119 protein-coding genes and 4 pseudogenes (1 of these 123 running past the window's edge) are annotated in these 112,496 nt (G+C 61.0%); 75 read left to right on the top strand and 48 right to left on the bottom strand.

What is annotated here, in order from left to right; translation table 11 throughout:
• Positions 1–1,200 carry the 3' portion of a protein-disulfide reductase DsbD family protein gene (locus U1700_RS00615; protein WP_332749257.1) on the top strand. Its footprint begins 789 nt before the window's first position, so 1,200 of the gene's 1,989 nt are visible here — the last part of the coding sequence; its start codon lies beyond the left edge, outside the window; the stop codon is at positions 1,198–1,200.
• Here U1700_RS00615 and U1700_RS00610 read toward each other — a convergent pair.
• Positions 1,172–2,836, bottom strand: coding sequence for an amidohydrolase (locus U1700_RS00610; protein ID WP_332749255.1), 1,665 nt, complete (start codon positions 2,834–2,836; stop codon positions 1,172–1,174). The genes U1700_RS00615 and U1700_RS00610 overlap by 29 nt on opposite strands.
• A 54-nt stretch (positions 2,837–2,890) precedes the next feature.
• Between U1700_RS00610 and U1700_RS00605 the strand changes: the two genes are divergently transcribed.
• Complete coding sequence (locus U1700_RS00605) at positions 2,891–4,114, top strand: threonine ammonia-lyase (RefSeq protein ID WP_332749253.1); 1,224 nt, start codon at positions 2,891–2,893, stop codon at positions 4,112–4,114.
• Between the two features lie 161 nt (positions 4,115–4,275).
• A complete protein-coding gene (locus U1700_RS00600) occupies positions 4,276–5,085 on the top strand; it encodes an arginyltransferase (protein WP_332749251.1) in 810 nt (269 codons plus the stop codon).
• On the opposite strand, the gene ctrA is transcribed toward U1700_RS00600, so the two are convergent.
• Positions 5,082–5,789, bottom strand: a complete 708-nt coding sequence (gene ctrA / locus U1700_RS00595) for a response regulator transcription factor CtrA (protein ID WP_332751070.1) — start codon at positions 5,787–5,789, stop codon at positions 5,082–5,084. The genes U1700_RS00600 and ctrA overlap by 4 nt on opposite strands.
• Before the next feature lie 217 nt (positions 5,790–6,006).
• On the opposite strand from ctrA, the gene U1700_RS00590 reads away from it, so the two are divergent.
• Genes U1700_RS00590 through U1700_RS00580 form a run of 3 tightly spaced genes read left to right on the top strand, consistent with a single transcriptional unit; the run spans position 6,007 to position 7,620 of the window.
• A complete protein-coding gene (locus U1700_RS00590) occupies positions 6,007–6,735 on the top strand; it encodes an RluA family pseudouridine synthase (RefSeq protein ID WP_332751068.1) in 729 nt (242 codons plus the stop codon).
• Positions 6,725–7,141: an alternative ribosome rescue aminoacyl-tRNA hydrolase ArfB gene (arfB, locus tag U1700_RS00585; RefSeq protein ID WP_332749250.1), complete on the top strand. Its 417-nt coding sequence runs from the start codon at positions 6,725–6,727 to the stop codon at positions 7,139–7,141. Before U1700_RS00590 ends, arfB begins: the two co-directional genes overlap by 11 nt.
• Positions 7,141–7,620 (top strand): GAF domain-containing protein, encoded by a 480-nt coding sequence (locus tag U1700_RS00580; protein ID WP_332749248.1) that lies wholly within the window; start codon positions 7,141–7,143, stop codon positions 7,618–7,620. The genes arfB and U1700_RS00580 overlap by 1 nt, the downstream gene beginning before the upstream one ends.
• A gap of 8 nt (positions 7,621–7,628) precedes the next feature.
• Here U1700_RS00580 and U1700_RS00575 read toward each other — a convergent pair whose 3' ends face one another.
• The 3 genes from U1700_RS00575 to U1700_RS00565 all read right to left on the bottom strand — a co-directional run bounded on the left by U1700_RS00575 (position 7,629) and on the right by U1700_RS00565 (position 9,151).
• Complete coding sequence (locus tag U1700_RS00575; RefSeq protein WP_332749246.1) at positions 7,629–8,186, bottom strand: hypothetical protein; 558 nt, start codon at positions 8,184–8,186, stop codon at positions 7,629–7,631.
• A 20-nt stretch (positions 8,187–8,206) separates the two neighbouring features.
• Positions 8,207–8,602, bottom strand: coding sequence for a hypothetical protein (locus U1700_RS00570; protein WP_332749244.1), 396 nt, complete (start codon positions 8,600–8,602; stop codon positions 8,207–8,209).
• 93 nt (positions 8,603–8,695) lie between these two features.
• Positions 8,696–9,151: a universal stress protein gene (locus U1700_RS00565; RefSeq protein ID WP_332751066.1), complete on the bottom strand. Its 456-nt coding sequence runs from the start codon at positions 9,149–9,151 to the stop codon at positions 8,696–8,698.
• Between the two features lie 148 nt (positions 9,152–9,299).
• Here U1700_RS00565 and U1700_RS00560 point away from each other — a divergent pair, with 148 nt between their 5' ends.
• The 36 genes and pseudogenes from U1700_RS00560 (at position 9,300) to U1700_RS00385 (ending at position 34,906) form a co-directional block, all read left to right on the top strand.
• Positions 9,300–10,628 (top strand): pyruvate dehydrogenase complex dihydrolipoamide acetyltransferase, encoded by a 1,329-nt coding sequence (locus tag U1700_RS00560; RefSeq protein ID WP_332751064.1) that lies wholly within the window; start codon positions 9,300–9,302, stop codon positions 10,626–10,628.
• Positions 10,629–10,663: 35 nt separating this feature from the next.
• Positions 10,664–11,014, top strand: a complete 351-nt coding sequence (locus U1700_RS00555) for an acyl-CoA thioesterase (protein WP_332751062.1) — start codon at positions 10,664–10,666, stop codon at positions 11,012–11,014.
• Positions 11,007–12,419: a dihydrolipoyl dehydrogenase gene (gene lpdA, locus U1700_RS00550; protein WP_332749242.1), complete on the top strand. Its 1,413-nt coding sequence runs from the start codon at positions 11,007–11,009 to the stop codon at positions 12,417–12,419. The genes U1700_RS00555 and lpdA overlap by 8 nt, the downstream gene beginning before the upstream one ends.
• Positions 12,420–12,432: 13 nt before the next feature.
• On the top strand, positions 12,433–13,869 hold the full coding sequence (locus tag U1700_RS00545; protein ID WP_332749240.1) for a hypothetical protein: 1,437 nt from the start codon (positions 12,433–12,435) through the stop codon (positions 13,867–13,869).
• A gap of 44 nt (positions 13,870–13,913) precedes the next feature.
• The gene (locus U1700_RS00540; RefSeq protein WP_332749238.1) at positions 13,914–15,203 is read left to right on the top strand and encodes a Xaa-Pro dipeptidase; all 1,290 of its coding nucleotides are present in this window, start codon (positions 13,914–13,916) and stop codon (positions 15,201–15,203) included.
• Positions 15,200–16,141, top strand: coding sequence for a cation diffusion facilitator family transporter (locus U1700_RS00535; protein ID WP_332749236.1), 942 nt, complete (start codon positions 15,200–15,202; stop codon positions 16,139–16,141). Before U1700_RS00540 ends, U1700_RS00535 begins: the two co-directional genes overlap by 4 nt.
• Before the next feature lie 58 nt (positions 16,142–16,199).
• A complete protein-coding gene (locus U1700_RS00530; protein ID WP_332749234.1) occupies positions 16,200–16,778 on the top strand; it encodes a DUF4142 domain-containing protein in 579 nt (192 codons plus the stop codon).
• Positions 16,779–16,855: 77 nt separating this feature from the next.
• Positions 16,856–17,257 carry a cupin domain-containing protein gene (locus tag U1700_RS00525; protein ID WP_332749232.1) on the top strand — a complete coding sequence of 134 codons (402 nt, stop codon included), beginning with the start codon at positions 16,856–16,858 and terminating at the stop codon, positions 17,255–17,257.
• Positions 17,178–17,969 (top strand): PH domain-containing protein, encoded by a 792-nt coding sequence (locus tag U1700_RS00520; protein WP_332749230.1) that lies wholly within the window; start codon positions 17,178–17,180, stop codon positions 17,967–17,969. The genes U1700_RS00525 and U1700_RS00520 overlap by 80 nt, the downstream gene beginning before the upstream one ends.
• A gap of 241 nt (positions 17,970–18,210) precedes the next feature.
• Positions 18,211–18,582 (top strand): 30S ribosomal protein S12, encoded by a 372-nt coding sequence (gene rpsL, locus U1700_RS00515; protein ID WP_235068262.1) that lies wholly within the window; start codon positions 18,211–18,213, stop codon positions 18,580–18,582.
• Between the two features lie 59 nt (positions 18,583–18,641).
• Positions 18,642–19,112 carry a 30S ribosomal protein S7 gene (rpsG, locus tag U1700_RS00510; protein WP_332749225.1) on the top strand — a complete coding sequence of 157 codons (471 nt, stop codon included), beginning with the start codon at positions 18,642–18,644 and terminating at the stop codon, positions 19,110–19,112.
• Positions 19,113–19,175: 63 nt separating this feature from the next.
• Positions 19,176–21,272 (top strand): elongation factor G, encoded by a 2,097-nt coding sequence (gene fusA / locus U1700_RS00505; RefSeq protein WP_332749223.1) that lies wholly within the window; start codon positions 19,176–19,178, stop codon positions 21,270–21,272.
• Positions 21,273–21,344: 72 nt separating this feature from the next.
• Positions 21,345–22,535: an elongation factor Tu gene (tuf, locus tag U1700_RS00500; RefSeq protein ID WP_332749221.1), complete on the top strand. Its 1,191-nt coding sequence runs from the start codon at positions 21,345–21,347 to the stop codon at positions 22,533–22,535.
• A 159-nt stretch (positions 22,536–22,694) separates the two neighbouring features.
• Positions 22,695–23,006 carry a 30S ribosomal protein S10 gene (rpsJ, locus tag U1700_RS00495; protein ID WP_332751059.1) on the top strand — a complete coding sequence of 104 codons (312 nt, stop codon included), beginning with the start codon at positions 22,695–22,697 and terminating at the stop codon, positions 23,004–23,006.
• Positions 23,007–23,214: 208 nt separating this feature from the next.
• On the top strand, positions 23,215–24,084 hold the full coding sequence (rplC, locus tag U1700_RS00490) for a 50S ribosomal protein L3 (RefSeq protein ID WP_332749219.1): 870 nt from the start codon (positions 23,215–23,217) through the stop codon (positions 24,082–24,084).
• A 3-nt stretch (positions 24,085–24,087) separates the two neighbouring features.
• Positions 24,088–24,717, top strand: a complete 630-nt coding sequence (gene rplD, locus U1700_RS00485) for a 50S ribosomal protein L4 (RefSeq protein ID WP_332749217.1) — start codon at positions 24,088–24,090, stop codon at positions 24,715–24,717.
• Positions 24,710–25,027 (top strand): 50S ribosomal protein L23, encoded by a 318-nt coding sequence (locus tag U1700_RS00480; protein WP_332749215.1) that lies wholly within the window; start codon positions 24,710–24,712, stop codon positions 25,025–25,027. The genes rplD and U1700_RS00480 overlap by 8 nt, the downstream gene beginning before the upstream one ends.
• Before the next feature lie 4 nt (positions 25,028–25,031).
• Complete coding sequence (rplB, locus tag U1700_RS00475) at positions 25,032–25,871, top strand: 50S ribosomal protein L2 (protein WP_332749213.1); 840 nt, start codon at positions 25,032–25,034, stop codon at positions 25,869–25,871.
• Positions 25,871–26,146 carry a 30S ribosomal protein S19 gene (gene rpsS, locus U1700_RS00470; protein WP_332749211.1) on the top strand — a complete coding sequence of 92 codons (276 nt, stop codon included), beginning with the start codon at positions 25,871–25,873 and terminating at the stop codon, positions 26,144–26,146. Before rplB ends, rpsS begins: the two co-directional genes overlap by 1 nt.
• Complete coding sequence (rplV, locus tag U1700_RS00465) at positions 26,146–26,523, top strand: 50S ribosomal protein L22 (protein WP_332749209.1); 378 nt, start codon at positions 26,146–26,148, stop codon at positions 26,521–26,523. The genes rpsS and rplV overlap by 1 nt, the downstream gene beginning before the upstream one ends.
• Positions 26,523–27,230 carry a 30S ribosomal protein S3 gene (gene rpsC / locus U1700_RS00460; protein ID WP_332749207.1) on the top strand — a complete coding sequence of 236 codons (708 nt, stop codon included), beginning with the start codon at positions 26,523–26,525 and terminating at the stop codon, positions 27,228–27,230. Before rplV ends, rpsC begins: the two co-directional genes overlap by 1 nt.
• Positions 27,231–27,242: 12 nt before the next feature.
• Entirely contained in the window at positions 27,243–27,677 is a 435-nt protein-coding gene (gene rplP, locus U1700_RS00455; protein WP_332749204.1) for a 50S ribosomal protein L16, read from the top strand.
• Positions 27,677–27,883 (top strand): 50S ribosomal protein L29, encoded by a 207-nt coding sequence (rpmC, locus tag U1700_RS00450; RefSeq protein WP_332749202.1) that lies wholly within the window; start codon positions 27,677–27,679, stop codon positions 27,881–27,883. Before rplP ends, rpmC begins: the two co-directional genes overlap by 1 nt.
• Positions 27,884–27,894: 11 nt before the next feature.
• Positions 27,895–28,134: pseudogene (rpsQ, locus tag U1700_RS00445) on the top strand (30S ribosomal protein S17); the annotation flags it as partial.
• 114 nt (positions 28,135–28,248) lie between these two features.
• Entirely contained in the window at positions 28,249–28,617 is a 369-nt protein-coding gene (gene rplN, locus U1700_RS00440; protein WP_332749200.1) for a 50S ribosomal protein L14, read from the top strand.
• Positions 28,617–28,934, top strand: a complete 318-nt coding sequence (rplX, locus tag U1700_RS00435) for a 50S ribosomal protein L24 (protein WP_332749198.1) — start codon at positions 28,617–28,619, stop codon at positions 28,932–28,934. The genes rplN and rplX overlap by 1 nt, the downstream gene beginning before the upstream one ends.
• Entirely contained in the window at positions 28,927–29,523 is a 597-nt protein-coding gene (rplE, locus tag U1700_RS00430) for a 50S ribosomal protein L5 (protein ID WP_332749196.1), read from the top strand. The genes rplX and rplE overlap by 8 nt, the downstream gene beginning before the upstream one ends.
• Before the next feature lie 20 nt (positions 29,524–29,543).
• Positions 29,544–29,849, top strand: coding sequence for a 30S ribosomal protein S14 (gene rpsN / locus U1700_RS00425; RefSeq protein ID WP_332749194.1), 306 nt, complete (start codon positions 29,544–29,546; stop codon positions 29,847–29,849).
• A gap of 9 nt (positions 29,850–29,858) precedes the next feature.
• Complete coding sequence (rpsH, locus tag U1700_RS00420; protein ID WP_332749192.1) at positions 29,859–30,254, top strand: 30S ribosomal protein S8; 396 nt, start codon at positions 29,859–29,861, stop codon at positions 30,252–30,254.
• A gap of 1 nt (position 30,255) precedes the next feature.
• On the top strand, positions 30,256–30,792 hold the full coding sequence (gene rplF / locus U1700_RS00415) for a 50S ribosomal protein L6 (protein WP_332749191.1): 537 nt from the start codon (positions 30,256–30,258) through the stop codon (positions 30,790–30,792).
• A gap of 3 nt (positions 30,793–30,795) precedes the next feature.
• Positions 30,796–31,149 (top strand): 50S ribosomal protein L18, encoded by a 354-nt coding sequence (gene rplR, locus U1700_RS00410; RefSeq protein WP_332749190.1) that lies wholly within the window; start codon positions 30,796–30,798, stop codon positions 31,147–31,149.
• A complete protein-coding gene (rpsE, locus tag U1700_RS00405; RefSeq protein WP_332749189.1) occupies positions 31,150–31,893 on the top strand; it encodes a 30S ribosomal protein S5 in 744 nt (247 codons plus the stop codon).
• Positions 31,894–31,896: 3 nt separating this feature from the next.
• Positions 31,897–32,079, top strand: a complete 183-nt coding sequence (gene rpmD / locus U1700_RS00400; RefSeq protein WP_332749187.1) for a 50S ribosomal protein L30 — start codon at positions 31,897–31,899, stop codon at positions 32,077–32,079.
• Positions 32,080–32,140: 61 nt separating this feature from the next.
• The gene (gene rplO, locus U1700_RS00395; protein WP_332749185.1) at positions 32,141–32,704 is read left to right on the top strand and encodes a 50S ribosomal protein L15; all 564 of its coding nucleotides are present in this window, start codon (positions 32,141–32,143) and stop codon (positions 32,702–32,704) included.
• A gap of 99 nt (positions 32,705–32,803) precedes the next feature.
• Positions 32,804–34,168 carry a preprotein translocase subunit SecY gene (secY, locus tag U1700_RS00390; protein WP_332749184.1) on the top strand — a complete coding sequence of 455 codons (1,365 nt, stop codon included), beginning with the start codon at positions 32,804–32,806 and terminating at the stop codon, positions 34,166–34,168.
• Positions 34,169–34,264: 96 nt separating this feature from the next.
• A complete protein-coding gene (locus U1700_RS00385; protein ID WP_332749183.1) occupies positions 34,265–34,906 on the top strand; it encodes an adenylate kinase in 642 nt (213 codons plus the stop codon).
• A gap of 186 nt (positions 34,907–35,092) precedes the next feature.
• Here U1700_RS00385 and U1700_RS00380 read toward each other — a convergent pair whose 3' ends face one another.
• A complete protein-coding gene (locus U1700_RS00380; RefSeq protein WP_332749182.1) occupies positions 35,093–35,590 on the bottom strand; it encodes a dihydrofolate reductase in 498 nt (165 codons plus the stop codon).
• 45 nt (positions 35,591–35,635) lie between these two features.
• Between U1700_RS00380 and U1700_RS00375 the strand changes: the two genes are divergently transcribed.
• The 4 genes from U1700_RS00375 to U1700_RS00360 all read left to right on the top strand — a co-directional run bounded on the left by U1700_RS00375 (position 35,636) and on the right by U1700_RS00360 (position 39,705).
• On the top strand, positions 35,636–36,928 hold the full coding sequence (locus tag U1700_RS00375; protein ID WP_332749180.1) for a metal-dependent hydrolase family protein: 1,293 nt from the start codon (positions 35,636–35,638) through the stop codon (positions 36,926–36,928).
• Positions 36,925–38,334, top strand: a complete 1,410-nt coding sequence (locus U1700_RS00370) for an FAD-binding oxidoreductase (protein ID WP_332749179.1) — start codon at positions 36,925–36,927, stop codon at positions 38,332–38,334. The genes U1700_RS00375 and U1700_RS00370 overlap by 4 nt, the downstream gene beginning before the upstream one ends.
• Positions 38,335–38,440: 106 nt before the next feature.
• Complete coding sequence (locus U1700_RS00365; protein ID WP_332749177.1) at positions 38,441–38,758, top strand: hypothetical protein; 318 nt, start codon at positions 38,441–38,443, stop codon at positions 38,756–38,758.
• Complete coding sequence (locus U1700_RS00360; RefSeq protein ID WP_332749175.1) at positions 38,755–39,705, top strand: aldo/keto reductase family protein; 951 nt, start codon at positions 38,755–38,757, stop codon at positions 39,703–39,705. The genes U1700_RS00365 and U1700_RS00360 overlap by 4 nt, the downstream gene beginning before the upstream one ends.
• A gap of 62 nt (positions 39,706–39,767) precedes the next feature.
• Here U1700_RS00360 and U1700_RS00355 read toward each other — a convergent pair.
• The 9 genes and pseudogenes from U1700_RS00355 to U1700_RS00315 form a co-directional block, all read right to left on the bottom strand.
• Positions 39,768–39,872, bottom strand: a pseudogene (locus tag U1700_RS00355) (SDR family oxidoreductase); the annotation flags it as partial.
• 109 nt (positions 39,873–39,981) lie between these two features.
• The gene (locus tag U1700_RS00350; protein ID WP_332749173.1) at positions 39,982–41,151 is read right to left on the bottom strand and encodes a dipeptidase; all 1,170 of its coding nucleotides are present in this window, start codon (positions 41,149–41,151) and stop codon (positions 39,982–39,984) included.
• Positions 41,152–41,180: 29 nt separating this feature from the next.
• Positions 41,181–42,746 (bottom strand): serine hydrolase, encoded by a 1,566-nt coding sequence (locus U1700_RS00345; protein ID WP_332749172.1) that lies wholly within the window; start codon positions 42,744–42,746, stop codon positions 41,181–41,183.
• Positions 42,743–43,873, bottom strand: a complete 1,131-nt coding sequence (locus tag U1700_RS00340; protein ID WP_332749171.1) for a YkvI family membrane protein — start codon at positions 43,871–43,873, stop codon at positions 42,743–42,745. The genes U1700_RS00345 and U1700_RS00340 overlap by 4 nt, the downstream gene beginning before the upstream one ends.
• Complete coding sequence (locus tag U1700_RS00335) at positions 43,870–44,934, bottom strand: DUF1611 domain-containing protein (RefSeq protein ID WP_443025857.1); 1,065 nt, start codon at positions 44,932–44,934, stop codon at positions 43,870–43,872. The genes U1700_RS00340 and U1700_RS00335 overlap by 4 nt, the downstream gene beginning before the upstream one ends.
• A 5-nt stretch (positions 44,935–44,939) precedes the next feature.
• Entirely contained in the window at positions 44,940–47,189 is a 2,250-nt protein-coding gene (locus U1700_RS00330) for a TonB-dependent receptor (RefSeq protein WP_332749170.1), read from the bottom strand.
• Positions 47,190–47,300: 111 nt separating this feature from the next.
• On the bottom strand, positions 47,301–48,581 hold the full coding sequence (locus U1700_RS00325) for a peptide MFS transporter (protein ID WP_332749168.1): 1,281 nt from the start codon (positions 48,579–48,581) through the stop codon (positions 47,301–47,303).
• A complete protein-coding gene (locus tag U1700_RS00320; protein ID WP_443025856.1) occupies positions 48,578–49,603 on the bottom strand; it encodes a dipeptide epimerase in 1,026 nt (341 codons plus the stop codon). The genes U1700_RS00325 and U1700_RS00320 overlap by 4 nt, the downstream gene beginning before the upstream one ends.
• Entirely contained in the window at positions 49,603–51,615 is a 2,013-nt protein-coding gene (locus U1700_RS00315; RefSeq protein ID WP_332749167.1) for a serine hydrolase domain-containing protein, read from the bottom strand. Before U1700_RS00315 ends, U1700_RS00320 begins: the two co-directional genes overlap by 1 nt.
• Positions 51,616–51,740: 125 nt before the next feature.
• Here U1700_RS00315 and U1700_RS00310 point away from each other — a divergent pair, with 125 nt between their 5' ends.
• Positions 51,741–52,469 (top strand): helix-turn-helix domain-containing protein, encoded by a 729-nt coding sequence (locus U1700_RS00310; protein WP_332749166.1) that lies wholly within the window; start codon positions 51,741–51,743, stop codon positions 52,467–52,469.
• Here the strand turns inward: U1700_RS00310 and ilvB are convergent.
• Together ilvB and U1700_RS00300 are read right to left on the bottom strand one after the other, a co-directional pair.
• Entirely contained in the window at positions 52,466–54,196 is a 1,731-nt protein-coding gene (gene ilvB, locus U1700_RS00305) for a biosynthetic-type acetolactate synthase large subunit (RefSeq protein WP_332749164.1), read from the bottom strand. The two genes, U1700_RS00310 and ilvB, sit on opposite strands and share 4 nt — an antisense overlap.
• Positions 54,193–54,444: a hypothetical protein gene (locus U1700_RS00300; protein WP_332749163.1), complete on the bottom strand. Its 252-nt coding sequence runs from the start codon at positions 54,442–54,444 to the stop codon at positions 54,193–54,195. Before U1700_RS00300 ends, ilvB begins: the two co-directional genes overlap by 4 nt.
• Before the next feature lie 103 nt (positions 54,445–54,547).
• On the opposite strand from U1700_RS00300, the gene U1700_RS00295 reads away from it, so the two are divergent.
• Together U1700_RS00295 and U1700_RS00290 are read left to right on the top strand one after the other, a co-directional pair.
• A complete protein-coding gene (locus tag U1700_RS00295; RefSeq protein WP_332749161.1) occupies positions 54,548–55,012 on the top strand; it encodes an Lrp/AsnC family transcriptional regulator in 465 nt (154 codons plus the stop codon).
• Between the two features lie 489 nt (positions 55,013–55,501).
• The gene (locus tag U1700_RS00290) at positions 55,502–56,587 is read left to right on the top strand and encodes a sensor histidine kinase (protein WP_332749160.1); all 1,086 of its coding nucleotides are present in this window, start codon (positions 55,502–55,504) and stop codon (positions 56,585–56,587) included.
• Between the two features lie 126 nt (positions 56,588–56,713).
• Here the strand turns inward: U1700_RS00290 and U1700_RS00285 are convergent, their stop codons facing one another.
• On the bottom strand, positions 56,714–58,909 hold the full coding sequence (locus tag U1700_RS00285; protein WP_332749159.1) for a penicillin acylase family protein: 2,196 nt from the start codon (positions 58,907–58,909) through the stop codon (positions 56,714–56,716).
• A 33-nt stretch (positions 58,910–58,942) separates the two neighbouring features.
• On the opposite strand from U1700_RS00285, the gene U1700_RS00280 reads away from it, so the two are divergent.
• The 3 genes from U1700_RS00280 (at position 58,943) to U1700_RS00270 (ending at position 63,287) form a co-directional block, all read left to right on the top strand.
• Positions 58,943–60,217, top strand: a complete 1,275-nt coding sequence (locus tag U1700_RS00280) for a metal-dependent hydrolase family protein (protein ID WP_332749157.1) — start codon at positions 58,943–58,945, stop codon at positions 60,215–60,217.
• Between the two features lie 95 nt (positions 60,218–60,312).
• Positions 60,313–62,232: a S9 family peptidase gene (locus U1700_RS00275; protein WP_332749155.1), complete on the top strand. Its 1,920-nt coding sequence runs from the start codon at positions 60,313–60,315 to the stop codon at positions 62,230–62,232.
• 689 nt (positions 62,233–62,921) lie between these two features.
• The gene (locus tag U1700_RS00270; RefSeq protein ID WP_332749153.1) at positions 62,922–63,287 is read left to right on the top strand and encodes a hypothetical protein; all 366 of its coding nucleotides are present in this window, start codon (positions 62,922–62,924) and stop codon (positions 63,285–63,287) included.
• Between the two features lie 184 nt (positions 63,288–63,471).
• Here U1700_RS00270 and U1700_RS00265 read toward each other — a convergent pair whose 3' ends face one another.
• Positions 63,472–63,864 (bottom strand): hypothetical protein, encoded by a 393-nt coding sequence (locus U1700_RS00265; protein ID WP_332749151.1) that lies wholly within the window; start codon positions 63,862–63,864, stop codon positions 63,472–63,474.
• A gap of 486 nt (positions 63,865–64,350) precedes the next feature.
• On the opposite strand from U1700_RS00265, the gene U1700_RS00260 reads away from it, so the two are divergent.
• From U1700_RS00260 to U1700_RS00245, 4 genes are all read left to right on the top strand, one after another.
• Complete coding sequence (locus U1700_RS00260; RefSeq protein ID WP_443025890.1) at positions 64,351–64,593, top strand: MucR family transcriptional regulator; 243 nt, start codon at positions 64,351–64,353, stop codon at positions 64,591–64,593.
• A gap of 29 nt (positions 64,594–64,622) precedes the next feature.
• Entirely contained in the window at positions 64,623–64,997 is a 375-nt protein-coding gene (locus U1700_RS00255) for a DUF1993 domain-containing protein (RefSeq protein WP_332749148.1), read from the top strand.
• A complete protein-coding gene (locus U1700_RS00250; protein ID WP_332749146.1) occupies positions 64,948–65,133 on the top strand; it encodes a DUF1993 family protein in 186 nt (61 codons plus the stop codon). Before U1700_RS00255 ends, U1700_RS00250 begins: the two co-directional genes overlap by 50 nt.
• A gap of 144 nt (positions 65,134–65,277) precedes the next feature.
• Positions 65,278–65,949, top strand: a complete 672-nt coding sequence (locus U1700_RS00245; protein WP_332749144.1) for an HPP family protein — start codon at positions 65,278–65,280, stop codon at positions 65,947–65,949.
• Positions 65,950–65,978: 29 nt separating this feature from the next.
• Here U1700_RS00245 and U1700_RS00240 read toward each other — a convergent pair whose 3' ends face one another.
• Entirely contained in the window at positions 65,979–66,242 is a 264-nt protein-coding gene (locus U1700_RS00240) for a DksA/TraR family C4-type zinc finger protein (RefSeq protein ID WP_332749142.1), read from the bottom strand.
• A gap of 138 nt (positions 66,243–66,380) precedes the next feature.
• Entirely contained in the window at positions 66,381–66,857 is a 477-nt protein-coding gene (locus U1700_RS00235) for a hypothetical protein (protein WP_332749141.1), read from the bottom strand.
• Between the two features lie 141 nt (positions 66,858–66,998).
• On the opposite strand from U1700_RS00235, the gene U1700_RS00230 reads away from it, so the two are divergent.
• Positions 66,999–67,247 carry an XrtV sorting system accessory protein gene (locus tag U1700_RS00230; RefSeq protein ID WP_332749139.1) on the top strand — a complete coding sequence of 83 codons (249 nt, stop codon included), beginning with the start codon at positions 66,999–67,001 and terminating at the stop codon, positions 67,245–67,247.
• Here U1700_RS00230 and U1700_RS00225 read toward each other — a convergent pair.
• The 6 genes from U1700_RS00225 to U1700_RS00200 all read right to left on the bottom strand — a co-directional run bounded on the left by U1700_RS00225 (position 67,244) and on the right by U1700_RS00200 (position 72,411).
• A complete protein-coding gene (locus U1700_RS00225; RefSeq protein ID WP_332749137.1) occupies positions 67,244–67,930 on the bottom strand; it encodes an exosortase C-terminal domain/associated protein EpsI in 687 nt (228 codons plus the stop codon). The genes U1700_RS00230 and U1700_RS00225 overlap by 4 nt on opposite strands.
• Positions 67,927–68,817, bottom strand: a complete 891-nt coding sequence (gene xrt / locus U1700_RS00220; protein WP_332749136.1) for an exosortase — start codon at positions 68,815–68,817, stop codon at positions 67,927–67,929. The genes U1700_RS00225 and xrt overlap by 4 nt, the downstream gene beginning before the upstream one ends.
• Positions 68,814–69,503: a L,D-transpeptidase family protein gene (locus tag U1700_RS00215; RefSeq protein WP_332749135.1), complete on the bottom strand. Its 690-nt coding sequence runs from the start codon at positions 69,501–69,503 to the stop codon at positions 68,814–68,816. The genes xrt and U1700_RS00215 overlap by 4 nt, the downstream gene beginning before the upstream one ends.
• Before the next feature lie 39 nt (positions 69,504–69,542).
• Positions 69,543–70,103 (bottom strand): PEPxxWA-CTERM sorting domain-containing protein, encoded by a 561-nt coding sequence (locus tag U1700_RS00210; RefSeq protein ID WP_332751053.1) that lies wholly within the window; start codon positions 70,101–70,103, stop codon positions 69,543–69,545.
• A gap of 299 nt (positions 70,104–70,402) precedes the next feature.
• Complete coding sequence (locus U1700_RS00205; protein WP_332749134.1) at positions 70,403–71,014, bottom strand: CAP domain-containing protein; 612 nt, start codon at positions 71,012–71,014, stop codon at positions 70,403–70,405.
• Positions 71,015–71,316: 302 nt separating this feature from the next.
• Entirely contained in the window at positions 71,317–72,411 is a 1,095-nt protein-coding gene (locus U1700_RS00200) for a sodium:calcium antiporter (RefSeq protein WP_332749132.1), read from the bottom strand.
• Positions 72,412–72,794: 383 nt separating this feature from the next.
• Here U1700_RS00200 and U1700_RS00195 point away from each other — a divergent pair, with 383 nt between their 5' ends.
• The 3 genes from U1700_RS00195 to U1700_RS00185 all read left to right on the top strand — a co-directional run bounded on the left by U1700_RS00195 (position 72,795) and on the right by U1700_RS00185 (position 75,158).
• Entirely contained in the window at positions 72,795–73,178 is a 384-nt protein-coding gene (locus tag U1700_RS00195; RefSeq protein WP_332749129.1) for a hypothetical protein, read from the top strand.
• A gap of 70 nt (positions 73,179–73,248) precedes the next feature.
• Complete coding sequence (locus U1700_RS00190) at positions 73,249–74,607, top strand: DNA modification methylase (protein ID WP_332749127.1); 1,359 nt, start codon at positions 73,249–73,251, stop codon at positions 74,605–74,607.
• Positions 74,604–75,158 carry a DUF5681 domain-containing protein gene (locus tag U1700_RS00185; protein ID WP_332749125.1) on the top strand — a complete coding sequence of 185 codons (555 nt, stop codon included), beginning with the start codon at positions 74,604–74,606 and terminating at the stop codon, positions 75,156–75,158. Before U1700_RS00190 ends, U1700_RS00185 begins: the two co-directional genes overlap by 4 nt.
• 48 nt (positions 75,159–75,206) lie before the next feature.
• Here U1700_RS00185 and U1700_RS00180 read toward each other — a convergent pair whose 3' ends face one another.
• Positions 75,207–75,416 carry a helix-turn-helix domain-containing protein gene (locus U1700_RS00180; protein ID WP_332749123.1) on the bottom strand — a complete coding sequence of 70 codons (210 nt, stop codon included), beginning with the start codon at positions 75,414–75,416 and terminating at the stop codon, positions 75,207–75,209.
• 114 nt (positions 75,417–75,530) lie between these two features.
• On the opposite strand from U1700_RS00180, the gene U1700_RS00175 reads away from it, so the two are divergent.
• Together U1700_RS00175 and U1700_RS00170 are read left to right on the top strand one after the other, a co-directional pair.
• Positions 75,531–76,154, top strand: a complete 624-nt coding sequence (locus tag U1700_RS00175; protein WP_332749121.1) for a hypothetical protein — start codon at positions 75,531–75,533, stop codon at positions 76,152–76,154.
• Positions 76,155–76,302: 148 nt separating this feature from the next.
• Positions 76,303–76,635: a hypothetical protein gene (locus U1700_RS00170; RefSeq protein WP_332749119.1), complete on the top strand. Its 333-nt coding sequence runs from the start codon at positions 76,303–76,305 to the stop codon at positions 76,633–76,635.
• Between the two features lie 452 nt (positions 76,636–77,087).
• Here U1700_RS00170 and U1700_RS00165 read toward each other — a convergent pair whose 3' ends face one another.
• Complete coding sequence (locus tag U1700_RS00165) at positions 77,088–77,606, bottom strand: hypothetical protein (protein WP_332749117.1); 519 nt, start codon at positions 77,604–77,606, stop codon at positions 77,088–77,090.
• Positions 77,607–77,785: 179 nt separating this feature from the next.
• Here U1700_RS00165 and U1700_RS00160 point away from each other — a divergent pair, with 179 nt between their 5' ends.
• On the top strand, positions 77,786–77,989 hold the full coding sequence (locus tag U1700_RS00160) for a helix-turn-helix domain-containing protein (protein ID WP_332749115.1): 204 nt from the start codon (positions 77,786–77,788) through the stop codon (positions 77,987–77,989).
• 183 nt (positions 77,990–78,172) lie between these two features.
• Here U1700_RS00160 and U1700_RS00155 read toward each other — a convergent pair whose 3' ends face one another.
• Positions 78,173–79,672, bottom strand: coding sequence for a CYTH and CHAD domain-containing protein (locus tag U1700_RS00155; protein ID WP_332749113.1), 1,500 nt, complete (start codon positions 79,670–79,672; stop codon positions 78,173–78,175).
• A gap of 713 nt (positions 79,673–80,385) precedes the next feature.
• Here U1700_RS00155 and U1700_RS00150 point away from each other — a divergent pair.
• Positions 80,386–80,532 (top strand): hypothetical protein, encoded by a 147-nt coding sequence (locus U1700_RS00150; RefSeq protein WP_332749111.1) that lies wholly within the window; start codon positions 80,386–80,388, stop codon positions 80,530–80,532.
• A 433-nt stretch (positions 80,533–80,965) separates the two neighbouring features.
• On the opposite strand, the gene U1700_RS00145 is transcribed toward U1700_RS00150, so the two are convergent.
• The 9 genes and pseudogenes from U1700_RS00145 to U1700_RS00105 form a co-directional block, all read right to left on the bottom strand.
• Complete coding sequence (locus U1700_RS00145) at positions 80,966–81,136, bottom strand: TraR/DksA C4-type zinc finger protein (protein WP_332749109.1); 171 nt, start codon at positions 81,134–81,136, stop codon at positions 80,966–80,968.
• Positions 81,137–81,257: 121 nt separating this feature from the next.
• Positions 81,258–82,037, bottom strand: coding sequence for an SDR family NAD(P)-dependent oxidoreductase (locus tag U1700_RS00140; RefSeq protein WP_332749107.1), 780 nt, complete (start codon positions 82,035–82,037; stop codon positions 81,258–81,260).
• Positions 82,030–83,328 (bottom strand): zinc-dependent alcohol dehydrogenase, encoded by a 1,299-nt coding sequence (locus U1700_RS00135; protein ID WP_332749105.1) that lies wholly within the window; start codon positions 83,326–83,328, stop codon positions 82,030–82,032. Before U1700_RS00135 ends, U1700_RS00140 begins: the two co-directional genes overlap by 8 nt.
• 11 nt (positions 83,329–83,339) lie before the next feature.
• The gene (locus tag U1700_RS00130; protein WP_332749103.1) at positions 83,340–83,882 is read right to left on the bottom strand and encodes an SRPBCC family protein; all 543 of its coding nucleotides are present in this window, start codon (positions 83,880–83,882) and stop codon (positions 83,340–83,342) included.
• Positions 83,883–84,347: 465 nt separating this feature from the next.
• A complete protein-coding gene (locus tag U1700_RS00125) occupies positions 84,348–85,136 on the bottom strand; it encodes a Crp/Fnr family transcriptional regulator (RefSeq protein WP_332749101.1) in 789 nt (262 codons plus the stop codon).
• 169 nt (positions 85,137–85,305) lie between these two features.
• Positions 85,306–86,588, bottom strand: a pseudogene (locus U1700_RS00120) (Nramp family divalent metal transporter).
• A 158-nt stretch (positions 86,589–86,746) separates the two neighbouring features.
• A pseudogene (locus U1700_RS00115) lies at positions 86,747–87,138 on the bottom strand (IS5 family transposase); the annotation flags it as partial.
• A 65-nt stretch (positions 87,139–87,203) separates the two neighbouring features.
• Positions 87,204–87,818 (bottom strand): flavodoxin family protein, encoded by a 615-nt coding sequence (locus U1700_RS00110; protein ID WP_332749099.1) that lies wholly within the window; start codon positions 87,816–87,818, stop codon positions 87,204–87,206.
• A 427-nt stretch (positions 87,819–88,245) separates the two neighbouring features.
• Positions 88,246–88,446, bottom strand: coding sequence for a hypothetical protein (locus U1700_RS00105; RefSeq protein ID WP_332749097.1), 201 nt, complete (start codon positions 88,444–88,446; stop codon positions 88,246–88,248).
• A gap of 127 nt (positions 88,447–88,573) precedes the next feature.
• On the opposite strand from U1700_RS00105, the gene U1700_RS00100 reads away from it, so the two are divergent.
• Entirely contained in the window at positions 88,574–89,377 is an 804-nt protein-coding gene (locus tag U1700_RS00100; protein ID WP_332749095.1) for a hypothetical protein, read from the top strand.
• Positions 89,378–89,993: 616 nt separating this feature from the next.
• Here the strand turns inward: U1700_RS00100 and U1700_RS00095 are convergent.
• From U1700_RS00095 to U1700_RS00080, 4 genes are all read right to left on the bottom strand, one after another.
• On the bottom strand, positions 89,994–91,901 hold the full coding sequence (locus tag U1700_RS00095) for a TIR domain-containing protein (protein ID WP_332749093.1): 1,908 nt from the start codon (positions 91,899–91,901) through the stop codon (positions 89,994–89,996).
• Positions 91,902–92,410: 509 nt separating this feature from the next.
• Entirely contained in the window at positions 92,411–92,923 is a 513-nt protein-coding gene (locus U1700_RS00090) for a MucR family transcriptional regulator (protein ID WP_332749091.1), read from the bottom strand.
• Positions 92,924–92,954: 31 nt separating this feature from the next.
• Entirely contained in the window at positions 92,955–93,896 is a 942-nt protein-coding gene (locus tag U1700_RS00085; RefSeq protein ID WP_332749089.1) for a hypothetical protein, read from the bottom strand.
• Positions 93,897–94,268: 372 nt separating this feature from the next.
• Complete coding sequence (locus U1700_RS00080) at positions 94,269–94,694, bottom strand: ion channel (RefSeq protein ID WP_332749087.1); 426 nt, start codon at positions 94,692–94,694, stop codon at positions 94,269–94,271.
• Between the two features lie 155 nt (positions 94,695–94,849).
• Between U1700_RS00080 and U1700_RS00075 the strand changes: the two genes are divergently transcribed.
• Positions 94,850–96,148 carry an NRAMP family divalent metal transporter gene (locus tag U1700_RS00075; protein WP_332749085.1) on the top strand — a complete coding sequence of 433 codons (1,299 nt, stop codon included), beginning with the start codon at positions 94,850–94,852 and terminating at the stop codon, positions 96,146–96,148.
• A 238-nt stretch (positions 96,149–96,386) separates the two neighbouring features.
• On the opposite strand, the gene U1700_RS00070 is transcribed toward U1700_RS00075, so the two are convergent.
• Entirely contained in the window at positions 96,387–96,596 is a 210-nt protein-coding gene (locus U1700_RS00070; protein WP_332749083.1) for a hypothetical protein, read from the bottom strand.
• 686 nt (positions 96,597–97,282) lie between these two features.
• On the opposite strand from U1700_RS00070, the gene U1700_RS00065 reads away from it, so the two are divergent.
• The 8 genes from U1700_RS00065 (at position 97,283) to gstA (ending at position 107,785) form a co-directional block, all read left to right on the top strand.
• Positions 97,283–97,648: a hypothetical protein gene (locus U1700_RS00065; RefSeq protein ID WP_332749081.1), complete on the top strand. Its 366-nt coding sequence runs from the start codon at positions 97,283–97,285 to the stop codon at positions 97,646–97,648.
• Between the two features lie 76 nt (positions 97,649–97,724).
• Positions 97,725–99,308, top strand: coding sequence for a DUF4331 domain-containing protein (locus U1700_RS00060; RefSeq protein ID WP_332749079.1), 1,584 nt, complete (start codon positions 97,725–97,727; stop codon positions 99,306–99,308).
• Positions 99,309–100,380: 1,072 nt separating this feature from the next.
• Positions 100,381–103,938, top strand: coding sequence for a chemotaxis protein CheB (locus tag U1700_RS00055; RefSeq protein WP_332749077.1), 3,558 nt, complete (start codon positions 100,381–100,383; stop codon positions 103,936–103,938).
• 17 nt (positions 103,939–103,955) lie between these two features.
• Positions 103,956–104,360 (top strand): response regulator, encoded by a 405-nt coding sequence (locus U1700_RS00050; RefSeq protein WP_332749075.1) that lies wholly within the window; start codon positions 103,956–103,958, stop codon positions 104,358–104,360.
• 354 nt (positions 104,361–104,714) lie between these two features.
• Complete coding sequence (locus tag U1700_RS00045; protein WP_332749074.1) at positions 104,715–105,845, top strand: sensor histidine kinase; 1,131 nt, start codon at positions 104,715–104,717, stop codon at positions 105,843–105,845.
• Between the two features lie 44 nt (positions 105,846–105,889).
• Positions 105,890–106,504 (top strand): chemotaxis protein CheB, encoded by a 615-nt coding sequence (locus tag U1700_RS00040; protein ID WP_332749072.1) that lies wholly within the window; start codon positions 105,890–105,892, stop codon positions 106,502–106,504.
• Positions 106,505–106,593: 89 nt separating this feature from the next.
• A complete protein-coding gene (locus tag U1700_RS00035; protein WP_332749070.1) occupies positions 106,594–107,109 on the top strand; it encodes a MucR family transcriptional regulator in 516 nt (171 codons plus the stop codon).
• A gap of 67 nt (positions 107,110–107,176) precedes the next feature.
• Positions 107,177–107,785 (top strand): glutathione transferase GstA, encoded by a 609-nt coding sequence (gene gstA, locus U1700_RS00030; RefSeq protein ID WP_332749068.1) that lies wholly within the window; start codon positions 107,177–107,179, stop codon positions 107,783–107,785.
• 98 nt (positions 107,786–107,883) lie between these two features.
• Here gstA and U1700_RS00025 read toward each other — a convergent pair whose 3' ends face one another.
• Positions 107,884–108,684: an MBL fold metallo-hydrolase gene (locus tag U1700_RS00025; protein WP_332751052.1), complete on the bottom strand. Its 801-nt coding sequence runs from the start codon at positions 108,682–108,684 to the stop codon at positions 107,884–107,886.
• A 742-nt stretch (positions 108,685–109,426) separates the two neighbouring features.
• Positions 109,427–109,900, bottom strand: a complete 474-nt coding sequence (locus U1700_RS00020; RefSeq protein WP_332749066.1) for a HEAT repeat domain-containing protein — start codon at positions 109,898–109,900, stop codon at positions 109,427–109,429.
• A gap of 207 nt (positions 109,901–110,107) precedes the next feature.
• Here U1700_RS00020 and U1700_RS00015 point away from each other — a divergent pair, with 207 nt between their 5' ends.
• Positions 110,108–110,860, top strand: a complete 753-nt coding sequence (locus U1700_RS00015; RefSeq protein WP_332749064.1) for a hypothetical protein — start codon at positions 110,108–110,110, stop codon at positions 110,858–110,860.
• A gap of 103 nt (positions 110,861–110,963) precedes the next feature.
• On the opposite strand, the gene U1700_RS00010 is transcribed toward U1700_RS00015, so the two are convergent.
• The gene (locus U1700_RS00010) at positions 110,964–111,728 is read right to left on the bottom strand and encodes a hypothetical protein (protein WP_332749062.1); all 765 of its coding nucleotides are present in this window, start codon (positions 111,726–111,728) and stop codon (positions 110,964–110,966) included.
• 503 nt (positions 111,729–112,231) lie between these two features.
• The coding region (locus U1700_RS00005) for a hypothetical protein (RefSeq protein ID WP_332749060.1) at positions 112,232–112,496 on the bottom strand (265 nt) is incomplete at its 5' end.

Below are 112,496 nucleotides of genomic sequence, written 5' to 3'. Positions count from 1 at the left end.
GCAGTGCCCAGCGGCGGCGAGACCATTGGCAAGGTCGGTGGTCGAGCGCTGCTGCTCGCCCTGCTCGGCGCGCTGGCTGGTGGCATCCTCCTCAACCTCATGCCATGCGTCTTTCCGATCCTGGCGATCAAGGCACTCCACCTCGCGCGCTCGGGAGGCGACGAGCGCACCGCGCGGCGCGAGGCACTGGGCTATGCCATCGGCGCAATCCTCGGCACCGGGGCACTCGGCGCGCTGCTGCTCGTCATCCGCGCCGGGGGCAGCGCGGCGGGCTGGGCGTTCCAGCTTCAGGACCCGCGCACCATCCTGCTGCTGATGCTGCTGGCGGGGGCGATCACGCTCAACCTGCTCGGCCTGTTCCGCCTGCCGGTGATTGGCGGCGACACCAACCCGACCAGCAGCATCGCCACCGGCGCGCTCGCCGCTTTCGTCGCGACTCCCTGCGCGGGGCCGTTCCTCGGCGCTGCGCTCGGCACTGCGTTGCTGCTCCCCGCCGCCGGGTCGATCGCGGTGTTCGCGGTGCTCGGCCTCGGCCTGGCGCTCCCATTCGTCGCGGTTGCCTTCATTCCTGCGCTGCGTGAGCGGCTGCCGCGCCCCGGGGCGTGGATGGTCCGGCTTCAGCGCTTCCTCGCCATCCCCATGGCCGCAACCGCTGCGGCTTGCCTGTGGCTGCTGTGGCGCCAGGCGGGCGGGCAGGGGCTTGCCGTCGGGCTCGTCGCGCTGGCCCTGCTGGCGGCGCTCCTGTTCGCCTCCGCCAAGCGCGAGGGGCTCGGCCTGCTCACCCTGATCGGAGCAGCGGCGATCGCGCTCGGCGGCGTGTTCCTCGTGCCGCAGCGTGCCGCTTCTGCTTCCCATTCCCCGGCGGGTGCTACGGCGTGGAGCGAGGCGGCGGTCCGCTCGGCCTCGGCCAAGCACCCGACGTTCGTCTACTTCACCGCCGACTGGTGCCTCACGTGCAAGGTCAACGAAGCCGCCGCGATCGACCGCGCCGAAGTCCGCGACGCGTTCAAGGCTGCCGGGGTCAGGGTGTTCGCCGCCGACTGGACCAACGGCGACCCGGCGATCACCCGCTTCATCGAAACCCAGGGTCGCGCCGGAGTGCCGCTTTATCTGTGGTACGAACCCGGCAAGGCCGGGGAGGAACTACCTCAAGTCCTGACGCCAAACATGCTTATCGAACGGGCACAGCGGAAGCGTTAGCTCGGTACACCAACCGCCCCGCCATCCACGTCTCGAGCACTTTCGTCGCTGCAATATCGGTCGCCGTTGCCGTCGTGATATCACGGTCGACGATGATGAAGTCGGCGATCATCCCTGGATCGAGCGACCCCAGCCGATCCTCGGCCTGCCCGGCATAGGCCGCTTCGCGCGTAAACCCCGCCAGTGCCTGCGCCAGCGTCACCCGCTCCTGGGGACGCCAACCCCCGGGAGGCTGGCCCTGCGGATCGGCGCGGCTGACCGCCGTCGATATCCCCGGAAAGGGATTGGGCGACTCCACCGGAAAGTCCGACCCGAACGCCAGGTGCGCCCCGGTCGCGGCGATCGAATGCCACGCATAGGCTCCGGCCAACCGCGCGGCGCCCAATCGCGCCTCGACCATATTGTCGTCGCTGGTCTGGTGGGTCGGCTGCATCGAGGCGATGATCCCGGCCTTGGCGAGACGCGGAATGTCGGCCGGGTCAAGGATCTGGGCATGCTCGATCCGCCACCGCCGATCGGTGCCATAAGTCCGGGCGAGCTCTTCATACGCCCCGATGACCTGTGAATTGGCGGCGTCGCCAATGGCATGGATCGCAATCTGGAAATGATCCATCGCCGCGCGGCTGGCGAGGTTCTTGAGCTTGGCATCATCCATAAACTGAAGGCCTCGAGTGTCGGGCTTGTCGCTGTACGGTGCCTTGAGCCACGCCCCGCGTGAGCCCAGCGCGCCGTCGGCGTAAAGCTTCACTCCCGCCATCCGCAGACGATCGCCGTAGAGCCACCCGGTTGGCTTGCCCCCCGCAATGCTGATCAACGGATCGAGCCCTGCGGCATAGCTCATCACGCGTACTTGCAACCGTCCGGTATCGCCCAGCCGCCGCATCGTGTTCCAGTCGGCCTCGTTGGTCCCCATATCGGCCACCGCGGTCACGCCATAGCCGAGCAGCAGCGCCTGTGCATTGGTCAGCCCCTGGTCGCGCTGGGCGGGAAGCGCCGTGGGGATCTTGCTCTCGACCAGGTCGCGCGCCTTGTCGACGAACAGCCCCTTCTCGATCCGGCCACCGGCGGGGGCGTTGGTCGCTGGAGTAATCCCGGCTTCCTTGAGCGCGGCGGAATTGCCCACCGCGGCGTGCCCATCGACCCGTATCAGCCACACCGGTCGGTCGCTGATCACCGCGTCGAGATCGGCGCTAGTCGGGAAGCGCTTGTCGGCCCAGCTTTCCTGGTTCCAGCCGAACCCCTGCACCCAGCGCGGGGCATTGTGGCTGTCGCTGAACGCCTTGAGCCGCGCCTGAAGTTCGGCGATCGACCGCGTCCCGGTAAGGTCGAGCTGAAGCGTGCCCAGCCCCAACTCGCCGACATGACCGTGGGCGTCGATCAGCCCGGGGAGCAGTGCGCGCCCGCCGCCATCGACCCGAAACTCGACCCGCCCCGGCCGTGCGTCGCCTTGCCTGAGCAGCCGCACCACCTTGCCGTCATTGCCGATCAGCACCCCGCTGAAATGCTCGACTTGCCCGCCGCGGTCGACCTGCACGCCATTGACGTTGTCGATCAGCGTGTCGGCCCGGGCAGGCGCGTAAACGGCGGGGGAGGCGGCGAGGAGCGCTGCGGCGAGCGCGATGAGGGAGGTTTTCATGGCGTCGGGTATAAGCATTGTTCGTGTCCGCCGGAAAGGCTAGTCGCCCGCGCCATGACCAACCTGATCGCTCCGACCCTTTCAGACATCCGTACCGCCGCCAAGCGGATCGAGGGTGCGGTCATCCGCACGCCCACGCTGATGAGCCGGACCCTGTCCGAGATCATCGGCGCCGAAGTTTGGCTCAAGTTCGAAAATCTCCAGTTCACCGCCGCCTACAAGGAGCGCGGCGCGCTCAACAAATTGCTCCAGCTGACCCCCGAAGAGCGCGCCCGCGGTGTAATCGCCGCGTCGGCCGGCAACCATGCCCAGGCGGTCGCCTATCATGGCAAGCGGCTCGGCATTCCGGTGACGATCGTCATGCCGCTGTTCACGCCGACGATGAAGGTCACCCAGACCGAAGGTCACGGCGCGCGGGTGATCCTGTTCGGCGACGCGGTGGACGACAGTTTCGCCCGCGCGCGCGCGATGGAGGCGGCAGAAAGCCTCGTCTTCGTTCACGCCTTCGACGACCCCAAGGTGATAGCGGGGCAGGGCACAATCGCGCTCGAAATGCTTGAGGACGCGCCAGATCTTGATTTGCTTGTGATCCCGATCGGCGGCGGCGGCCTGATCTCAGGCGTCGCCACCGCCGCCAAGGCGATCAGGCCGGCCATCGAGGTGATCGGGGTCGAAGCCGATCTCTATCCATCGATGAAAAATGTCGTTCAGGGCGGCAAGCGCGCGGTCGGCGGTGACACGCTGGCCGAAGGGATCGCGGTCAAGGAGCCCGGCGTCCTGACGCGGCAGATCATATCCGCGCTGGTCGACGACATCCGCCTGGTTGCCGAAAAGGATATCGAGCATGCCGTCGCGCTGCTCGTCGCGATCGAGAAGACCGTGGTCGAGGGCGCCGGCGCCGCCGGTCTTGCCGCAATGCTGGCCGAGCCCGAGCGCTACAAGGGGCGCAAGGTCGGCACGATCCTGTGCGGTGGCAATATCGACACGCATCTGCTCGCCAATGTGCTCGTGCGCGAACTCGTCCGCTCGGGCCGCATCGCGCGGCTGCGGATCGCGCTACAGGACCGCCCCGGGGCGCTCGCCGCCGCGACGCGCATCTTTCACGAATGCAGCGTCAACATCCTGGAAGTCCACCACCACCGCATCTTCACGCACCTGCCCGCCAAGGACACGATGATCGAAGTCCAGTGCGAAGCGCGCGACGAGGCCGGGATCGCCCGATTGATTGAATCGCTCGAGGCGGCGCAATTCACGGTCGAACGGATCTCGTTTGATTGAGTGAGCGCGGCACCGGCCGGGAGAGTTAGTTGCTTCCGCCAAAAACGCCCCGATTTGGAACACTCGCGCCATTAACCCATTAAGCATTGGGCATGGCTCTTCCCAACGGCGTTGGGGAGTCGCATAAAGGATTTCGTAACCAACTTTGGAGGCCACCACGGGTGAGCGCACCATTTCGCTTTCCCAAATTCTTCGTAACCAATCCGAGCCCATGTCCGTATCTTCCGGGCAAGGTCGAGCGGAAGGTGTTTACGGAGCTGAATGGCCGCCACTCGGGCGAGCTCAACGAAGCGCTCGGCCGGATCGGCTTCCGCCGCAGCCAGTCGGTCGCCTACCGCCCCAGCTGCATCGATTGTACCGCCTGCGTCTCGGTCCGCGTCTGCGCATCGGAGTTTGTGGCCAGCGGCACCCAGCGCAAGATCCTGCGCCGCAACGCCGACCTTGAAGTCACCGCGTGCAAGCCGTGGACGACCGAAGAACAATATGAGCTTCTCGGCCGCTATCTTGCCGCGCGCCACCCCGGCGGGGGCATGGCCGAAATGGACGAGAGCGACTTTGCCGACATGGTCGAACAGACCCCGGTGCGCACCACCATCGTCGAATATCGCGAGCCTTCGGTCGACGGCAAGCCGGGCAAGCTGGTCGGCGCATGCCTCTCGGACCAGCAGAGCGACGGCCTGTCGATGATCTACAGTTTCTACGACGTCGGCCCCGATGCCCGCAAAGGGCTCGGCACCTTCATCATTCTCGACCATATCATCCGCGCCGGCCGCGCGAACCTGCCCTACGTCTACCTCGGCTATTGGGTCGAAGGGTCGCATCGCATGGCCTACAAGGCCAGCTTCCGCCCGTTAGAGCGGTTAGGGCGAGATGGCTGGCGGCGCATGGAAGATGTGGCCGCCGAACCGGCGAAAGTCCGCGTCGAAATACCCGCTTACGTCGAGCGCAAGCGGGCGATGGTCGAGGCTTAGGCCACCGCCGCTTCGGGCAACTCAACCCCCTCGGCGTCGCGCAGCACGTAACCCCGGCCCCAGACGGTTTCGATGTAATTGTCCCCGCCGCACGCCAGGCTCAATTTCTTGCGCAGCTTGCAGATGAACACGTCGATGATCTTGAGCTCGGGCTCGTCCATCCCGCCGTAGAGGTGGTTGAGGAACATTTCCTTGGTCAGCGTGGTGCCCTTGCGGAGCGAGAGCAGCTCCAGCATCGCATATTCCTTGCCGGTCAGATGGACCCGCGCGCCGTCGACTTCGACCGTCTTGGCATCCAGATTGACCGCCAGCTTGCCAGTGCGGATGACCGATTGCGAATGACCCTTCGAGCGGCGGACGATGGCGTGGATGCGCGCGACCAGTTCGTCGCGGTGGAATGGCTTGGTGACATAATCGTCGGCGCCGAAACCGAGCGCGCGGACCTTGCTGTCCATCTCGTTCAATCCGGACAGGATCAGCACCGGCGTGCCGACTTTGGCGACACGCAATTTCTTGAGCACGTCGTAGCCGTGCATGTCGGGCAGGTTGAGGTCGAGCAGGATGATGTCGTAATCATACAGCTTGCCCAGATCGAGGCCCTCTTCGCCAAGGTCCGTCGTGTAGACGTTGAACCCTTCGGTCCCCAGCATGAGCTCGATGCTCTTGGCGATCGTCGCCTCATCCTCGATCAGCAAAACTCGCATCATGCATCCCCTGTTCAAGCCGACGGCCCCGAGCGTTTACGACAAATCGTTTCACACTCTTAACGTCGTTGAAGCGACCATTAACCATTCAACGTTTGAGGGCGAAAGGTTAATAAGTCCTAAAAGATTGGAATCCCGTCATATCGTTGCGCCCGCGCCACAGCGCCTCTCCGCCGCAGATTTGCCGAGCCGCCGCCATCGTGCCACTGGCGAGCATATGGACCTGTCGGCACGCATCATCTTTCACGACGCCGAAGCGTTCGTCCTCGACAAGCCTGCCGGGCTGCCGGTCGACGCCCCGCGCGCCGGGGGTGACAGCATCGAGCGGCGGATCCACGACCTCAAGTTCGGCTTCAAGCGCCCGCCGACCCCGATGCACCGGCTCGACCAGGACACGTCGGGCTGCCTGTTGTACGCCCGCCACCCTTCCGCCCGTGCGCAATTTCAGGCGGCATTCGAAAGCGGCGCCGTCCAGAAATATTATCTCGCGGTCGTCGCCGGCGAGATTGACGAGGCGGGCACGATCGACTTGCCACTGGCGAAAATATCCAGTGCCGAGGCCGGTTGGAAAATGCGCGGCGATCCGGCCGGCAAGTCGGCGATCACCGACTGGCGCCGCATCGCCACCCGCGACGGCCGCAGCCTGGTCGAATTCCGCCCGCGCACCGGCCGCACGCATCAGATCCGGGTCCACGCCCGCGAGGGGCTCGGCGCCGGGATCATCGGCGATTTCGTCTATGGCGTTCCAGGTGGCGAAATGCTGCTCCACGCCGTCCGGCTGGTCGTTCCGCGTGCGAAAAAGCCCGCAATCGACGTCACCGCGCCGCTTCCGCCACGCTTCGGCGACTGGCGCGAGTTCGTCGAAGCGCCGGTCGCCGCGCCAGTCGCCGCCGTTCCTGTCGAAGCGTCCGAAGAACCCCAAACGGTCGCGGACGATGCCGCCTGAAGATTATAGCGCGCTGTGGCCCGAGGATGCGCTGTCCGAGAAATTCCTCGCCGCGACCGGCCCCGGCGGCCAGAACGTCAATAAGGTCGCGACCGCCTGCCAATTGCGCTGCAACGTCTTCGCGCTCGGCCTGTCGCCCGATGCCTACGCCCGCCTCAGGACCATCGCCGGAAGCAAGCTGACTATCGGCGGCGAGCTGATCATCACCGCGCGCCGCTATCGCACCCAGGAAGCCAATCGCGAAGACGCCCGCGCCCGCCTTGCCGAGATGATCGCGGCTGCCCACATCGTCCAGGCCCGCCGCCGCCCGACCCGCCCAAGCAAGTCGGCGAAGGCCAGGCGGGTCGATACCAAGAAGGGCCGCGGCGAAATCAAGAAGGGCCGCGGCAAAGTGAGTTTCGATTAATGTACGACTTCAAGCTGGATGCCACCGACAAGCCGACCCTTTACCGCGACCTCGCGTCCGCGCTGGAGGGGCTGATCGCGGGCGAGCACGATCCTATCGCCAACATGGCCAACGCCGCCGCGCTGATCTTCGAGACGGTACCCGGGCTCAACTGGGCGGGTTTCTACCGCTCCATCGACGGCGAGCTCGTGCTGGGCCCGTTCCAGGGTCGCGCGGCGTGCATTCGCATCGGATTCGGCCAGGGCGTATGCGGCGCTGCGGCGGCCACCCTGCAAGTCCAGCGGGTCGATGACGTCCACGCCTTCCCGGGTCACATCGCATGCGACGCCGCGAGCGTCAGTGAACTGGTCGTGCCGATTGTGCGCGATGGCGCGCTGCTGGCAGTCCTCGACCTCGACAGCCCGCAAAAAGCCCGCTTCACCCAAGAGGACGAAGCGGGCTTCAAAAAATTATGTGAATGCCTGTCTCAGAGTATTTGAGCGTTAATTTACTTTGTGGTGCCACTCACCAGCGTCGGCGTTGCGACAGTCGCCGCCGCCGGTGTCGGAGCGGCAACAGCCTTGGTTAGGGCGCCGCGTTCGAACAAGGCTTGCTCGATACGCTCGAAAGCCACCTGGTAGGTCTTCTCGTCGAGGATCGGCTTATCATTAGCCGACCCGCCGAAGCGTCCTGACGAGTTTTTCGTGTTCATGAAGTTAAGGCGGACGCGGCTCATTCCACTCGGCATGGTCTCGACAAATGCCGTAACCCGGCTTCCCCCACTCGACGACATGCCAGCCCATGCCTCAAAAAAGCTGGTCTTGTTCTTGTTGGCACTCTGGGCAGTGATGAAGCCCGACCCCATGTCCGCGCTCGAAACTTGGTATCCCAAATCCTGAAAGACCGACATGACCGACGAGAACATCGTATCTTTCGCTGCCTTGAATTCGCGCGACTGTAGCGCCTGAATTTCCATGGGGGTTAGATTGACTTTTTTTGCCACTGCGGGCGTGCCGGTGACAGACATTGCAACGAGCGTCGCAACGAGGAATGCATTTTTCTTCATGATTGTATTTCCGCCTTATTTTAGAAGTCGCTCGTGCGACTACGGAAGTCGCTGACGACATCATTTTTGTTAAAAGTAATGATCAGCGTCATCATCCGGCTAGACGAAGAGAGACCCGCCGCCGACCGCGATTCTCCGGTCAAGAAAATGCTCCAGTAGTTGGATGAAGACGACGATTGCTCGACGGATGCTTGCCGCTGATAGCTCCAAACCTCTTCGCCCGATGCGTCACGCGTCGTGATATTCGGAGATCCGAAGGAATTCAAAACATCGTTCTTTGTCGTGACACCAAGTTTAAGGTTCATCTGAACGTTGCCCTGAGTCAGGATGCTATTTCGCTGATCCACAGGTCCTGGTGTTGTCGCGCATCCCGACAAGAGCGCTACGGTAAAAGCCAAAGGCAATAACTTACGCATGTTTCCCCCATTTCAATGAGGGCAAATTATCGATCGATTGAATTTGGTCAAGCAACATTAGAGATTAATCAAAACAATTTCTTTCTATTGGAATTAGCTTAACGCTTCCAACCGTTCGTCGTCGAGACTCCCCGGAATAATCATTACCGGGCACGGCAGCTTGCCCGAATCATGCCCGGTAAAATCCGCCACCAGCGGCCCCGGATGCCCGCCCGAACAGGCGCCTAGCACCAGCGCCGCAATATCGTTCCTCGTCCCGATGAAGGCGCGCACTTCGGATACCGGCTCGCCTGATCGCACGACGATGTTGGGCCTGATCCCCGCGGCATCGACAATCTCGCCGACCGAGGCCGTGACGCTCGCCTCGATCCGCAGGCGCTGCTCTTCCTCCATCGCCGCCTGGACCCCGCCCCACTGGACGAAATCCTGCGGCTCGACGATCGCCAGCACTTCGATCGTGCCATTGGTCTTGGCGGCGCGGCGCGCGGCAAAGCGCAGCGCGACCCGCGCCTCGGCGCTGTCGTCGATCACCACCAGATAGGTGCGTATGGGCGTCCCCGCTTCGTCCATCATGCGCAAGCTGCACACAAAGCATGGAGCCATGCAAGGTTTGGATCGCCAAAACCCCGGTTGCGCCTTGACCGCGCGGCGCGCTTTGGTCTTTGTGGCGGCGACCTTCCACGATCCGGGAATGCCCATGCCGACCGAGCTCAAGATGCCCGCCCTTTCGCCGACGATGGAGGAGGGGACGCTCGCCAAATGGCTGGTCAAGGTCGGTGATGTCGTCAAGTCCGGCGACCTTCTCGCCGAGATCGAGACTGACAAGGCGACGATGGAATTCGAAGCCGTCGATGAAGGCACGATCACCCAGATCCTCGTCGCCGAGGGCAGTGAAGGCGTGAAGGTCGGCGCCCCGATCGCGATCCTGGCGGCGGAGGGGGAGGATACGTCGGCCGCTCCGGCGCCGGCGCCGGCGGCAAAGGCCGAATCGCCTGCACCCAAGCAGGTCGAGGCGGCGCCGGCAGAACAGCCAGCCCCAGCTTCCGCCCCGACTCCGGCGCCCCCGGCAACCGGCGGCGGTGAGACCCCGCCGGCGCCTGCCTCGCCCGCCGTCGGCAAGGAAGCCGACCGCATCGCCGCGTCCCCGCTCGCTCGCCGCCTCGCCGAAGCACAAGGCATCGACCTCTCGACCGTCAAGGGCTCGGGCCCCAATGGCCGCATCGTTCGTGCCGACGTCGAGACCGCGCCCGCAGCTTCCGCCCGGGTACCGGCGGTAACCGCCGCCGCGCCGCCGCCGCCCTCTGCGAAACCTGCCGCCGCCCCGGTCGACACCGACATTCCGCACGAAGTCGTCAAGCTGTCGGGCATGCGCAAGGTCATCGCCCGCCGCCTGACCGAATCGAAGCAGCAGGTCCCGCACATCTATCTCACCGTCGACATCCGCCTCGATGCACTGCTGAAATTGCGCGGAGAATTGAACGCCGGCCTCGCCAGCCGCAACATCAAGCTCAGCGTCAACGACATGCTGATCAAGGCGCTCGCCTTGTCGCTGATCGAAGTCCCCGAATGCAACGTCAGCTTCGCCGGCGACACGCTGGTCAAATACAGCCGCACCGACATTTCGGTCGCGGTGAGCATCCCCGGCGGCCTGATCACCCCGATCATCACCGGTGCCGACACCATGGCGATCTCGGCGATCTCAAAGGCGATGGGCGACCTCGCCGGGCGGGCGAAGGAGGGCAAGCTCCAGCCCCACGAATATCAGGGCGGCACCGCCAGCCTGTCGAACATGGGCATGTACGGCATCAAGCAGTTCGACGCCGTCATCAATCCACCGCAAGCGATGATCATGGCGATCGGCGCGGGCGAGGCGCGGCCCTATGTCGTCGACGGCGCTCTCGTGGTCGCAACGGTAATGAGCGCAACGGGCAGCTTCGACCACCGCGCGATCGACGGCTCGGACGGCGCGCGCCAGATGAAGGCATTCAAGGCACTGGTGGAGAACCCGCTGGGGCTGGTGGCTTGAGCGGGGCAAGAACCCCCCTCATCCGCGTGACCGCAATGCCGGCCGACACCAATCCTTATGGCGGGGTGTTCGGGGGGTGGCTGATGAGCCAGATGGCGCTCGCTGCGGGGAGCCTTGCGTCGCGGACCGCGCGCGGCAAGTGCGTGGTGGTCGCGGCGGACGAGCTGCGCTTTCCCGGCGCGATGGCGGTGGGGGACGAGCTGAGCGTGTACGCAAGTATCGCGCGGCAGGGACGCACGTCACTGACCATCGCCGTGGACGCCGTCGCCCGCGAACGCGACGGTGAGGCGGAGACCAAGGTGGCAAGCGGAGTATTCAGCTTCGTCGCGCTCGATGACAACAACAAGCCGCGGCCGATCGTGGCGGAGGAAGTAACCCATGGCTGACCAATACGACCTCATCGTCCTCGGCTCGGGTCCCGGCGGCTATGTCGCGGCGATCCGCGCGGCGCAGCTCGGGCTAAAGGTTGCCATCGTCGAGCGTGAGCTGCTTGGCGGGATCTGCCTCAACTGGGGGTGCATCCCGACGAAAGCGCTTCTGCGCTCGGCCGAAGTGTATCATTATATGCAGCACGCCGACGCCTACGGGCTGTCGTCCGAAAAACCGACCTTCGACCTCGCCAAGGTTGTCGGTCGCAGCCGCGCAGTGTCGAAACAACTCAATCAGGGAGTCACGCACCTGATGAAGAAGAACAAGATCACGGTCGTCATGGGCGACGGCGCCCTCACCGCCGCCAATAAACTCACCGTCACCAAGGACGGCAAAACGACCGAGCTCGAGGCGAAACACATCATCGTCGCGACCGGGGCGCGGGCGCGCGACCTGCCCTTCGCCAAGGCCGACGGCAAGCGTATCTGGACCTATCGCCACGCCATGACCCCGCCCGAAATGCCGACCGACCTCCTCGTCATCGGCTCGGGCGCGATCGGGATCGAGTTCGCCAGCTTCTACAACGACATGGGTGCGAAAGTGACCGTCGTCGAAATGCTCGACCGGATCGTGCCCGTCGAGGACGCCGACGTGTCCGACGCGTTGCAGAAATCGCTCGCCAAGCAGGGCATGACGATCATGACCGGCGCCGGGGTCGAGAGTATCATCTCTGACGCGAAGGGCATCGCCGCCAAGATCAAGACCGCAGATGGAAAGATCGCCGAACAGCGCTTCAGCCACGTCATCGTCGCCGTCGGGATCGTCCCCAACACCGAAAATATCGGGCTCGAGAAACTCGGCGTCGCTACCGATCGCGGCTTCCTCAAGACTGACCCGATGTGCCGCACCAATGTCGCCGGCATCTGGGCAATCGGCGATATCACCGCCCCGCCATGGCTCGCGCACAAGGCTAGTCACGAGGGCGTGATCGCCGCCGAAGCCATCGCCCAGGCGCTCGGTAACAAGGATGTCCACCCCCATGCGATGGACCCGAAGAACATCCCCGGCTGCACCTATTGTCACCCGCAAATCGCATCGGTCGGCCTGACCGAAGCCAAGGCCAAGGAGGCCGGGCACGAAGTCCGCGTCGGCAAATTCCCCGCCATCGGCAATGGCAAGGCGATTGCGCTCGGCGAGGTCGAGGGCTTCGTCAAAACCGTCTTCGACGCCAAAACCGGCGAATTGCTCGGCGCGCACATGATCGGCGCGGAAGTGACCGAGCTGATTCAGGGCTACACCATCGGCAAGACCGCCGAACTGGTCGAAACCGACTTTATGCAGACTGTCTTCCCGCACCCCACGGTCAGCGAAATGATGCACGAAAGTGTTCTCGCCGCTTACGGAAAGGCAATCCATATCTGACCTTCGCAGACGAGTGGCGGGCGGGGGGCCGGGGGTCCGCCTGGCGCTTGCCGGTGCGGCATTGCTGCTCGCCATCCTGTCGCTCAAGACACTATGGCCGGGCTATGCGCTCTACGATACGGTCGGCCAGTTTCGCCAAGCTTTGAGCGGCGACTATGATGACTGGCACCCGCCGATCATGGCGCGGGTATGGACGCTGCTCCACGGCCAGTTCGGCGGTACCGGCGGGCCGATGCTCGCGCTCCAGCTTGGCCTTTACTGGCTCGGTTTCGGGCTCGTCGCCGAAGCGCTTGCCGCGACCCGTCGCTGGCACAGCGCGATCGCCGTCCTCCTGCTCGCCGCCTCGCCCTTGCTCCTCGGCTGGCAGGGGGCGATCCTCAAGGATGCGCAGATGCTCGGCGCGCTGTTGGCAGGGTTCGGCATCGTTGCCGCCTTCCGCCTTCGTGACCGCCGTATCCCCCTGCTCGCCATCCTCATCGTTGCAATCCTGTTCGGCTATGCGCTGCTGGTCCGCGCCAATGCCTTGTTCGCGGTCGTCCCGCTGATCGTCTTCCTCGCGCCGCGCCCGGCCGGTTTCATCTCCAAGCTCCTCCTCATCGTGCCCCTCAGCCTGGTCGCCATCGCCGCCGAGCCGTGGATCAATCATCATTGGCTCCACGCCCGCTCGACCGGGGTCGAAAAGACCCAGCCGCTCTACGACCTCGCCGCGATCGGCATTGCCAACCCGGTCGGCAGCCCCTTTACCTCCGCTGAGCTTGCGACCTTCCGCAACAAGGGCTGCGTCAAAGCCTATTTCTGGGATCCATTGGGCGACGAGATCGCCTGCGGACGTCAGGTTTCGCGGCTCCAAGGGGGAACCGAGGCAGGCCAACTTTATCGCCTCTGGATGGCGCAAATAATCGCGCACCCGAAATCCTATTTTCGCCACCGTCTGGGCCACTGGAATTCGACGACCCGCTGGCTCATTCCGCCCGGCCGGATTGGCGCCGAACCCCCGGCGAATTCGGAGCTCAACGACCTCGGCTTGGCCGAACCCAACTCGTTGATTGCAAAGCAGATCCAGCACGCTGGAGCGATTGAGTCGGGCACCCCCCTGGGCTGGCCAATCCTGTGGCTCGCGATCGCCCTCCTGACTGCTCCGCTGGCCTGGTCCCGGCGCAACGATCCGGCAGCCGGTTTCACCGTGTCCCTGTGTCTCTCCTCGATCGGTCTGGAAGCGAGCTTTTTCGTCGTTAGCATCGCCTCCGATCTACGCTATCACCTGTGGTCGATGACGGCCTCGGCGCTCGCCCTCATTCTCATCGCCGATGGAACCCCGGTGAAGCGGGGCAGGGTGGTCCTCGCGGCGCTGATCCTGGCCGCGATCATCGCCGCCGGCGCATATTCCCGCCACACCCTGCCGATCGCTCCAGCCACTTATCGCGCAATGATCGACAGCAGGACTGGCTAGGTTCGATTAACTTGCTATCGCTGCGCCCAACACAGGGAGTCATTATGCGCCGTCTCGCCTTCGCCATCCTCCTCTCCGTCACCTCCCTCTCGGCGCCGGTCGTCGCCAGCGCGTCAAGCGTCATCACCGCCGAACGCTACCTCGACGTCGCGACCGGCAAATATGTCGATCATCCGGCAATCTTCGTCGGTGACGACGGCCGCATCACCGGGGTCAGCGACGCGCGCCTCGTAAAATGGGGATCGAACATCCGCCATATCGACCTTGCCGGACAGACGCTGCTCCCCGGCCTGATCGACATGCACGTGCATTTGACCAGCCTTGCCGAGATCGGAGGCTATCGCGGCCTCCAGTACACCGACAATTTCTGGACCGCGGTTGGCGTCGCCAATGCCAAAAAGACTCTCGACGCGGGCTTCACCACGGTCCGCAACGTCGGCTCGGCCAATTTCGACGACGTCGCACTCAAACAGGCGATCGACGGCAAGTGGGTCGAGGGACCGCGCATCGTCCCCGCCGCCTACGCGATCGGCGCGACCGGTGGCCACTGCGACGACAACTCACTCCCGCCGAGCCTCGACAAGAAAGGACCAAGCGTTGTTGACAGCCCGGCCGACGCCCGCGCCAAGGTCCGCTGGCTCCACAAATATGGCGCCGAAGTCATCAAGATTTGCGCGACCGGCGGTGTCTTCAGCCTTGGCGACAGCGTCGGCGGGCAGCAACTCAGCCTCGAGGAAATGAAAGCCATCGCGGACGAGGCGCACATGCTCCACATGAAGGTCGCTGCTCACGCCCATGGCGACGAGGGTATCCATGATGCGATCCTGGCGGGAATCGACACGATCGAGCACGCCAGCTTGGCCTCCGATGCCACGATCCAGCTCGCCAAGCTGCACAAGACCTGGTTCGACATGGACATCTACAATGACGATTATATCCTCGCGACGGGCACCTCGAACGGTACCGAGCAGGAGAGCCTCGACAAGGAGAAGATGATCGGGCTGAAGCAGCGCCAGACCTTCCAGCGCGCGGTGCGGGCAGGGGTGCCAATGTTGTTCGGGACCGACGCAGGCATTTATCCCCACGGCCAGAACGGGCGTCAGTTCGCCAAGATGGTCGAGTGGGGGATGACCCCGCTTCAAGCGATCCGTGCAGCGACGTCGAGCGCCGCCGAGGCGCTTGGCCAGACCGCCGACGTCGGTGCGATCGCGGTCGGTCATTTTGGCGACATGGTCGCGATAACCGGGGACCCGCTGCAGAATGTTCGCCTGCTCGAAGCCCCCGCTGCCGTCGTCAAGGGCGGCAAGCTTGTCGAGCGCTCTACCCCGCAATGAGCGCTGGCGGCAATAACCGGACGCTGTGGATCGCGCTCGCTGCGAACCTCGGCATCGCCGTTTCGAAATTCGTTGCGGCCGCTTTCACCGGCTCATCGGCAATGCTGACCGAGGGCGTCCACAGCCTGGTCGACAGCGCCAACCAGCTTCTGTTGCTGTGGGGCCGCAAGGCGTCGCGTCGCGTGGCCGACAAGAGCCACCCGTTCGGCTATGGCCGCGAGCTCTATTTCTGGAGTTTCGTCGTTGCGGTCATGGTGTTCGCGCTCGGCGCGGTCGTGTCGATCTACGAAGGCATTGCCCACATCAGCCATCCCGAAGCGGCGGTGTCGCCGATCATCGCCTACATCGTCCTGTTCATCGCCTTCCTGCTCGAAGGCGGATCGACTTTTTCGGCTTTCAAGGAATTCCGCGAGGCAAAAGGCCAGCTTGGCTGGTTCGAAGCAGTCAAGCGATCGAAGGACCCGCCGACCTTCATCGTCCTGCTCGAAAATGGCGCGGCGATGTTCGGGATCATCATCGCCGCAGTCGGACTTGCCGTCAGCCAGCTCACCGGCGACCCGCGCTTCGACGGCGCTGCGTCGATCATCATCGGCGCAATCCTCGGCTTCACCGCGTGGGTGCTTGCGGTCGAATCGAAGCAATTGCTGATCGGCGAAAGCGCCGGTCGCGAGACGATCGACGGGCTTCGCTCGATCGCGGTTGGCCGCCCCGGTATCACCGGGGTCGGCGAAGTCCTGACCGTCCACAGCTCCCCCGACCAGATCACGGCAATGATGTCGGTCGATTTCGACGACGGCATCTCGGCGCGTGAAGTCGAGCAGATTGTCGCCGCGATCGAGGAGGAGGCGCGCCGCGAATGGCCGCTGGTCAGGCGCCTGTACGTCCGCCCGCAGCAAGGCGCGGGGGCGGCAGGAGGTAGCCAAGTTCTGACAATCTGAGGAACGTCAGCCAGTATGCGAGCGTTGCGTCGGAGATAATCCGGGAAAGGATATTTCCATGCGTTCAACCATCTTAATCACCGCCGTCGCCCTGGGCCTCGCGCTTACAGCGTGCGGCAAGAAGAATGACGAAGCTGTCAACACTACGACGACCGAGATCAACGCGACCTCGATGAGCAATGAAAGCAGCATGGGCGCTGCCGCTGCCGCGCTTCCGGCGCAGCAATTTGCCGACGCCATCGTCGGATCGGACATGTTCGAGATCCAGAGCGGCAAGCTGGCCGAAACGATGGGCAGCACGCCCGCCGTCAAGGATTTCGGCAAGATGCTCGTCACCGACCACACCAAGTCGAGCACGATGTTCAAGGACGCAGCGAAAAAGACCAGCCCGGTTGTCTCGCTGCCGATGATCCTGTCCGCCGACCTCAAGTCGAAGATCGATGCGCTAAAGGCAGCCAAGGGTGCCGACTTCGACAAGCTGTTCGTCAGCCAGCAGACCGAGGGCCATCAAAAGGCGCTTGACGCACTGAAGGCCTATTCGACGGGCGGCGACCAGGCCTCGTTCAAGGAATTTGCCACGACCGCGACCGCGGTGGTGCAGGGCCACCTCACCAAGCTTGAAGCGATGCCCAGATAGCCGAGTCCGAATAAGGCTTTTCCGCCGCAACTTCCTGCCCGTTCACCTGTTGATCGGGCAGGAAAGCGGAGAGTGTGATGAAGGGCTATTGCGAGAATATCGAGGCCGCGACCCTCGACAATGATGACTTTCGCCGCGTGCTCTACACCGGTCACAATCTTCAGCTCGTTCTGATGACGCTTCAGCCCGGCGAGGAAATCGGGGCCGAAGTCCATGATGACCGCGATCAGTTCTTCCGCATCGAGGAAGGCGAGGGAATGGTCGATATCGACGGCGTCGCCAACGCCGTCAGCGACGATTTTGCGGTAATTGTTCCCGCCGGCGCGCGCCACAACGTCCGCAACACCGGCAACCGGCCGCTTCGCCTCTACACCATTTACGCCCCGCCCGAGCATCTCGATGGCATCATCCAGGCGACCAAAGCCGAGGCCGATGCGCGCCATGCCGACGAGGAATGGGACGGCAAGACCACCGAGTAAGCTCTTAACCCGGCTGCAACCCGCCTTGCGCTATCCCTTCCCTTACTGCGCAGGAAGGGGCGAAATGGCGACCATCTACTATCGTCCGGGGCGGCTCGCGCTGTGGGCATTCCTGTGGCTCGCGATGGGCAGCTGGCAACTTTGGGGCAGCGATAGCGAAGGGTCGATAATGTCTACCGTCGTAGGTGCCTTCCTCCTGTGCCTCGGCTCTTTCGCCGCGTGGACCGCGTTTGACACGAGGCCAGCGATCGTCGCCGATAGCGCTGGGATGACCGTGCGCACCCTGTTCGCCCATCGAACCGTTCGCTGGAACGAGGTCCTGCTCATCACAATCGAAAATCTCCGGATGCAGAGCGGGGCGATGCTGCCGCTCGGCAAACGTCGCTTCCTGTCGATCATGATCGCTGGCGGCGCCATTGGGAGCAAGCGGATGCGGCTGGTTGGCTCGTGGCTGGTGCTTCCTCCGCAAGGCCTGGACCGCGTTCTCGATGACCTGCTCGCGCTTCGCGCGGCCGCCGGGCAAGAGCAGCATGCGATGGAGGCGCGTGGTGTCGGCCGGACAGACTTTGACGCCGACGCGGCGATTGCCCGCTATCTCGAAACCAAACGGTCCGCGCCGGCCGCCGCCGATCCGCCTTCACCCGATGAAGCTACCCCCCGACCGACCTACCAGCGTCCCGCGCGCCCGACATTCGGCCGCCGTGTCGCTTGAGTGAGCGCGATCCCCCGTTGACCCTGTGACCCTCGCTCGCTAAGGGCACCGCTGTCCGCGAGAAATGCGATTCTTCGCTTCCTCATGCGGGCAAGAGCTGAACATTGCTCGACGTTGCGATGGCCGGGTGGCCGCCTTGATCCAAGGTGGGGCCGCCCGAGGCATCGCGTATCCGCGTTGGGTAATAGTAACCGCCGGCGGCCATTGGGGCTTTGTCCGGCATAGAAAGGTGAAGGGCTTCATGCCAACGATCAACCAGCTGATCCGCAAGGGTCGCGAACCGCAGAAGGCCAAGTCGAAGGTCCCTGCGATGGAGCAGAATCCGCAGAAGCGCGGCGTTTGCACCCGCGTCTACACGACGACTCCGAAGAAGCCGAACTCGGCGCTGCGCAAGGTGGCCAAGGTCCGCCTGACCAATAGCCGCGAAGTGATCAGCTACATTCCGGGCGAAGGCCATAACCTCCAGGAGCATAGCGTCGTGCTGATCCGTGGCGGTCGTGTCCGCGATCTTCCGGGCGTTCGCTATCACGTGCTGCGCGGCGTGCTCGACACCCAGGGTGTCAAGGATCGTCGCCAGTCGCGTTCGAAGTACGGCGCCAAGCGTCCGAAGTAAGGTTGATTGCTGGCCGCGCCGCAGTTTGCAGGCGCGCCGCTCGCTAAAAGGAAGTTGCCATGTCCCGTCGTCGCCGCCCAGAAAAGCGCGAAATCCTGCCCGATCCCCGCTTCGGTGATCAAATCCTGTCCAAGTTCATGAATTCGATCATGCTCGACGGCAAGAAGTCGGTTGCCGAGAACATCGTTTACGGTGCGCTTGAGACCGTCGAGACGCGCATGAAGCGTGAGCCGATCGGCGTGTTCCATGACGCGCTCAACAATGTGAAGCCCGGCATCGAAGTGCGCAGCCGCCGCGTTGGTGGCGCCACCTACCAGGTCCCAGTCGACGTCCGCGTCGAGCGTGCCCAGGCGCTGGCGATCCGCTGGTTGATCACTGCAGCGCGCGCCCGGTCGGAAAAGACCATGGCCGCTCGCCTGTCGGGCGAATTGATGGATGCCGCAGCCAACCGTGGCAACGCCGTGAAAAAGCGCGAAGACACGCACCGCATGGCCGAAGCCAACCGCGCTTTCAGCCACTACCGCTGGTAGTTTTCGCACCTATATATCGGGAGGCCGGCAGCGTCGGCCCCCCATATCTCTAAGGAAACCGACATGGCCCGCAGCCATCCGCTCGACCGTTATCGCAACATTGGCATCATGGCGCACATCGACGCCGGTAAGACGACGACGACCGAGCGTATCCTCTACTACACCGGCAAATCCTACAAGATCGGCGAAGTGCATGAAGGCACCGCGACGATGGACTGGATGGAGCAGGAGCAGGAGCGCGGGATCACAATCACGTCGGCTGCCACGACCTGTTTCTGGTCGGCCGAGGACGGCAAGGGCCCCGAGCACCGCATCAACATCATCGACACCCCGGGCCACGTCGACTTCACGATCGAAGTCGAGCGTTCGCTGCGCGTGCTCGATGGTGCGGTCGCCTGTTTCGACGGCGTTGCCGGCGTCGAGCCGCAGTCGGAGACGGTGTGGCGTCAGGCCGAGAAGTATCACGTGCCCCGCATGTGCTTCATCAACAAGCTTGATCGCACCGGCGCCAATTTCCAGATGTGCGTGGACATGATCAAGGACCGCCTCGGCGCGCGTCCCGCTGTCCTCTATCTCCCGATCGGTATCGAGGGCGGTTTCAAGGGCCTCGTCGACTTGGTCGAGAATCGCGCGATCATCTGGCTTGAGGAAAGCTTGGGCGCCAAGTTCGAATATCAGGCGATCCCTGACGATCTGGTCGACGCCGCCGCTGCCGCTCGCATGGAGCTCATCGAGATGGCGGTCGAGCAAGACGACGACATCATGGAAGCCTATCTCGGCGGCGACGAACCTGACGTGAAGACGCTCAAGGCGCTAATCCGCAAGGGCACACTCAACTTCTCGTTCGTGCCTGTGCTGTGCGGTTCGGCGTTCAAGAACAAGGGTGTCCAGCCCCTGCTCGACGGCGTCGTCGATTATCTCCCGTCGCCGCTCGACATTCCGGCGGTCGAAGGCCTCAAGATGGACGGCGTCACGACCGACACCCGGGCCCCGGCGGATGACGCGCCCTTCTCGGCACTGGCGTTCAAGATCATGAATGATCCCTTTGTGGGTACGCTGACCTTCGCGCGCATCTATTCGGGTACGCTCGAAACCGCGTCGCAGGTCATGAACTCGGTCAAGGACAAGAAGGAAAAGGTTGGCCGCATGCTGCTGATGCATGCCAACGACCGTGAGGACATCCAGATCGCTTATGCTGGTGATATCGTTGCGCTGGCGGGTCTCAAGGACACCACCACCGGCGAAACGCTGTGCGCGATCAACGCCCCGATCATTCTCGAGCGGATGGAGTTTCCGGACCCCGTCATCGAGGTGGCCGTGGAGCCCAAGACAAAGGCCGACCAGGAAAAGATGGGCATCGCGCTCAATCGCCTGGCGCGCGAGGACCCTTCGTTCCGTGTCACCACAGACCATGAATCGGGCCAGACCATCATCAAGGGAATGGGCGAGCTCCATCTCGAGATCCTCGTCGACAGGATGAAGCGCGAGTTCAAGGTCGAGGCCAATGTCGGCGCTCCCCAGGTCGCCTATCGCGAGTATCTCGCGAAGCCGGTCGAGCTGACCTACACCCACAAGAAGCAGTCGGGTGGTTCGGGCCAGTTCGCCGAAATTCGCATCAATGTCGTCCCCGGCGAGCGCGGTTCGGGCTTTGTCTTCAAGGACATCGTCAAGGGTGGCAACGTGCCGAAGGAATTCATTCCCTCGGTCGAGAAGGGCATGCGCGAAACCGCCGAGACGGGATCGCTGATCGGCTTCCCGATCATCGATTTCGCGGTCGAGCTGACCGACGGCAAATATCATGACGTCGACTCGTCGGCGCTGGCGTTCGAGATCTGCGCGCGTGGCGCGATGCGTGAGGCCGCACAAAAGGCCGGCATCAAGCTGCTCGAGCCGATCATGAAGGTCGAAGTCGTCACCCCCGAGGATTATCTCGGCGACGTCATCGGCGATCTCAACAGCCGCCGCGGCCAGATCCAGGGCACCGACACGCGCGGCAATGCTCAGGCGATCGAGGCGATTGTCCCGCTCGCCAACATGTTCGGCTACGTCAACCAGCTGCGTTCGTTCACGCAGGGGCGGGCGCAATATTCGATGCAGTTCAGCCACTATGACGAAGTCCCGGCAAATGTCGCGGACGAGGTCAAGGCGAAGCTGGCGTAACCTAAAATTAGAGGCTATGGGCGCGCTCGCACTTGGGCGGCGGCCCGATTTTCAAACGGTGAAGAGGTTATCATGGGTAAGGCGAAATTCGAGCGGAACAAGCCGCATTGCAACATCGGCACCATTGGTCACGTCGACCATGGCAAGACCTCGCTGACCGCGGCGATCACCAAGGTGCTCGCCGAAACCGGCGGCGCGACCTACACTTCGTACGCCAACATCGACAAGGCGCCCGAAGAGCGCGAGCGCGGCATCACCATCTCGACCGCGCACGTCGAGTATGAGACCGCCGCGCGCCACTATGCGCACGTCGATTGCCCGGGCCACGCCGATTATGTGAAGAACATGATCACCGGCGCTGCGCAGATGGACGGCGCGATCCTCGTCGTGTCGGCCGCCGATGGCCCGATGCCGCAGACCAAGGAGCACATCCTGCTCGCCAAGCAGGTCGGCGTTCCCACGATGGTCGTCTTCCTCAACAAGGTCGACCAGGTCGATGACGCCGAGCTGATCGAGCTCGTCGAGATGGAAATCCGCGAGGAGCTTTCCAAGCGCGACTTCGACGGCGACAATATTCCGATCATCGCGGGTTCGGCGCTGGCCGCTCTCGAGGACAAGAATCCGGAGATCGGCCACGACGCCATCCTCAAGCTGATGGAAGCCGTCGACAGCTGGATCCCGCAGCCCGAGCGTCCGCTCGACAAGCCGTTCCTGATGCCGATCGAGGACGTGTTCTCGATCTCGGGTCGCGGTACGGTCGTCACCGGCCGCATCGAGACCGGCATCGTCAAGGTTGGCGAGGAAGTCGAGATCGTCGGGATCAAGGACACCAAGAAGACCGTCGTCACGGGCGTCGAGATGTTCCGCAAGCTGCTCGATCAGGGCCAGGCTGGCGACAACGTCGGCGCGCTGATCCGCGGCGTTGGTCGTGAGGAGGTCGAGCGCGGGCAGGTTCTCTGCAAGCCGGGTTCGATCAAGCCGCACACCGATTTCTCGGCCGAAGTCTATGTCCTCTCGAAGGACGAGGGTGGCCGTCACACGCCGTTCTTTGCCAACTATCGTCCGCAGTTCTACTTCCGCACGACCGACGTGACGGGCGAAGTGGTTCTTCCGGAAGGCACCGAGATGGTCATGCCGGGCGACAACGTCACGCTGGGCGTCAAGCTCATCGCGCCGATCGCCATGGACCAAGGCCTGCGCTTCGCGATCCGCGAAGGCGGTCGCACCGTCGGCGCCGGGGTTGTCGGTTCGATCTCGAAGTAGTAATGGACAGGCCGCGCGGTCCCGGAAGGGAGTCGCGCGGCTCGTTTTTGTTTGAGTGATTGCGGCACTGGCCGGCTGGCCCGTTGCCGCATTTGCTTGTTTGTGATGGCCCGATCCGCTTGGCGGTGACGGTCTGGCTCTTTCGCATCGGTAGTGGACATGGAAACGCAGAATATCCGGATTCGCCTTAAAGCCTTCGATCACCGCGTGCTCGATCAGGCCACCGGGGAAATCGCCGACACCGCTCGGCGCACCGGAGCCTCGATCCGCGGTCCCATTCCGCTGCCGACGCGCATCGAGAAGTTCACCGTCAATCGCTCGCCGCACGTCGACAAGAAGTCGCGCGAGCAGTTCGAGGTGCGCACCTACAAGCGTCTGCTCGACATTGTTCAGCCGACCCCGCAGACTGTCGACGCTTTGATGAAGCTTGACCTCGCAGCAGGGGTGGACGTCGAGATCAAGCTGGCCTAAGGGCTAGCGCGCAGCGGTCGAATCGCATCAGCGAATCCCGTCGCGCACTTACTAAGGGATACCGCGGGCGCCTGTTTTAGGCACCCGGTCACGCGTCCCCCGTCTCCTGCCACTCTGGCGGGAATGGCCCAGGCGGGGCTCGTATCGTTTCATGGGGTCGAAACCACGCCCGCGGATTTAATTCCGTGGGCCTCTGAGGAGTATGGTCATGCGCACTGGCGTGATCGCGAAGAAAATGGGGATGACCCGCCTGTTCCAGGCGGATGGTCGGCACGTGCCGGTAACCGTCCTTCACCTGGACCAGGTCCAGGTTGTTGGCCGTCGCGAGATGGATCGTGATGGCTATACTGCCGTTCAGCTCGGCGCGGGTTCGGCGAAAGCCAAGAACGTCGCCAAGCCGCAGCGCGGTCACTTCGGCAAGGCCGAAGTCGAGCCCAAGGCCAAGGTTGCCGAGTTCCGCGTGTCGGAAGACGCGCTGCTTGACCTGGGTGCCACTCTGTCCGCCGATCACTTCGTTGCCGGCCAGATGGTCGACATTCAGGGCGTCACGCAGGGCAAGGGCTTTCAGGGCGGCATGAAGCGTTGGGGCTTCGGCGGTCTTCGCGCCACCCACGGCGTCTCGGTCTCGCATCGCTCATTGGGTTCGACCGGTCAGCGCCAGGATCCGGGCAAGGTCTTCAAGAACAAGAAGATGGCCGGTCACATGGGCGCCAAGAACCGCACTCAGCAAAACCTCGAAATTGTCCGCACTGATGCCGTTCGCGGCCTCCTGTTCGTCAAGGGCTCGGTGCCCGGATCGAAGGGCGGCTGGCTTGAAGTGCACGACGCGGTGAAGATCGCGCGCCCCGACGCGGCGCCCTATCCCGCCGGTCTCGTCGAGAACGCCAAGGAAATCGAGACCGAGATGGCTCCGGCCGCCTTCGTCGAGGACGCCGCGGTTCACGAGATCCCAGCGCTCCCCAGCGATGCGGAAGTGGCAGCGATTGCCGCCGAGCAGGAAGCTGGCGGCGCGCTCGACAACGACACCTCGGACGCGGCCGGCGACACGCCTGCCTCGGACGAGAACAAGGAAGCCTAAGCCATGAAGGTCAACGTTCAGACCCTCGCGGGCGATGCAAAGGCCGGTGACGTCACGCTCGACGACGCCGTGTTCGGTGTCGAGCCGCGCGCCGACATCCTCCACCGCGTGGTGACGTGGCAGCTGTCGAACCGTCGCGGCATGGCCCGCGCCGCTCGTGAGCGCAGCGACGTCAATCGCACTGGCAAGAAGTTCGGCAAGCAGAAGGGCGGCGGTACCGCTCGTCATGGCGATCGTCGTGCTCCCATCTTCATCGGCGGCGGCAAGGCCCACGGCCCGCGCGCCCGCCTGTTCACGCTTGGCCTTAACAAGAAGGTCCGTGCGCTGGGCTTGAAGATGGCGCTGTCGTCGAAGGTCGCTGGGGGCAATCTCATCGTCCTCGACAATCTCGACGTCGCCGAGGGCAAGACCAAGCTGCTCCACGAGCAGCTCGGCAAGCTCGGTTCGGGCAAGACCACGCTGTTCATCGATGGCGAAGCGCTCAACGTCGGCTTTGCCCGCGCGTCGGGCAATCTTGGCCACGTCAATCTGCTCCCCGCCGCCGGTGCCAATGTCTATGACATCATGCGTCACGAGACGCTGGTCCTGACGCGCGCTGCGGTCGAGAAACTGGAGGCCCGGTTCAATGGCTAAAAAGCCTTCCAACACGGCGATCGACAATCGCCATTACGACGTCGTTCTGGCGCCGCACATCACCGAGAAATCGACGATGCTGTCGGAGTTTGACGCGGTCGTGTTCAAGGTCGCGAACGACGCGACCAAGCCCGAGATCAAGGCCGCCGTCGAGGCGATCTGGAACGTCAAGGTGACCAACGTCAACACGATGGTGACCAAGGGCAAGACCAAGAAGTGGAAGGGCCAGGCCTACACGCGTTCGGACGCCAAGAAGGCGATCGTGACGCTGGCCGAGGGCCAGTCGATCGACATCACGAGCGGGATCTGACGCGATGGCATTGAAAGCATATAAGCCGACCTCGCCGTCGCGTCGCGGGCTCATCCTCGTCGACAAGTCGTCGCTGTGGAAGGGCAAGCCGGTCAAGTCGCTTACCGAAGGTAAGTCGAAGACCGGTGGCCGCAACAACAAGGGCAAGATGACCTCGCGCGGGATCGGCGGCGGTCACAAGCAGCGTTATCGCATCATCGATTTCAAGCGTCGTACGTGGGACGTCCCGGCTACCGTCGAGCGGCTCGAGTATGATCCCAACCGCTCGGCATTCATCGCGCTCGTCACCTATGACGGCGAAGGTGGCGGCCAGTCCTACATCATCGCGCCGCAGCGTCTTGCCCCCGGTGACAAGGTCATCGCTGGCAAGAAGGTCGACGTGAAGCCCGGCAATGCGATGGAAGTCGGCCAGATGCCGGTCGGCACCATCGTCCACAATGTCGAGCTGAAGCCCGGCAAGGGTGGCCAGATCGCTCGAGCGGCAGGGACTTATGTCCAGGTCGTCGGCCGCGACAAGGGCATGGTCATTGTCCGCCTCAACTCGGGCGAGCAGCGTTATGTCCGCTCGGACTGCATGGCGACGGTTGGCGCGGTTTCGAACCCCGACAATTCGAACCAGACCCTTGCCAAGGCCGGCCGCACGCGTTGGCTGGGCAAGCGTCCGCTGACCCGCGGCGTCGCCAAGAACCCGGTCGACCATCCGCACGGCGGTGGTGAAGGCCGGACCTCGGGCGGCCGTCATCCGGTTACCCCGTGGGGCAAGCCGACAAAGGGTGCTCGCACTCGTCACAACAAGTCGACCGACAAGATGATCATCCGGTCGCGCCACGCGAGGAAGAAATAATGGCTCGCTCCATTTGGAAAGGCCCGTTCGTCGAGCTTTCGCTCTTGAAAAAGGCGGAAGCGGCGCAGGAAGCCACCAAGCGTTCGCCGATCAAGACCTGGTCGCGTCGCTCGACGATCCTGCCGCAGTTCGTCGGCCTGGTGTTCAATGTCTACAACGGCCGCAAGTTCGTGCCGGTATCGGTCAACGAGGACATGGTCGGCATGAAGCTTGGCGAATTTGCGCCAACGCGCTTCTTCCCGGGCCACGCTGCTGACAAGAAGGGCAAGCGCTGATGTCAAAGTCGGTCACTCCTCGCCGGGTCGGCGACAAGGAAGCCCTCGCGGTCGGTAACACGATCCGTGGCTCGGCGCGCAAGCTCAACCTGGTTGCGGGCCTGATCCGCGGGCGCAAGGTCGAGCAGGCGCTCAACATCCTCAAGTTCAGCCCCAAGGGCATGGCCGAGGACGTCTACAAGGTGCTCGCTTCGGCGGTCGCCAATGCTGAGAACAACCATAACCTCGACGTCGACTCGCTGGTCGTGGCCGAGGCATCGGTCGGCAAGTCCATTTCGATGAAGCGTTTCGCCACCCGCGCCCGCGGCCGGTCGAGCCGCATCGTCAAGCCATTCAGCCGTATTCGCGTCGTCGTCCGCGAGCAGGAAGAAGCATAATGGGTAACAAGAGCTCCGCGATCGGGCTTCGGCTTCAGATCAACCGTACCTGGGACAGCCGCTGGTTTGCGGAAGGCCAGGATTATGGTCGTCTGCTGCTCGAAGATCTCAAGATCCGCCAGTATATCATGAAGGCTTTGCCGCAGGCCGCGATCTCCAAGGTCGTGATCGAGCGTCCGGCCAAGCTGTGCCGCGTGTCGATCTATGCCGCCCGCCCGGGTGTCATCATCGGCAAGAAGGGCAGCGACATCGAGAAGCTGAAGGCGACGATCGGCAAGATGACCGCTTCGTCGGTCAGCCTCAACATCGTCGAGATCCGCAAGCCCGAAGTCGATGCCCGCCTTGTCGCTCAGGGCATCGCCGACCAGCTCGAGCGTCGTATCGCCTTCCGCCGCGCCATGAAGCGTGCAGTCCAGTCGGCCATGCGCCTTGGTGCCGAGGGCATCCGCATCAACTGCGGTGGCCGTCTCGGTGGCGCCGAGATCGCGCGTTCGGAATGGTATCGCGAAGGTCGCGTTCCGCTTCACACGCTGCGCGGCAACGTCGATTTCGCCGAAGCGCAGGCACATACCGCTTACGGTGTGTGCGGTGTCAAGGTGTGGGTCTTCAAGGGCGAGATCTTGGGTCACGACCCGCTTGCTCAGGAACGACTGATGATGGAATCGCAGACGTCGGGCGTTCGCCCGTCGCGCGATGACCGTCGCTAAGGATAGACAGTCATGTTGCAGCCAAAGCGCACCAAATTCCGCAAGGCCTTCAAGGGCCGCATCCATGGCAATGCCAAGGGTGGGACCGAGCTCAACTTCGGCTCGTTCGGCCTGAAGGCGATGGAGCCCGAGCGGATCACCGCACGCCAGATCGAGGCGGCTCGCCGCGCGATCACGCGTCACATTCGCCGCCAGGGCCGCTTGTGGATCCGGATTTTCCCGGATCTGCCGGTCTCGTCGAAGCCCGCCGAAGTCCGCATGGGCTCGGGCAAGGGTTCGCCTGAGTTCTGGGTTGCCCGGGTCAAGCCTGGCCGCATCCTGTTCGAGCTCGATGGTGTCCCCGGGCATCTCGCCAAGGTGGCGTTCGAGCGCGCGGCCGAGAAGCTGCCGATCCGCGTCAAGGTTGTTGCCCGGCTTGGCGAAAGCCTGGCCGAGGAGGAAAAGTGATGGCCGCGATCGACGATCTCAAGGTTGCCAGCGACGACCAGCTGTCGACCCAGCTCGGCGAGCTGAAGCGCGAGCAGTTCAACCTGCGCTTCCAGTCGGCGACCAACCAGCTCGAAAAGCCGAGCCGGGTGCGCGAAGTTCGCCGCACCATCGCCCGTATCAAGACGCTCCAGACCCAGCGCACCAGCGCTGGTTCCAAGGCGTAAGGAGTCTATAGATGCCCAAGCGCGTCCTCACCGGCACCGTGGTGTCCGACAAGGGTGACAAGACCATCGTGGTCCGCGTCGAACGTCGGGTTAAGCACCCGCTGTACGGCAAGATCATTCGTCTTTCCAAAAAGTACCATGCTCATGACGCCGACAACGCGTTTCATGAGGGTGAGCAGGTTCGCATCGAAGAGTGCGCGCCCGTGTCCAAGCTCAAGACCTGGACCGTGATCGAGCGCGTTGGCGCGGCCGGCACGCTCATCACCGATACCGCGTCTGACGTCGAAGCGACCAAGACCATCAAGGCCCGCGGCAAGGCAGCGAAAGCTGCCGAAGCCACGGCCGCTTAACGGAAGGCATCCCCCATGATCCAGATGCAATCCAACCTCGAGGTCGCTGACAACAGCGGTGCCAAGCGCGTCATGTGCATCAAGGTGCTCGGCGGGTCCAAGCGCCGCGTGGCCGGCGTCGGCGACATCATCGTCGTGTCGGTCAAGGAAGCTGCCCCCCGGGGTCGCGTCAAGAAGGGCGACGTCCATCGCGCCGTCATCGTTCGCACGGCGAAGGACATTCGCCGCGCCGACGGTTCGGTCATCCGCTTCGACACCAATGCTGCGGTGCTGGTCAACAAGAACGAGGAGCCGATCGGCACTCGCATCTTTGGCCCGGTCGTCCGCGAGCTGCGCGCCAAGAAGCATATGAAAATCATCAGCCTTGCGCCGGAGGTGCTCTAATGTCGGCCGCAAAGATCCGTAAGGGCGACAAGGTCGTCGTCCTGTCGGGCAAGGACAAGGGCAAGACGGGTGAAGTCACCCAGTCGCTGCCCAAGCTGATGAAAGTGGTCGTGTCCGGCGTGAACATCGCCGTGCGCCACAAGAAGGCGAGCCAGGCCGACCCGCAGGGTGGGCTCGAGCGCCGCGAAGCTCCGATGCATGTCTCGAAGGTCGCCATCGCGACCGCCGACGGCAAGCCGAGCCGCGTCCGCTTCGAGACCGTCGACGGCAAGAAGGTCCGCGTCGCCACCAAGACCGGGGAGAAGATCGATGGCTGAAGCCAAAGTTGGCGACGGCGCGTACACGCCGCGTCTTCGCAAGGATTATGACGAGCGCATCGCCAAGGCGATGAGCGAGAAGTTCGGCTACAAGAACAAGCTGGAAATCCCGCGTCTCGACAAGATCGTGATCAACATGGGTGTTGGTGAAGCGACCCAGGACAAGAAGCGCGTCGATGCCGCTGCAGCAGAAATGCAGGCGATCGCCGGTCAGAAGCCGGTGATCACCAAGGCCAAGACCTCGATCGCCCAGTTCAAGCTGCGCGAAGGCATGCCGATCGGCTGCAAGGTCACGCTTCGCCGCGAGCGGATGTACGAGTTCCTTGACCGCCTGATCACGGTCGCGCTCCCGCGCGTTCGCGATTTCCGCGGGCTGAACCCCAAGTCGTTCGACGGTCGCGGCAATTACGCGATGGGTCTCAAGGAGCAGATCGTGTTCCCCGAGATCGCCTATGACTCGATCGACAAGGTCCGGGGCATGGACGTCATCATCACCACGACCGCCCGGACGGACGACGAAGCGCGCGAACTGCTGCGCCTCTTCAACTTCCCGTTCCCGGTGGACGAACCCGAACAGAAAGCCGCGTGAGCGGTAGGAGAACTTAAGTCATGGCGAAACTGAGTTCCGTGAACAAGAATGAGCGTCGCAAGAAGCTCGTTCTGCAATATGCGGCAAAATTCGAGAAACTGAGGGCGATCGCGAATGACGCGAAGGCTGACGACACCGATCGCCTGATGGCGCGGTTGAAGATGGCCGAATTGCCACGCAATGCGAATCCGACACGGATCCGCAACCGTTGCGAGCTGACCGGACGGTCGCGCGCATATTATCGCAAGTTCCGCCTGTCGCGGATCATGCTCCGGGAAATGGGCAACAAGGGCCTGATTCCCGGTCTCACCAAGTCGAGCTGGTAAGGGCTGAACATGCCGATGACCGATCCGCTGGGTGACATGCTCACCCGCATCCGCAATGGCCAGCAGGCGCGCAAGGATTCCATCCTGACGCCGGCATCCAAGCTGCGTAGCAACGTCCTCGACGTGCTCCAGCGTGAAGGCTATATTCGCGGCTATTCCGAAGAAGCCGTCGCGGGCCAGAAGGGCCTGCGCATCGAGCTGAAATATTTCGAGGGCCAGCCCGCGATCCAGCATCTCGCGCGGGTCTCGAAGCCTGGCCGTCGGGTCTATTCGGGAAGCGCAGAACTGCCGCGTATCCGCAACGGACTCGGCATGACCATCGTCTCGACGCCGCGTGGCGTGCTTTCGGATGCCGAAGCGCGCGACCAGAACGTCGGCGGCGAAGTCCTCGCGGAGGTGTTCTAAAATGTCCCGTATTGGCAAGAAGCCCGTCGCCATGCCTGCCGGCGTGACGGCCACCACCGAGGGCAAGACTCTCACCGTCAAGGGGCCCAAGGGCAGCCTGACGATGCCGCTGATGGACGACCTCGTCGCTTATGCGATCGAGGACGGCCAGATCAGCGTCACGCCGCTCGCCCAAGCCCAGCGCAACCGCGCCGCCTGGGGGATGCAGCGCACCAACGTGCAGAACCTCGTCACCGGCGTGACCGAGGGTTTCACCAAGGTGCTCGAGATCACGGGCGTCGGCTATCGTGCCAACGCCCAGGGCAAGACGCTCAAGCTGCAGCTCGGCTACAGCCACGACGTCAACTATGCGATCCCCGACGGCATCGACGTGAAGACCCCCGATACGACCACGGTCGAAATCACCGGGATCGATCGTCAGCAGGTCGGCCAGGTTGCCGCCGAAATCCGTCGCTGGCGCAAGCCCGAGCCTTACAAGGGCAAGGGCATCAAGTATCGCGGCGAGTTCATCTTCCGCAAAGAAGGCAAGAAGAAGTAAGCCATGGCCAAAATGTCTCTCTTCGACCGCCGCCGCCGCCGCGTGCGTTCCGCGCTCAAGGCGCGCGCCTCGGGCAAGCCGCGCCTGTCGGTTCACCGTTCGGGCCGCCATATCTATGCGCAGGTCATCGACGACGCTGCCGGCAAGACGCTGGCGTCGGCCTCGAGCCTCGACAAGGATCTGCGCGGGACGACCGGTGCGACCCGCGACAGCGCGTCGACCGTCGGCAAGACGCTGGCCGAGCGTGCCAAGGAGGCCGGCGTCAGCCGTGTCGTCTTCGATCGCGGTGGCTTCCTGTTTCACGGCCGGGTGAAAGCCCTCGCCGATGCCGCCCGTGAAGGTGGATTGGAGTTCTAAATGGCTGACGAGAACGAAACCCCGCAGGTTGCTGCTCCTGAAGCAGCTGCTCCCGATGCGCCCCCGGCCGATACCCGCGCTCCGCGTGGCGGCCGTGGCCGTGGTGGTCCCGGCGGCGCTGGTGGCCGCGACAATCGTGGTGGCGGTGCCAATCGTGGCGGTCGTCGTGACGACAAGCGCGGTGGAAACCGTGGCGGTGATGACGGCGGCGAAGAGCTGATCGAGAAGCTGGTCCACATCAATCGCGTTTCCAAGACCGTTAAGGGCGGCAAGCGCTTCGGCTTCGCCGCACTGGTTGTCGTTGGCGACGGCAAGGGCCGCTCGGGCTTCGGCCACGGCAAGGCGCGCGAAGTGCCCGAGGCGATCTCCAAGGCGACTGCTGCGGCGAAGAAGGCGATGATCCGCGTTCCGCTGCGCGATGGCCGCACGCTTCACCATGACGGCAACGGCCACTTCGGTGCCGGCAAGGTCACCGTTCGCTCGGCACCGTCGGGCACCGGGATCATCGCCGGGGGCCCGATGCGCGCCGTGTTCGAAAGCCTCGGCGTCCACGACGTGGTCACCAAGTCGGTCGGCACGTCCAACCCCTACAATATGATCCGCGCGACCTTCGAAGCGCTCAAGGAGCAGACGAGCCCGCGCTCGGTTGCCCAGCGTCGCGGCAAGAAGGTCTCAGACCTGCTTGGTCGCGGTGGCCTTGGTGCTGCCGAAGCCGAGGCTCAGGCCGAAGCGATTACGGAGTAACCCATGCCCACGATCACCTACACCCAGATCGGCTCGCCGATCCGCCGCGACAAGACCCAGCGCGCCACGCTGGTCGGCCTCGGCCTGAACAAGATGCATCGCACGGTGACGGTCGAAGCGACCCCTAGCGTGATGGGTCAAGTGCGTAAGGTCGCCCATTTGCTCAGGATCGAGCAAGAGGGCTGAACTAATACTCTCCCGTCGGGAGAGGGAATTCCAGCGCGACTAAAGCGAAAGCGAGTGCATCATGACTTTCAAACTGAACGAAATCCGCGACAATCCCGGTGCCCGCAAGAGCCGCGTTCGCGTCGGTCGCGGGATCGGTTCGGGCCTCGGCAAGACCGCCGGGCGCGGCCAGAAGGGCCAGAAGAGCCGTTCGGGCGTCTCGATCAAGGGCTTTGAAGGCGGCCAGATGCCGCTCCACATGCGGCTGCCGAAGCGCGGCTTCAACAATATCTTTGCCAAGGATTTCGCCGAAGTGAACCTCGGCATGATCCAGAAGCTGATCGACGCCGGAACGCTTGATGCCAAGGCCGTGATCGACCACGCCGCGTTGAAGGCCGTCGGCCTCGCCCGCGGTGGCAAGGATGGCGTCCGCCTGCTCGGCAAGGGTGACTTCACCGCCAAGCTCAGCTTCAAGGTTGCCGGCGTGTCCAAGGGCGCGCGCGATCTCGTCGAAAAGGCCGGTGGATCGATCGAAGTGATCGAAGCCAAGATCAAGTCCGAACTCGCCGCCGCCAAGAAGGGCAAGGCCCGTCTCGAGCGGATCGCGAACAAGGACGCCAAGAAGGCCGCGGCGGCCAAGGCGTAACTTTACACCCGGGGGGCTTAGACAAGCGCCCCGGCTCGCCTATATGGGCGGCGGGGGCGCAACGTTCCGCGCCGCCCTTTCTTTTTTACGGGATCAGCGATGGCATCCGCAGCCGAACAAATGGCGTCGAACATCAGCCTCGGGAGCTTCGGGAAAGCGACTGAGCTCAAGAAGCGCCTGTGGTTCACGATCGGGGCACTGATCCTGTTCCGCCTGCTGTCGTTCGTGCCCATTCCGGGCATTGATCCCCATGCCATGGCGGCGCTTTACCAGACCCAGTCGGGCGGCGTGCTCGACTTCTTCAACACCTTCTCGGGCGGCGCGCTTGAGCGCATGTCGATCGTCGCGCTCGGCGTGATGCCCTACATCACCGCCTCGATCGTGGTTCAGCTCGGCTCAACGCTCTACCCTTCGTGGCAGGCGCTGAAGAAAGAGGGCGAGACCGGGCGCAAGAAGCTCAACCAGTACACCCGCTATCTGACTGTCCTGCTGACCGTCATCCAGGGCTATCTCATCGCCTCGGGGCTTGAGGGCCTCGGCGCCAAGCAGGGTATTGCCGCAGTCGTTGAGCCGGGCATGCTGTTCCGCGTCGCCGCTACCATCAGCCTTGTCGGCGGCACGCTGTTCCTGATGTGGATCGGCGAGCAGATCACCAGCCGCGGCATCGGCAATGGCGTCAGCCTGATCATCATGGCCGGTATCGTCGCCCGCCTGCCGACCGCGATTGCACAATTGTTCGAAGGCGTGCGCACCGGCTCGATGGACAGCATCGTGGTGCTTGGCATCATCGCGCTGACCGTGGTGCTCGTGCTGTTCATCTGCTTCATGGAGCGCGCGCAACGCCGCGTCCTGATCCAGTATCCCAAGCGCCAGACGGTGCGCGGGATGCAGCAGGAGCGCAGCCACCTTCCGCTCAAGATCAATACCGCCGGTGTTATCCCGCCGATCTTCGCCTCGTCGCTGCTGCTCATGCCGCTGACCGTGGTCCAGATGCTCGGCGCCCGCGCCCAGTCGGGCAGCAGTTCGTCCGAATGGCTGATCACCATCAGCACCTTCCTCCAGCACGGCTCGCCCGCCTATCTCACCCTCTATGCGGCGGGGATCATCTTCTTCTGCTTCTTTTACACCGCGGTGCAGTTCAACTCGGAAGAGACGTCGGAAAATCTCAAGCGGCACGGCGGCTTTATTCCCGGCATCCGCCCGGGCAAGGCGACCGAGCTTTATTTCGACTATCTGCTCAACCGCATCACCGTCATCGGCGCGGCCTATCTGGTCATCATCTGCCTCGTGCCCGAGTTCCTCTCGGCCCAGGCCGGGCTCAACTTCCGTCTTGGCGGGACCAGCCTGCTGATTGTCGTCAACGTGACGATGGACACCGTCAGCCAGATCCAGAGCCACCTCATCGCGCACCAATATGGCGACCTTATCAAGAAAGCGAAGCTCAAGGGCGCCAAGCGCCGCTAGACTTTCGTCTGGGCTGCGCTTGCGGAGACTGGCCTCTATTCCCTAAGCCCGGGGCAAAGGGCCGTCCCGCAAAGGGGCGAACCGGTGGAGAGAATCTTGGACATCATTCTTCTCGGACCGCCAGGGGCGGGCAAGGGCACCCAGGCTGCGCGGCTGCAACAGAATCGCGGCATGATCCAGCTGTCGACCGGCGACATGCTCCGTGAGGCCGTCGCCAAGGGGACCCCCGTGGGCGTCAAGGCAAAGGCCGTTATGGAGGCTGGCGAACTCGTCTCGGACGCGATCGTCTCGGCGCTAATCGGCGAGCGGCTCGACAGCGCCAGCGACGGCGCCATCTTCGACGGCTTCCCGCGCACCCAGCACCAGGCCGAAGCGCTTGAAATGCTCCTGGCCGACCGCGACCGCAACCTTGCCCATGTCATCGAGCTCGTTGTCGACGAGGAAGCGCTGGTCGACCGCATTACCGGCCGCTTCAGCTGCGCGCAGTGCGGCGCGAACTATCATGACCGATTCCATCGGCCCAAGGTCGACGGCACTTGCGACGTCTGCGGCAGCCACGAGTTCAAGCGCCGCCCCGACGACAATGAGGCAACCGTACGAACCCGCATGGCCGAATATCGCGCCAAGACTGCGCCGATCCTGCCTTTCTACGAGGAAAAGGGCCTCGTCCGCCGGATTGACGGCATGGCCAGTGTCGACGACGTCGCCGCCGCCATCGACAGCATTCTAGACAGTTAAGGCCGGAGCCAAAGAAAAGCCTGTCCTACAGGCTGGCCATTGTGCAATGGCTTGATTCGCTCTTTCAAATCAGTGCTTTGCAGGCGGAATTCCGAGACCGGAAAAGTCGTCACGAGCGCGAACATGTGTGAACATTCGCGAGCGAGCGGCAGCGAGAGGCGAGCGCACAAAGACTCCATCCCCCGCTCAGGCCCGCTCCAGCGTCACGAACCGATACGCCGGGCGACCTTCCTCCGCGCCATGCTCCTCGCGCCACACCTCGTGCCACTCGGGTCCGCGCGGATCGGGCATCACCGTATCCCCGGCGATGTCCCCCGCGACTTCGGTCAGCTCGATCCGCCCCGCGATTGGCAGGAACAGCGCGAAAATCTCCGCTCCGCCGATGACCCACGCCGCCTGCTCGCCGACCAGTGCCAACGCCGCCTCGGCCGAATGCGCCACCTCGGCTCCCTCGGCCCGCCACCCGGCATCGCGCGTAACGACGATATGCCGCCGCCCGGGCAGCAGTCCCGGCAGGCTGTCGAAGGTCTTGCGTCCCATGATCATCGCCCCGCCCATCGTCAGCGCCTTGAACCGCTTGAGGTCCGCCGGCAGTCGCCACGGCAAGCCGCCGTCGCGCCCGATCACGCCATTGCTGGCTCTGGCGACGATCAGCGTCGGGGCAGGGGGCGATTGAGAGATCATCGTTATCGCCTTGCCCTTGCCCGCCCAAATTGCAAAGCCTGCACGATGCGCTTTTTCGCCCTTATCCTCATCCTCGCCGCGACCGCCGCCCCGGCCGAGACGCTCCGCATCCGCGCCGGGCAGCTTATCGACCCCGAACGCGCCACCGTCACCACAGACCAGCTGATCGTCATGACCGACGGCAAGATCGCCTCGATCGCTCCCTGGCGCCCGACCGACCGCGCCGACCTCGATTGGTCCGCCCGCTGGGTCCTCCCCGGACTGATCGATCTCCACACCCACGTTGCCGACGGCTATGCCGAAACCAGCGACCCCGCTGAGCCGCTCAAGCACAGCGCCGCCGACACCGCGCTCAAAGGCGCCGAGGCCGCGCGGATCATGCTCCATTCGGGCTTCACCACCATCCGTGATGTCGGCGTCTATCGCGGGCTTGGCGACGTTGCGCTGCGCAATGCCATCGCCGCGCATGAGGTTGAAGGCCCGCGGATGATCGTCGCGGGCGGTTATATCACCATCCCCGGCGGTGGCGGCGCGGTCACTGGCGCGCCCAAGGGGACGGTCATCGGCCCCGAATTCCGCATCGGGGAAGTGCGCGGTCCCGCCGAAGCCCGCGCCGCAGTCGACCGGCTGATCCACGGCGGCGCCGACTTCATCAAGCTGATCGCGACCGGCGCGGTCCTCGCGGTCGGAAGCGACGCCGGCAAGCTCGAGCTCACCCCCGCCGAAATGACCGCTGCCTGCGACGAGGCCAAGCGCCTTGGCACCTATTGCATCGCCCACGCCCATGGCGCCGAAGGGATCAAGGCCGCGATCCGCGCCGGAGCGTGGACCATCGAACATGCTAGCCTCATCGACGACGAAGGTCTCGCCCTCGCCAAAGCGCGTCACGTCTGGCTCGACATGGACATTTTCGACGGCGACTGGATCGAGGAGGTTGGCACGCGCGATCACTGGACACCCGAATATCTCAAGAAGAATCGCGACACGACCGATCTCCAGCGCGCCGGCTTCGCCAAGGCCGTCCGTCTTGGCGTCCCGCTGACTTTCGGCACCGACGCCGGAGTCTATCCCCACGGCCTCGGCGCTCGCCAATTTGCCTACATGGTCCGCTTCGGCATGACCCCGATACAGGCGATTGCCGCCGCCACGTCCGAAGCCGCCATCGCGCTGCGCATGGCCGGAAAGGTCGGCAGCCTGAGCCCCGGCGCCGCCGCCGATCTTGTCGCCACCGACCGCGATCCGCTCGCCGACGTTGCGGCGCTGCGCTGCATCGCTGACGTCGTCCAGGCTGGACGCCTTGTCCACCGCGACGACGCGTCGGCGCGGTGCGACCGATGACCGCCGCCGCGCTCATCGCGACCGCGCTCGATCGCTTTGGACCGAAGGCCGTCGTCACCGACCAGTCGGACATCGAACCATGGCTGACCGACTGGCGCGGCCGCTGGCACGGCGCAACTCCAGCCATGCTCCAGCCCGCCTCGACCGCCGAGGTCGCCGCGCTCGTCTCCCTTGCCGCCCAGCACCGCGTGGCGCTCGTCCCCCAAGGCGGCAACAGCGGCATGGTCGGCGGCGCGACTCCGCCTGCGGATGGATCCGCCCTGCTCATCTCGCTGCGCCGAATGAACGCCATCCGCAGCCTCTCCCCCGCCACCGCGGTCGCCGAAGCCGGGGTCATCCTCGAAACCCTCCACGACGCCGCCGCCACCATCCAACGCCGCTTCACTCTGACGCTGGGCGCTCGCGGCAGCGCGACCATCGGCGGGCTCGTCTCGACCAACGCCGGGGGAACGCAGGTCCTGCGCTTCGGCACGATGCGCAGTCTCGTCGCCGGGGTCGAAGCCGTTCTTCCCGATGGCTCGATCCACGACGGCTTGTCAGGGCTCAAGAAGGATAATCGTGGCTACAGCATTGACCAGCTGCTGATCGGCGCCGAGGGCACGCTCGGGATCATCACCGCCGCCGCGCTTCGCCTCTCGCCCGCGCTGACCGACCGCGCCGTCGCCTGGGCCGCGGTCGGTGATCCGCAAGCGGCGCTAGACCTGCTGCGCCGCCTCGAAGCCCAGACCGGACGCATCGAAGGCTTCGAAATCGTGCCCCGGGAAACCCTCGAGCTCGTCCTTGCCCACATCCCCGGCACCCGCGCGCCGCTCGCTGGTACCCACGCGTGGCACCTGCTGATCGAAGCAACTTCTACCTCGCCCGGCGAAGAACCCGCGACCGCCCTGCTCGAACGCCTCCTCGCCGCGCCGCTCGCCGACGGCCTGATAGACGACGCGACAATCTCTGCCAACGAGGCGCAGGCCCGCGCCTTCTGGCATCTTCGCGATTCCATTTCCGAAGCCGAACGCGGCCTCGGCCCTGCGCTGCAGCACGACATTTCCGTGCCCGTCGACGCAATGCCGCGCTTCATGGTCGAGGCCGCCGCCGCGGTTGAACGCGCCTTTCCCGGAAGTCATGCCTCGGGTTTCGGCCACCTGGGCGACGGCAATGTCCACTTCCACGTCCGCCCGCCCGCCGTCGAGAAGGCTGGCTGGATTGCGACCCATGGCACCGCTGCCAGCGCGCTGGTCCACGACCTCGTCGTCGCTGCAGGCGGGTCGATCTCGGCCGAACATGGCATCGGCCAGATGAAGAAGGACGAACTCGCCCGCCTCGGCCCTTCGTCACGGCTCCACGCGCTCCATGCGATAAAAGCCGCGTTCGACCCGCTCGGGATCATGAACCCCGGCAAGCTGGTCGACTGATGCCTAGCGGCTCGTGCCTGATGGATAGGATCGGTAATGCCGCCTGCGGGCAGGCTTGGTACAGAAGTGGACGACTGGCCGCAGTGCTGTTCGCGCGGTGCGCAAGGTGGCGACGCTGATGATCGCCCCGATCCATAACGGCAGGCTCAGCGGTGCGCAGACAATGAACATTCGCCTTGCCCTAAGCGGCCAGGACATTGGTGAACGCAGCACATGCGCGGTTCGCGCCAGCCTGTGGTTTGCCATGGAAAGTCGTTTCAATGCCTTGGCCGCCGCCGAGCAGAGCGACAATGAACGAGCGACGACAGAAGACCGCGTCGCGCCGCATCTGTCAACTGGGCGACATTACGAAGCTCACAAGCGGGTGCCTGGAACGAGCCGGCGCGCCGCCCGTTGGCCCACCATCAACGGGAGAAACTCATGAAATATCGCCAATTGGGCAGCAGCGACTTGTCCGTCTCGGAAATCTCGCTCGGCTCTTGGCTGACCTATGGCGTCGGGGTTGAGGCGGATTCCGCGCGGCGTTGTCTCGACACCGCGTTCGACGTCGGCATCAATTTCATCGATACTGCCAACGTCTATGGCGCCGGCGCGGCGGAAAGCTTCCTTGGGGGAGCCTTGGCCGACCGCCCGCGCGACAGCTACGTCCTGGCGACCAAGGTCTTCTTTCCGATGGACGACCATAATCGCGGCTTGTCGCGCGCCCAGATCCTCAAACAAATCGATGACAGCCTATCGCGGCTCGCTACCGACCATGTCGATCTCTACCAGTGCCACCGCTATGATGATGACACTCCGCTCGAGGAGACGATGCGCGCGATGAGCGACGTCGTCGCCGCTGGAAAGGCTCGCTATATCGGCTTTTCCGAATGGCCTGCGGACAAGATCCAGGCCGCGCTCGACATGGTCGGGGTCGAGAAATTCGTGTCCAGCCAGCCGCAATATTCGCTCGTCCACCGCGATCCCGAAGACAAGGTCATCCCGCTGTGCGCTGCCAATGGTATCTCGCAGATCGTCTGGTCCCCGCTCGGCCAGGGCGTGCTGACCGGTAAATATCAGCCAGGCAGGGCGCCGCCCCCCGGCAGCCGCGCGACCAATGATCGAATGAATGACTTTATCGGCGGGATGCTTCGCGAACCGCTGCTGGTCGCAGTCGAAAAATTGAAGCCGCTGGCCGACGAGGCAGGCTTGTCGCTGTCCCAATTCGCGCTCGCGTGGATCCTGCGCGAGCCCAACATTGCCTCGGCTATCATCGGCGCCTCGCGGCCCGAGCAGGTCATCGACAATGCCGGTGCCTCTGGCGCGATCGTCGCGCCTGAGCTCTTCGCGCGCGCCGAAGCGATCATCGCCGAGGGAATGTCGATTCGCTGAGCCAAAACCCTGATCCGACCGGTGCGGCGTTTCACCCGCGCTTTGGCGAGTCGGCAGTCGGGCTAGCTGTGCGACATGACGCCGCCATCGACGATGATGCCCTGCCCGGTGATGAACCTCGCATCGTCGGAAGCGAGGAAGGCGAAGACGTCGGCGATACCCTCGGGCTGGCCGAGGCGCCAGTGACCTCTTCGCGCTCAAGATTCGGTCGTTCCGACACCCGACGGCGAATCCTGTGACTCGCCAGTCAGCTTCCGCTACTTCATATTATGCGGATCAACGCGGTTCGCGCATCCTTCGCCCTTCGGCCGTGCGCACAATTCGCAATACGTTGCCGCCGAGCATTTTGGCGAGGTCGAGGTCACCATAGCCCGCTGCGCGGAGTCGTGCCGTGACAGCGGGCATGGCCGTAACGTCCCCCATCCCGGAAATGCCACCGCCCCCATCCCAGTCCGCACCGAAGCACACGTGATCAGGACCGGCGACTTTGATCGTGTGTAGCAGTGCCACCATATAGTCGTTGAAGGTCGACGACCACAGCGGCTGTTTAGCGTCCAGCGCTCGCCAGCGGCGGGTTAGGTCAGCTTGATCAGCGGGCGACAACTCCCCGATGTGGTCCAGTTTATCGAACACCTTGGCACGATCGGGTCCGATATTAAGAGGCGATAGATAGATAGTTGTGAAGCAGATTGCACCGCCTGTCGCGGCAAGCTTGCGAATGCGGTTGTCATCAATGTTGCGAGGGAAGTCGTGAAGCGCGCGTGTTCCCGAATGCGACAGAATAATCGGTGTCTTGGACAAAGAGAGCAGCTGGTCGAAGCTGGAGTCCGAGGCGTGGCTGGCGTCGATGACCATGCCAAGCCGGTTCATTTCCGCGACCCAGCGGCGGCCGAGCGGGCTCAGCCCATTCCAGCGGGGCGTGTCGCTCGACGAGTCGGCGAACTGGTTATTGAGGCTGTGCACCGGGCCGGCCAGACGCACCCCCTCGCGGTAGAATTTTTCGAGGAGGCCGAGGTCCTCGCCGAGGGGGTAGCTGTTCTCGATACTCTTGAAAGCGATCAGCTTGCCGGCCGCGTGGATACGATAGGCATCGTCGGCGCGCCGGGCCGGCTGAATTTGGTCGGGAAAGCGGGCGAGCGTTTCGTCAATTTCCTTCGACCGGCCAAACGCGAAGTCGCGCGCGGCGGCGTAGCCCACGGGGGTCAGTGGCCCTTGTTTGGTAAAGATGGCAAAGAAGCCACCGCTCAGCCTGCCTTCGCGCATTCGCGGCATGTCGACCTGCGACAGGTCGGTGGCGAGGTCGTGACGATCGGCAAAGCTCCATCCGGCGCGGCTGAAGTGCACGGGCGTGTCGAGGTGGGTGTCAAGAGACAGGAACTGCGGCTCGTTCGACGTCCCGCTTATCGATCTGGGTGCGCAACTGCCCAGCAACAGGGCGACGAGCACGGGACTAAGCATCCGGGCAATAGGACTCTTCATCGATTTGCGCCGACAGGAGTGAACAGGAAGTCGCCATAGTCGAAGCTGAAGTCGGCGATCGGCGAGACCGGCTTCATCGTGATCCGCTCGACCTTGCCGTCGGCGCCCAGCCCGAAGGTGACATAGGCCGGTTCGATCGCGCGATCGTCGAAGCGCGCGATGAACGTGTCATATTGGTAATGGTCCAGCTGCCCCTTCATCCCCGGGGTGGTCTTGAAGTCGATCGTCGCCTTGTTACCCGTTGCGGCCACGGCCATGTGCCCATACCAGGGGTCGGAATAAAGCCCGGCGTAGGCGGCGAGCGGCAGCGAGGGGCCGGCCTTCACGGGTGTGGCGACCGCGCGACGCACTTCGGCTTCGGCCTCGGCGATTCGAGTCTGTCGATAGGCGGCGAAGCGGCTCGGCCAGTCCTGCTTCGGCAAGCCCAGATAATGATCGAGCAGCTCGTACATCAGACCGACGCGCGGTTGAATATCCTCGCTATTGACCTCGATCGCGAAGCCGACCTGCTTTTCGGGGATCAGCACGACGACGGAGGTAAAGCCAAACAGCCCGCCCGCGTGCCAGACAATCTTCGCCCCGTGATAATCGCGGACTTCCCAGCCGAGCGCATAAGCCTGGAACTGCGGTGCGGTCCCGGCGATGGCGGTCGGCGGCGCGGCGATCGGTTCCGGCGTGACCGGAGACCACATCTCCTTGCTCGAAGCTTCGCTAAACAGGCGGCCGCCCCCTGGAAGGGCGCCGTGCGCGAGCTGCAGTGTCAGCCACTTCGCCATGTCGTTGGCGCTCAGCGCAATCAACCCGGCGGGGGCGGAAGCCGGCGCAAGCTGATCGCGCTCGTCGAGCAGACGCTGCTCGCCGGTGCCGCGCACCGGTCCGCCAAAGCGCGCGTGCGGCTGGGCGCGATTGAAGTCCGCCAACCGATGCGCTTCATCGGTCGTCGCGCGTGTCATGCCGGCCGGGACCAGGACATGCTCGCGGACATAGTCTTCCCAGCTTTGCCCGCTGACGGCTTCGATCAACTGCCCCGCGACGATGTAAAGGATATTGTCGTAGGCATAACGGTCGCGAAAGCTGCCCGATGGTTTCAGGTAGCGTAGCCGGCGAACGACTTCCGCCCGGGAAAGGCTTCCGCGCGGAATGTACAGGAGATCCCCGGCACCAAGTCCCAGGCCGCTGCGATGGACCAGCAAATCGCGTACCGTCATCTCGCGCGTGACCCACGGGTCGTACATCTGGAAGCCCGGCAGTCGATCGACGACGCGGTCGTCCCAGCCGAGCTTGCCGCTGTCGACCAGCGTGGCGAGGGCGGCAGTGGTGATCGCCTTGGTCGTCGACCCGATCAGGAACAGCGTATCGGCATCGACCTTCGTGCCGCTGCCAAGGCGGCGCTCGCCGTAGCCCTTGGCCAGGACGGTGTGGCCATTCTCGACGATGGCAATGGCCATGCCGGGCACGCCTGCCGCCTGGCGCACGGACTCGACCCGGGCATCAAAGTTGGCGGGGGGCGCGGCGAACGCCGGGGCGGCGATAGCGAGCAGTATCAGGGCAAGCTTGTTCATGCGGTCTCCTGGGTCCGGCGCCGCGACCGGGTCAACCGATACAGCCCGATTGTGAGCAGTGGTACGACGTAGATGGCGATGAGGACGTAGGCGAGCGCGCGGTAGCCCCTGGCGATCAGCGCGACGAGGCCGAAGCGGTCGGCGACAAACATGCAGCCAATGAGCAGCACTGCGGCGATGGCGACGCGTGGCGCTACCCCGAGCTCGCCCCCGCGATGGTGGTGCCAGGCGGCGGCGACCCGCTCGTTGATGGCGTGGACTGAACCGGTCCCGCTCTCGAGCAGCGCGGCGAAGATCATCAGTTGAAACAGCAAGTGGAAGGCGGGGACATTCATCTGCGTCAGCAGGAAGTCCGACGGAAGCGTCTGGTCGGCGATGCCCGGCAGGAAGGCAACCATGCAGATGAAGAACAGGATCGCCGGCGCCATGGCGAGCGGTCCCGCGACCAGCCCGGCGATGACCGCGTCGCGGCGGCTCGTCAGGTGGCGGAGGACTGGCAGTATCACGACCGCGCCGACGATGTTGTAGCCGGCATAGGTGATCCCGCCGAGCAGCCAGCCGTTGGCGGGCGGTTGGGACGCAGCGAAGTGGTGGGCGATGGAATCGCCAAAACGAGTCAGCGCGAGCAGCAGGAACAGCGCATAGACGCCGTAAAGCAGGAACGAGACATATTTGAACAGCCGCTCGACAGAGGCGTTGCCGAAGGCGGCGAACGCGGCGATGCACAGCGCCAGCGCTGAGGTTCCGATCAACGGCGGGAGGCCAAACATCGCTGCCCCGATCGCGCCTGCCGCAGCGCCGAACACCGCCAGGATCAGGATCACGAACAGGACATAGGCGATCTCGAAGATGATCCAGCCGGGACCGAGCAGCTCGGCGAAGAAGCTGCGATAGTCGAATGACTGGCGCGCATGGGCGAAGGCGAAAGTGACGGCCGCGACCAGGCTCCACAGGAGCATCGCAAGGATCATCGCTGCCAGCCCGCCCCATGGCCCCGCGGGGAGGAAGAATTCGGCCAGTTCGCGCCCCGTCGCATAGCCGCCGCCGATGACCACCGCCTTGAACGCGAAGCCCGGAAGGAGGAACCGCTGGAACCAGGTCGACGGTGCAGCCGCAGGCTCGGTCATGCTGCGCAGGCATCGAGCAGGCGCTCGAAGTCGGCCCCGCCGCGCACCGGATCGGCGGTCGGCAGCCCGAGCCGACGCGCGGCGGCCTCGATCTCCGTCGCCGCGGCCGCGTCATCGAGCTTGCTCGTGTTGAGACTGATCCCGGCGCAGCGGATCGCGGGGTTGGTCAGCCGCCCACAGGCGATGGTCAGCGCGATGACCTCTTCGATCGAAGGCAGGGCATAATGTGGATGACCCAATATGTGCGTGCGTCCCGGCTCGTGGCAGACAATGAACATGTCCGGCTGGCTGCCATGAAGCAGGCCGAGCGACACCGGGGCATAGGCCGGGTGATAGAGCGAGCCCTGTCCTTCGATCACGTCGATGTGGTTCGGCGCGGCGTCGGGGGACAGCATCTCCGCCGCGCCAGACACGAAATCGGCGACCACCGCGTCGATCGGAATGCCGCTGCCGGCGATCATGATTCCGGTCTGCCCAGTGGCGCGGAAGTCGGCAATGATTCCGCGTGCGCGCAACCCGCGCTCGATCGCCAGGGCGGTGTATTTCTTGCCTAGCGCACAGTCGGTGCCGACAGTGAGAATGCGCTTTCCGCTGCGCTTGCGGCCCGACGCGATGGGGATGTCGGCAGGGGGATCGCGAACGTCCACCAGCCGCCGCCCGAGATGCGCCGCCGCCTCGCGCAGCGACGCGATACTGTGCAGCCGGACATGCATCCCCGAGACAAGATCAAGCCCGTCCAGCAGCGCGCCGTGGAGCGTCGACAGCCACGCTTCGGGGATTAGTCCGCCTGGGGTCGCGACGCCGATCAACAACGCCTTGGCACCCGCCGCAGCCGCCTGCGCGGTCGTCATGCGCGGCAGCCCTGTGCTCACCGTCGCGCCAGGAAGCGCTAGCTCGCCGACGCAACGCTCGCGGGCCCAATCCCTCAGCCCGAATGCCGTCTTGGCATAGCCGGGTTCGGTCGTGTCGCCGAGGAACAGCAGATACGGGGCGGGGAGCCCCAATGCTCCCCGATCGCCGAAGACCTGTCGCTCGACCGCGTCGAGGTCCGCAAGCGCCACGGGAGCTAGTAACTGGCCGTGAGCGTGAGCCCGATCGTCCGCGGGCGGATAACACCGGTCGCGATTGCGCCCGCCGGGTAGAGCCCCGCCGAGGAAGTCGACGTCTTGCCATGCGAATTGCCAACATTCTTGGCGTAGGCCTCGAGCTCGACCTTGCCGAAATCGAGCCCACCGCGCAGGTCGATGACGGTGTAGGAAGGCAGCTGGCGCTGATGGCCGTAAGTCGTGCGATAGGCGGCATCATATTCGCCGTATTGTTTCGCCAGATAGCGAAGCGAAGCGCCCAGGAATGCCTTGCTACCGGCACCGACAGGGAAACTATAATCGCCGTTGAGGCCGACGCTGTAGCGCGGCGTGAAAGGCAACTTGTCGCCGCTGCGCCCGCCGACGATCGCCGGGGTATCTTCGCTCAGTCGCGCATTAGTGTAGGCGGCGTTGGCGGACAGATCCAGCCCGACCATCGGCCGCACGGTGCCGGTGATTTCGGCGCCGTCGCTCTTGGCCTTGCCGGCGTTGGTGTTGACTCCGAAGCCGTTGACCGCAGCGAGCAGCTGGATGTTTTTCCAGTCCAAGTGGAAGACCGAGGCATCGACCGAGAACATCCGGTTCTCGCTCTGCGCCTTGATGCCGGCCTCATAGCTAATCAGCGAATCCGAGCGGTATGTGCGCGGCGTGCTCGCCGGAGCGGCGGGCGGAAGGACGTTGGGGCCGCCGGGACGGAAGCCTTTCGCGACGCGCGCATAGAGCGACATATTGCGACCGAACTTGACCTTCGGCGCCACTGAATAGGTGAAGACATTCTCGGAGGAGCGCGTTTCGGGAATGACGCCGCCACCTAACAGGCCTGCGCCAATCTGGGTCGCGCGCTGGGCGTTATGACTATAGCGTCCGCCAAGATCGATATCGAACATTGGACCGAAGTGGACCGTCGCGTTGGCGAAGCCGGCCTGCTCGCGATAGACCGAACGGAGGTCGATATCGGCAAGTTGAGGGAAGGTCGCGACCGGGGTCAGTGTGTTGGGCACCACGCCCTGCAGATGCTGGCGGACGAGGCCCTTTTCGCGGTCGTAGTAACCACCGATGAGCCAGTCGATGGCGCTCGAATGGCCGGACAGACGGAGCTCCTGCGAGAAGCGGCTGACGTCGTTGATTTGGCCGATGTAGGAATCATTGGCAGCGCCGAAGAAGAACTGCAGCACTGGGCTGTAGCGGGTAGTTGTGTCCTGGCGGAAAGTCTGGCGCTGATTGCTCTTGCTGGTCGACGAGGTGAGGTTGCCGAAGCCAAGGTCGAGGTTGGCGGTGGCGTTGTAGACGCGATATTTGAGGTGGCTGAACAAAGGCACATATTGCGACTGGGTCAGCCCCCCGTAGAGGGTGTTCAGGGTCACCGGATCGCTCTCGACGACCGACGGTGCACCCGAATTGATGTTCTGGAATATGGCGCTCAGGCGAAGGGAGAAGACAGATCCCGGCTTGAATAACAGCGACGCACGCTCGCCATAGCTGTCCGAGCGGTTGATGTTCTTCTCGCGATCCGATCCCGCGGTCCCGATCGAATCGATGAAGCCGCCTTGCCGACGGTAGTAAACGCTTCCGCGGAACGCGAGGGCGGGTGACAGCGGCACGTTGATCATGCCGTTGCCAAGATAACCCATCTCGCCTCCCGCCGTGGTCTCGGCGCCAATCCGCCCGCGGATCGCGAGCTTGTCGAGCTGCGGCGTGTTGGTGACGAACTTGAGCACGCCTCCGAGCGAGCTCGCCCCATAAATGGTACCTTGCGGCCCTCGGAGCACTTCGATTCGAGCAACGTCAAACGTGTCGAAATCGCCCGCCAAAACGGCGCCGTTGGCAAGGCCGCTGCTCGAGCCGAAGGGGGTTTCATCGGCATAAACGGCAACGGTCGATGCGACCCCTCCGGTGTTCACGCCGCGCAAGATCAGGCGACCCGATCCAGGGGTTGACTGGTTTAGCTGAAGACCTGGAACAAGCTTAAGATAGTCCTCAAAGCTATTGGCCTGCTGATGCTCGAGGGTCGCACCCGAAACGACGGAGATCGACTGCGGCACGTCGATCAGCAGTTGGGTCCGCTTTTGCGCCGTAACAATGATATCCTGCGAATTGACGTCCTGCGCGCTCGAAGTGGCGGTGGACGCACTCTGCGCGGCGGGAACAGTCTGCGCGGCGAGCGCCGGAGCAGCCCACACCATGCCGATGGCACTTGCGGAAAACATCAGCGCGCTGCGAAAGTTGGTCATGTCTAGCTCCCCAAACCGGCCCCGAGCCGGATTATGTCGTGCGTACAGCCTCGTTATGAGGTCTGCCCGGTTCATCCTATATCAGACATTATTGTCCTGATCAGAGAATAGTCAACCAGAATCGCTCATTTCGACATTGCGACGTTCGGCGGCCTCGACTCCGCTGCCCATCGCCAGCAGCATCGCTCCCGCAACCCCGGCAATCGCGGCGAGCATCGCGAAATAGGTCGCGTGGCCCATTCGGCTCCACAATGTCCCGACCAGACCGGCGCTTAGGCTGCCGGTGAAGATGATCAGATACCAGGCGGCGACCGTTGTCGCGCCAAGGTGCGCGGGGGCGAGCTTCGCGAACAGGCCGAGCCCGGTGGGCAGAATGAACAGCTCGCCAAAGGTGAAGGCGAGGAAGAACAGCAGGAACCATGCCCATGCCGCGGGCTGCGAGCCTGACACCGCGACGACCGCCGCCAGCAGCAGATAGGCCAGCCCGACCAGCAGTGACCCGAACGCCATCCGGCGGGCGAGCGACTGGCCCGGCATGCTCGCTGCACGCCGCCGCCAGTAAGCGAGCAGCGGCGGCGTCAACAGCATCACGAACAACGGATTGAGCGACTGGAACCAAGTCATCGGGATCGAGAAGGATCCAGCCCGCCGATCGACCCCACTGTCGGCCCACAGCGCGACCGTATTGCCGACCTGCTCATAGGCAGCGCGGAACACTGTCACGGCCAGGCCGATCCCGATCAGGACAAATATCGTGCGCCGGTCGAAGCCTCGCACGGCCACCCGTTCGACCTTCGTCTTGCGCGGCTGCTCGGGCGGAAGATATTTCTGGCCCGACAGATAGATTACCAACCCCGCAAGCATCCCGATCCCGGCAGCGCCGAAGCCATAATGCCAGCCATAGACTTCGCCGAGCGTGCCGCAGATCAGCGGCGCCAGGAACCCGCCAATGTTTATGCCGACGTAATAGACATTATACGCCCAGCCACGGCGGGGATCGTCGCGCTTGTAGAGGTCGCCGACCTGGCTCGGCAGGCTCGGCAGGAACAGTCCGTTGCCAAGCGCGATCGCCCCCAGCGCGGCATAGAACAGGCCTTCGAAGGTCATCATGAAATGACCCAGCGCCATCACGCTCGCGCCGATGATGATCGCCTTGCGCTTGCCCAGATAGCGGTCGGCAATGACCCCGCCCAAGATCGGCGTGAAATAGGCCGTCGCGGTGTAAGCGCCGTAGAGGAACGAGGATTGCGCCTGGCCGATCATCAGCTGCTTGGTCATGTAATAGACCAGCAGCGCACGCATGCCGTAATAGGAGAATTGCTCCCACATGTTAGTCAGGAACAGGACGGTCAGCCCGCGCGGCTGGCCGAACCAGGTCCCCTCGGCGGTCATGCCGCGACCCTCGCGCCCGCGCCCCACACTTCGGGTCCGGCGGTGATCATCCCGTCATGATAGCGCACGCTGGGCTGGCGGTCCTGCGCGAGGAAGGTCGGCCCATCGAGATCGACCACGTCGCACCCTTGGCCAAGGACGAAGCCTGGGGCCATGGCGAGGCTTGAGCCGACCATATTGCCGACCATCACCCCAAGACCCAATTCGCGGGCGAGGCGCGCCATGATGAGGCCCTCGGTGAGCCCACCGCACTTGTCGAGCTTGATGTTAATCACGTCGAACCGTCCGACCGCGCCGGGCACATCATCGAGCGACAGGATGCTTTCGTCGCCCGCGATCGGGATGGCGGAGGCATAGCCGTCGAGGTCGCTCTCGCGGCCGCGCGCGAGCGGTTGCTCGAGCAGCGACACGCGCTGGGCCACCAATCCCTCCACCAATTCATCGAGGTCGCCGATGCCGAACCCCTGGTTACCGTCGACCCCGAGCCACACGTCGTTGCGCGCCGCGCGGATGGCCGCCACTCGGTCGAGGTCGAGGTCGACGTCGCCGGTCAGCTTGATCTTGATCGACCGCGCGTCGGCGTAATTGCGCGCGCCCTCGGCCATGACCTCGGGCGTGTCGGCGCCGAGCGTAAAAGTCGTGCGCAGCGGCTTAGGCTCGCTCAGTCCGGCGAGTTGCCACACGGGCCTGCCTGCGCGCGCCGCCTCGAGATCCCACAACGCGCAATCGACTGCGTTGCGGGCGCCGCCGGGGGGGAGGATCGAGCGCAGTTCCTCGCGGCTCCGTCCCGCTTCGATCGCTGCTCGCGCCCCGTCGAGCGCGGCGAGCATGTGCCCGATATCGTCGCCGAGGAAGAATACCCCGCCGCCCTCTCCGCGCCCCTCATGCTCGCCGTCGCTCAGTGTCACGACGACGACGTCCGAACCCTCGAACACATAGCCCGAGATACGGAACGGCTTGGCCAGCCGAAGCGTCTCGGTCGCGACGCTCATCGTCAGGCGCGGCATCGTCAGGCGCGGCATCAATATTGCACCGTGAGCGCCATCAGCCCGAAGGTGTGCGCCACATAGAGCATCAATAATGCCGCCAGAAACAACAGCACCGCCCACAGCTTGCGGGTCCAGCGGCTGCCGTCCTTGAACGCCGTCCACAGGTTCCACCCGGTGACGAGCGCAGTGCCGACAAAGACGATGATACCCGCGATCTGGAGCAGCCACAAAAACGGATCGAGCGACCCGGTGAGATAACTCGGGCTCTTCAGGATCAGCGCGACCGCAGTCCCCCATCCGGCCATGACGAGCAAAGTGGCGAGCGCCATGACCTTGCTCGCCCGCGCGGTCCGCAACGGGGTCCCGGAAAGCGCCAGCTCGGCCTTGAAGCGGCGGCGGTTCCACCACCCGACGGGCCAGGCAATGACCGTCAGCAGCATGACCAGCAAGCTCCCATAAAGGGCCGGCAGGATCCATGCCGACGAACGTCCCGACGGTACGCGGTCCATCACTTCGAACGGCGAGAAGAAGTCCATGCTCCAGCGGACCACCTGTCCGTCGACGACCTTCGCCGCCAGCCGGTCATGGCCATTGCGATCGCGCCACAGGAAGGGAGCGATCTCGACCCACTCGCGCGGACGGCCGTTGGGGCCGAGCAGTCCGGGGACGACCAGTTCACCCTTCGGCCCAACCTCGATCTTGAACTGACCAAGCAAGTTGAGCATCGAGAAATAGCTGGTCTGCCAGCGGCGGCTGGCCTCCCATACGCCCGCCATCATGCGCACATGATCGGCGCTGGTCCTGGCATCGACGCGTCCGGCGAGCGGGCTGACGTCGGGGAAATAGCGGTCGGCGAAATCCATGAACAATTGGGTCCGCAAGTTCTGGACGGCGCCGGCTTTGCCCGGACTGTTGAACGAGGCGTAGAGCCCGACCCGGTCCTTCATGAACAGGTGCAGCGAAGTATGGAACGCCTCGGTATCGCCAAGGTGGCCGATCACTTCGCGGCCGTTGACGTTGGTCTCGAAGAAGCCAAGTTCCATCCGGTTGAGGGGCGGGACGAGCGACAGCGGGTTGACCTTGTCGATCGGGCTGGCGTGCATCATCTGCGCTGTCGCGGGCTGCAACAGCCCCCGGCCGTTGTCCAGCTGCGCGATCATGAAGCGGCCCATGTCGGTGCCGCTCGCCGATTGCGATCCCGCAGGCCATGGCCCGAGATATTCGAAGCCAGGTGAGGGTTCGCCCAGACGCGGATAGCCAACCGCCATCTGTCCGGCGAGATTGGCCGGGAGCGGCTGGCGGAAGCTCGTGTTCTTCATCCCGATCGGCGCGAACACATGGGCATCGAGATAGTCCTCGAGCTTCTCGCCCGACGTGCGCTGGACGATATAGCCTGCGAGGGCCGTGCCCCAGTTCGAGTAAGCCGGCGTCGTACCCGGCGCAAAAATGCGCTTGGGCATTGAGCCCTTCAGATAGTCACCGAGCGACTGGATGTGGGCGGGATCGTAAAAGATGATCGACTTGCCGGTTTCCTCGAACCCGCCAGTGTGGGTCATCAGCTGGCGCATGGTGACCGGCTGGCCGTCGCGCGCCGGAATCTTGAAATCAAGGTAGGTGTTGACGTCCTTGTCGAGGTCGACCTTGCCCTGCTCGACCTGCTGCATCACCGCGGTCCAGATCGACAGCTTCGACACCGAACCCGGGCGGAACAGCGTACGATCGGGATCGACGGGCGTGCGCTTGGCGAGGTCGGCATAGCCAAAACCGCGCGCCGTCAATATCTGGCCGTCCTTGACCACCACGACCACCGCGCCGGGGATGTCGGCGGTGCGCAGTGCATAAGGCAGGTAGCCGTCGAGCCAGGAATCGACGCTGATCTTGTCGAGGCTCGCCAGCCCAGCTGTTCCCGTCGCCGGAACGGTCGCGGCGGAAGCGGCCGGAGCGCCGGTCGGCGGCGCGAGCGACGCTGCCGGCTGCCGAAGCTGCGCAACGCTGCCTGCGGACATGATCATTGCGCCAAGCGCAGCCCACCGCCAAAACCTCATCTTCGCCTCCTGAACATTGCAGGGATTGCACACCGGCGGTGTCCGACCCATAATGCGTCTTTAGTCACTCTGATCAGGACAGTGTTATCCTGATCAGAAAATTCGTCAACTAGAAAGGCTGACTGATGCCCTCGGCTGCACCCACGCTCGGCGCCTTGCTGAGAAGCGTCCGCAGCCGCGAAGGCTGGACGCTCAAGGAAATGAGCGAGCGCAGCGGCATTCCGGTGTCGACGCTGTCGAAGGTCGAGCATGACCGGCTGACACTAACCTACGACAAGCTGTACCAGCTGAGCCAGCGGCTGGGCATGCGCATGTCGGACCTGTTCGCCGAGTCGAATGACGAGGCGCCCCCCCCCGTCACCGCCCGCCGCAGCCTGGGCGACATTGCCAATGCGGTGCGGGTCGAGACTCCCAACTACGACTATTATTATCTGTGCACCGAACTTCGCCGCAAGCGGATGATCCCGGTGATCACCAAGATCCGCGCCAAGACCGAGGAGGAGTTTGGCGACCTCGTCCACCATGCCGGCGAGGAATTTGTCTATGTCCTCAGCGGGAAAATCGTCGTCACCACCGAATTCTACGATCCGGTCACGCTCGACACAGGCCAGTCGATCTACATCGATTCGAGCATGGGCCACGCCTACCTCGCCGCCGACGGGTGCGCCGAAGCCGAAGTGCTCGGGATCATGTCGAGCGCCGACGACGAACTGCTCCAGTCGCTGATGGCGATGCACGAGGAGCAGTCGGCCGAGGCAGTTGTTCGCGACAGGCGGTCTTCGGTACGCGAAGTGGCGCGACCGCACGCGGCGGAGCGCCCAAAACCCGCGAGGCTCGTCCGCTCATCCGGTTAGCGCAGCACAATCTCGTTATGCGCCGCGCCTGACGGCATCATCGGCAGGCAATTTTCGAGCGCACTGACACAGCAGTCGACCAGCACCGGCCCGGGCGTCTCGATCATCCTGGTGATTGTTGCGTCGAGCGCGACGGGATTGCTTACCCTGAGCCCGGTCCAGCCATACGCCTCTGCCAGCCGCACAAAATCGGGCAGCGCGCTGGCATAGCTATGCGCATGGCGCCCACCATGATGCATGTCCTGCCACTGGCGGACCATCCCCATGTGTTCGTTGTTGAGGATAAACACCTTGACCGGAAGCTGGTGCTGGACCGCCGTTGCCAGCTCCTGGATATTCATCTGGATCGACGCTTCCCCGGCGACGTCGATCACGAGCGCCTCCGGATGCGCGACTTGCGCCCCGATTGCCGCGGGCAGGCCATAGCCCATTGTGCCGAGCCCGCCGCTCGTCAGCCAGCGCATCGGCCGCTCGAACCCGAAATGCTGCGCCGCCCACATCTGATGCTGGCCGACCTCGGTCGCGATGATCGGGTCGTGGGGTTGGCTAAGCTCGAACAGGCGCCGAACGGCATGCTGCGGCACGATGATGTCGGCGCCTTGAACATAGTCAAGGCAGCGCTCTGCCCGCCACCCGGCGATGTCGGCCCACCATGCGTCGTTCGCCGGAAACGGCGAATCGCCGAGCGCCACGAGCAGCGCCTCTAGGATTTCGCCACAATCGCCGGCAAGCGCGACCTCGACAGGCACGACCTTGCCGATCTGGCTGGGGTCGATGTCAATATGGATCTTGCGTGCATTGGGCGCGAAGCCGTCGAGCCGACCCGTCACGCGGTCATCGAACCGCGCCCCGATACAGACCATCACGTCGCAGCCGTGCATCGTCAGATTGGCTTCATAGGTGCCGTGCATCCCCGGCATGCCGAGCCATTGCGGCGACGACGCAGGAAAGGCGCCCAGCCCCATCAGCGTGCTCGTCACAGGCGCGCCGGTCAGGCGCGCAAGCTCACGCAAGCCGGCCGCAGCCTTCGCCCCGGAATTAATCACGCCGCCGCCCGAATAGAGGATCGGGCGCCGTGCGGATTTAATCAGCGCCGCCGCCTTCGCGATGGCAGCGCCACCAGCGCGCGGGGGAGCGGCGATCGACAGGGGAGGGCACTGCCCGTCGAAATGTGCGCGCGCGCGGACAAGGCCCTGCACGTCCTTGGGTACTTCGATCAGCACCGGTCCAGGGCGTCCATCGAGCGCCACATGCGCGCAGCGACGGACAAGTTCGCCAAGCTGCGCCGGATCACGAACCGATACATTATACTTGGTGGCCGCTCGCGACAGGGCAATCATATTGGCTTCTTGGAACCCATCAGTCCCGATCAGCGCGCGATTGACCTGCCCTGCAACGCACAGCAACGGCACCGAATCCATCAGCGCGTCGGTCAGCCCGGTCAGCGTGTTTGTGCCCCCCGGTCCTGACGTTACCAGCACAACGCCAAGCCTCCCCGTCGATCGTGCATAGCCTTGCGCCGCGTGGACTGCCGCCTGTTCATGCCGCACAAGCACGTGGTGGATGCGATCCTGCTGGACGAGCGCATCGTAGAGCGGAAGCACCGCACCGCCGGGATAGCCGAACAGCGTGTCGACCCCGAGCTCAGCCAGTTGCTCGAGCAGGAAGGCGGCACCCGACACTTCTGCCTTGCTCGCGACCAGCGGCTGTTGCGCGACCATTGTCATCGCGCCGACGCTCGCTGCTCAACCATCAGCACGCCCGGCATCTGTCTGATCCGCGCCGCCATCGTAGCCGCTGCATTTGCTGGCAGATCGGCAAAGCCCATGACGATGCCATAGCGCTCGCCGCCTCGCACCAGCTCGAACCGTTCGGGCAGCCTTGCCTGCGCCACCAGCAGGTCGAGCACCCGCGACGGCACGCCAAGGTCAAGGTCGGTGTCGATCCGCAAGCTGTTCACAAAACTGGTCCTCATCAAGGACAAGGGTAATAACCGTTATCATGCGGCAATTCTTTGCTTTCACGACGCACTAGGCGCATAACACGCATAGATTAACCGAAAGAACTGGCTTTTCAGAATGGTTGAACCGCTGGATGATTTCGAACGCAAGATCCTTAACATCCTGCAGGCGGACGCCACGCGATCGACCGCGGACATCGCCGAAGAGGTCGGTCTGTCGCAATCCCCTTGCTGGCGGCGCATCCAGCGCATGCGCGAAGACGGCATCATCCGCGCCGAGGTTGCGCTGGTCGACCGGCGCAAGGTCGGCCTCACCGCGCAGGTCTTCGCGCAGGTCAAGCTGTCCGCCCACGGCCGCCAGCACCTCGACGAGTTCGCCGAAGCGATCCGCGGCTTCCCCGAAGTGCTCGAATGCTATGTGCTGATGGGGGCGGTCGATTTCATGCTGCGCATCGTCGCCGCCGACATCGACGCCTACGAACGCTTCTTTTTCGAAAAGCTAAGCAAGGTGCCGGGCGTGGGCGAAATCAACTCGATTGTGGCCCTGAGCGACATCAAATCGACAACCGCCTTACCCATTTAGTCGGTAGTGAATGAGCGAATGCCTTAAGCGTGGGCAATTGAGCAATTGGCTATGTCGATGATAAGGTCACGCCTTAAGTCGACCGGGTCGAAGTGTGCGGCATCGGTGCTCGAGGGAGTGCCGCAGGTCGACGGTGTGATTCTGGGGCGCGTGTCGCATTCGGATTATCCGTCGCGCGACACGGGCGGAATCTATCCGTCGGCGGCGCTGCGGGTTACCCTCGAGCTGGGCGCGAAGATCAGGCCGGCGCGATCACGACCCGGCCTGACCTTCCTAGAAACAAGCTCGACGTGCTCAGCATTTCCTTCATGACGCAATGTTCAAGTCCTATGATCAATATTTTACTTGTGGGGTCAGACAAAGGCTTGTCCGGAGAGAAAATCCTGATTTGCCCGTTGTACCATCGACAAGCCCGATTTGGCGTGAAAAAGCATGCATGCGAATCAGCGGAAATAATCGGGATTGGTTCGCGCTTAAAAGGGCGGGGCGATGGACCACTTGAATGACGCGGACGGAGTCGAGCAATTGCTTGCAACTCCTGGCCTTGCGGACGCCTTAGAGAGTGACCGGTTCAAGCAGTTTCTTGATCACGTCCCGGTTGCCATCGCGGTTGCCGAATTGGGCCCTTCAGAGGCGATCACCTACTGTAACATTGAATTTGAGCGGATGACGGGGAAGTCCGCTGAAGAAATTCAGGGGAGTGACTGGAAGGTTCTGCCCGGTGTCGCGACGGCGCATGGTGATGAAACATCACTCGGCGACGCGGTTGTAGCCGACGACGAATACCTAGGTGCGTTTACGATTGAGTGCGGTGACCGCCGAGTCGACGTCGATGCATGGTCGAATACAATTGAGTCGGACGAAGGCGTTCCTGTCTTCCGTTTGGTGGCGCTGGCGGCGACGGGATCGGGCCACCGGTCCTCTGGCGAGCAGCAGGCGCAATTGTTACGGGACAAGGATGTCTTACTTCGCGAGTTGCAACATCGCGTCAAAAACAACCTGCAAATGATCACTGCACTGATTCGGATGGAGGCTCGAAACGTCGCGGATGACGAAACGGGAGAACGGTTTGACCGCCTTGCCGGACGCATCAACTCTCTGGCGCTGCTTTACGACCTATTGTCCGGAGAGAATGCCAACGATGGCATCGATCTAGGAGTGTACCTCAGCAAGATCGCATCGTCAGTGATGGAAGCACACGCAGTCGAGGGGGTTCGGCTCGAACTGAAGGTCGATGCGTGGCCTTGTTCGATTAATGTCGCCATGCCAGCCGGGCTAGTTGTCAACGAACTCATGACAAACTCCCTCAAACATGCCTTCGTTGGCCGAGACAAAGGTACGATTGCCATATCAAGTTTGGTCGATGACAGTGGCTGTCGAGTGGAAATCTCGGATGATGGCATTGGCTTGCCTGAAGGCACCAGCTGGCCAAAATCCGGCAAGCTCGGCGCTGTAATTGCGCAGTCCCTCAAGCAAAATGCCAAAGCAAAGCTCGAGGTTTTCTCCGCGCACGATCAGGGGCTTCGGGTCGTTATCTTCTTCGCGCGTGACGCCGCAGAGCCGAATAATCTTTAGAGTCTCCCAACAGCTGGAGCCTTGTTAATCGGGGCGACCATGGATGAATACGCCCCACTCCGGTCATGGAACCGCGCTGTCTGAAAGTTGAGTAGACGCGATGAAACGTTCGATACGAACAATCGGTCATTCGCCGGGGTGATAGCGCCGCTCGACGTGAGCCTTTAAATCGTTGTCATAAAAATAGACTGAGCGTAGCCGGCCCTCCGCATAGTGGGCAATCTGGTCTGCAAAATGCGGCGACTGGACGTCGCCGCTCTGGCCACCGGCCATCACCGCCATCGCCTTCAGCCGCGGGCCGAACTCAACCACCGCAACGAAGCTATTACCGCTCGTCCCGTAATAGCGCTTCGTCCCCGGCCAAGTTTTTGCGCCGAACGACGCCAAGCTGCCGGTTTGCGCTGAGGTGAAGGGTACCGGATAGGATGGTCGCGCATCGTCAAAATGCGGCGCGATGCTATCATCGATCCGCTGAAAGCGGTTGATTTGGCCCCATGGGGTTCGCCAGCTTCCAAAGTCGTGGGTCAGCCGTTCAACGGCCGCGTTCAATGCGGCAAGCTTTGCGTCGGATGAAACGCGACTTGCAACGTAGTCGGGTATATTAAGACGTTCCGCTTGGGCAAACCCGCCGACTTCTTGGGCCAGCTGATCACTCCAGAAGACCGCTAGCGACGTGGCCACGGAGTCGAGGCCCCAGCGATGGTCCCAGCTGGCCAGCAAGGCGATCGGCCCAGCGAGCCGTTGGCGACGCGGATCTTTATCTGGGAGATCGCGCCATGCCTCGACCAAACCGGGGAGTAGGGTGGCGAAGGCAGGCATGAACGAATCAAACGCCGCCTCGCGCAAGAGATTCGGCGTCCATCGGCTTCTGCCTGTGAGCAGAGAATTGGCATGAGCGGTGCGCGCGTTGGCGCCCGCTTGGTCCATGTAGCGCGGGTAATTCTTGGCCTTGGGACTGTCGGGGCCGGCAGCGTTCCACGGCCCGTCGTTGACGTTGAATGCCAAGCCATGTCGCGGCTTTATAACGTTGGGCAGGCTGACAACGCTGTGCAGCCCGCGCCAGTCGGTCGTGGGATCGCTGCCGTCCACCGGCCGCGTATAATCAAAGCGATCTGTCCGGATCGGCATGAACTGCGGCATCAGAAAGGCGACATTGCCCTTGCTATCGGCGAACAGCGTGTCGTTCGACGAATTCGCCTTGCGCTCGGCGACCTTCAGGTAGCTCGCCAGGTCGGCCGCCTTGGTCCGCAAATAGCTTTGTTCGAGCGCGGGAACCGGCTTCCACATCAGCGCGGTCGCAATCCAGCGACCATCTTTCGCTGCAACGATTGGGCCATGATGCGTGCGATAGGCGGTGAAGCTGCGCTGCCCTATCGAACCATCCGCGCGGCGGAAGTCCAGCGTGACCACTTGTCTCGTGACAGGTCGCAATTCGCGTCCATAGAGATAGGCCAGACCGCCGGGCCGCTGTGTCACGGTCTCGGCGAACTCGTCGACATTGTCGACGGTCGATGAGGTATGCATCCACCCCGCGTGCTCGTTGAAACCCTGGTAAACGAAGAACTGGCCCCAAGTGCTGGCCCCATAGGCGTTGAGACCCTGCCCACTGGTCATTTGCGCTTCTGAGCGGAAATAGAAGCTCGTGTGCGGATTGATCAGCAGCAGCGAATGCCCATTTGCCGTCAGGCGCGGCGCGATGACAATCCCGTTCGATCCCGATGGCTCTTGTCGGACCATGCCCAACTCCTGCTCGGTCGGCTGTGTTGGCTTACCATAGAAGGTCTTGAGTTTACTCAGCGAAATCCGCTCGATATCGCCGCCGATACTACCTTCGGTAAAGCTCAGCGCCATCCACGGCTCAAACCGCGTCAAGACCCTGGGCTGCGTTGCCGGATGCGTCGCAAGATAGAAGTTCAGTCCGTCCGCCCACGCTGTCATCAGCGATTTCAGCCAAGGGGGACTGGCGGCATATTGCGTCTTCAATTGCTGCGGATCGATGAATAGGCGCTGGCGCAAGTCCGACCAGATCGCTTCTTCGCCATCGGCCTCCGCTGTGCGGCCGAGCGCAGTGAGATAATTAGCCTCGATCCGCGAGAAATCATCCTCGCCTTGCGCGTACATCAAACCGAATACCGCATCGGCATCCGACCTGCCGCGAACATGGGGGATTCCCCAATTGTCGCGGGTGATCGTAACTCGCGAAGCCTGCTGCTTCCAGCGCGCCATGTCTGGCACTGCTGCCTGCACGGAGCCGCCAGAAGCGATCGCCAGCAGCGCTACCGAGATCAAGAGATTGCGCGAACGGAAGAGGGCTTTATCCATGACCCGAACCTAATGCGGGGAAAAGGAAAGTCCATGCGCTGGCTGACGATAATGACGGTTGCGCTTGGGCTGTGCTCGGCGACGGCCAAGGCGGCCCCTGAACCCGTCTCGCTGCTGCTGAAACCATCCGGGGTCTTCGACGGGGTCGACGGCAAGGTTCACCTTGGCTGGCAGGTCCTCGTAAGCGGCGAAAAGATTATCGCCGTTGGGCCGGACTTGACCGCCCCGCCCACGGCCAAGACCATTGACCTTGCAGGCACAACCCTGATGCCCGGCATGATTGAGGGACATGGCCACCTTTTCCTACACCCTTACAACGAAACCAGCTGGGATGATCAGGTTCTGCACGAGCCGGTGGCCCTGCGGACCGCCCTGGCTGTGGCGAATGCGAAGGCGACATTGCTTGCCGGTTTTACTAGCGAGCGCGATCTCGGAACGGAGGGTGCGGGCTTCGCCGACGTCGGGTTAAAATCCGCAATCGACAAGGGCATTGTCCCTGGCCCGCGACTGTCTGTTTCGACCAAGGCAATCGTCGCACTCGGCGCCTATGGACCCAAGGGGTTCGAGCCCGGAGTCGAAATCCCGCAAGGCGCCGAGGAAGTCTCCGGTGTCGACCAGATCGTCAATGCGGTTCGCCGCCAGATCGCCGGTGGTGCCGACTGGATCAAGCTCTACGCCGACTACCGCTGGCGAGCCGGTGAAGACAGTCGCCCGACACTGAGCCTCGACGAAATGAGAGCCGCCGTCGCCGCCGCGCATGACGCAGGCCGGCCTGTCGCGGTGCATGCCGCGACGGCGGAAGGAATGCGCCGTGCAATCGCCGCTGGCGTCGACACGATTGAGCATGGCTACGGCGGAACGCCGGAGATTTTTGCGGCTATGGCGGCCAGGCACATCGCCTTGTGCACAACTCTTGCCGCCTCCGACGCAACCTCGCGCTATCGCGGATGGGATGGGAGCGAGCCCGCCCCGCAAGCAGTTGAACAGAATCGCAAGAGCTTCCAGATGGCGCTCAAGGCCGGCGTGCCGATCTGCATGGGCGGCGATGTTGGCGTTTTCGCTCATGGCCAGAACGCGCGCGAAATGGAGTTGATGGCGGCCGCGGGAATGGCTCCCGCAAATGTGCTGGTTGCGGCTACTTGGGGAAATGCCCGGTGGCTTCACCTGTCCGATCGGTTGGGCGCGGTGAAACCGGGCCTGCTCGCCGACCTGATTGCCGTGGAGGGCGATCCGACCGTCGACATTCGCGCGGTCCGTCATGTCCGCCTGGTGATGAAGGACGGCAGCTTGGTTTCGGCTGGAAACTAGACCGGTTGAATGTTCGGCATGTAATCAAGCCGATGTCGCATTTCTAAGCTCGTTTGCTAGAGTAATCCACGCCATTCCCTTCGAAGGTGAGATCCATGCGTTTTGTTGCAGTTGCTTCCCTCCTCATTACGTCCGCCCCAGTGGTCGCTGCGCCGCTGCACCTGTATGATGGCTTGGCGATGGCGCCGCTTGGCGACCGCCTCGCCTCGATCGAGAGCAACTCGACTGCGGACGAATCCAAACCCCCGCATGGGCAGATCGTCATCCGCTCGGCCACCAGCGGCGCGATTCTCGCCAGGGTCGATCCGTGCGCAGCATGCCGCTACTCGGGCCTCGCCTTTGCCCCCGACGGCCGCCTTGCTTTCCTTGCCCGACAAGACAGCGTGACCCGGTTGATGGTAATCCGCCCCGGCGCGACTGCCGCGCCAACGGTAGTTGCGACAATTAACGGCGTTGCCCAGGATCCGCGCTGGTCGCCGGACGCAACCCATATCAGCCTCCTCGCCACGGTCGGTGCTCGCAAGGAAGCGGGCGCGACACAGGCTGGCGTCCGACAGGTCGGCGAGATCGGCGAGCAGAATGACGAACAGCGGGTCGCCGTCGTCCCGACGCATGGCGGCCCGCTCCACTTCGTCTCGCCCGCAGACCGGTACGTCTATGAATATGACTGGCTGCCCGACGGTCGTGGCTTTGTTGTAACCAGCGCCAAGGGCAACGGTGACAATAATTGGTGGATCGCTACACTCGATCGAATCGACATCGGCGACGGTTCGGTGCGCAACCTTTCGGCACCAAAGATGCAATTAAACTTCCCGCGAGTGTCGCCGGACGGTCGCACCATTGCCTTCATCGGTGGGCTGATGAGCGACTTCGGCTCGGTTGGTGGGGACATTTACACCGTGCCTCTCGGTGGTGGTACGCCGCGCAATATTACGCCCGAAGCGAAGGAGACGTTCACCTCGCTCGACTGGAACAGATCAGGCTTGGTCGCCTCGTCGCTGGCAGGGGACACCACCCGAATTGCTGCTGTCGATCCGGCCAGCGGTGTGCGGACTGCACTCTGGAGCGCACCCGTCAACCTTTCTGCCGGCAATGCGAACTTCGCTCGTTCCGCAAATTCGGATCGCTTCGCATCTGTCTCACAGGATTTCTCCACCGCACCGGCGATCGTCGCAGGACCGGCATCGAACCTTTGCCCGATCACCAGCGACAATGCTGAATGGAGGGCGACCGTCCGTGCCCGGAGTGTCACCTGGCAACATGGGGGCCAACCGGTCCAGGGTTGGCTGCTCTCACCGCTCAATGCCTCGACGACCGCAAAAAGACCAATGATCGTGAGCGTGCACGGAGGACCTTCGTCCGCAAGTGTCCCGCGCTTTATCTGGCAGGGAAGTGCGGCCTCGCTCGCCAATGCCGGATATTATCTTTTCCTGCCGAACCCGCGCGGAAGCTATGGACAGGGCGAGGCATTTACCCGCGCCAACATTCGCGATTTCGGAGGCGGGGACCTGGACGACATATTGGCCGGCGTTGATGCCGCCGAGAAGGTCGCGCCGATCGACGACAATCGGCTCGGGCTTATCGGTCACAGTTATGGCGGGTTCATGGCGATGTGGGCCAACACCCGGACAAACCGTTTCAAAGCCATCGTGGCCGGCGCAGGACTGTCAAACTGGATCAGCTATTACGGTACGAACGGCATCGACCAGTGGATGACACCCTTCTTTGGAAAAACCGTTTATGAGGACCCTGATCCGTTCTGGGCTGTATCTGCGATCCGCACCATCCGAAACGCGAAGACGCCGACGTTCATCTACGTCGGGGAGCGCGATATCGAAGTGCCGCCGACACAATCAGTCGAATATTGGCACGGCCTTCAAGCAATGAAGGTGCCGACGAGCCTCGTAATCTACCCAGACGAAGGTCACAGCATCCGCAGTCCAGCAAATACTGCAGATCTCGAGCGACGGACTCTCATGTGGTTCAAACGATATCTGGGGGATCCCCGCCGCTAGATGATGGGAGCGAGCGAACTAGCGGCTTTCGGCGCGAATTAGGCGGATGTTGCCCACGTAGCGGAATTAAGTCCCGTGCTTCTGCCATCGAACACGTTTGAACAATCGCAGCTAATGTCGGAGCGTGATAGGGAGGATTGTCTCCCCACCAGCCCTTCCAATTGTCGTTCGGCCATGCTCCCAGACCAGGACCGAACATGTTCTGGCTCAGGATGAGGGCACCAAAGCCGTTGGTGCAGCGGCGAGCGAAGGTCTCGTCCACGCCGGTCGAGTCACCATCGGTCCCGACCATAGCTTTGAAGATCTTGGTCCCGTGGAATCAACGAAAACCTACCGACCCGCGCGACCCACTGAAGCCTCCACTATTACCTCTAATGTGCTGCCGTGCTGGACGCATGTCTACAATCCTGTAGCACTGACGGCGAGGACGTCCGGTAGGAAATGGGTCTCTAAACGTTATAAGGCGAAAGCAGACTCCAAGTCCCGTACTTTGACTCAATTTGAATTAATGTTAATTGGTGAGTCGGGCAGCACGCCCTGTCATGGAGGCTCACATGGTGACTTCATTGTACTCAAAGTGCGTAGCGGCTGTGGCCGTAGCGGGGATTGCGACATCGGCAGCTTGGGCGTCACCCCCGTCCAACTGGTCGGGGCAACTAATCGTTGCCTCGCACTTCAAAGAGACTGCTTTGATTAACAGTGAGCGGATCAAATTCCAGACCAAGGATCCGACCGACACTTATGAAGTAAAACTTACTTGGCAGGCGAATGGTAATTCCGGATGGCACCACCACCCGGGAATGGTTATCGTTCAAGTGGCGTCCGGCTTGATCGACGTCACCCGCGTCGTGAACGGTCAGTGTCAAACTACCCAGTATGGCGTTGGATCTCCGAACGGTTCGACGTTTACCGAAGGGGAGACGATGCACGTTGGTACCAGTGCGGATGGCGCGGTGGCTTACGCGACCGCTGTTATTCTGGCGGGCGCTCCAAGCAGAGTGGACGACGCTCCGCCGACGTGTGCAAGTTCGTTCGCAGTTCGTAAGCCAAAGTAGCCCTTATTTTAGGGGGATGGTACCATGATCCGAAAGGAGGGCTCTGTTTTACAGGGCCCTCTTTCGGCTTCGATACAGTTGATTGTGGTCGAGCAAACGACATCGCAGTTCGATCCGCTCCAGTTCATTTTGCGCTTTCGACCAATGGAACACCCAGTCGCCGTCGAGCAGGATCGCCCTTACCCTATTCACGGCTCGGTGATTTGCTGGCTGGACCTGATATATCAATTTCTTCGCTCGTCGAAGGCACCCGACGCAAGCGCCGTGCGTTGCCCTGCCGCATAGTAGGAGTCGACGGATGAATATTGATACCATCGAGGGTGAGGGCACTGAGCTCAAAGGTCAGTTCAAGCAGGCACTTGGCGACGCCACCGCTGACCCAAGACTCCAGCAAGATGGTGTTGTGGACCAGTTTTCCGGCCAGGCCAGGCAGGGCGTAGGAGCGGTTCGGGATTTTGTGCGTAGCCAGCCAGTCCTTGCCGCCGTGGTTGGAGTGCTTGCTCTGGCACTCCTTGGTGGGTTGGGGCGCCGGCGTAGCTAACTTGGCAAGGCAGCCCGGAGGCCAAACGGTGGCCACCCAGGCCGTCGCAATCCGCCAACTAGCGTCCGCGCGATCGCCCCACCGAACGTCTATCCAGCGAAAAGGAAGTGAATATGGCGAAAGGCAAAGAAGTTCGAAAGCCGAAGAAGGCCGGGCCACCCAAGCAGAATGCGTCCAATCCTTCTGCGAAGGGCGCGCCGCCAACGCCGCCAAAGAAGTGAACTGACCCCCAGCTCAACCGTGACTATGGACCAACGCCCAGGCTATCCATCGGGACGCCGGGAGTGGTCGCACCCAGTGACTGCAATTAGCCTTTGCTAAAGTCGCATTTTCCGCAACGCCGGGCGCCGCGGCGTGTCGGCGGCTACCGAGACAACCCGGGAGCCCACTCCGGGGGCTCAACGGCTTCCGACTTGGTTGCAAGCTCGGCCTATAAAGCAAGGTACGTTGCGACCACCCCAATGAACGGTCGTCGAGCCTCATGCGGGCGAGACAGGCCCCGGCAGCTGACAACCGGTCGACATTGACCACCGTCACCTTTCGACTCACGGCCTGACACCCGAGCAGTACCGCGAGCGCTACAAGCTGAAGCCCGACTACCCGATGGTCGCACCAAGCTATTCCGAGGTGCGCCGCTCAATGGCGAAGAAGATTGGCTTGGGACAAAAGCGTAAAGTTGCCCGGAACGCTTCATCGACTGACGCCGCGCCAGCGAAAGGGCCTGCTCGCCGCGGGCGCAAAGCTGAGGCGCCGAAGCCTGAATAGTCGGTTCCTTTAGAGCAGAAAGTCCAAACATGAGCTTTGAAGTTTACGACGCGTCCGTCCCGGTTTTTGTAAATATGCTCACGAACATGCGTGCTTGGCTGGAGAAAGCGGCTTCTGAGAAAGATCAATCTGTACTCGCCGATGCGCGGCTTGCGCCCGACATGCGGCCGCTCGTCGCGCAATACCAGATGGCCTCTGACTCCGCGAAGAACGCTCTCGCCCGTCTAACCGGCACGGAGGCTCCGTCGATGCCGGACTCGGAAAGTAGCTTCGACGAACTCAAAAAGCGCATAGACCGCACCATTGCCTATCTTAACGGCTTTGATCGTAGTTCCCTTGTCGGAAGCGACGATCGTGAGGTTGTCCTCAAGTTTCCGAACGGGATGGGTTACCAAGGGCGTTGAGTTCCTCACAGGGTTTGCGCTGCCGAACTTCTTTTTTCATGCCACCACTGCCTACGCGATCCTGCGCCAAGCTGGCGTGTCACTCGGTAAGCCCGACTTTCTTCAACACCTTGGGCCGCCAAATCTTGAAGTCTGATGCCCAATGCGCAGCGATATCGCCCGGCTTAGCCAGGAAAGTTGGAACGGCGCGCGCTGGCTGATCACGTCAATAAGGTGCTAGGCAATGCGCCGATGCGTCCTGACCGCAGTTTTTGCCCAAAATTCTCAATAAGGAAGTAGGGTGCTGTTATTCCGACCAATCATAGCAGGCGCCCACCTTACAGAACGATTGATTGCTTGTCTCGGAGCCGCGATTTGCATTGCTTTAACGGTCGTCGTTTGCGCTGCGCTTCCACTCGCAGCGGCTGACTTGCCAATCATCGTTGCCCCACTCGGCGCATCCGCAGTCTTGATATTCGCTGTGCCCTCTAGCCCTCTAGCGCAGCCTTGGCCTGTCATCGGCGGAAATGTGCTTTCCGTTTTGGCAGGGGTGGCTGCATTCAACGTTTTTCCGAATGGCGCGGTTGCCGCTGGCGTTGCGGTTGGGGGCGCAATTCTTGTGATGTCCCTGCTTCGCTGCCTGCATCCGCCGGGCGGAGCCGCCGCCCTGACGGCAGTGATCGGTAGCCATGGCATTTATGCTGCTGGCTACAGCTTTGCATTCGCGCCGGTAGGCATCAATTCTATCGCGCTCGTGGCGCTCGGAATGTTGTTCCATCGCGCAACGGGACGTTCCTATCCCCACCATCCCGAAGTCATTGCACAGCCGCAATCGAATAAGGGGATCCGCCTTTCGGATATTGATGCCGCGTTAGAGGACATGCACGAAAGTTTCGACATCAGCCGCGAAGATCTTGGGGTTCTTTTGGCGCGTGCGGAAGTGCATTCAACGGCACGCCAATCCTTGAAATAGTAACCTACAAAATTCTGCCCTTTTCGCCCCTATCGAAGCTGGCTGTCCTTGCTTCCCCGCCGATTGATCGCTGAATGCACGACTTGCTTGTCGCGGATTGACTGGCAAATCACGCAGGTCCGGGTTCCGGGCAGGGCCAGCCTCCTCCTCCTGGCGATCGGCTCACCACAGTCGTCGCATTCGTCGGACCCTTCGCCCGCCTGTAGGCGAGCCCGTGCCGCCTCGACAGCATCCCTGATTGTATCGTCAATCTGGTCCTGAACCGCGCCATCTCGCGTCCATCCGCCGGCCATAGTTTATCTCCTCGGTCAAGGAACGCTGACGCCTTGCTCCCGTTCCTCTGAAATGCCCAAGCTGAAAGTATTCCGGACAACCATTGGCTTCCACGACGCGTACGTCGCCGCTCCGAACAGGGCGGCTAAATTTTCGCTCTAACGAGCTAGGTTGGATCTTGAAGTATTGACTAACTGACCCGGTGCGAAGCCCCGCTGGTAGCGAATAGTGACTTTATTGCGCTCGTTCGACAGTATTTCCGCGAGAGCCTCTGCGACACGCTGCCGTTCAAGCATGGCGAGGGCAAGCTGGCGCTGCTCTTTCGGCGGCGGATGATTGGGGCCGGACAGGACGAGAGATCCAGCGATGAGCTGTTGCAATTGTCTTTCGGTCGCCGGAGCGCGCTCCTCGACACGCCTGACAACGAGTTGTTGCGCCAGCAGAATTTCGCGCATCCGCCGCATGTTCAAGACGAAATCAGGAGTCTGGTCGATACCGCGGGCATGGGCGGCCCGAACGAGCAACTTGCGCTCAACCAGGCCGGCGAGGGCTGCGTCGCGCTGCGCCATATCGGTACGTATCGCAAAGTTTCGCGCCTTGGCCTCATTGTTCAATTCGGCGAGCGTGATTTCCACACCGTCGACAACGGCAATTACCTGCCCGGTCGGCTCATCGGGTCGGCAGGCGCATAGGAGCAATCCGACCGTTCCCGCCAGTGCAACCCGAACTATTTTGTGCCAAGGCCTGCGTCGAGCCAAGCAAGGAATATCGGCGACATGGAAACCGCTTACGATTGGGTTACCGTCATTATCTTCGCCGGCTTGGTTACTCTCTTCTTGTCGCGTTCGCTCGACCCGCAAGCAGACGATGACGGCCTTTGGCATTACCTGTTCCCGGCCATGATGTGCGGCCTTGCCAATTGGCTTGGAAACCACGGCTACGCCTGGACGGCCGTAATGCTGATCGCAGCCTCGCTGGGCTACATGCTGCACTTTTTGCGCACTCCTGCTCCGCCGAGGCATTAAGCTCTTCCTAGCAATAGCGCCCGCGCGCGCGGGTCGCTGATTTGCAGCAACGCGTGCGTGAAGGCCGAGAGCACCATCAAGGCGCTCCTCGGGTCCGGATTGATTGTCGATACCCGGACAAGCGCGCCGTCGACCGCACTCCCACTAAATGCATGGCGGAGTAACAAGAGTTGTTGCTCAAAATTCGACGTTGGAAATTCATTGCCGATCCGGCTCCAGTACAGGATCTGTTCCGTGCGCCCGGGTGCACGCGCCGTGATTTGCCGTGCTGCAATGAGGGCCCCGCGCTCCACCGGGATTGTCACTTGGGACGAGCTGTCGAGGGTGAAACCCGCCGCCGGATAGCAAATTTCGGGGCGATGAATGCCGGTGTCTGCCGATTGGGAACCGCCATAAGCGATAAGCAGCATGATTGGAGGTACGGCGGTGCTGGTGTAATAGCGGGTAAGGACCTGATCATAGATATCGCCCTCCGCTGGTTCGCCGCGGGGCTGGTAGACATCCATGAGCGGTGCCTCCGACCATTCACCCATTCGCGCCGGAATGATCTGATCGAGCGGGCTGATCCGGCGTGGCGCAGTATCGGCGGCGTGGGACAAGACCACCCCGCCGAGGGAAGACAAAGCAAGAGCACCGCCGACAATCATTTCGCGACGGCCAATCGGAGCGATGACTTGGCTCATTGCCGACCCTGGCGGGCGAATACCCCGAGTAGGCGATCAAGGCCTGTCAAACCGATCAAAGAGAGCATGAAAGTGGCAAGCCCTGCCAGCTCGTGAGCGAAGCTCTGCGCGACGGCGTCGCTGACATGATAGGTAAGAAGGATGATGATCAGCACTCGGAGAAAATTGGCAAGCAGCGCGAGGGGAATGATGCTGACGAGCAGCACGGTGGCGTGCATCCGACCGGCGGGGCGGGTGAGGTGTACATAAAGCAGGCCAATCGCGAAAAGCGCAAACAACGAACCTATCCCGGCGCAAGCTTGGGCTACTAGCAATTCATATTGGCCGACCTGAATCGCGACCCCCGAATTTCCCACTGGATAATCGGCGAGTGCGAGCAGGCGCACCGAAGTTTGCGACAGTCCTATCTGAAGCGGACCAGTAAGCGCGGCGACGACGCCCTGCGGGGGCTTAATGAGGAACGCGAGGTAAACCAAGGCGAACCACAGGCTGCGCATTGCAGCGGATCCTAAATAACAGAAGCCAAGCAATATCACGATCAGATAGGCGGCGATCGTCTCGGTTGCCAACAGATGCAGGCTCCGGCCGAGGAGATAAAACAGAATCAACGGAGCGAGCAGCGTCAGCCAGTAAACCGACTTGAGATGTCGCGCGAAGCGGAAAGAACCGCGTTCCCGCCACACTAGCCACACACCCGTAACCAGAATGATCGGTCCCTGAGCGCCAGCGGGCGTGCTCCAGTAATAGCGCGCTAGGTCGATGACTACCGGTACTACCACCAGAAGCACTGAGGCTAAGATAATCAGCAGCGAACGGTCCGTTGCGCGCACGCTTCGCAGCCACGTGCCGCTCCTCGATGCAATTCGCCCCAGACTGACTTCGGTCATCCGATCGCCTTTTCACCGGCGTCTCTTCCCATGGTTGCCGGACGTTTGCTGTCGGTTATGATCAGCACCTCGTCGCCGGCCCTCGTCGCATCGAACAATTTCGCTCCGAACTTCAGCGGGACACCGACGCAGCCATGCGTTCCAACGCCCGCTCGGACATCACTGGCATGGATTGAAATGCCGTCATTTGTGAGCCGCAGCGTATAGGGCATCGACGAACCGTAAACGCTTGATACATGGTGCTTTTCGCGTGCAAGCACGGTGAAGCGACCAGTTGGCGTCGGATAGCCGTCGACACCGAAAAGTGCGACTGAACGACCGATTTCCTCGCCGTTGCGAAACACTGAGATAGTCTGTGCGGCAAGGTCGACGAGGATCCATACCTTTCCTGGCGGAACGTCGTCATTCCAAGCATAGTCGCCATAACGCATCAGGCTTCGGACGTTGAGCAGGCTCTTAACGAGCCGTTTATCGGGGGAAACTGAGTCAAGTGCGACGATTGGCGTCGGCTCAAACCGAATTCGGTCTGCGGAAGCTCGTATGGCCGGACGAGCCGGTTGCGCGGCCTGAGCAATGCTCGCAGACTTTTTGTCGCTATCGTGACATCCTGCCAGCGAGAAAAAGGCCGCAAGAGCCAGATATGGTGCGACGAAAGGCAGGCTCGTCCGTACGGATCTACGAGTCACTCGCCTACCCATTCCCGTCGACGACCTCACCGGCCCAGGCTAGGTCGTTGAGGGCGCGTTCAAGACTGTCCCGAAAGTCGTTGGATCGACCTTGCGCAAGGCGCGCCGACGCTTCCGCATGGTGGATCCAAGAAAGCCGAAACCGAAAATCATCATAAGCCAAGTGCCGGGTTCGGGCGCAGCCGGAGCAAAGGAGGCGCTGCCAGCGCCACCGCCACCGCCGCTGCTACCGATGGCAAACGCGGCTGGAAAGGCGGCTAGAAAGGGAAGGGCACTTCCACCAGCAATCGCACCACCACCAACAAAAGCAGCGCTGCTGGTTCCCAGCGCTGGAGCCAGCGCCGTCGCCGGTACAGGAGACCCGGCTTCGGCCAGAACGCTGCTGGTTGCACCAACTGGCGTTTGATTCTCAACGGCAGTTGGCAGCACTGCCGAAACGGGCTTGGGCCGACGCGCGGCGACTTTGGTCGGGCGAACCTGACGTTTTACGACGTGCGCAGCGGCAACCCGCACTGGTCGGTGAGCAGCAACTCGCTTCGCCCGAACTTTGTTAGGCAGGGCGCCGACCGTCCGGGGCCCAGGCGACTGATGCCGTATCATGGCAAGCGGATCTGTCACCCTGTATGCGCTATGCGGAGCGGTTGCACAAAGTTCGGAAGACGTGGCAGCAACGAAAACCGCCAAGGATGCTATTCTTGCCTGCTTTTTCATGAACATAACGCCTCGCTACACAAAGGTGCCCGGGCTTCTGCGCCGTGATGGACGAGTTGAGCACGGCTCCAAAACCAATATCGGAATTCAAACGTCCGACACTTGGCATGGTTGCGTTAAATGAAATTTATCAGCGTTAAAAGAATGAGATGGCGCGTACCGTTATGAAAAGGCGAGAATCGACTTTGCTATTTGCTCGAGGCCACCTGCGGCCGCCGCAAGACCGGCTCGCCCATGACGTTTCCGGGCTCGGCATAACGGCAAACCAGATAATCGAAACTGGCGGACGAATCGATACTGCATCCAACGCGGCGGTTTCCGGGCCAGATAATTTGGGTATAATGGCCAACGTCTTCCCAGTTGCCGGTCGTGCTGACAAAGGGAAAAGTGCCAGCGCGGAACACCGCTCGCTCTGCAAGCCAAGCGTCAACCATGTCGTCGATGGCAAAAGCGCCTCGGGTACCCATCCACAGATTTTCCCCTTGTCCGACGCGGCTTGCGGCCGGCGAATGCTGCCACTTGTCGGTTTTCGCCAAATCCCCCGCATATGTCTGCGCCGCGGCCGCAAGTGCCGGATCCCAAACGAGGTTGCTTAGCCCGAGCGCCGTCCGCTCTCGGTTTTGGTTCAGCATGATCCGGGCTTCAATGCTCAGCGCAGCGCCGCTAAGTCCGGCCGCGCTGACCGGGCCAGTAGCGGACATCAGCCCTAGCGTCAGAAACGCCGTAACAATCAAATTTGGCCATCTCGACATGGCCCAATCGACTACCGACAAAATCTTGCCGGACGGTAAACGGTTCAAGAACAGAATAGCGGGAGAGTGGATGTGCCGGGATTTCCGGCTCGAATGTCCGGAATGCCTTGCTGGCATTCCAGGTGAGTCGGCCTTGTCTTGCGGGGGTCAAATTCCGAGGAGGCCATGTTCTTTATCCTCGGCCAAAAGTAGCCGAGGAGCGAACGCAGAGGCGCCGGTCAGGGACTGGGTCGGTACCGACGTGCGGCTTCTGGCATCCGGCGTCGTCACAGGGAGCGGCACAAACCGGAAGGGAACCGGTCTTTCCGCTTTGTATGCGACCTCTCTTCTGCACGGCCGACCAGCAGTTACTAAGACGGATGAGCGGAGCTTATCGCAAACAGCCCGGCTGTGCCGGCAACATAGAGGATGAGAACGATGATCGAGTCTATCCCCATACCCAAGAACTGGCGCTTGGGACGAAAGATTAGTCCTGCCGCATACACACAGGTCAGAAGGATGCCGAGGCCTGCAAGATAGATATCGCTTGCCTGAGCATCGGGCAGCACGGCCTTGCCGGAAATTAGCACGGCAAGCAGGAAGAGCACTGGGAGAAAGGCATTGCCGCCGAAGATGTCGCTGATGGCAAGTTGGTAATCTTTCATCCTGACGGACGTGATGCCGGTGGACAGCTCGGGCAGCGCGGTTGCGGCCGCAAGAACGGTTGCTCCGAACAGCACGCCGCTAAGGCCGATCGATTTGGCAACCGCCTCGCCGCTACGCTCAAGCAGGACCCCTGCGACAAGAGTTACGACCGCTGCGACAACGAAGACGATGATCACTCGCGCCGTGCTTTCCGATCGTCCAGCCGACGCGCTGTCCTTGACACCGCGAGAATGGCCCTTGGGATTGTCCTGTGAGTCCGGCGCATTTCCGCTGCGCTCATGCCATGGCAGGCTGTCGGCAGCCCGGCTTGAGAGCCATACTCCGCCAATCCAGATTAGCGTGATCAGCACCGTGCCCGGTGTCAATCGAGCGGCGATCAGTGACCCCGGAAGCTGTGTGGACATGATCGCGACGATCAGGACTGCGATGACCAACACGGCCTCGATCACGAGAGAAAGGCTCGCCGCGCGGTAAGAGAGCGGGATTTTCTCTTTCATGGCGATATCCATCGCAACCAGCACCACCGTCTGGATTGCTATGCCGCCAAGAATATTCCCGACGGCAATGCCGAGCTCCCCTGCCAAAGCAGCACTTACTGTGATCGCAATCTCCGGCAGGTTGGTCGCGATTGCCAGGACGATGACGCCACCCAGCGCCTTGCCCATGTGAAGACGCGAGGAAAGGATGTCGGTCGTATCCGCAAGCTTGACGCCCGCGAACCAGATTACGGCTGCGCTCGACGCGAAGATCGCGAGCAAAAACGCGAGAGACAGATGTGAAAACATAGGGCTGAATATCATCAGCGCCGCCGCGGGAATAGCCGAAGCTAGAGCGACTTCCCGAGCGAAACTTTGCTTGGTACTTACAAACTGGATGGCGCGCGACGCAGTCCCGAGCGAACCGGTCTCCCGGCTCCCATACCCTAAGCACAGCGATTTTAGCGTAGTTTTCTGAACCGCGACGTGAGACGTCAACGATTAGAATCTGTATTACAGCACCTTACGGGTCCATACGCTGTCAATTCGCGTAGCGATCGCAAGACTAGTGCATAGGGTACGAACCCAGGGCCGCAGCCTACCGCGCCGCGCGCTTAGCCGACCGCCGGTGGGGGGGCTTGCCGGCGTCAACTCGGCCGCTCTAGCGTCGGCCGACAACGAATCGTCTTTAGTAATCGGAGACAGAAATGATGGCCGAACACCAGAGGCGCCCGCCGGGTCGTCCGCAAAGCATCAACATGGACATCGAATTATACGGCTATGTTCGAGGCGAACTGGCGAACGGCCGCACTCTGTCCGACATCGCCAAGGGCGGTTTCGCCGTTTACTCGCACGTCTCTAGTGTCTCCCGAGGTAAGTTCGTGTTGCTGCGCGATATCAAGGACCAGTACTTCGAAGCGATGTATCGCGCGATAGAGGAGCGCCTTCGCCCCCCGTTCGCAAAACGCGTCGGCGGCCGGTTTCATAGCACCCCTGTTCTGTCCGACGGGATGTTATCGCTCGAAGCCAGCCGATCGGTCTCGACACCTCGCCAGCCCGGGCGTCCGAATAAGAAAAGTCGCTCGCGATGATTTAGGGGGTTTTCAAGTCCAATTTTCTTAGTTCACTGGGTTTCCCTCACTGATTCACTGAGGGGTTACAATGACACAGTTTGGAACGGAATTTCCCGGCAACGGCTGGGCGGGGCATAATAGATCAACGATCGACGAGGTCGCCGTGGGCGACCTCGTCATCGACCCGGATGACCCGTGGAAACACAAGCAGGAGGACGTTGAGCGCGCGGTGCCCTTCGTCAAAAGTTATGCCGCGAACCACGTCCTGCCGGTGATGATCGACGAACATAACAACGTCATCAGCGGCTCTGCCTTCGTTGAGGCTGGGATAAGGGCCAGGATCAAGCGTTTTCGTGTCGTCCGCCAGGTGTTTCCCGATGTGACCCAGCGCAAGCTGTTCTCGGTCGCAAGCAACAAGATCCTGTCGACCGGGTTCTGGGATGGGGAGGCGCTGGCGAAGATCGTCCTAGAGTTCGAAAAGTCGATCGAAGACTTTTCACACGACCTGATCGCGTTTCCGCCGGGCTTGCTCGATAAACTCATTGGCGGCAGCATCTCGAGCGCAGGTGCGGATGATCTTCCGATAACGAAGACGCTCAACCCTGTGTCGGCGATCGGCCGCGTCTGGCTTGCTGGCCCGCACCGCATCATGTGCGGGAACGCTACCGACAGTCGGACGCTCGCCATCCTCATGATGGGGCAGCTTGCTGCAGCGGTGTGTTCTGATCCGCCGTTCGGCTGCCCGGTAGACGGCTTCGTATCGTCGAAGGGCAAGCATCGGGAATTTGTCCAGGCGTCGGGCGAGATGACCGAGGCTGAACTGCTCGAGTTCTTCCGGCAGCTTTGCCTTGCGCTGTCGGCGGTCATCCGCCCCGGAGCACTGGTCTACCTGTTCATCGACTGGCGAAGCCTTCACCTGTTGCTGGCAGCAGGACGCGAGGTGTTTGGCAAGCTGGTCAACCTTTGCGTCTGGTCCAAGGACCGCGGCGGGATGGGCAGCTTCTACCGCTCGCAGCATGAGCTGGTGCTGATTTTCCAACAGCCCGGCGCGAAGCACGCGAACAACATCCAACTTGGCAAGCACGGTGTGAACCGGACCAACGTCTGGTCGTACCCGTCGGCGGCGTCGAGCCGGAAGGGACGTGAGGGGGACCTGCTCAAGAGTCACCCGACGCCGAAGATTGTCGAGATGATCGGCGATGCGATGCTCGACTGCACTGTTCGAGGCGAGATCATCGTCGACACCTTTCTCGGCTCGGGAACCTCGCTAATTGCCGCCGAGCGAACTGGACGGATCTGCTTCGGGATGGATCTGGACCCGTTGTACGTCGATCTCGCCATTCGCCGCTGGCAGGCCTGGACCGGGGAGAATGCGGTCGATGCCGAAACGGGTGAGACGTTCGACTTCCTTGCGCAGCGCGTGAACGAAGGGGAGCGCGGACGATGAGCGAGGATGATTATAAAGTCGGTCGTGGACGTCCGCCAAAGCACACGCGGTTCGTGAAGGGGGAGTCTGGCAACAAGGGGCGCAAGAAGAAGCGGCCCGAGTTTCAGGCCGAGATGATCGCGCGCATTCGTGACGAGCAGGTCACGATCAATGGTGTGAAGATGAGCTTGTTCGAAGTGGCAACGCGTAGCGTCTTCACAAACACGATCAAACGGGGACATCCGCGCGACCTCACCGCGCTGTTCGCCCTGCTCGACAAATACGGGGCAATGCCGAAGGGCGAGGCTGCTGCGGAGTCGAAGGCTGCGTCGGAACGTGTGATGTCAACGATTAAGGAGCACGTCGAGAGAGCCCTTGATATCGACCCAGACGATGTCGTGGCTCTCGACAAGCTCAAGGGAGAAGAAGCGGCGATTGTCATGAAGTGCGCCAACTGCTCGCCATCTCTGCGCGAACGGTGGAACCTGCCCGACCGACGGGCGCTGGGTGAACGCTACGGCAATAGCGGGCTGCAAAACGATGTCGAAGTGCTGAAAAAGGTCAAAGGCTAGTGGCAAGCAGGCGGCGCCGGACAGGGCGTCGCCTCCTCCCTTTGATGCTCAATTGATCACGAGCAAGTCCGATGCAGCGACGCCAAGCGCGTCAGCCAGTTTTTGCACGATAGTTATCGTCGGGTTGCGAGCGCCGCGCTCGATGTCGGATATGTAGGTTCGGTGGATGTGCGCCTCGAAGGCGAACTTCTCCTGGCTAAGGCCCTTTGCCTCGCGCAGGCGACGCAGGTTCCGACCGAGGCACTCGCGAATATCCACCCGCGCCTTGTTCGGCCGTGTCGCCTATCAATCTACAGACGAAGAGTGACAATCGACCTGACTTAGGTTCCCGCCGAAGTCTCAGGGCTGTCACTGATCATCGACAGGGGTGGCATGGACGCGTTCGAGCAGCTTGCGGCCGACATCTTCTGGAACGAGGGCTACTGGGTCCGCACGAGCGTCAAGGTCGAGCTGACCCGAGACGAGAAGATCAAAATCGGTAAGCATTCGACGCCCCGTTGGGAGATCGACCTGATCGCCTATCGAGCGACGACCAACGAGCTCCTCGCGCTCGAGTGCAAAAGCTACCTCGACTCCGGTGGGGTGCATGCCGCCCATTTCACGCCCGGCCACAAGCTGGCCGGCCGCTACAAGCTCTTCAATAATGCACTTCTGCGAAATACCGTGCTCGAGCGACTTGGGCTTCAATCCGTCGAGCGCGGCCTGTGCCTCAGTAACGTGACTGTGAAGCTTGGCCTGATTTATGGCCACGCGACAAAGGGCAATGCCGCCGCGCTAAAGCTCAAGTTCGAAGAGGCGGGCTGGGCTCTGTATGACGCTGACTGGCTGTTCGGGCACCTCCAGCAGATGGCCGCTGGCAGCTACGAGAACAGCACGGCGGCGGTGGTCGCAAAGATGCTCCTTCGGTCCGAACGAGCCAGTCTTCGCCGAACGGCAAAGACCGCTCTCAAAAACGACTCTCTTGAGCTGGCTGACCGATTAAGCATGCCCGAATAAATATTCGCTACCCATTTTCGACTTGACTTGCCGTCACAGGCGGAGCGTTGTCACTGAGACTGATCGTCGACAGGCCGGGCACCGCCCGAAGCAGCCGTGACCGAGGTCAAATCCCAAAACGAAAGGAACGACCATGCGATGGTCTTACGTGGCCGATCTCGGCCAAAACGGTGCGCTCGACTGGGGCGGAACCAACACCGGGAATATCCCGGTTTGCGGAAAATACCTGCCAGATTTTCAGGACACCAAACTCTACATGACCATCAGCTGGCATGCGCAAAAGGGCAATTACGAAGGACGAGCGGTCGACTGGGGCGCCGAAGCGATCAAGGTCGATGGGCTGCAGATCCTCGAAATCCTAGAGGGATGCTACGGCGACCTCGATCAACACCGCCCGGAAAGCGAGGTGAGCAAGCTCGCTGACTTCGCCCGAGGCCTGCCTCCCGGCAAACAAATGGCACTGATCGCCTGCTCAATGTAACCTGATACGAAGCGCCGCCTGATCGGGATCCTGCGAGAGCTCGGCAGGATCGCCAGCGACAGCACTTGCGGCCCAATTTGACTAGGTGGCGTCAGCGGCTCCTTCATCGGAAAGTCAACCAGAACTGGGGCTTATGCTGAGTATACCCCGCCACAAAGTGCGTTCGTCCCATGTCCCGAGAGACGCTGCCCAGTCAGACGGCGAGAAGCTTTAACGCTTGGACGAGCAAAAGACTCTCAGTTTACGTTTCGGCGGTCGTGGTCTGGAACGGGACGTTGAGCGGCTAAAGGAACTCAAGGCGTGAGTTACAGGGTAGCGCAAATAACCGCGCCGCCCTTTTTTTCGCGGCCTTGGTGCCGCCGCGACGCGTCGTTCTTCGATTTGGGGCATCCACCCGGCAAAAAACAATCGTGACGAGAGGTTCCCTAGCAGTCGACTGGCGGGCCTTCCCATCAGTGGATCAGTCTCCCGACGCCCGTCACATCGAACAGCATCTTGTGCGCGCAGTTCCTGTTCCATGCCGCGGCGCCTTGCGTTGGATCACCGTCCTTCACCAGCATATGCTCGAGATTCAGTCCGCCAAAGCCGTTCTGGGCGCGGTAAGTCATGCAGATGACGCTTCCATCGTCGCTTGCCCGTATCGACTTGAACGTCAGCGATTCCGGATTGCGCAGGCTGGCTTTCAAAGCTCGTGCCGACAGGTAGGCGGCATAGTCGCGGGCTTTCTCTTGCTTGACGGCTGGGTCATCCGCAGCTGCCGCCGCGTTGATCGCTGGCGGCGCCGACCCCTGCGTAAGGACGCCGACCCCGACAAGCACGGCGAACCCGATACCCAGCTTTTTCGGAAGCGACACGCGCTTATGATCTCCTGCGGCACGTCGAAAAATCTTGCGATCGACGCCGCATCCGGGACACGATCTTGCCTCGCTACTGACAGCGCTGCCGCACTCGCCGCACGCCATCATCGCCATGAGGAGGAGCTCCTTGCCTCATTGGCGCGACGCTCGGTCGGTTTGATCGCAATCGCTGTCATCTGCCCTCACCCTACTGCCTATGAGTGACATCACAATGCGGGAACGAGCCGGACAGTCAACTTGAATGTCACTGATCGTCTGTAGATCGATGATCGACACCGGCGTCATTGCGGGGCGTGGATATTCGCAAGCGCCTTGGTTCGAACCTCAAGCGGCTGCGCCTCGAAAAAGGCTGGAGTCAGGAGGACTTTGCGGATCGTGCCGGCATCCACCGTACCTACGTCAGCGACATCGAACGGGCGGCCAGAAACCCGACAATCACGATCGTCGAAAAGCTCGCCAAGCCACTGCAAGTGAGCGCGTCGGCTTTGTTGGAATGATGGCTCTTGCGGGCGCTCTGGGATTGGCTATTTCAGCCACGCGGTTAACAGACGTGTCACCGCGATCAAGATGCGCGTCGATCGACACCCTAGCCCCCAAATTAGCTTCTGCAACGTTCCGATGAAGCTTGGGAGCGGCAGCACGCCATGAAGGCAAATTCGAGTCAATCAGCGCAATCCATTTTAGGAATGGCGCGTCTCTGACGAGGCGCCCGGTTCCGCTTTGCGCCAGAACCGTTTTGCATCGACGAGCGCGTCATGGGCACTTTCCGCGGTGTCCAGCAACTTTCCCTTGTCGCCGGGGAAGAGCAAAGCGACGGCGCTGGATTCATCACCGATGCCAAGCGTGGTGAGGACATCGCTCGCTGCGGCCATATCGTTGAGCGCTCCCAACTGTTCCTGCAACGCTTCCATCACGCCGACAAAATGCTTGTACTGGCGCCGCTCGCGCTTGCGATCGAATAGCGCTGTGAAAAATTCGGCAGCATAACGCAGCTTCTTGGCCTCCCTGCGGACCTTATGCCGTGCTTCATCCTCCGCCGCTGCCAGATCGCGACCGTGCTTCTTTACTTTGTGACGAAAACGATCGAGCGCCGCGCTGGCAAAGTCTCGTGACGGCTGATCGCGAAAGTCGTTGGTGCTGGATACTGCTAGCCAAGCCCCGCTCGCGGTCCACTGCGCCAGATCGAGCATCAGCCGACGCACGCGGGAGGACATCAGGACCTGATTGACCCGGGCATAGGCCAGCTGGTGCGCAGTCGCGAGCCGATCGTGCAAATCACCAGGCGGCGCGCGGTCGAGCATGACGTCGAGGTTTCGCGCTTCGCCAAGCTCGCACGCAAGCCAGCGCACCTCATCGTTGAGCTGCGCACTGTCATCGTCGACGAGCATCGCCTCGAATATGGAGAAAGCCGACCTCAGCCGGCGCAGCGCGACGCGCGCCTGATGCAAGACCTCGGGCTTGGGCCCCGCGATCATCAGGTCTTCGTTCCGCCGGAAATGGCGCAGGCAGGTCTGTACGATATGCTGGAACGCCTGCGCCGCTGTCATGTCGGGCTTCAACGCAATCCGCTCGGCCTTGAACACCGTTGCGACGGTATCGATCAGGGCATAGCCGCGCTCGGCCTTGGTCATGACGCCGAGCCGGATGGGCACTACCGCATCGAGCTTGCGAGCAAACGCGAACAACGCCGCGGCGTCGCCGTCTTTCAGTTCCAGCTCGACTTCACAGATCGGCGAGCGGCGATCCTCCGCCACGACGACCTCGCCGCGGTCGATGACGAGCTCGATGGTCGCATCACCTTCGTGCACAATCCACGCGCTTCGCTCGACATGAACTTCAAAGACGGGTGCAAGGTCGGCGACCCGCTCGCCGAGGAGCGCTTGGATGGGCGTGGTGTCGTCGACGATTGGCGTATCGTCGAGCACCTCCCGTTCCCATTCTGAACGGTCGAACAGACCAGCAGCGTTGGCGCCGTAGGCCTTTACCGTCTGGATCCGCTGGCTACCCGAACGGCGGATGCGCAAGGACAGCCCGGCCTTGACCAGAGAGTGATCGGGGGTGTCGAAGTAGATCGACCGTTGCCGCGAATTATTCGGCGTGACCCCACGCGAGGCCCAAACCTCCAGGCCATCGGCGTCCTCTGGCTTCAGTAGGAGTTTTAGTTCGATTTCGTTGGGCATTGTGTTCCCTGAACGGCCCCATGGCAAAGGCTCTCTGAACCTGACTGTATCTTACCGGCCGTATTGATGCTCTGAAAAGCATCGAACTCGCGCGGCAATATGTGGCATGATCTCAGAATAGATCGTCTTCGGACGCGGTGATTATCCAGGCGCTCCGGCCCTGCAGGAGTCGGAACGCCTCAGATCTTTTACAGGTTATTTTGTAGCAGAACCGGCCGAACTTGACACCGGAACCTATCGTATGAAATCCGTGCCGGAATTCGTGACGCAAGCTTTAGGTCAGCGCCTTGGCTTTGGCGTCCGCCCACTTCTTACCAGGGTCTCCGCCCCACAGTAGCCACGCGATAAAACCGGCCGACGGATCAACGTTGGAATTCCAATTATGGTGCTTGTCTTCCGGTCGATCGCATCTCGCGCAAAATAGCTGTGAATCGACTTCACATCAGTTTCGTTCAAGTCGGCGCGTTGGGCAAGTTGGTGTGCCCGACTAACGCCGACTTCGGTGCCACCGCGTCCGAACTTCTCCCGCAGGCGCAAGCCGCGAAGAGCCGCGGACGCCATCTGCTGGTTCGGCTTGAATGTCTGGTCCGGCATCACACTCTCCACGGCTTCCTAGCCCACTCAACGGATGCGACAGTGAGATGTTTCCGGGGAACGGTCGTTATCCACGATGGTTGTAAAGGGGCGGAAGGCTTGTCGGGTGGAGTAGTGCGATGACAGAGAAAAAGGGCCACGGTAGTGCCACCGCCCAGAAGGCGAATGCGGCGGCGGCGAAGGAAGGTAAGAAGAACCCGCGTACATCTTCCGCTGCGCAATCCAAGTTGGGCAAGAAGGGGGGAAAGGCGGCCACCAAAGCCTGACTACTTTATTCGTCGACCCGGCCTCAGTGGCCCCTCCCGATCCGCCAGAGACACCGGACGGACGCTATATCGTCGTTAAGGTCCGCTTGTGACGGGATGCAAACCTGCCCTGTCAGCAGTGGACCGCAACGCGCGGGTTTCAAATCATTTGGATGCAGGGCAGGCAATGCCCGGTCAAACCGTGCTGGCAAACTCGATGAAGTTTCGCAGCGAACGCGCCGCTGTCGATGCGGCCACACGAGAACTTGGCGAGCGGGGGCCACCGCGGTGGAACGACGGCGCACTCAATCTCAATCGCCACTTGGTCTAGAAGACGCCTTTTGCGCGCCGGTACTGTTCAATCTCTCTTTGGGAGTATGAATGACAGACGCCTCCGCGAGCAAGACCGGCTGGACGATATCAGCATATCGAAATCATCCTAAAGCGCGTATTTTCAGCGCAAATGACTGTCCTTGTTCCCGCGACGATTGATGGCTGAGTTAATCACTGTCCGATCGCGGTGTGTCTGACATGCGACGCATGTCCGGACTCCAGACAAGGCCACTTGCCGCTCCCTAGGGATATCTTCCCCGCAATCGTCGCAGTCCGTTGATCCGGTGCCCACGCCAACAGAGCACGGGCCGCTTTTACGACATCCCTGATTGTGTCATCGATCTGACTGTGAACCGCGCCGTTGCGTGTCTGTCTGCCATCCATTCAGTTGTCCGTTTTCGCGTGGTCGACACTCAGTCTTCCGCGCTACCCGGCTCCGCCTGCTTGCGGTGCATCTCGGCAGTTCGGGCTTCGCTCAGAAGCCCGGAAGCAACGCCCGACGCCTTGTTCATCAGCCCGTCGACGACGGCGTGCTCGCCCTTTAGCATCGCTTCCCAGCCCGTCTTTGCGGTATCGGCCGGGTCAGCTTTTTTGGACTGTGCCACCTTCGTGTCGTCCATGTTGGCCCGGTGAAAGAATTCGGTTTCGGTTGCACCTGGCTTCAGGCAAGTGACGGTAACGCCCGTGTCCTTCAGTTCGTTACCCAGCGCCGCAGCAAAGCTGTCGACAAAGGCTTTCGAGCCATTGTAGACGGCGTGGAAAGCGCCTGCCACATGGCCTGCGATCGACCCGGTTATGATCACCTTGCCTTCACCGCGCTCGACCATCTTTTTAACGATCGGCTGGATCAGCAACAGAGTGCCGGTGATGTTCGTCTCGACGACATGCCGCCAGTCCGCGCTGTCCTGATCGAGGAAGCCGCCACCGAGACCATGGCCGGCATTGGCGACGAGCACGTCGACCGAACGGCCGTGCACCGCCTCTATTAACCGGTCCACTCCTTGAGAAGTGGAAAGGTCTGCTTCAATCGAAGTGACCTCCACGCCGAGGCTCTTTAGCCCGGCACCAGCATCCACGAACGGAGTGTCGGCAGCGACCAGAAGGTCATAGCCATCCGCCGCCGCGAGTTTCGCAATTTCAAGCCCGATGCCGCTCGATGCACCCGTGACAATGGCAAATTTACGATCAGACATTTGCGAGTTCCTTATACAATGGCTTGACTTGGGGACCCTGCGCGGTCGCCGCGGCTGCAAGATCAGGACGGGTCAGCGACGCATTGCGCGGCCCCACCCGTTGCGGGTCATTCTGCGCAAATTCGGGCTTCAATACGATCTTTGTGTAGCTGTCCTGCTCGTCGTGCCAGTGACGATACATTTTGGGCCCATGCTCGAGGCTGGCATGGTGCGAGATCATGAAGGTCGTATCGATCTTGCCCTCGCCAATCAGGTCGAGCAGTGGACGCGTGTATTTCTGGACATGGGTCTGGCCACTTTTCACGGTCAGCCCTTTTTCCATCAGCGCGCCCAGTGGGAATTTGTCGACGAACCCGCCATAGACGCCCGGAATCGACACACGCCCGCCCTTGCGACACGCCAGGATCATCTGGCGCAACGCATGAGGCCGGTCGGTACCAAGGAAAGTATGCGCCTTGACCGTGTCCAGCACATTGTCGACGGTCATGCCGTGGCTTTCCATGCCGACGCAATCGATCACCGCGTCGGGCCCGATCCCCCCGGTAAGTTCGGACAGCGCCTGAAGGAGGTTGACCTCCGGATAGTTGATGACCGTCGCACCTAGGCTCTTTGCGAGCGCCAGCCGGCTCGGGTAATGGTCGATGGCGATGACGCGCTCGGCCCCCATGATCAGCGCCGATTGGATCGCGAATAGTCCGACGGGACCACAGCCCCAAACCGCAATTGTGTCCCCACGCTCGATTTGGGCGTTCTCCGCCGCCATCCAGCCTGTTGGCAGGATATCAGACAGGAACAGGACTTCGTCGTCGGGGAGGCCGTCAGGAATTACGATCGGGCCGACGTCGCTGAACGGCACACGAACATATTCCGCTTGCCCTCCGGCATAGCCGCCAGTCAGGTGGGCATAGCCGAATGCCGCGCCCATTGAATGGCCCATCAGCGTCTCGGAGAGGTCTGCGGTTTCGGCCGGGTTTCCGTTGTCGCAGGCGCTATACTGTTCCTTGCCGCAGAAAAAGCATCCGCCGCATGCGATAGTGAACGGGACGACGACGCGCTGACCCTTTTGAAGAGTCGATTTGGCCCCGACCTCGACCACTTCGCCCATGAATTCATGGCCGAGCACGTCGCCCGAGCGCATCGACGGGATGTATCCGTCGTAGAGGTGAAGGTCGGACCCGCAAATCGCCGTAGACGTAACCTTGAGAATCGCGTCACGCGGATTGACGATTTCGGGATCGGGGATCGAATCAACGCGAACGTCGTGACGGCCATGCCAGGTTAGGGCGCGCATGCTAATTTCTCCTAGACGCGGGATTCGGTAGGGGATTCGCTCTTGCGCGCGGACGGCGAGGCGTTGGTCGTGACCTCGCCCGTCTCCATGAGTTGCTTGAAGCGGCGCAGGTCGTGACGCACCTGGATATTGGGCTCGCGCGCAAACAACTTCGCTGCAAGCTGGCCTATTCGTCCGCCAGGTGGATCGTAGGACATGACCAGGCTGACCAACGTACCGCGATCTCCGGCATCCTGAAACTCGACTTGGCCTTTGGTTTTTATGTCGCTTTCCGGCAGGCTTTCCCAGGCGATCTTGCGATCCGGGATATCCTCGCGGATGCGGGTTATGAGCGTTACCGACGTCCCGGCTGGCGCCTTGATCGTCCAGCGGGAGTTGCCAAGTTCGTCCCGCTCGATCGCTCGGACGTTTTCCATAAAATCGCTGAAGCGCGGGAAATTCTTCCACTGGGCATAAAGTTCGTCAGGCCGGCGGTTAATCAATAGCGTTTTACCTACCACCGGCCGATCGCCCTGCACCGCCTTGAGCAACGTCCAGGCGGGCACTTCGCTCATCGTTGCGTCAGCGTCTTGATCGCGACTCTTACGGGACAGGAGAAACGCAGTAGCGCCAGCCGCCGCGGCTATGCCCCCGACAACAAGTAGATTTTGCGCGGTCGAATGCTGGCCCATCGATCTTGCCACTTGGCGCCTCCTAAGCTGGTCGGGCCGCAGCGACTTCGCAAGTGCGCCCGTGCAGACCCAACAGCTTGATGGGGCTCACGTTCCTCGAACGTGGACCGAAAGTCTTTTTTCCATGGATGTGGGAGCCCAGATTTTGGGCCTCAGATTTTCCGCCAACGCGCTTGCCGCCGTCCCTCGCTAGCATTTCACATCAAGTAAGGAACTTTAACGTGTGGAAGAAAACCTTGGCTGACTCGATCCTCGGTTTGAGACCTATCTGGCTTGCACGCGAAGTGGCTTCGATTGACCAGACCAATTCATCGAACCTCCGATTTGAATGCGCGGGCAGTTCAATATCTACGCAGAAATGCAGATATGCGACGTTTCAAAGGAACCCGGATAAACCGCCTTCGAGAAATCGCGGGGAAAGTTAGCAACCATTTCTTTATTGCTCACCCCTGCAAGCGCCCGAAGCGCTTCTGGTTCAATGACTTCGAGCCAGTCATAGCCAACCCGGATCAGTCCTTCCAACTGAAATTTGCTCATAACCTTGTTCACTTGAACCGCGCTTCGACCAAGGGATGCGGCTAACATCCTCTGGCCGATGGGTAAGTTGAACTTGCCGTTCACGCACGCCCCGGAGCGGAGAGATCGCTCATGAAATTCGGTCAAGAGAAGAGCCACGCTTCCAGTGGTAGACCCAAGGATCAATCGAGTCAGATGGTCGAGGAGTAGGTGATGATTGCGACGGCTGCTTTGCTCGATCATCGCAGAAGAATTTGGAGACAGCGCTCCGCCATCCTGGGTCAGCGTCGACGCATCAACCGTCCGGACGGGGGTGAGGCAAACCAGTTCGCAGTTCCGCATGATAAACAAGGGTGGCACGATGAAATCGCCGGGCATCAGAAACAGAAAGATTAACCGTCTTCCGTTGTCAGCATGGCGCAGCCAGGCAGCCCATCCACTGGTGATCAACCGAACGCCTTGATCAGCATCGATCTTACTGTTTGACGGATGATGGTGCGTGGACCGCCACAGGCCAAGGATCGTTGCTTCTTCCTCGATTGCCAGCGTTTCGCCGAACGAAGCCTGGTCGACAAACTGTTGCAGATGGACCCGCTCTGCTCGCTGATGATGAATCTGCACGTCAATTCCTCGTGTCGGATGCCTCGTTGACGGTCGTCTTGGCTAGACGGCACAGCCGCGTGGAGCGGCGCCGAAGGCGTGCAGTTCGAGGCGTTTCCTCGTCGATGTATTAACCGTTCTTATCGACAATGGTTGCGGTAGGGTGGGCGAAAGCAAAGATAACGACTGCCTAAGCGATCAGGTAAAAGAGCAACGTTAGGTTGAGACCAATGAGCAGCGCCGCAATCGCCCATGCAAGCAACTTCAGGAAAAGCGGGTTCACAAGGCCGCCCATCAAATCGCGATCACTGGTCATCTTTACCAAGGGCACTACCGCGAAAGGGAGCTGAAGACTGAGTATCACCTGACTGGCAATAAGCAGCCGTGTCGCTCCTGCCCCGCCGGCGATCATCACCACAATGACCGCCGGGATAATTGCCAAGCCCCTAGTGACAAGCCTGCGCAGCCAGCTTGGAAGTTTAAGATCCAGAAAGCCCTCGACCACTGACCTGCCGCCAACAACGCCGCAGCGAATAGCACACTGGCGACCGAAGCGCCGAGCATTGGGTTCAAAAGATGATAAGCATCACTGAGGTCTGCGATGTCCGTCCGGCCGGCGACATGGAACGCCGATGCAGCCAGGATCAGAATCGCCGCATTGATCATGAGTGCGAATCCGAGCGCAATGCTGCTGTCGAGCGTCGCTAATTTGACTGCCTCGCGCTTTCCTTCAACGCTTCTTTCGAACCGCCTGGTCTGGACGATTGACGAGTGAAGGTAGAGGTTGTGGGGCATGACCGTTGCGCCGACGATCCCAATGGCGATGTAAAGCATCGCGGGGTCAGTGACGATGCGGAGGGTAGGGACAATGCCTCGAGCTACCGCTCCCCATGCGGGGTTTGACAGGACAAGCTCCACCGCGAAGCAGCCTGCGATCACGAGTAGCAAGACGACGATGAAAGCCTCGAGCTTGCGAAAGCCTTGGTTTTGAAGCGTCAGGATAAGGAATACATCGAGTGCGGTCAGTACTACTCCCCCCGTCAGCGGCAATCCGAACAGGAGGTTGAGTGCAATTGCGGTGCCTAGAACCTCGGCTAGATCGCAAGCGACGATCGCCAGTTCGCACATGAACCAAAGCGCGATATTCACGCGGGGAGAATAGGTCGCACGACACGCTTGCGCGAGATCCATGCCCGTCGCGATGCCAAGCTTTGCGGCGAGCGCTTGAAGCACCATGGCGAGTAGGCTTGAAAAAAGAATAACCGACAGAAGAGCATAACCGTATGCAGATCCGCCAGCGAGGTCGGTCGCCCAATTGCCCGGATCCATGTAGCCGACCGCGATAAGGTAGCCGGGCCCAGCGAATGCAGCCATCTTGCGCCAGAACGTCGCCCCGCTGGGTACCACAATTGAACGGTGGGATTGCCCGAGCGACGGTCGATGATTGTGCGGATGCCCAAGCTTCGGATCCATCGACGGATTGAGCCCTACCGCTGGCGGCGGCGGCATTCAGGTGGTCTTTTCAAGTTTCATTGTGCGTGAACGCGGCGTTCCCGTGAGTGAGTTCCCTGCCGGCCGACGTGAAAACAAAACTCGTATATAATGTTACACGGCCAGCTTAAATAGTCGACAATGACCGCGTGGATCTTGGTCGTGAGGCCGCCCCGCGAGCGACCGAGACAATGATCTCGACCCCCCTTTTTGCCGTCGCAACCTGCTGGTGCGCCCGGATAGAAGTACTGTCGATCATCTGGATATCACTGTCGTAAGCAACCGTGATGGCGTCCATCTACCGATCCCACACCCCTGTTCTGCGCCAGCGCACGAAGCGATTGTAGCAGGTCGTGCGTGGGCCGTAGCGGTCGGGCAGATCGCGCCACGGCGCATCCGAACGCAGCACCCAGAAAATGCCGTTAAGCACCCGCCGGTCATCGACGCGCGGCACACCTCTCGGTTTGTTGGGCAGAAGTGGCTCGATCACGCGCCATTCGAAGTCGGTCAGGTCATATCGGCTCATGCCGATCCTGAATCAGAAAACGACGCTCGGGGAATCCCGCTTATGGGTTCACGACCTAGTTCATATGGGTCTTAGGGCTGCCCTAGATAGTTTCCCGACTGTAATGCCTTCGCTAGATGTGCGGCGTTAGATGCGGTCATCATAGCAGCATCAGAAATGACCTTGGGGACGTTTGGCAAATCCTTGAAGTCCGTTTTGTGCATGGCTTCGCCGACCCAATAACAAGCGGCCGCAGCAGGGATGGTCCAACCGACGTCGTTCAGGGCTTGAAAGATAGCGGCGGTACAAAAGTGCGCGCCATCTTCGTTGCCGACGATAGCGCAGATGGCGACCTTACCATAGGCGGGCGTCCGGCCGCGGTCGTCGGTCTCGCTCAGAAAGGCGTCCATCCGCTCAAGCACGCGCTTGGCGATAGATGAGGGTTGGCCCATCCAGATCGGCCCACCAAAGATGAGAATATCTGCCGCGAGAATCCTGGAACGAAGCGCGGGCCAGGCATCGCCTTCGCCTTCATCGGATTTGACCCCCGGAAAAATATTGTGATCGGCTAGGCGAATCGTCCCCGCGAACTCAACGCCCACTTTCTTCAGCTCAGCCGTGATGAGTTCTATCATCTTATCAGTCGAACTGGGCTCGTCCGAGGATTTCTTAAGCGACGAGTTCAGCGCGATGGCCTTGAGCGGCATGATTGTTCCTTTTGGATTTGCACCCAACGAACCATCCAACTTAGGTTAGGTTGCAGACGAACGACGCCTCACACTCTTTGGCGGCAGCCGCAGGCTATTGCGGATGTCGACTTTATAGATACGGTCCGGGCGTACCCACGATATCATTTACGTTGACGCAGACTGGTCCAAATATTTTAAAAACCCTGCTTACGAAACGGGCGAGTCATACGTTTTCGAGGGTCGGCACCTGGCAATCTCCCGGAGTAATAAAATACGCGGTAGTAAAACTTACGACTGGCTTGGGCGCAAGCGGCTGCTCACGCTCTGGCAAGCTTACGTCCGCTTAAGCTGTGGCAGCGTCCGCAAGCCGACTGTGGCAGACCGCCCACTTCCAGCCGCGCGGCACACGTGCGGACGATGCCAAAAGCCGTCGGTCGGCAATCGACTACTTTTCCCGTCGTTTGCCGCATTTACCTGCGATGTTGGGTGCTCGGGCGAGAGCATCGAACGGGTCGAGCCAGTCGGGATTGCCGTTCTCGATCAGCGCTAATTCCACGCCCGCCGTTACCGTTCTATGCGCTTTTAAAGTCCAATGCAGTCTTAGATTGTATCGCCGCGTTCCGTCCAGACCGGCGGGTGAGGCCATAGCAGCGGCGGAAGTCGGAACCGTCGCCTTCGCGATTCTGCGCTACAACCTCTCATCGCGGTGAACGGCTTCTGCACAGATCACGGTTACGACGATTGATACGATAGCGTTTTGATCCGGCAGTTTCGTGTGCTATTTTTTGACATGCGAACGTTGTGACGTCGAACGGGAGACGATGATGTCGAAACAACTAATTGCCTTGGTTGCCACGGTCGTTGTGCCCTTTTCCGCGCTGGCTCAGGCGCAGCGTCCGCCGGTCGTGCCCAATGCGGTCTTTGCGTCAGAAATGACGTGCTCGATCTCCAGCGAAGGCGGTGTCTCGAGCCTTGATTACAGTTTTGGTGCATCGAATGCCGGCTCAATGCCCTCTAAGGGCGGCATGAGCGCCGATCGCGAACGGGGCAATTGGGACCTTGCCCCCGGCAAAGGCAGGATTGTCGATGTAACCCTGCAGGTGATATCGAGCCCGTCATCCAATGGCGGACCGCCGACAGTGACCGCGCACGCAATCAACACCAAGGGCATGGGGTCGGGCAATCCTTCCAGTGGTGACGGGACGCAGTTGTCGCCGCAAGTTTGCTCGCATGCCATCAAAAGCAAGGGGGCGGGTGGCCCAGATGCACGTGCCACGCCAGCGATTATGGGGGGGGATAACAGGCGGAGTAATCGCTTGCCGCATCAATCCTGGCAAGGGCGTGACCATCTTCAATCCGCCGCCGCCGCCGATCCCCGACAAAGTGTCGATGCAGGACTTTCACTTCGTCAATTCGAGCGAGGCCGACCGGATGGCGGCGGCTGGGCCTGGCGGCGGACCGCACGTAAAGGCGATTGCCTGCAGCAGCGGCGATGGCGTACCGGGTTCGGTCTCAATGTTGCTGCTGCCCTCGGTACAGAAGTAACAGGCGCTAAAGTCAGCTACTCCGCTGGCTAGGCAATCCGATTTTTTTTGCCGGTTGAATTTCAAAAGTAGTCCGTCGCGTTCCTTATAACTGCTTTAGATCATTTCGATAAAAAAGCGGACAGTCAGCTCCCCACCCAATTCCAGCCGTCCGTTGCTGATTGACGGGCGCCGGAAGCATTCGGTTCACTACCGACCCAATTGCGGACATTAGGCACTTGTTAAATACCAAGGTCTTGAGGACGTTTATTTTCGCCGCTTTGTTGGCTCTCGTCGGCTGTTCGGCAGTCGAGAACAGCTTCACCGTAGAGCGTGATAAGGGAGCCGTGACAGCGGCTGACCTTATCCTGTGCGGCTCGACAACGCCTCTACAGCAGCGGGGCGGGCGTTTTACCGTCAGCAAGCCAATCGGTTGCGAGGGCAGCGGACGCATCCGGCTGACCTACGCGTCGGGCCATGAACAGGACTGTCTAGTTGGATATGTTACGCCCGGAGCCAAACAGGATTTTAGGTTCCGTGCGAGCGAAGTGGGTTGCCAGCCCTTGGTTTCCTAATGTCTGCTTTCCACCCAGTTGCAGCCGTTCGCGGTCGATCGAGTTTCAGCCAGAAGCGGACGGTCAGCGTTCGCCCCAATTGCGGACAGTGATCGTCATGCAGGAAATTGAAGTTTCTTCATGAAGGCCTGAAAACGCGGATCTTTCCTGAGCGGATCAAACAGGAAATCAGTCTGGATCTGCGCAAGCCCGGGATCGCGGGCTGCCAGCGCCTTGTCCAGTTCCGCCAGCGCATCGTCGCTTCGGTTCCGTTGCGCGTAAACCTCGGCGACCTGGTAATGCGAGGCACTCAGCATGTCCGAGCTCAAGATCTCCTGCAGCAATCGTTCGGATTCCCCGTGATTGCCCATCCGCTCGGCGATGATCGACTGCAATGCAATGATCGCCATGGATCCGTGGCCGATCTTAGCCGCTTCCCGCTGCGCTTCCGCCATGCGCCCGGCCTGAAGCAAGATCATCGCGTACGTCAGGTGCGTATACCACAGTTTGGGGCTCAGCTGGACAGCACGCTTTATCGACACTTCGGCTTCGTTTGGCCGTCGTGCATACATCAGAACATTGGCGCGGCTTTGATGAACGCTGGGATTCAGCGGATCAAGCGCGATCGCTTCGTCGGCCAATTGCAATGCCGTATCGAAGCGACGGAGCATCGCCAGCATCCAGGCGATGTTAGCCAGATTGGTCCCGCTCTGGTCGCGCAGGGACTGCACCTTCTGAAACTGATCCAGCGCCTTCGTAAACCGGAACGAAAAATAATAGATCGAACCAAGGCCCTCCTGGGCAGACGATGACAATGGCGCCAGAACCACAGCCCGCTGCGCAGCTTGCTCGGCTTCTTTCATCAGGGCGTCCGCATCGCGCAAATTGGCGGCAAAGGTCGTCCCGAGCTGGCTTAGATACCCTGCCTTGCTGGTCATCGCGTCGCCGTAAAGCGGGTCTTCAACCAAGGAGGCCTCGACCAGACTCAGAGCGGTGCGAATACCCGACTCGGTGTCGGCGTCACGCCGCACCGCTTCGGCGCGAAGGTAGAGGTCCTGGGCGTGCGGATTGTCCGTCCCGCCTCGCGCCCGAAGGTCGTTGTCGGCCACTCCGAACTTTAGCCGAAGCGCCTCGGCCACCTTTCCTGCGATCTCGCTTTGGATCTTAAGGGCATCGCCGGCCGGCCGATCGTAGGCCTCCGACCATCGGGTAGTGCCGTCTTTGCCGTCGACCAATTGCGCGCTGATCCGCAGCATTTGCGGCGACCGTCGCACACTACCAGTCAGAATATCCGCGACGTGAAGCTTGGCCGCGGCGCTTACCGCATCAGCGTTCCGAACGGATTCCGACGAAATTCGTGCAACGACCTTGAGTCCAGGTATTCGGGCGAGCGTACTCCGCAATTCCTCAGCAATGCCATCGGAGAAATAATTTTGTGCCGGGTCACCACTCAGATTTTCGAACGGCAGGACCGCGATACTGTCGCCGGACTTCAACGGCCTCGGCCCCCAATACCAGACGCCCGCACCGGCGGCGGCGACGGCGACCGCAGCAGCGCTGCCGGCAATCAATCCCCGCCGGCTCACCCGTGACTGCAGGGGACCATGTTCAACGGTCGTTCCGCCGGCAATCTTGAAGCGGTCCTGAAGGAGCGACTTCACCACCTGGTATCGCGGATCGCTGGGATCGCCCTTCCAGCCTGCGAGGCTTTGCGCCTGGGTCTCCCCGAACCCCAGCGGCGGATCGACCTTGTCGAGCAGGATCGGGAAATAGGTCTTGAGCTTGACCGCGCGGCTGGCTTCGTCGCGCACGAACTGTCCTTGCGGCCCGACCGACCGCCGGCTCCACACCACGATCACGGCGCGGGCGCTTTGCAGATGCCGCAGGATGGTATCGCGCCATTCATCACCGGCGCCGATATGGGCGTCCCACCAGACTGACAGCCCATCGTTTTCTAGCGCACGAACGAGGTCGGCCACACGAGCGCGGTCCTCGGCTTTATATGAAACGAAAACGTCCGCCATGGGATACTCCCCCGGTCAGGGGATAAGCAAAATATCTCCGCTTGCATACTGCACACGCGAATAAGTGAAGGTCATCCTTTGCGCCAGCTGCAGCTGATGGGCCGAACCTCTCCGATGCTAAGAACGGACGGTCGGCAAGCGCCTCAAAAGCGCGCGACCGGTTGCGACCCCCCACGAATTATTCATCGGTTGGGAAGTTTGTCACCATTCACCTGAGTAAACACGATCCGATAGCCAGCGCCTTGAGAGTTGAAGACAGTTGCGCCGATGCAGCGGTAGGCCTCGCACAGCGAATGTCAGCAATCCACCCAGTTTCTGCCATTTGGGATAGTCGCTGGCGTTGCTAGAATCGGCCCGTCGGCTACTGGACTAAATTTCGGCTACGATCTCAAATTCCATGATCGGGGGCGCACGTGTTCCTTTCCTTTTATCGACGCCATGTTCCTCCCGGGCTGGCCTCCTGCGAACGGGAGTGCGTGATGGAACGTCCTCTTGCAATGCTATGTAAGTCAATCTGAGTTTGGCGACTTGGCCTTCCGACCCCGACGAGTAGCTGCCTTGGCCGGTGCAACTTCGGTAGCCGGCAAGGTGCGGCTCGGCCTACCCTTTTGACCCAGCCCGATCTTTTTCGCCATTGAGCGACGAACCTCTGAGTAGCTTGGCGCGACCATCGGATAGTCCGGCTTCAGCTTGTAGCGCTCACGATACTGCGCGGGGGTCAGGCCGTGGGTCGAGAGGTGCCGCCGCAGTGTCTTATAGGGCTTGCCGTCGATCATCGAGATGATGTGATCGACAGAGGACAGCGATCGGCGGGCCGTAGTGGCCGGCGTGTAGTCCGCTGTAGGCTCTTCGGGAGCACCCGGCTGCACCGAGCTGTCTAGACCGCGCACTGCGTCGTACATCGCCCTAAGAAAAGCGGGCACATCATCACCGGTAGCTCGGGTGTTGGGATTGCCGAGCCATGCGATTGTCAGTTCAGTCGCGAGCTCGACTGGCGTCGTGGAAGTTTCTTCGTCGGCCAAGGTGGTTCTCCTGGTTTCAGCCGGTGCTGAATTAGCGCAGTGCCGCGAGTTGATCGAGCAAGCGAGTATTGGCGAGCGTTGCGGCCTTCGTTGCTCCAGCCTGATAATCTGGCCGCGCGGTGAACGTGAAGGTCTTCGAGTTTCCAAACTTCATTCCCCCAAAGCCGCCGAAGCCGCCGAGCCGACCAAGCCCGCCCATAACGCCGCTCGCGATATTTGCCGCCTTCTGGATCCCAGCGCCCTTCGTCGTGTCTTGCTTGGCCGCGAAATCGCCTTCGACCACAACCGGCTGATTGATCGTGATCGTTGCTACCTTACCGGTGGGAGCGACCAAAGTGAGCTTCGAATAGTCGTCGACCACTGCGATCCCTGAATTGACCTGCAAACCACCAAAGCTGAACGCGCCGGGCCGCTTCAACTGAGAGAAGTCGATGAGGTAGGTGACGTCGATTACACCTTGGCCCGATGTCTTAGCGAACTGACCCACCCCGTACTGGTTGGTGCCTGCCGCCATCGTCAGGCCCATCCCGCTCATGCCGCTTGATACGATGTCTCCGGGTAGCATGAACTGCGAAGGGAGGGCATTCGGCTTGTAGTAGCTTGCCTTACCCGTGCTTCGCTTATCGAGCCGCACGCCCGCTTCGTAGGGCGCCACCATCTGCTTCACACGGCCAAAGTCTGGACTGGCGAAGAGCGAGGCTGCCTCGGCCACTCGGAAACCACGAGCGCCAAGCTGTGCCTTGAAGTCAGCGTAGGCCGCGTCCGTAATCGCCTGCATCATGACGGGCGTTACCCCGACAAGGATGCTTTTGGCGTCGGTTGCTCCGCCAAAGGCCCCGATCATTCCGCCGGTTTGTTTGCCGCGGTCCATAGACTCGAAGATGAAGCCAACGTTGAAGGCTCCGACGGTGACTGTTTGCACCCCCTTGACCGCTTCGGCACTGCGCACCTTCAAAGCGGCGTCCTGGGCCATCAGCGGAGACGCGGTGGAAAGCGCTATCGCGAACAAAAACGCACTGAATTTAAACCTGTTTGGCATGCCATTCCCCCTCAAGACTTGTGACTTCCTATTCAGTCACGATCCGAAAGGAAAGTTCCTCCGTTGTGGATGAGTGGCAAGGGCAAAAGCGATCAGGCTGGGAGACCGCTGTTTGCGCTCCCGAGTGGCCTAGGTACCGGGACGGCGCCGGCATGGGCTGCGGCGACTTCTGGGCCGGAAGCAGACTGTCCGCTTTTGGCTAGGAAAGCGCGATATCGGACCTTTCCAGGATTAGGGCTCGAATTTCCCGAATCAGCGTCTCGCCGCGTCAAAGCCGACCCTCGGCTATCGGCCCAAAACCATCACTCAAGTCCGTCGCATTCGCGCTGTTAGGGTCACGAAGAATGCTGTCGACCAGCCAATCAAAATGATTCCGTTTATACCCTCGATTGCCGACACCAGGCGCCACCTCTCCACCATGGCAGCATCGCTATATCCGATGGCACCATAAGTGATCGTCGAGAAATAGACGGCTTCGCGCAGACCGTGGACCGAACCGATAACGAGGTATACGAAAGCGTACAGCCAGATCTCGACGCCGTGCAGAACGAACAGCCCGAGGATCACGATGATAGTCGCTGCAAAACCGCGCCGTGACATGGGGTGGATATGCTCGCGAGCCTCATCACGCTCCTCGACGCGAAGAATACGCGAAAGCGCGTAAAGCCCACTCGCGTGAATCGAGACGGTCAGCGATACCATGATTGTGGCGAGGGCGAGCTCGGTAAACATTCAACGATCTTTCCGACGAGCATCACGTCCGGTCAATCGATTGATGCTTGAAGATTGATTGTCTAACGCGGGTCAAGCCATCGCCAGCTGCGTTCTTCGTTAGGATCAGGAGGGCCAGCGTTGCCGCCTGGGTTCGGGCGTGCCAAACCTCCGCCATGAGCCCTGACGAAGTCACACCGTCATCTGAAGCCCGTGGACTTCGATCCATGATGCGCACGTTGGGGCCGGGGCTGATCACCGGGGCAGCGGACGACGATCCCAGCGGGATCGGTACTCACAGCCAGGTCGGCGCCGAGTTTGGTTACGGGCTAGCTTGGACATTTGTCCTCAGCTTCCCGCTAATGGTCGTGATCCAGGAAATTGCTGCGGAAATCGGGCGCGTAACCGGTGCCGGGATCGCTCGCAATTTGCGCAGACATTATCCGCGCTCCATTCTTTATTTCATGATTTCGCTTCTGCTGATCGCCAATATCGTCAATCTCGGGGCTGACTTGAGCGCGATGGGTGCGGCTCTCGCGCTGCTGGCAGGAGGCAAGCCAGGGCTATATACCCTGCTGTTCGGCATCATCTGCATCGTCCTGGAGGTCGGGCTCAGCTATCCCCAATATTCAGCCGTCCTGAAATGGACGACTCTGACCCTGTTCACTTACGTCGCGGTCGTCATCGTCGCCCACGTCCCGTGGAGCCATGCCTTGCGCTCACTGGTTGTCCCGGAACTACAGTTCAATGCCGCCTATGCGACGGCGTTCGTCGCCATTTTGGGAACGACGATCAGCCCCTACCTCTTTTTTTGGCAGGCTGGTCAGGAAATCGAGGAGCAACATCGTCATCATGCCAAGCCCCTGTGCATTACGCCAAAGGCAGCCGGCCCTGAACTGAAGCGTATTCGAATCGATACATTGACGGGAATGGCATTCAGCACGCTCATCTCGCTGGCCATCGTATTCGCCACTGCAGCAACATTGCACTCTAGTGGGGTACGCGACATCGCGACTTCATCGCAGGCGGCGGAGGCGCTCCGGCCGATAGCGGGACAGTTTGCCTTCGCCATGTTTGCAGTGGGGATCATCGGTACGGGACTGCTCGCTGTCCCTGTCCTCGCTGGCTCGGCTGCCTATGCCGTCACGGAAATGGCTGGGTTCTCCGGGAGTCTTGATGCAAAGCCGCTCAGCGCAAAGCTCTTCTACGCCACGATTGCGGTAACAACACTGGCCGGCGCATCGCTCAACGTTGTGGGTATCGATCCCGCCCGTGCCCTTTACTGGGCTGCTGTGGTCAACGGTATTCTGGCCGGGCCGTTGATGATCATGATGATGCTGATCGTGCGCAACCCTCGCGCGATGGGGCGACTGACCGTATCAAAACGCCAGCAGATATTGGGATGGGCGGCCACGATCGTAATGATTGCTGCGTCGGTGCTTTTCCTCGCCTTTGTGGTGTTTGGTTCAAACTGACGTGAGAGAGCTGGAGTCATCCAGGGTTCGAAAGCAATATTAGCTTGCCGGGCACATCGGGTCCGCATTTTTCCTACGGTGGAGAAGCGGACAGTCTGTTAACGACCCACTTGACGGCGTTCGCGGCGGGAAATGCGGACGACGGAAGCAGCCAGTCCGCTACCGACCCACTTGCGGACATCGCTTATTTATCCCGAAATTCCGCTAAATGCGGGGGCCGCTCCTGCAAGCGAAGTCCCTATCCGATGCGATTATAAGCCATTACAAGTCCATCATGATCGCAGAAACTGAACTGGAGATGGTGCAGCGGCACGTCCGGCACGGCCAAAAACACGTGTCGCGCCAAGTCGCGATTATCGCGCAAATGACGAACCGAAAGCAATCCGTTGATCTGGCAGAAGCGCTGCTTTTTAGTTTTGAATGGATCCAACAGGGCCACCAAGATCATCTTGACCGCCTAGTTTCGGACAGACTAATTCCTCGAAGCAGATGCTAACAGAGCCGGAGCTAATCTCTGCTTTCCACCCAGTTCTTGCCATTCCCGGTGACGACCACGGATGCTGAAAGCTGCAAGTAGGCTACCGACCGAATTGCCGCCGTTCGTGCCTGATTGAGCGAGCGCCGAAAGCGGTCTGTCGGCTTCCGACGACTTTTCGTTCGTTTGCCGCTTCGACCTGCCATGTTGATAGCGGAAGTTTGAGCAGCGGAGTGCTCCTGCGATCGACTGGCGCTAATTGTCGACGGCTTGGCTTGTAATCGCTCTCCACCCAGTTTGTGCCGTTCTCGGTAACTGCGGCGGATGCTGCAAATTGCCAGTCCGGCTACCGCCCATGCGTGGGCCTGATAAGACACGTGCGGTTGAATGCAAAAGCGACCGCCGGATTTGTTTCGGGACACTGAGGAATAGCTCAATAGACCTTGCGACATCACCTCTCGAAAAGACTCCAGGACCTTCATGTCCGGCGAGGCGAGGCGGCTTTCGCCTTAAGCAGATCTTATCTTCGAGGATAAAGGAACAAAGGTCCTTCCCGGATGATTAGATCACGCAGAGTTGTCTGACGCCCTAGCGCACCAGTCGCCAAGCCATAAGCTTGACGTTGGAACAGGCTTCAAGTCCGATTGAGGCTGACCGGCATGAACAATATTACAATGTTGCAATCAGCCTCTATTTTGCTTCTGCTTACAGCGCTTGGCGGACTGGTAATGGCTGCCGTACGATTTGCCCGAAAAGTTAACCCGCCGTCTTGGCTCGCGATGGCGCATGGCTTTCTCGCGGCCTCTGGCTTGACGCTTTTAGCTTATGCAGGACTGACCGACCGGGTGCACGGCGCAGCGATCGCGGGGCTTGTGTTGCTTGCGGCAGCCGCGATCGGCGGCGTCACCATGAACCTGGGTTACCACCTCGCCGGAAAACTACTCCCGGTGTGGCTTCTGTCACTTCATATCGCACTCGCCGTGGTCGGCACGCTGCTCGTGGCGTGGGGCGCATGGGCCGGTTAGCGCCTGTCTAAGGGCTCAAAGCCCCGCACTTTCAACCAGTTCGGCTAGGCGTCGGAAAAATCGTAGGAGAATCAGAATGGCACGAAATCCAAAAATCGTTAGGGTAGTGGGCCTGGCCTTAGCAAGTGTATCAGTGCCGGCTTTTGCTTCGAGCCACCGCGAAGCACCCGGCATCACCGCAATGCCTAAGGTCGATAACACCGACGTATATGCCTTCCGCAGCTATGAACCTGGCCGCGATGGAACGGTAACTCTGATCGCCAATTTTCAGCCATCCCAAACTCCTGGTGACGGGCCCAATTATTTTACCTTGGATCCCGACGCGCTTTACGAGATCCATATCGACAACACAGGTGACGCGGTCGCGGATATGACTTTCCAATTTCGCTTCGCCAACACGATTGTCGGCGGAGTGGGCAAGACCGTTCCCGTGGGCGGTGTAAATCAGCCCATCCCACTGCGTCATGTTGGGCCTATTTCTCGGCCAAGCGATCCCAACCAGGGCGAATTGGAAACCTACACCGTAGGCATGCTGACAGGCGGCCGGGGACTTGGCTCGGCACTGCTGCGCAATGCCGACGGTTCGGGAACTACATTCAACAAGCCGATTGATAACATTGGAAACAAAACCACCGCCAAATACCCCGACTACGCCGACCAGTTTATTTACAGCGTGTCGATCCCAGGTTGCGCCTCGCAGGGACGCGTTTTCGTCGGGCAGCGCGAAGAGGCCTTTGCAGTAAATACCGGGCCGATCTTTGATCTAGTCAATCTCGTGCCAATCGAAGGCGACAGCGCGCCGGGCGCCAACGACGGCCGCGGTTTTCCTGGCGGGATAACCCAGAGTGACAAAAACCAGCAACTGATTGATCAAAAGAACGTCACCTCTCTCGCGCTCGAAATTCCGACCACCTGCCTTACGGGCACCGGCAACGGCGTAATCGGCGTTTGGTCAAGCGCCAGCCTGCCAGTCGGTAAAGTCGCGGCACGAGCTGGACGCAATCCGGCTGCTCGCTTTGACAAAGAATACAAGCAGGTATCGCGGCTCGGTGCGCCGCTGGTCAATGAAGTTGTGATCGGGCTGCCTCACAAGGACCTGTTCAATTCGAGCAAGCCCACGCAAGATGCAATGTTTGCAAGCTACGTGACAAACCCAGCGATGCCAGCGATTCTCAATACGTTGTTCCTAGCTCCGGTGAACTCCGCGCTGCATGCCAAATTCACTGATCTCGCCCCAAGCAATTTTCCGCGTCGCGATTTGGTCGCCGCATACCTGACCGGGTTTCCCAACCTCAATCAGCTCAAGACAGTTACGCCGTCGGAGATGCTGCGGCTGAATACGAGCGTGCCAGTGACCGTTCGCGACCGACAGAGCTCGTTCGGCTTGGCTGGCGACGACATGGCTGGCTATCCTAATGGTCGGCGCCCCGGCGACGACGTCGTCGATATCACTTTGCGGGTCGCAATGGGCCGACTGTGCCACCCGGTTCCGCTAAAAGGCAAAATGACCGACCTAGGCTTATGCCAACCTTCGGATGCGCCCACTGGAATGGTCGCTTATACCGACGGGGCGCCGAGCAGTGCGAAGTCGTTGCTCAACAGTTTCCCTTACCTCAATCCACCGCTACGCGGCGCACCGCGGCCTCAGAATAGGCCGTAGAGCAAAAATAGGCACAGCGACCCTTTTTCCAAGGCACTAATCCATAGCCAAATATTCCGGCAGGTAAGGCGTTTGTGCGCCCCCATTTATGCACTCCGCATTACTACGTGCTCGCTCGCTATTTTAGAGGGGCGTCTGCTTTCAGGGGTCAAAAGTTGTAAGGTCTTTGATCAAAATCGTGCGCGAAGCCATCGTATCCCTTTCGGGCTTCAACGGTTGCCTCTGCCAGAGACTTTTTGACAGCGGCCCGACGGCTTCCCACCCGGTCTCTGCTATCCGGAGTGGCCCAAGCAGTCGCGAAAAGGGGACGGTCGGCTACCGACCTACTTGCGGACATTCGAAGAAAAGCAGGGACCTGCCGGAAGCGGTCACCACGGGCGTGGCCCTTAGCAGCTGAAGCTGGACCAGGAGCCGATCTTCCTCTTGAAAGCCGGGCAATGCGAAAGCTGTCGTTCGACTACCAACTCGATTGCAGCCGTTAATGCAAATTACCAACTTTTCGAACACGGTCCTACGTAAAGCCAAAGCTTTTCGGCAATCTTGGCCGACGTTTTTAAAAATTGGCCTCGCAACGCCTCCCTGCTCTGTTCTCGTTCAGGACGACTGGGCGGATCAGGATTACAGAGAGATGGATCGTCCGTCGATCGACCTCGAGTGATGTTCTGCCGATTGCCAAATGTCCGTCTCATGTTGGCCGATAGGATTACGGAAAACGACAATGCGGAAGCGAAATGACCTGAAAACAAAACATAACCGAGCGTCACGCTGGACATCCGATGCTCGCTGAACAGCGCATATGCGCGAGCAATCGTCTGTAAGCCCGCGATGCTTCCGACTTGCCGGTGAAGCCGGTCGGACCCCTCGCACCTCAAGCTGAGACCACGGACAGTTACGGTTAATGCGCCGCACCGAGTGACGTCTAACTCATATAAAGTCCGACTTTTTTACATCCTATCCAAATTTCGACGCGCCTCGACTCATGGTCCGTGTCCCCCTATCCATACGGAGGGAAATTTCTTCTTATGTTGACAGGTTCGCTCAGGGCCTCTGTGAATCAAAGGGATCGTGCCTCGTGACAGTGAAGCGCGACAAGCCTCCGCAGCCCCGGAAGCCCCGAGAGCGGGGACGGTCTCTAGCAGGTTACGGTAAGGCGCCGCTCATCGTCGGCATAGGTGCGTCCGCGGGCGGCCTCGAAGCGTTCAAAAGTTTTTTCGAGAACTCTGCGGCGGACACTGGCATGGGCTTTGTGCTCGTCCAGCACCTCTCGCCGGACTACAAAAGCATGTTGGCTGAGCTTCTCAGCAAAGCAACCACGATGGACGTCATTGAGGCGACCGACGGCGTTGCGGTCAAGGCAAACTGTGTTTTCGTTATACCTCCCGACGCAACCATGACGATAGCAAACGGCCGTTTGAAAATCGTCAAGCCCGCACCACCCCGCGAACACCGTCGACCGATCGATACCTTTTTCCAGTCGCTTGCTGAAGATCAGGGCGAAAACGCCGTTTGCATCATCTTGTCGGGCACCGGGAGCGACGGGACGCTGGGTGTAGCTGCGATAAAGGAGCACGGCGGGCTGACCTTGGCGCAGTCGGAATATGACAGCCACGCGCTTCCGGGAATGCCGCAAAGTGCCGCGGCTACAGGCCAAGTCGATGACGTGCTGGCGGTCGAAGCAATGCCGGCCAAGCTGGCGGCCTATCAGGCGCATCTCAGGACCGTTGCCGCAAGCAAGGATGACGGCGGCATACGTACCGACATGGCGTCGCAAATGGCAACCATCATGGGCGCGCTTCGAGCACGGAGCGGACATGATTTCAGCGAGTATAAGGAAAAGACGCTGTTTCGCCGACTTCAGCGGCGAATGCAATTGCTGCAGGTCGAAACTCCTGCTGGCTACATCAAGTTCTTTCGCGAGCAACCCGAAGAACTGGATGCGTTGTTCCGCGAGTTGCTGATCAGCGTGACCCAATTCTTTCGCGATCCCGCTGCGTTCGAAGCGCTAGACGCCACGGTGCTGCAAGCGCTCATGGCTGGTGAGAGCGCGCAAGACACCGTGCGTGTCTGGGTGCCCGGCTGCGCAACGGGACAGGAAGTCTTCACGCTAGCTATTTTGCTTTGCGAAGCGATGGATTCGAAGCGCCCGAAACCGAAAATCCAGATTTTTGGAACCGATATCGACGACCGCGCGATCGCCATTGCACGGGCCGGCCGCTTCCGGAAACCCGTGGCGGGAGTATCGCCTGACCGACTTGAGCGCTGGTTCACGCAAGACGGCGACGATTATTGCGTGACGCCGGAGATCCGCGAATTGTGCGTATTCTCGACGCAAAGCGTCATTAAGGATCCGCCGTTCTCGAAGCTCGATCTGATATCGTGCCGCAATTTGCTTATCTACATCGATCCCACAATGCAGGATCGTGTCATGCGGACCTTCCACTATGCTTTGAAACCAACCGGCAAACTGTTCCTGGGCTCTTCTGAATCGGTAACGCGCACCGCCAGGCTCTTTGCTTCCCTCGACAAGAAGTATCGTATCTTTGAACGGTGCGAGACCGAGCGGCCATCCCTCCCCGAGCTACCTGCGCGCGGGCCGACGGGCAAAATGCCCGCAATACCGAGGGCTCGACCGCCGGGAGCAGGCGACCGGATTGAAAAGGGCGCACGGCGCCAGATGGAGAAATATTATCCGCCGCACGTGGTATTAGATCTTCGTCATCAGATTGTCCGGTTCTCGGGCGGATTGATGGGGCAATATCTCGAACCTTCGCCTGGCGCGCCGAGCTTTGCGCTGTTCGACATTTTGCGCAAACCGCTTCGTCCGGCCGTCCGCGCACTGCTTCTCGAAGTCCACGCCGCTAACGCGCCGGTCCGTCACGCCGATGTTACACTGCGCATCGATGGTCGGCCGCATCTGCTGACGCTGATCGCCGAGCCGATAGACGACGACAGCAATCTCATCGTCCTGGCGTTTCAGGATAACGGTCCAAGGGCGCCCAAGGACGCGCTCGACACGTCGGGCAAGGAATCGACCGATAACGTGCGGGCGCTTGAGCAGGAATTGCGGACGACGCGCACGCAACTCCAATCAACAATTGACGAGCTCGAAGTAGCCAGCGAGGAGATGAAGTCCTCAAATGAGGAATATCAATCTGTTAACGAAGAACTTCAGTCTGCCAATGAAGAATTGGAAACTTCTAAAGAAGAAATGCAGTCGGTAAACGAGGAGCTGCAAACTATCAACGTCGAAATGCTTAGTAAGAATGCGCAACTGATGCATCTCAACAGTGATATAAAAAACCTACTGGAAAGCACTGATATTGCCACATTGTTTCTTGACGAGAAGTTACGGATCAAGAGTTTTACCGGCGGTATTTCTGATATCTTTAGTGTCCGCACCGCGGATGTTGGTCGCCCGATCACTGAGATCGTAAGCCTGCTCGATTATGCAGACCTTCAGCGTGACGTGCGAACGGTGCTGCGCAAGCTCTCCGTGATCGAGAGGCGGGTGGCACTGAAGGATGCGGCGATGTCGTTCGAGATGCGCATCCGTCCATACCGCGCCGTAGACAACGTGATCGATGGTGTCGTTTGCACATTCATCGATATTACTGCGCGCGAAGCTGCGGATGCCGTTTTACGCGAAAGCGAAAGGCAGTTTCATGCACTCGCAGAATCCATTCCCCAACTGGCGTGGATCATGGACGCCAAGGGCTATATCTTCTGGTACAACCAACGTTGGTTTGATTACACGAATACAAAACTTGAGAACATGCAGGGCTGGGGCTGGAAAAGCGTCCACCATCCCGATGAAGTCGATCGGGTAGCGAAGCACCTTGAACACTGCGTCGAAACGGGCGTAGTCTGGGAGGACACATTCCCGTTGCGGGGCGCGGACGGCGAATATCGCTGGTTCCTTTCTCGCGCCGAGCCGATCCGCGATGAAGGCGGCAAGATTGTCCGCTGGTTTGGCACCAATACCGACATTGAGGAGCAAAGGCGCAGCGAGGAGCTTCGCAAATTGCTGCTCAATGAGCTGGACCACCGGGTCAAAAATCTCTTTGCCATCGTCGGTGGTGTGGTGACGCTTAGCGCGCGCTCGGCGAAAACTCCTCAAGAAATGGCGAATACGGTGCAAGGGCGGCTCGGCGCGCTCGCAAGTGCGCACCTGTTAATCCGGGCGAGCAAGTCGGGATCGCAAGTTCGAAATAGATCAACTTTGGAAACACTGATCCGAGCCGTTTTGGCTCCCTATATGAATGTCGCGGGACCTGAGAGCGTGGAACGCTTCGTGATCAAGGGTCCAGAAGTTCCGATCGGCGGCGATGCAGTGACGAGCTTGGCGCTTGTTTTGCATGAGCTAGCGACGAATGCGGCGAAGTATGGTGCCTTCTCGACACCGGAAGGTCAGGTTCAAATTTCCTGGAAGGTAACAAAAAAGAAGCTGACCTTGCAGTGGAAAGAACGAGGGGGCCCTGCAGTTGGCGGCCCGCCTGCCCGGGAAGGTTTTGGCAGTTTGCTTGCCCGGCGTAGCATGAATGGTCAGCTGAATGGCGAACTTGCTTTTGATTGGCAAACCGAGGGTTTGACGGTGCATTTCTCTGCGGCGATGGAACGACTATCCCCCTGAATGATTAAAAGCGACGTGTGCTCTTCATTCGTCATAGAAATATTCCATTGCTGAACCATGCGTTGATCCTGGTTGCCGAAGACGAGCCTTTCATTGCTTTGGATGTGGCGCTCGCGATTGAGGACGCCGGGGGCGTCGTCGCTGGTCCCGCCGCCAGCGTTTCGGAAGCGCTCGCTCTGATCGACACTTTACCAATCGTCGCTGCCATCCTCGACGTTAACCTCGCCGATGGTGACATTTCGCCGGTGGCCGAGCGGCTGATCAATGCCGGCATTCCGATAATTCTTCAGACGGGTATCGGTCTGCCTTCAAAATTGGCAGCGCGCTTTCCCGATCTGAAGGCAGTTATCAAGCCGTGCGTCGCAGCAGCGCTGGTTATTCAGCTCGAAACTCTTATCGCTAGTTGCCGAGCGGAAAAATAAGTGTGGCTTACGCATTCATAGAAATTATCGAAGAGTAATTGGTTTCGCTAGCGATCCAGTTCGGGGTGATCTGAGCCCTCATACTTTTCGCTGCTTGGTTTAGAATGGGACCTAGACGGAAGCACGCACGATTAAGCGATCACAGTTTGAGGAAGCACAACTAGCCGGATCCCCTCAGGCGGGCGTTCAAATAGCGGACGGGACGTCGCGCTAAGGCTTTATCATCCCTCCGCTTGATAGCCTTTGGCTGCACGGCCAGTTTGCCGCGACGGTGCCTGCTTGAGCCCGCGAAAAGGAACTCACAAGGTCACTGGGCATTGGTGAGTTGGTTACCCTTTTTCAGGCCAGTTCATCATGCGGCTAGCAGCATTTATTCGGTCGAATGAAAACGAAATCGTCGCGGCATGGGAGGAATTCGCGCAACAATATTTGCCTGCAGCCGTCCATATGGATCGAGTTGCGTTGCGCGATCACATCGTCGGCCTACTGCGATTCATCGCGGACGATCTCGAGACTCCTGAGACCGAACGCGAGCGTAGCGCAAAAGCCAAAGGACAGGGCCCGAAAGGCGGGGGCGCCAATGACAGCGCAGCGGAAACCCATGCCGACCTGCGGTTTACCGGAGGCTTCGATACGGTCGAAATGCTTTCTGAATTTCGTGCATTGCGGGCAAGCGTCACCAAGTTGTGGAGAGCCGCTTGGGATGAACCCGAAGATATTATCCCGGATTTATTGCGTTTTAACGAGTCTATAGATCAGGTAATGACAGAATCACTCTCCCGTTACACTGAAAAGTTGAATTACGCGGGAACTCTACTCGTCGGCACTCTTGTAAACGATTTCCGGAAAACGCTTACGGCTGTTTCCGATTCGGCACAGATTCTGGCAAGTGGAAAGCTTGATCGCCAACAGACTCAATTGGTTTCCCGGATCGAAAGCGGTGCTTCCCACGTCAATCTGGTTGTTTCTGACCTAATTGATGCAGTCCGCGTTCGCATTGGCGAGGGCGTGTCAATCATATTGGCGCCGATGGATATGGCCGAAGCTGTAAGGGATGCAGCGAAGGAATTTAAGGCGGCATATCCCAATCGTGAAATTTTAGTCGAAACTGCCGGCAATCTGAATGGCAATGGGGATATTGCCCGCATCCGCCAGATCCTGTCAATTTTGATCGAAAGCGCGATACGGCACGGTTTGAAGACCTCCAGAATTTCAGTGGCGGCGAAAGGCCGCGAACACGAATTGGTCCTTTCAGTTCATACTGAAGGCGTTATCCCGCCCGATACCGTCACTACTATCTTTGACCCGCTGACGCGCGGAAACGATGAGGACCTGGCACCAAGCGGCACATCCCGGCTTAACCTCGGACTTTTCATTGTCAAAGGCATCGTGACCGCCCACGACGGTAAGGTCAGTGTAGTTTCGAATGAAAAGCAAGGGACGACTTTTACCGCGCAATTACCACGTCAGAAAGTAGCTGTGTAGGTGCTAAGCCGATTCATATATCACGCGGCGTCTGGCGACAGAAAGTGAACAAAGTAATGGAGCCAGCTGGAACAGTTCTACCTCATACGGATAATTTCAGTATTATTTGCGTGGGCGGTTCGGCTGGAAGCCTTGATGCCTATAAGCAATTTTTCGAAAATCTCCCAATGAATCTAGGCATTGCAATTGTCATTGTTAATCACGTGACACGCTCGTTTGATAAGCTCCATAAAATATTGCCGCGTCATACCAATATGCCGGTTGATTTGATTACGGATCAGCTACTAATACAGCCAGATCATGTGTACATCATTCCGGCAAAGCGTGAATTACACGTCTTTGCTGGAAAATTTTGTTTAAGGCCGATATCTAAGGCTAGGGGATGGCCTGACGTTATTACAATTTTTCTTCGTTCCTTGGCGCAGCAATGGGATGGAAAACTGATTGCTGTTATTGTTTCTGGCTTGGATGGGGACGGGGCAGCAGCGATGGGCGACATCAAGCGCGTTGGCGGCATTACTATCGTGCAGACGCCTGAAACAGCCGAGTGGTCGGATATGCCTGAGGATGCCATAAAAACCGGATCGGTAGATTTTGTTCTTTCGGCTAGGGATATTGCTCGGAAGATTTCCGAGATTGTAGTTCAGAAAACGCTCTAGTAGGTAATACCCGCGCCCACGCACTTGAACGTTGCTCTAACAGAAAACGGAAGTTAGTGCGACTTGGGCAATCTCATAATGATTGGATAATGAGCATGGACACGCAGCCGTCCGAGTTAAATGCCGTTGAGCTAGCAACAGAACTGACAATTGCTTGGCTCGGGAACCCCAATACCCGTGCCACTGCAGACGAGGTTCCGTCTTTTCTCAAAAAGATGCATGAAGCCGTGGTGGGCTTGAGTAGTTTAGCGGGTCAGAGTGCAAACGAACTGCCGGCGGCCGAGTTCACGCCTGCGACGACTGCGCGCCGTTCGCTCTCCTCGAGGGAGCACATCATCTCGCTGATTGATGGAAAGCCATACAGGACACTCCGACGTCATCTTTCAACGAATGGCCTCACTCCGGAACAGTACCGTGAGCGCTACAACCTCAAAGCCGATTACCCAATGGTTGCGCCAGCTTATTCCGAGGTGCGGCGTTCAATGGCGCATAAGATTGGGCTCGGTCAGAAGGGCAGGGCGGCCAAGGCTTCGGCTCCCTCTAAGGTCCCGGTTGCAGCGCCCGCGCGCCGCGCCCGCAAGCCGAAGGCCAAACCCGCCGGTTAAGAGGATCTGCCGGGCTTGTCAGTCGGATTTGGTGCCCCGTTTACTGGGGGCAAAAGGGAGATGATGCATGACCACATTATTTCAGGCGCCAGGCGCCTGCAGCCTTGCACCGCTGATCGCACTTCACATCGCCGAGATTGCGCACGACACTGTGAACGTCGATTTGCGGGCGCATAAACTCGCTGACGGCGGCGATTATTTCGCCATCAATCCCAAGGGTGCCGTCCCGGCGCTAAAGGTCGACGACGGCGAAGTATTGACCGAAAACGCTGTCTTGCTTCAGTATATCGCGGATCAGGCTCCCGCCTCCGACCTCATTCCGGTGAGCGGCTTGGAGCGCTACCGCCAGCTTGAGCTCCTCAATTATATTGCAACCGAGGTTCACAAGGGTTTCGGCCCGTTGTTCAACCCCGCTACCCTGCCAGAAGCTCGTCAAACAGCGAATGACGCGCTCGGCAAGAAGTTCACCTTTCTTGCCACCAAACTTCAGTCGAATGGCTTTTTGGCGGGTGCGAAACTCACTGCTGCAGACGCATATTTCTTCACGGTTCTAAGATGGACTGACATGTTCAAAATTGATCTGTCGCCCTGGCCGGCAATCGTCGCCTACCGCCAGCGGGTCGCCTCTCAGCCATCAGTCGTCGCTGCTCTCAAGGAAGAGGGTCTCGGCGGCTAGCTGTCTATTCCGACCTAGGACTTCGTGCTCACCGAGGGTAGCCGTGCCCGATTAATGAAGTATTTGCCCCCGCAGCAGCGGGTGTCGCTACCAACGGTCTAGGTGTCCTTACAACTGAAGTCAGTAACCCTGCCTGGCTCGGCAGCAATGAAGCGGTCGGGCGAAACTCCCTCCTTTGCCATCGCAACCGCGAGTGCTTTGACCGGCTCGTCGCGAGCTTCGTCAGTTAATTGGAAGGTGCCCCAGTGGATCCCGAGAGCCCGGCGCGCGCCGACATCCCTAAAAATGCGTACCGCTTCTGCCGGATTGACGTGCTGCGATGCCATGAACCAGCGCGGCTCATAAGCGCCGATCGGGATCAACGCCGCGTCCGGGGGCCCCAGTCGATGGCGAATGTCTGCGAAATACTTCCCATCTCCGTAGCCGGTGTCGCCAGCAAACCAGATCGAGCCAGCGCCAGTCTCGAGATAATGGCCGCTCCACAACATCATTCGCGTGTCGCTCGGCCATCGGTTCGACCAGTGATACGCAGGCGTTAGTGTTGTGGTGACATTGTTTCCAAGCAAAATACGATCCCACCAGTCGCCGATAATACAACGCGCGGCTGGAACCGCCGCGCGGACGATGGCGTCGTTGCCGAGCGGCATTACCATCAGTGGTGCGTGAACGGCGTGAAGTCGGCTAAGAGTTGCGACATCGAGATGGTCGTAGTGGCTGTGACTCAGCAGGACGACGTCGATCGGTGGGAGGTCATCGAACGAAACGCCAGGCGCGGTCACTCGCCTGGGGCCCGCAAAACGAAAAGGGCTGGCCCGCTCTGACCAGACCGGGTCGGTCAATATGTTTATTCCTGCTGCCTGAATAAGCAGTGACGCTTGGCCGACTATCGTTATGCGCATACCCTCGACCCGCGGGTCGGGGTGAACTTGAGTCACTGGCACAGATGTCGGCCACCGACGTGCTCCGCCCGTGACCTTCCATTTCAGCAGGGCACCAAGTCCACGATCGGTCAATGGTTGGCTAGGGTTGAAAAAGCGAGTTCCATCGAAATGGTCGCTTTGAGGCCCATTGTAATAGCGGTTGCGCGTCACGCGCGTGCGTTAGCCAATTGTCCGACCGCCCGCGACCCTGAATGTCGCTATCCCAATGCGGCGGGCATTACGCCACCCAAGCCACAAATGAGTTAATGGGGATTTATCGGCCCGTAGCTGATGGGCTGCTTCCCGGTAACAAGTCTAGAAAACTGTCAGTGGTTCAGACTCGGCGAAATGTCTGCTTTGGCGATCGTAAGCCGGTTAACCGACGGTCGGCTACCGACCCACTAGCGGACGCGGAAAAAGTGCGGCAGTCTGTCTTAGTGCCAACCCATCCACACTTGCTCGTAGGTTCCTTTGTCGGCCTGCTCCTTGTTAATCGGGGCCTACGCAGTGCTCAGATTTCGTTGCTCGGGAGGAGCTTCGAGCGAACTACAAGCCCGTGGATATTTTGGCTCATCATCGCGCTTGGCGGTCTGCTAATCATACTTGGAGCGTATGGTGCCTGGCGAGCATAAGAAGCAGCTTTCTGCTCAATTCGAGCCGTCCCCGGTAACGACGGCAGGCGCCGTTGGCCGCCTGTCTACTACTGACCCAGCTGCGGACATTAGTCGGGCATTCCTTGAGCCGCCTCACACGCTTCAAGCGCCTTCGTCGCTATTTCATCCATGAGCGCGTCTCCCGAGGGATTGGCGAAAGCGCGAAGGTTCTCAATCAGCGAGGCATCGGCGACCAGTGCTGCCGCTTCAAAGAGCGGGAGGGCGAGATGGTCACCGCCAAGCTCACGTTGCAGGAATGGGAGGGCGCTAGCCCTATCTCGCTGCGCCAGGCCAAGGATGGCTTCTGCCCTTACATATTCGTTTTCATCGTCCGCCGCGGTAAGAAGCGCTTGTCGGACCTTCGACGTGTCGGCGTCCTGTTGGGCCAATATCAGCGTGGCCCAGTCCCGGTTAGCCGGATGTTCGTCGCGGGTAAGGCTAATTAGCCGACGCAGGTTCGCGTCTGCGTCATCGCCAGACAGCGATGCGTCATCCTCTATGAGGAACTTCAGAAAATCTGAAGGCGGATCGTAGCGGTTCATCCGCGCGAGAGTGGCACGATTGATCTTATGTCTGCAATCCACCCATTTGCGGCCGTTGCCCGTAACGACAGCGGACGCCGCAAGCTGCCAGTCAGCTATCGGACCCAAAAGCGGACGTTAGCGGTCTCACATGACTGAGCGCCGCTCATCGGAGGGATGACACCCAAGCCCTGAACGATTAGCCTTCGTTCCGAGGGGGACAATCCGATGTTCAGGCTGCTCAGGCTGAAACCGCCACATGGCTGGAACGCGGTCGCGTGGGAACTTGCGATCGTCACGCTCGGGGTACTGGTCGCTCTCGCCGCGCAGCAAACTGTGGAGGCGCTACACGACCGCAGCACTGCTGCAGAGACGCGTGCCGACGTTACGGACGAACTGAACAGCAACCTGATGAGCATGGTGCTCAGACAATCGTCCGAGCCGTGCATCGAGCGCCGCCTGACTGAACTGCGCGCAATCGTCACCCAATGGGAGAAGACGGGATCGTTCGAGACCCCGAGATGGGTTGCGCAAACTCCAGTGATCGAGATTGAACTTAGCCGCTATGACGCGGCTCGATTGGCTGGACGGCTGGCCTTGCTTTCGGGCGAGGAGCAATATCGCATGGGTGCCGTTGTTGCGCGCATTCGGAAGTTCGACGAATGGCAAATTCAGGAGCGTGTTCCCTGGGGTCAACTGCGTGCGCTGCAGTTTGGGCCAGATGCGTTGGCTGTAGACGACCGGGCCAGAATCCGAGGTGCGCTTCAGGATGCTTCAACGTTTAGCTATGAGGCAAGGATCAATGCTGCGCAGGCCCTTCCGATGGCCCGGCGATACGGCTTCAAACCGGATGAGAAAGGATTTCGCGAAATGGCAATGGAGGTATGGCCCGGTGGAAGGTTTACGCCATCGATCTGCGCATCGATTGATACCTCTCCAGAGGAAGCTAACAAGAAGGTCATGATCCCGCTGCCGCTGTGAGGCTATGGTACGTGCACGGGTCTTTGCCCTGTTACGCCTGAAAACGTTCTCCGCGCATTCGCATCCTTACGCCATCGCCGCGCACGGTCGGCGTTCGCGTCCCTTATTTGATCAACGATATTCTCTCAAAGAGTTGCTTCCTTGGAACATCGAACTGGTCGAGATTGGTTTCGTAAGTCGACAAGGCCGACTGGTGAAGCGCAAGTTCGTTCGCGAGTTCAGGATGCGCCCGCAAAGCTTGTGCAGCCTCGTGCGCCTGCGTCGGGCTGATTGGGATGGTGCAGCTTTCCGGCAATTCGAGTGTCCGGCTGTCGCTTCCAAGCCGGTCACCGCACAATTGGCGGATCAGCTCCTGTATGGGTTCGGGAATAACCTTTCGGACATCGTCACGGTATTGCGTCGTCACAGCGGCATAATTGAGTGATTGGTAATCGAAAGTCATCAGACGAGTGAGTGGCGTTCGGATCTGCGGATCGCTTATTCTGCGAAGTGTCTCGCCTCCGAAGATCATAGCCCAGCTTTGACCGTTATTGCCGAACCCATATATCTGGCTGGCCTGATACGCAGCGACGACGAATTCAGGATCACTGACCCTAGGGTCGTTTTTCCACCCGGCAAAGGCCGTTCGAGAGTAGCGTCGCGTCAAAGCGTAATAGGCGCGCGCTTTGTGGGAAAACGAATCCAGTGCCACCAACTCGGGCTTGAGCTGGACTAACAATTCCTGCGTCTCCCGCTGCTCGACCCGTTGCTGATTCCAGCCCGCAACCCAGATACCAAGAAACACGCCGATTACGACGATCCCCAGTTCGATCGTAATTGCCACCCAGTCTTGCGCTCTGAGGCGCGCCGCTACCCGCTTGTAGATCATGACGCCTCCACTCAGTAGTATTGTCGGAGATTGGCAGTAAAGAAAAGGCCCCGCTGTTACTCACGTGCTTGTCCGCCCATCGCGGTCGTTAACGACCACTCCGGGGACACCTAATGTAGGACGTTCATTCAGGTGCGACCAAAGCCTTTAAAGCGCCCGCACAGCGGCTCATGGTGATGTGCGTTTTCCACCCCCTTCCGGCCATCCCCGACTGATAAAGCGGACGCCGGAAGCGGACGGCTGGCAACTCGCTCAATTGCGGTCATTCAGCGCACTCGGGCACTGTCGGCGGCATAAGACACACCCAGACTGGCCGGCGGCTCGGATACCGACGTACGAGACGCCAACTTCATTGCCGAACTTCCGCCAAAACTGTGCGGCAGAGCGACGCGCAAAGGCCTTCCTGCGAATATCCGGAAACAGCGTCTCGCCGCCTCAAAGCCGACCCTCGGCTATTGGCCCAAATTCAGCTGTAACTTCCGCAGCAATTATGGAAACTGAACCTAAAGGTGTTCACCATCTGCACGGCGCCCAAGGGCCGTAATAAATAGTCCCGGTCTTTTGGCGGCTGCGCCATAGGTCGCCACAGTGATGGCAGCCGCTCCGATCAGAACAACATGTCCAACGACGCTCACAGCGAATACGGTATAGCTCCCGATCGCGATCGAAAACGCAATCGCCCACATCCATCCAAGAATTTGCAGGACCATATGGCGGGTGTTCAAATGAGGTATATGCCGAAGTGGGCTAGCCTCATGGTCAAACAAG

It is taken from the genome of Sphingomonas sp. RB1R13 (assembly GCF_036663775.1).
GTDB lineage: Bacteria > Pseudomonadota > Alphaproteobacteria > Sphingomonadales > Sphingomonadaceae > Sphingomicrobium.
The sequence above is the reverse complement of the archived record's forward strand: the minus strand, read 5'-3'. Positions and strand labels throughout refer to the sequence as shown.

Excerpts from the sequence above, each read along its gene's own strand:
- U1700_RS00555 (WP_332751062.1), top strand. The coding sequence starts at position 10,664 with ATGCCGGCCGACACCAATCCTTATGGCGGGGTGTTCGGGGGGTGGCTG.
- rpsC (WP_332749207.1), top strand. The coding sequence starts at position 26,523 with ATGGGTAACAAGAGCTCCGCGATCGGGCTTCGGCTTCAGATCAACCGT.
- U1700_RS00605 (WP_332749253.1), top strand. The coding sequence starts at position 2,891 with ATGACCAACCTGATCGCTCCGACCCTTTCAGACATCCGTACCGCCGCC.
- U1700_RS00480 (WP_332749215.1), top strand. The coding sequence starts at position 24,710 with ATGGCTAAAAAGCCTTCCAACACGGCGATCGACAATCGCCATTACGAC.
- rpsE (WP_332749189.1), top strand. The coding sequence starts at position 31,150 with ATGGCTGACGAGAACGAAACCCCGCAGGTTGCTGCTCCTGAAGCAGCT.
- U1700_RS00300 (WP_332749163.1), bottom strand. The coding sequence starts at position 54,444 with ATGAGGACCAGTTTTGTGAACAGCTTGCGGATCGACACCGACCTTGAC.
- U1700_RS00105 (WP_332749097.1), bottom strand. The coding sequence starts at position 88,446 with ATGGCCTCACCCGCCGGTCTGGACGGAACGCGGCGATACAATCTAAGA.
- rpsS (WP_332749211.1), top strand. The coding sequence starts at position 25,871 with ATGGCTCGCTCCATTTGGAAAGGCCCGTTCGTCGAGCTTTCGCTCTTG.
- U1700_RS00065 (WP_332749081.1), top strand. The coding sequence starts at position 97,283 with ATGAACAATATTACAATGTTGCAATCAGCCTCTATTTTGCTTCTGCTT.
- U1700_RS00310 (WP_332749166.1), top strand. The coding sequence starts at position 51,741 with ATGCCCTCGGCTGCACCCACGCTCGGCGCCTTGCTGAGAAGCGTCCGC.
- rpsH (WP_332749192.1), top strand. The coding sequence starts at position 29,859 with ATGCCGATGACCGATCCGCTGGGTGACATGCTCACCCGCATCCGCAAT.
- U1700_RS00080 (WP_332749087.1), bottom strand. The coding sequence starts at position 94,694 with ATGTTTACCGAGCTCGCCCTCGCCACAATCATGGTATCGCTGACCGTC.
- U1700_RS00290 (WP_332749160.1), top strand. The coding sequence starts at position 55,502 with ATGGACCACTTGAATGACGCGGACGGAGTCGAGCAATTGCTTGCAACT.
- rpmC (WP_332749202.1), top strand. The coding sequence starts at position 27,677 with ATGGCCGCGATCGACGATCTCAAGGTTGCCAGCGACGACCAGCTGTCG.
- U1700_RS00520 (WP_332749230.1), top strand. The coding sequence starts at position 17,178 with ATGGCATCATCCAGGCGACCAAAGCCGAGGCCGATGCGCGCCATGCCG.
- U1700_RS00330 (WP_332749170.1), bottom strand. The coding sequence starts at position 47,189 with ATGACCAACTTTCGCAGCGCGCTGATGTTTTCCGCAAGTGCCATCGGC.
- U1700_RS00275 (WP_332749155.1), top strand. The coding sequence starts at position 60,313 with ATGCGTTTTGTTGCAGTTGCTTCCCTCCTCATTACGTCCGCCCCAGTG.
- U1700_RS00025 (WP_332751052.1), bottom strand. The coding sequence starts at position 108,684 with ATGCGCATAACGATAGTCGGCCAAGCGTCACTGCTTATTCAGGCAGCA.
- U1700_RS00140 (WP_332749107.1), bottom strand. The coding sequence starts at position 82,037 with ATGTCTGATCGTAAATTTGCCATTGTCACGGGTGCATCGAGCGGCATC.
- U1700_RS00295 (WP_332749161.1), top strand. The coding sequence starts at position 54,548 with ATGGTTGAACCGCTGGATGATTTCGAACGCAAGATCCTTAACATCCTG.
- rpmD (WP_332749187.1), top strand. The coding sequence starts at position 31,897 with ATGCCCACGATCACCTACACCCAGATCGGCTCGCCGATCCGCCGCGAC.
- U1700_RS00200 (WP_332749132.1), bottom strand. The coding sequence starts at position 72,411 with ATGATATTCAGCCCTATGTTTTCACATCTGTCTCTCGCGTTTTTGCTC.
- U1700_RS00580 (WP_332749248.1), top strand. The coding sequence starts at position 7,141 with ATGTACGACTTCAAGCTGGATGCCACCGACAAGCCGACCCTTTACCGC.
- rplO (WP_332749185.1), top strand. The coding sequence starts at position 32,141 with ATGACTTTCAAACTGAACGAAATCCGCGACAATCCCGGTGCCCGCAAG.
- U1700_RS00590 (WP_332751068.1), top strand. The coding sequence starts at position 6,007 with ATGGACCTGTCGGCACGCATCATCTTTCACGACGCCGAAGCGTTCGTC.
- U1700_RS00610 (WP_332749255.1), bottom strand. The coding sequence starts at position 2,836 with ATGAAAACCTCCCTCATCGCGCTCGCCGCAGCGCTCCTCGCCGCCTCC.
- rplR (WP_332749190.1), top strand. The coding sequence starts at position 30,796 with ATGGCCAAAATGTCTCTCTTCGACCGCCGCCGCCGCCGCGTGCGTTCC.
- U1700_RS00195 (WP_332749129.1), top strand. The coding sequence starts at position 72,795 with ATGATGGCCGAACACCAGAGGCGCCCGCCGGGTCGTCCGCAAAGCATC.
- U1700_RS00110 (WP_332749099.1), bottom strand. The coding sequence starts at position 87,818 with ATGCCGCTCAAGGCCATCGCGCTGAACTCGTCGCTTAAGAAATCCTCG.
- U1700_RS00095 (WP_332749093.1), bottom strand. The coding sequence starts at position 91,901 with ATGGCGGACGTTTTCGTTTCATATAAAGCCGAGGACCGCGCTCGTGTG.
- U1700_RS00525 (WP_332749232.1), top strand. The coding sequence starts at position 16,856 with ATGAAGGGCTATTGCGAGAATATCGAGGCCGCGACCCTCGACAATGAT.
- U1700_RS00280 (WP_332749157.1), top strand. The coding sequence starts at position 58,943 with ATGCGCTGGCTGACGATAATGACGGTTGCGCTTGGGCTGTGCTCGGCG.
- rplX (WP_332749198.1), top strand. The coding sequence starts at position 28,617 with ATGTCGGCCGCAAAGATCCGTAAGGGCGACAAGGTCGTCGTCCTGTCG.
- U1700_RS00185 (WP_332749125.1), top strand. The coding sequence starts at position 74,604 with ATGAGCGAGGATGATTATAAAGTCGGTCGTGGACGTCCGCCAAAGCAC.
- tuf (WP_332749221.1), top strand. The coding sequence starts at position 21,345 with ATGGGTAAGGCGAAATTCGAGCGGAACAAGCCGCATTGCAACATCGGC.
- rpsL (WP_235068262.1), top strand. The coding sequence starts at position 18,211 with ATGCCAACGATCAACCAGCTGATCCGCAAGGGTCGCGAACCGCAGAAG.
- rpsG (WP_332749225.1), top strand. The coding sequence starts at position 18,642 with ATGTCCCGTCGTCGCCGCCCAGAAAAGCGCGAAATCCTGCCCGATCCC.
- U1700_RS00230 (WP_332749139.1), top strand. The coding sequence starts at position 66,999 with ATGGAAACCGCTTACGATTGGGTTACCGTCATTATCTTCGCCGGCTTG.
- U1700_RS00370 (WP_332749179.1), top strand. The coding sequence starts at position 36,925 with ATGACCGCCGCCGCGCTCATCGCGACCGCGCTCGATCGCTTTGGACCG.
- rplB (WP_332749213.1), top strand. The coding sequence starts at position 25,032 with ATGGCATTGAAAGCATATAAGCCGACCTCGCCGTCGCGTCGCGGGCTC.
- U1700_RS00570 (WP_332749244.1), bottom strand. The coding sequence starts at position 8,602 with ATGCGTAAGTTATTGCCTTTGGCTTTTACCGTAGCGCTCTTGTCGGGA.
- U1700_RS00190 (WP_332749127.1), top strand. The coding sequence starts at position 73,249 with ATGACACAGTTTGGAACGGAATTTCCCGGCAACGGCTGGGCGGGGCAT.
- U1700_RS00575 (WP_332749246.1), bottom strand. The coding sequence starts at position 8,186 with ATGAAGAAAAATGCATTCCTCGTTGCGACGCTCGTTGCAATGTCTGTC.
- rplE (WP_332749196.1), top strand. The coding sequence starts at position 28,927 with ATGGCTGAAGCCAAAGTTGGCGACGGCGCGTACACGCCGCGTCTTCGC.
- U1700_RS00240 (WP_332749142.1), bottom strand. The coding sequence starts at position 66,242 with ATGGCCGGCGGATGGACGCGAGATGGCGCGGTTCAGGACCAGATTGAC.
- U1700_RS00345 (WP_332749172.1), bottom strand. The coding sequence starts at position 42,746 with ATGAACAAGCTTGCCCTGATACTGCTCGCTATCGCCGCCCCGGCGTTC.
- U1700_RS00085 (WP_332749089.1), bottom strand. The coding sequence starts at position 93,896 with ATGGCCCAGGACGCCGCTTTGAAGGTGCGCAGTGCCGAAGCGGTCAAG.
- U1700_RS00315 (WP_332749167.1), bottom strand. The coding sequence starts at position 51,615 with ATGAGGTTTTGGCGGTGGGCTGCGCTTGGCGCAATGATCATGTCCGCA.
- rplD (WP_332749217.1), top strand. The coding sequence starts at position 24,088 with ATGAAGGTCAACGTTCAGACCCTCGCGGGCGATGCAAAGGCCGGTGAC.
- U1700_RS00075 (WP_332749085.1), top strand. The coding sequence starts at position 94,850 with ATGAGCCCTGACGAAGTCACACCGTCATCTGAAGCCCGTGGACTTCGA.
- rpsN (WP_332749194.1), top strand. The coding sequence starts at position 29,544 with ATGGCGAAACTGAGTTCCGTGAACAAGAATGAGCGTCGCAAGAAGCTC.
- U1700_RS00360 (WP_332749175.1), top strand. The coding sequence starts at position 38,755 with ATGAAATATCGCCAATTGGGCAGCAGCGACTTGTCCGTCTCGGAAATC.
- U1700_RS00130 (WP_332749103.1), bottom strand. The coding sequence starts at position 83,882 with ATGAGCGAAGTGCCCGCCTGGACGTTGCTCAAGGCGGTGCAGGGCGAT.
- ctrA (WP_332751070.1), bottom strand. The coding sequence starts at position 5,789 with ATGCGAGTTTTGCTGATCGAGGATGAGGCGACGATCGCCAAGAGCATC.
- rplP (WP_332749204.1), top strand. The coding sequence starts at position 27,243 with ATGTTGCAGCCAAAGCGCACCAAATTCCGCAAGGCCTTCAAGGGCCGC.
- U1700_RS00020 (WP_332749066.1), bottom strand. The coding sequence starts at position 109,900 with ATGAACCGCTACGATCCGCCTTCAGATTTTCTGAAGTTCCTCATAGAG.
- U1700_RS00010 (WP_332749062.1), bottom strand. The coding sequence starts at position 111,728 with ATGATCTACAAGCGGGTAGCGGCGCGCCTCAGAGCGCAAGACTGGGTG.
- gstA (WP_332749068.1), top strand. The coding sequence starts at position 107,177 with ATGACCACATTATTTCAGGCGCCAGGCGCCTGCAGCCTTGCACCGCTG.
- U1700_RS00070 (WP_332749083.1), bottom strand. The coding sequence starts at position 96,596 with ATGATCTTGGTGGCCCTGTTGGATCCATTCAAAACTAAAAAGCAGCGC.
- U1700_RS00165 (WP_332749117.1), bottom strand. The coding sequence starts at position 77,606 with ATGGCGATGATGGCGTGCGGCGAGTGCGGCAGCGCTGTCAGTAGCGAG.
- fusA (WP_332749223.1), top strand. The coding sequence starts at position 19,176 with ATGGCCCGCAGCCATCCGCTCGACCGTTATCGCAACATTGGCATCATG.
- U1700_RS00135 (WP_332749105.1), bottom strand. The coding sequence starts at position 83,328 with ATGCGCGCCCTAACCTGGCATGGCCGTCACGACGTTCGCGTTGATTCG.
- U1700_RS00530 (WP_332749234.1), top strand. The coding sequence starts at position 16,200 with ATGCGTTCAACCATCTTAATCACCGCCGTCGCCCTGGGCCTCGCGCTT.
- U1700_RS00340 (WP_332749171.1), bottom strand. The coding sequence starts at position 43,873 with ATGACCGAGCCTGCGGCTGCACCGTCGACCTGGTTCCAGCGGTTCCTC.
- rplF (WP_332749191.1), top strand. The coding sequence starts at position 30,256 with ATGTCCCGTATTGGCAAGAAGCCCGTCGCCATGCCTGCCGGCGTGACG.
- rplN (WP_332749200.1), top strand. The coding sequence starts at position 28,249 with ATGATCCAGATGCAATCCAACCTCGAGGTCGCTGACAACAGCGGTGCC.
- U1700_RS00540 (WP_332749238.1), top strand. The coding sequence starts at position 13,914 with ATGCGCCGTCTCGCCTTCGCCATCCTCCTCTCCGTCACCTCCCTCTCG.
- rplV (WP_332749209.1), top strand. The coding sequence starts at position 26,146 with ATGTCAAAGTCGGTCACTCCTCGCCGGGTCGGCGACAAGGAAGCCCTC.
- U1700_RS00150 (WP_332749111.1), top strand. The coding sequence starts at position 80,386 with ATGACAGAGAAAAAGGGCCACGGTAGTGCCACCGCCCAGAAGGCGAAT.
- U1700_RS00035 (WP_332749070.1), top strand. The coding sequence starts at position 106,594 with ATGAGCATGGACACGCAGCCGTCCGAGTTAAATGCCGTTGAGCTAGCA.
- U1700_RS00325 (WP_332749168.1), bottom strand. The coding sequence starts at position 48,581 with ATGACCGCCGAGGGGACCTGGTTCGGCCAGCCGCGCGGGCTGACCGTC.
- U1700_RS00155 (WP_332749113.1), bottom strand. The coding sequence starts at position 79,672 with ATGCCCAACGAAATCGAACTAAAACTCCTACTGAAGCCAGAGGACGCC.
- U1700_RS00255 (WP_332749148.1), top strand. The coding sequence starts at position 64,623 with ATGAGCTTTGAAGTTTACGACGCGTCCGTCCCGGTTTTTGTAAATATG.
- rplC (WP_332749219.1), top strand. The coding sequence starts at position 23,215 with ATGCGCACTGGCGTGATCGCGAAGAAAATGGGGATGACCCGCCTGTTC.
- U1700_RS00225 (WP_332749137.1), bottom strand. The coding sequence starts at position 67,930 with ATGAGCCAAGTCATCGCTCCGATTGGCCGTCGCGAAATGATTGTCGGC.
- ilvB (WP_332749164.1), bottom strand. The coding sequence starts at position 54,196 with ATGACAATGGTCGCGCAACAGCCGCTGGTCGCGAGCAAGGCAGAAGTG.
- U1700_RS00535 (WP_332749236.1), top strand. The coding sequence starts at position 15,200 with ATGAGCGCTGGCGGCAATAACCGGACGCTGTGGATCGCGCTCGCTGCG.
- secY (WP_332749184.1), top strand. The coding sequence starts at position 32,804 with ATGGCATCCGCAGCCGAACAAATGGCGTCGAACATCAGCCTCGGGAGC.
- U1700_RS00285 (WP_332749159.1), bottom strand. The coding sequence starts at position 58,909 with ATGGATAAAGCCCTCTTCCGTTCGCGCAATCTCTTGATCTCGGTAGCG.
- arfB (WP_332749250.1), top strand. The coding sequence starts at position 6,725 with ATGCCGCCTGAAGATTATAGCGCGCTGTGGCCCGAGGATGCGCTGTCC.
- rpsJ (WP_332751059.1), top strand. The coding sequence starts at position 22,695 with ATGGAAACGCAGAATATCCGGATTCGCCTTAAAGCCTTCGATCACCGC.
- U1700_RS00015 (WP_332749064.1), top strand. The coding sequence starts at position 110,108 with ATGTTCAGGCTGCTCAGGCTGAAACCGCCACATGGCTGGAACGCGGTC.
- lpdA (WP_332749242.1), top strand. The coding sequence starts at position 11,007 with ATGGCTGACCAATACGACCTCATCGTCCTCGGCTCGGGTCCCGGCGGC.
- U1700_RS00560 (WP_332751064.1), top strand. The coding sequence starts at position 9,300 with ATGCCGACCGAGCTCAAGATGCCCGCCCTTTCGCCGACGATGGAGGAG.
- U1700_RS00380 (WP_332749182.1), bottom strand. The coding sequence starts at position 35,590 with ATGATCTCTCAATCGCCCCCTGCCCCGACGCTGATCGTCGCCAGAGCC.
- U1700_RS00175 (WP_332749121.1), top strand. The coding sequence starts at position 75,531 with ATGGACGCGTTCGAGCAGCTTGCGGCCGACATCTTCTGGAACGAGGGC.
- U1700_RS00045 (WP_332749074.1), top strand. The coding sequence starts at position 104,715 with ATGCGGCTAGCAGCATTTATTCGGTCGAATGAAAACGAAATCGTCGCG.
- U1700_RS00210 (WP_332751053.1), bottom strand. The coding sequence starts at position 70,103 with ATGATACGGCATCAGTCGCCTGGGCCCCGGACGGTCGGCGCCCTGCCT.
- U1700_RS00375 (WP_332749180.1), top strand. The coding sequence starts at position 35,636 with ATGCGCTTTTTCGCCCTTATCCTCATCCTCGCCGCGACCGCCGCCCCG.
- xrt (WP_332749136.1), bottom strand. The coding sequence starts at position 68,817 with ATGACCGAAGTCAGTCTGGGGCGAATTGCATCGAGGAGCGGCACGTGG.
- U1700_RS00320 (WP_443025856.1), bottom strand. The coding sequence starts at position 49,603 with ATGCCGCGCCTGACGATGCCGCGCCTGACGATGAGCGTCGCGACCGAG.
- U1700_RS00060 (WP_332749079.1), top strand. The coding sequence starts at position 97,725 with ATGGCACGAAATCCAAAAATCGTTAGGGTAGTGGGCCTGGCCTTAGCA.